We start from the raw sequence: 107,703 nt of genomic DNA on the forward strand, positions 1-107,703 counted from the left end.
CGTCGACGGTGGGTTCGGCGATCACGAACACGGTGGCGCATGTGTTGGACGGCTGGCTGCGGCCGGTGCCCGACGGTGTGGTGGGTGAGTTGTATATGTCGGGTGCGGGTCTGGCGCGGGGTTATCTGGGCCGGGCGGCGTTGACGGCGGAGCGGTTCGTGGCTGATCCGTGGTCGGCGGGTGGTCGGATGTATCGCACGGGTGATCTGGTGCGTCGTCGGGCGGACGGGAATCTGGACTTCCTGGGCCGTGGTGATGATCAGCTGAAGATCCGGGGTTACCGGGTGGAGCCCGCCGAGATCGAGACCGCGCTCGACTCGGCGCCCGGCGTCGCCCGGTCCGCCGTCGTCACCCGCACCGCCGGTACGACCAAGCGGCTGGCCGCCTACCTGGTCGGCACCGCGGCGCCGGAGAGCGTGCGGGACACCGTGGCCCGGGTGCTGCCCGACTACATGGTCCCGACGCTGTGGGCGGTGGTCGACGAGCTGCCGCTGACCGTCAACGGCAAGCTGGACACCGCCGCACTGCCGGAACCGGCGCCGCTCGCCGGACGGGTCTCCCGCCCGCCGGGCACCCCGCTGGAGACCCGGCTCTGCGCGATCGTCGCCGAGGTGCTGGGCCTGGACACCGTCGGCGTCGACGACGACTTCTTCGCCATCGGCGGGGACAGCCTCAGCGCCATCGAGATCACCAACAGCGCCCGGCGGGCCGGCATCGAGCTGCGGGTGCGGGACCTGCTGGCCACCGGCACCGTCGCCGCGCTCGCCGCCGGGCTCGACGACGCAGCGACCCCGGCTCCGGTCGCCGGGACCGGTGTCCCGGCGGCCACGCCCGGGCTCGCCGCACCGACACCGGTCATGTCCTGGCTGGAGTCGCTCGGCGGCCCGGTCGCCGGACGCGGTCAGGCCGTGCTCCTCAGCACGCCGCCCGGGTTCGGCCCGGACGACCTGACCGCACTCGCCGGGTCCCTCACCCACCGGCACCCGACGCTGCGCTCGGAGCTGGTGACCGCCGCGAACGGGAGCTGGACCGGGCTGCGCACCGCACCGCCCGGCGCGACCGGCCCGACGGCACAGGTCCGCCGGATCGACGCGACCGGCGCCAGCGGCGGCGCGCTCACCCGGCTGCTCACCGACGCGACCACGGCCGCGGTCGCCGAGCTCGACGCCGGACCCGCCGGGATGCTCCGGCTCGTCTGGTTCGACCGCGGGACCGAACCCGGGCGGCTGGCCGTCGTCGCGCACCATCTCGCCGTCGACGGGACGTCCTGGCGGGTCCTGGCCGAGGACATCTCGAGCCACGGCACAGCGGGCCACGGCACAGCGGGCAACGGCACCGGACCGGCACCGGAGGCGACCGGCTTCGCCGAGTTCGCCGACCGGCTGCGCGAGCACGGCGCGAGCCCGCAGGTCCGGGCCGAGGCCGGGTTCTGGCGGGACACGCTCGCCGGGGCGGCACCGCTGCCGGTGCGCCGTCCCCGGGACGCCCGGGACACCCACGGCACGGTCGCGCGCACCACGGTGACCTGCCCGGGCGACGCCGTCACCGGGACCGCCCGGCGGGCCGGCGCAGGCGCCGAGGCGGTGCTGCTGGCCGCGCTCGGCGAGGCGCTCACCGTGACCGGTCCGGCCGGGCCGCTGCTGGTCGATCTCGAACACCACGGCCGCGCCGAGCAGCTCGGCGACGACATCGACCTGGCCCGCACGGTCGGCTGCTTCACCGTGCTCGCACCGGTCGCCGTGCGCGGCACCCCCGGCGCCGCGATCCCCGAGCCGGGCGCCGCGATCGGTCGGGCCCGGGACGCCGTGACCGCGCTCCCCTGGCACGGTCTGGGCTGGGGCCTGCTGCGCCACCCGGCCGACGGCCCGTCGCAGCTCACCGGCCCCGGGGCCGAGGTCTCGCTGAACTGGCTCGGCCGCGCGCCCCGGCCCGCGGCGGACGGTGACGGCGGCTGGGAGCTCGCCCCGGAGCAGGACGCGGTGCGGATCGGCCCGGCGCCGGACGTGCGCGCCGGGCACAGCCTGGTCGTCGACGCGACCCTGCGGGACACCCCGGACGGGCCGGTCCTGGAGACCACCTTCAGCCACCCCGGCGGCGTGCTGGACGGCGGCACCGTCGCCCGGATCGCCGACCGCTGGGTCGAGGTCCTCACCGGCTGGGCGGGGGAGCACTGATGGCGTCGCTGCTCGTCGACGTCAGCCCGCTGCGCGACGACCGCACCTTCCGCAACCTGTTCGTCGCCCGCACGATCCTACTGTTCGGGGTCGGCATCGTGGCCGTCACCGTGCCGCTGGAGGTGTACGCGCGCACCGGATCCACCCCGGTCGTCGGCCTGGTGACGGCCATCGAGTCGATCGCCTTCGTCGCCGGCTACCTGGGCGGCGGGGTGCTCGCCGACCGGATCGACCGCTGGCTGCTGGTCCGGGTCACCTGGATCATCAGCGGCAGCACGTTCGCCGGGCTCGCGGTCAACGCCGCCTGGATCGGCTCCACCCCGCTGACCGCCGCGCTGGTCGCCGCGAACGGGCTGTCCGGGGCCACCTGCATCACCGCGATGCTGGCGGTCACACCGTCCATCGTGGACCGATCGAAGCTGCACGCGGTCGGCGCGCTGAACACGGTCTCGCTGCGGCTGGGCGCGGTGATCGCGCCGGCGGTCGGCGGCATCGTGTTCGCGCTCGCCTCGGCCGCCTGGAACTACGCGGCGGGCGCGCTCGCCGCGCTGCTCACCTGGGTGCTGCTGATGGTGGCGCCGCCACCCGGGCAGGGTCGCGCGGCTCCGGCCGAGCCGGCACACCCGGGCGCGGCACCCGCCCCGGAGCCGGCCGGCACCGGGGACACCGGGCCGGCCGGTGACGGAGCGGGCGACACCGAGCCGGCGCCGGCGGAGAGCCCGCTGCGGGCGCTGCGCACCGGCGCCCGGTTCGCGGTCCGCGAGCCGGTGGTGCTCGGCGTGATGGTCGCCGGCCTGGTCGGGATGTTCGGCGGCGGCTCGTTCGTCCTGGTCCCGGCGTTCGTCGAGGCGCGGTTCGGCGGGTCGTCGACGGTCGTCGGCCTGATGTACTCGGCACTCGCCGCCGGTGTCGTGCTCGGCTCGCTCGGCAGCGGCTGGGTCCGCCGCAGTCCGCGGCCCGGCCGGCTGCTGCTGGTCCTGATGGTCGCCTGCTACGCCTGCTACGCGCTGGCCGGAGCGGCACCCACGGTCGCGCTGGTGCTCGCGGCGCTGGTCGCCGCCGGTGCGACCAACGCGATCGAGGAGGTGCTGCGCTACACGCTGCTGCAGCTCCGCACCCCGGACGCGCTGCTGGGCCGGGTGAACAGCCTGTTCGCCGCCCAGGCCATGACCGGTGCCGCGATCGGCGCGGTCGTCGCCGGCTTCGTCGGCGCGCTGGTCGGCGACGGCGACGCGCTCTGGTTCTACAACACCGTGACGGGGCTGCTCGCGGCGGTGACCGGGCTGCTGCTCGGGCCGCTGCGCCGGGTCACCCGCGCATCCATCGAGGAGGAACGATGATCTTCGTCGGCGACGGCGCGCTGCTGTGGCGCGCGGTCCGGCACGCCCAGGACGGCGGGCACCCGGTGGACCTGGTCTGCCACGGCCCGCGGACCACCCCGCCCGCCGGGTTCGATCCGGACCGGGCCCGCCGGATCCGCAGCGGCCGCGAGCTCGACGAGCTCGCCGGTGAGCTCGCGCAGCGCTGCACCGACGGGCTGCTGTGGTCGATCGACAACCCGTTCCTGCTCCGGGAGAAGATGCTGGTCTCGGGCCTGCGGCTGCTCAACGTGCACGGCGGCCCGCTGCCGTCCTACCGCGGGCTCCCGCCGGTCACCGCCGCCTACGCGGTGCTGCACGGCGAGACCTCGTTCGCCGCGACCCTGCACGAGATCGACGACGGCATCGACACCGGGCCCGTGCTGGCGCAGGTGGAGTTCCCGGTCGAGCCGGACGCCGTCCTGGAGGACGTGCTCACCGATCTCGTCGAGGCCGCGCATCGCGCCTTCACCGAGAACCTCGGCCCGGTCGTCGACGGGACCGCCGGACCGGCCCGCCGGCCCGGCGGCGAACCCGGCTACTACGGCCTGGAGCAGGGCATCGCGCTGGCCGGGATGCGCGCGCACCCGCGCTACGAACAGGCCACCGACCTGGGCATGTTCTCCGACTACTACCCCGACGCGGCGACCGCCTGGGGCAGCTGAGGCGGACCGGCGACACCCCTCACCATCCGTCCACCGCACGCCCGGGGCGCGACCGCCCGCCGAAGGAGATCCCCGATGTCCACAGCCACCGACCCGGCCCCCGCCGTCGTCGCGGAACGCGCGAGCGACCGCATCGCCGCCGCCACCGCGATCGCCCGCCAGGTGCCACCCGACGATCCCTACGTGCTCTACGAACGCGGCGACGACGTGTTCCTCGCCGCCGGGACCGCCGCCGAGCTGGTCCTCACCGCGGACGGCCTCACCGTCACCTCCGACGCCGGCACCCGGCACGAGCCGCTCGGGGACCGTCCGCTGGACCAGGTCGCGGCCGCACTGGCCGCGCTCGGCGACGCCCGGTGGCAGGCGTTCGGCTGGGCGTCGTTCGAGCTCTCGCACCTGCTGCACGGGGTGCCGCTGCCGGAGGGCACCGGCACCCTGCTGCACCTGCTGCTGCCCCGGCACCGGGCACATCTGCACCCCGGCGGCACCGAGATCGACACGGCCGACCCGGGTGTCGCCGGTGCCTGGCGGGCCGCGCTGCTCGGTGCCCCCGCCGGCCGGCCGGATCCCACACCCGGACGGACGGCGACCGTCGACGAGTCCGCCGGCGCCGACGCCTACACCCGGTCCGTCGCCGAGGCCGTCGCCGAGATCGGCCGGGACCGCTTCCGCAAGGTCATCCTGTCCCGCACGGTGCCCGTCACCGATGCCATCGACCTGCCCTCGACCTACCGGTTCGGCCGGGCGCACAACACGCCCGCCCGCTCGTTCCTGCTGCGTCTGGGCGGTCTCGAGGCGGCCGGGTTCAGCCCGGAGACGGTGGTCGAGGTCGCCGCGGACGGCACCTTCTCGACCCAGCCGCTGGCCGGTACCCGGGCCCGGTCCGGGGAGCCGGGACACGACGCCGCGCTGTCCGACGAGCTGCTCAGCGACCCCAAGGAGATCTACGAGCACGCCGTCTCGGTGCAGATCGCCCAGGACGAGGTGACCGCGGTGAGCGACCCGGCCGACGTCGTCGTCGAGGAGTTCATGCGGGTCGTCGAGCGGGGCAGCGTGCAGCACCTCGCGTCCCGGGTGCGCGGCCGGCTGCGGCCCGGCGCCACCGGCTGGGACGCGCTGGCCCGGCTGTTCCCCGCGGTCACCGCGTCCGGCCTGCCGAAGGCACCGGCCTGCGCGGCGATCAGCAGGCACGAGGGGCCGCGCGGGCTCTACAGCGGGGCGGTGCTCACCGTCGACCACACCGGCGCGCTCGACGCGGCGCTGGTGCTGCGGGCCGTCTACCGGGGCGGCGGCCGCACCTGGCTGCGGGCCGGCGCCGGGATCGTCGGGGCGTCCACACCGGAACGCGAGCTGGAGGAGACCCGGGAGAAGCTGCGCAGCGTCAGCCGCTTCCTGGTGGGGGAGGAGTCGCCGTGACCGACCTGATCGACGGTGCGATCGGCTGGCCCGCCGAGGCGGAGCAGCGCTACCGGCGCGCGGGCCACTGGGGCGACGACACCCTGGGCGACCTGCTCGCCCAGTGGGCCGCCCGGTACGGCGACGCCGTCGCCGTCGTCGCCGGACCGACCCGGCTCACCTACGCCGGTCTCGATCGCGCCGCCGGCGACCGGGCCCGGTCGCTGCGGGCACTCGGGATCGGCGTGGGCGACCGCGTCGTGGTGCACCTGCCCAACGTCGCCGAGTTCGCGGTCACCCTGTTCGGGCTGCTGCGGGCCGGCGCCGTACCGGTGCTGACCCTGCCCGCGCACCGGCAGGCCGAGATCGAGCACCTCGCCGCGTTGTCCGGCGCCGTCGGCTACGTCGGCCCGGACGTCGTCGACGGGTTCGACCACCGGAAGCTCGCGCTCGCCGTGGCGGGCGCCGTCCCGTCGCTGCGTCATCTGCTCGTCGATGGCGAACCGGTCCCGGGCACCACCGCGCTCGCCGGGCTGCCCGCCGGGACCGCCGAGCCGCTGCCGGAGCCCGATCCCGGGCAGGTCGCGGTGCTGCTCGTGTCCGGCGGCACCACCGGCAAGCCGAAGCTGATCCCGCGCACCCACCGCGACTACGCCTACAACGCGCGGGCCTCCGCCGAGGTCTGCGGGCTGACCGCCGACGACGTCTACCTCGCCTGCCTGCCGCTCGCGCACAACTTCCCGCTGGCCTGCCCGGGCCTGCTGGGCACCCTCGGGGTGGGCGGCACCGTGGTGCTCGCCCCCGCACCCAGCCCGGACGTCACGCTCGACCTGGTCGACGCCGAAGGGGTCACCGTCACCGCGATGGTCCCGCCGCTGCTGCGGCTGTGGACCGATCTCGCCGGCGGCGGCCGCGGCCGGTGGGGCCTGTCCACGCTGCGGCTGGTCCAGGTCGGTGGCGCGAAGTGCGACGAGACGCTCGCCCGCCGGGTCCGTCCCGAGCTGGACGCCACCGTGCAGCAGGTCTTCGGGATGGCCGAGGGGCTGCTCAACTTCACCCGGCTCGACGATCCCGACGACGTCGTCGCGATCAGCCAGGGCCGGCCGCTCAGCCCGGCCGACGAGATCCGGGTGGTCGACGACCGGACCGGCGACGACGTGCCGGACGGCGCCGTCGGCGAGCTGTGGACCCGCGGCCCCTATACGCTGCGCGGCTACTACCGGGCCCGCGAGCACGACGCGACGTCGTTCACCCCGGACGGCTACTACCGCACCGGCGATCTGGTGCGGCTGCTCCCGACCGGGCACCTGGTCGTCGAGGGCCGGATCAAGGACGTCATCAACCGCGGCGGCGAGAACGTGGCCGCCACCGAGCTGGAGGAGCACCTCCTGGCGCATCCGGACATCGCGGGCGCCGCCGTGCTCGCGATCCCGGACGACGACCTCGGCGAGGCGGTCTGCGCCGCGATCGTCCCGGCCCGCGGCGCGGTCGCACCGAAGCGGCGCGCGATCCGGGAGTTCCTGACCGCCCGCGGACTCGCCCGGTTCATGTCACCGGACAAGGTCGTGGTCCGCGACGAGCTGCCGCTCACCGCCGTCGGGAAGATCGACAAACGGGCGTTGGGGGAGCAGCTCGCCGGGGCGCCGTCACCAGGTGCGCGCGCCTAGCGTGTCCAGCAGCCAGCCGACCGACACCACGCTCGGGGCCTGCAGCGCGATCGCCTGGTCCAGGGTGATCGGCAGGTAGGTCACCCCGGACAGGGCCTGCGCGACGACCGGGCTGGCCTCGAACCGGGCCCGGTCGGCCGCCGTCGGGAAGCTCATGATCACCAGATCGGCCTCGGCCAGCCGGCCCGCCTCCTCGTAGGACAGCCCGACCGTGCCGGGGGCGATCTCGGCACCCGACGGCGGCCGTTCGGTGAACGACGCGGGCGGCTCCAGGCCGAGCGCGCCCAGCAGCGTCGTCGCCTGGTTGGGCTCGCCGACGATCACCGGCAGCACGTCACCCCGGGCCTGCCCGACGAGGACCGTGCGGCCGGGCAGCCCGGGCGCCTCGGCGCGCACCGCCGCGACGGCCTCGTCGGCCCGGGCGATCAGCTCCTCGACCCGCGCCGTCTCGCCGAGTGCGACGCCGATCTGCCGGGCGTCGTCCTGCATCGGGGAACCGAACAGCGACGTCCGGTACATGACGGTCGGCGCGATCGCGCTCAGCTGCTCGTACGCGGCGCGGTCGGTGACCAGGTACGACGAGACGGCCAGGATCACGTCCGGCCGGAACGCCGCGATCCGCTCCAGCGGCAACGGCTCCAGCTCGCTGATCGTCAGCACGCCGTCCGGGAACGGCTCCAGGTACGGGGCCTGTGGGCGGGACTCGCCGGCATTCTCCAGGCCACCCACGACGTCCGCCCCGACGGCCCGGGCGACGGCGACGTCGTTGGTGCCCAGCGCGACCACCCGCTGCGGTCGCGCCGGGAGCGTCGTCGCGCCGTAGGCGTGTTCCACGGTCACCGGGAACGCCGCGTCGCCGGACGGCTCCGCCGGAGCCGGCGCGCCGGCGCACCCGGCGAGCAGGAGGAGCACGACGGCCACCAGGACGGCGGGGAGCGGGAGGCAGCGGAGCGGATCGGTGCGGGTCGACACGCCCAGTGGTCGTCGGGGCGGATGCCGGGGTTCCCGCCGGTGACGCGACCGCCGTCACGGTCGGCCGCTCCCCGGCGCAGCGGTCCACCCCGGACGGCACGCCGGCGCCCACCCCCGGTGCGCACCGGCGCCGGCGTCAGACCTGGCCGATCGACTCGCGCTTCTCGGACTGGAACGCGTCCTCGCCGCGGCCGTGCGCCCAGTACGCCGACAGCGACAGCCGGGACCGGTCGATCCCGCACTCGTCGGTCAGGTACGGCCGCAGCGCCTTCATCGCCCCGCGCTCGCCGTGCGCGAAGACCTGCACGTCCCCGGCCGGCCGGTCCAGCGCGCGGACCGCGTCGACGAGCACCGTGCTCGTGCCGGCCCCGGCGCCGCCGCGGTGCAGCCACCGCACCTCGATCCCGTCCGGCGCGACCAGGTCGAGCTCGTCGGCCGCGGTGCCGACCTCGATCAGCGCCGTCCCGCGCGCGTCGGCGGGCATCGCCTCCAGCGCCGACGCGATCGCCGGCAGCGCCGACTCGTCCCCGGCCAGCAGGTGCCGGTCGGCGCCCGGGTCGGGGCGTAGCCGCTGCCGATCCCGCTGGGCGTTCGCTCGTTCGCCGGGGCCGCGTTGGCGGGTGTGCGCGGAGTTGACCGCCTTCTGGTTGGCCGATAGGCGCTGGCGCTTGCCGGTCTCGGGATCCTTCGCTCGTCGGCGCTGCGGGACCGCGAACCCGGAGCCGCGGTAGCCGTTGTCGGCGATCACCTTCACCTGCGCGCCGTGTAGCGCGTCGAGGATGCCGTGGTCACGTGCGGCGCCCATGTCGTGGCGGGCGCCGGGCAGCGCGGACGAGGCCCACACCAGCCTGCCTGCGGCATCGGAGATGACCTGCACGTTCACCCCGTGGCACTTGTGTTTGCCCGAGTAGTAAGGCCGGTCGCGGCCCGAGCCCATCCCGACCCGATCGATGTGCAGCAGGGTGCCGTCGAGGATGACGAACGCCTTGGCCACGATCACCGCCATCGCCTCGGCCAGGGTCGGGGCGAGCGCGGCCAGGACCTCGATCGCCTCGGTGATGTAGCGGAACACCGTCGTCGTGCCGATGTCGTACCCGGCGGCGAGCTCGGCGTAGGTGTCACCCTTGCGGAGGTGCGCGAGCGCAAGGATGGCCTGGTCACCGGCGGAGAGGCGCCGCCACCTGGTGCCGATCTTCGCTCGGCGGCCGCGGAGCGCGTCGGACAGGGTGATGAGGGCGTGGTTGGACACGGACAACCCCGCAGGGTAGGAAGGCAACCGAAGCTCCTGGTCAGGCGTTGTTGATCTAGTCAATCGCCCGTCTACCAGGAGCTTCACTCATTCCGGCGACGCCACGCCGCAGCAGCTCACGCCCGCCTCCAACCAGGATGGAAAGGGCTCAGTGGTGTTCGAAACCGTGGACCATAGCATGGTGACATCGTTCAGCACGGCGCAATAGTTCGATTCACCGATCCAGCACCGACTCACCGTCGCGGAGGCAGGTCGTGTCGCACGCACGCGGAAATAAGTCCTATCACGTGTCGTTGAACTGCGGACGGGATGGGCGCACGCACATGGTGTCGCACCGCGATTCTGTCGACGGGGTTTCGAATGACCGCGGTACGTACCGCGCTGAATCCGGTACTCATACTCTTGCCGGATCGCTCACTAGGAGTGGTGCCTAGTGTCTGGCGTGTAAACGGGTCGGCGCGGCGAATGTGGCAGAACTCGGCGGGGGCAACCGAAACGGCGGGGATTGGAAAATCTGTACTCATGCAGGGCGGGCCGGGACGGATGTGGGGCTGCACCTCCATGTTGCGTCGCCTTGTTCGACGGTGCGGGTCCCCGGAACTGCTGCTGACCGGGTCTGCCAGTAAGGAGTGACTCGTCGATGCACATCGCTGGCAGTTGCGGCATTGGAGACATCGGTTTCGGAAATATAGGCTCCGGTCCGAACCGGAATCCAGGGGAGACGACATGCGATCGCTGTTCGCCGACGTGCGTTTCCGTCGGCTGTTCGCCGCGCAGGTGGTCGCGCTCACCGGTACCGGCCTCGCCACCGTCGCGCTCGGGCTGCTGGCCTACGACCTGGCGGGCGAGCGGGCCGCGCTGGTGCTCGGATCGGCGCTGACCGTGAAGATGGTCGCCTACGTGCTCGTCGGTCCGGTGGTGGGCGCGGTCGCCGACCGGGTGCCGCGGCGCCGGCTGATGCTGGCCGCGAACCTGGTCCGTGCCGCGGTGGTCCTGGCGCTGCCCGGCGTCACCGCGCTCTGGCAGGTGTTCGTGCTGATCGGCGTGCTGCAGGTCGCCTCGGCGACCTTCACCCCGGTGTTCCAGTCAGTGCTGCCCGACATCGTCACCGGCGAGCAGGACTACACCCGGGCGCTGTCGGCCGCACAGCTGGCGAACAGCCTGGAGACGGTGCTGAGCCCGCTGCTGGCCGCCGCGGCGCTGCTGGTGCTGAGCTACTCGTCGCTGTTCGTGGGGACGGCCGCCGGGTTCGCCGTCTCGGCGGTGCTGGTCGCCGCGACCGTGGTCCCGCCGGTCGCGCAGCGCGCGCCCGGCGGGTTCGGCAGCCGCCTGCTGCTGGGTGTGCGGCTGTTCCGGGCGGTCCCGCAGCTGCGTGGCCTGCTCGCGCTGAACGCGGTGGTCGCGACGGTCGGGGTGATCTCGCTGGTCACCACGGTGAACGTGGTCCGCGACCTGCTCGGCGGCACCGACGCCGAGGTGGGGCTGCTGCTGGCGGTGTCCGGGGCGGGCACCGCGGCCGCGGCGGCCTGCTCGCCGTGGCTCGCGCGGCGCGCGTCGGTGCGCACGGTGATGCTGGCCGGTGCCGGTGTCTCGCTCGGCGCGGCGGCCGCCACGGTGTTGCTCGGGCTGTACCCGTCGTGGACGGCCGCCGTGCTCGCCTGGGCGCTGGTCGGTCTCGGCCCGGGCTGGATCATGGTCAACACCGGGCGGCTGCTGCGGACCTCGTCCGGGCCGGGGCAGCGGCCCGCACTGTTCAGCGCGCAGTTCTCGCTGTCGCACGCCTGCTGGCTGGTGACCTACCCGCTGACCGGCTGGCTGACCGTGACCCTCGGGTTCGCCGGGACCTGGATCGTCCTCGCCGTGCTGACGGTGGCCGGCACCGGGGCGGCGGCCGCGTTGTGGCCGCGGACGGGTGCCGACCTGGTCCGGCACCGGCACGACGACGACGTCGACCACGACCACGTCGCGCGGGCGCGGTGGACCCGGCGGGGCTGGACCCACTCGCACCGGCTGGTGGTCGACGAGCGGCACCCGCACGGACCGGTCCCGGTCTGAGCTCCCTCATCCCCGGTCGGCACCGGCCGGTGTCGTGAGGAGCCCGGTCGCGGCCTCGTAGGCGGCGGTCTCCCGCCGGCTCATCGCGGTGCCGAGCAGGATCCCGATCAGGGAGAACGCGATCAGGGCGCCGTAGAGCAGCTGGACCGGCAGGATCCTGGTGCCGTCCACGCCGACCAGCGCGGCCGCGACCAGGGGCACGAAGCCCGACACCAGCGAACCGGAGAGCTGGTAGCCGAAGGAGATACCGGTGTACCGCAGCTCGGTCGGGAACAGCGTGGTGAGGAAGCCGGACAGCGTCGCGTAGTACACGGCGTGCCCGATGTAGGACAGCACGATCGCCAGGTAGACCGAGCCGGTGTTGCCGGTGCTGATCAGCGCGAGCATCGGTATCGGGGCCACCACCAGGTAGACGACCGTGAAGATGATCTGGGCCCGCCGGACGCCGATCCGATCGGCCGCGATCGCCGCCAGCGGGGTCGCGATCACCTGGATGACGGCGCCGATCAGCAGCGCGTTGAGGAAGACGTCCCGCGCGACGCCCTGGGTCTCGGTGGCCCAGTTCAGCGCGAACACGTTGCGGAAGTAGACGCCGGAGACGGCGAAGCTGGCGACGAAGACACAGAGGTTGGTCAGCGGGAACCGGCGCAGCAGCTCCAGCACCGGCACCTTCGACGACTCGGCGGCCGCCTCCTTGCGCTCCCGGGCGGCGACGAACTCCTCGTTCTCCTCCAGCTTGATCCGGATGACCAGACCCACCACCAGCAGCGTGCCGCTGAGCAGGAACGGCACCCGCCACCAGAAGTCGAACAGCGCGTCACCGGAGGGCAGCAGCAGGAACACACCGGTGGACAGGATCGATCCGACCGGCGCACCGACCTGGGCCATCGAGGCGGCCAGCACCTTGCGGTGCGCCGGTGCGGCCTCGGAGGCGATCAGCACCGCGCCGCCCCACTCACCGCCGACCGACAGGCCCTGGATCATCCGCAGGACCAGCAGCATGATCGGTGCCGCGACACCGATCGACTCGTAGGTGGGCAGGCAGCCGATCGCCACCGTCGCGCCGCCCATCATCACCAGGGTGATCAGCAGCGACGTCTTGCGGCTGACCCGGTCGCCGATGTAGCCGAACAGCACCGCGCCGACCGGTCGCAGCACGAAGCCGATGGCGAAGGTGGCGAGCGCCGACAGGGTCTGGGCGAGCGGATCGGCGTCGGGGAAGAACAGCCGCCCGATGACGAGGGCTGCCGCGGTGCCGTAGACGTAGAAGTCGTACCACTCGATCGCGGTGCCGGCGAAGGCTCCCCAGGCGGCCCTGCGCGCCTTGACCGACTGTTCGTCCGTGTTCGTGCCGGGTTGTGGTGGTGGGGTCATGACTCGATCCGATCGTCGTCGACGGTGGGGGAGAGGGTGCGGATCAGCCGGTGATGGCGAAGCCGACCTTGGCCACGCCGCGGCCGAGGTCCCGGGCGCGCTGCAGCGCCTCGGGTGCCTGGTCCAGCTCGTACATGCAGGTGAGGCAGTGATCGACGGCGATCGCCCCGCTCCGGATGGCGCCCACCGCCTCGCGGAACGAGCGGAGCCCCGGCTCCTGCTGGGTGCCGCTGATCCACTCCAGGGTCAGCGACCTGCGGAACGCCCGTTCGACCGGGAAGGGCGACCGGCCGTGCCGCTCGGGGTAGCCGAACAGCCCGACCGTGCCGTGCTCGCGGGCGGCCTCCACGGCGTCGGCCCGGGTGCGGTCGTAGCCGGCGGCCTCGATCACCAGGTCGGCGCCGGCACCGGCGGTGCAGTCCCGGACCGCCGCCACCAGGTCGTGCTGCGGGGCGAGCACGGTGGCGGTCGCCCCGAGCGTGGCGGCGAGCGCGAGCCGCCCCTCGCTGAGATCGGACACCACGACCGATCGGCAACCGGCCTGCCGGGCCAGCTGCACGAAGAACAGCCCGGCGGCGCCGGCGCCGAGCACGGCCACGTGCTCCGGCGGCTCCACCAGCGCCCGGGTGAACTTGCGCATCGCGTAGATCGTGGTGCCGAGCTGCTGGGCGAGCAGCAGGCGGCGCAGGTCGGCGCCGTCGGGCAGCGGGACGACCTGGGTGTCGTCGACCTGCTGGTACTCGGCGAAGCAGCCGCCACTGCGCCCCAGCGGGACGGTCAGCACCGCGGTGCCCACGGGGACGTGCCCGGACCGGCTCTCGGTCACCACACCGATCCCCTCGTGCCCGGGGTAGCCGGGCGTGCCGATCCGCGCCGGATCGTGCATCCGGTCGTAGACCATGTGCACGTCCGAGCCACAGATCGCTGCGTAGTGCATCCGGACCAGGAGCTGTCCGGGACCGATCTCGTGGATCGGGAAGTCGGCTACCTCCACCACACCGGGTGCGGCAAGCGTCGCGGCGCGCACGTCACAGTCCTCCGGGGGATTCAGAATGCCGGGATGCCGGTGATGGCCCGGCCGATGATGAGGGCGTGGATCTCGTCGGTGCCCTCGTAGGTGCGGACACCCTCGAGATTGGCCGCGTGCCGCATCGGGGAGTGGTCGAGCACGATCCCGTTCCCGCCGAGGACGGTGCGGGCACTGCGGCAGACGTCGATCGCGGCCCGGGTGTTGGCGAGCTTGCCGAACGAGATCTGCTCCGGGCGGAGCAGCCCGGCGTCCTTGAGCCGGCCGGTGCGTTCGGCGACCAGGAGCCCCTTCTGGATCTCCAGCACCATCTCGACCAGCTTCTGCTGGGTGAGCTGGCGGGAGGCGATCGGCGAGCCGAACTGCTCGCGGTCCAGCGCGTAGCGCAGGGCCGACTCGTAGGCGTCCCGGGCGGCACCGAGGACACCCCACATGATCCCGTAGCGGGCCTCGTTCAGGCAGGTGAAGGGCCCGCGCAGGCCGGTACACCCGGGCAGCAGCGCGTCCGCGGGCAGGTGCACGCCGGTCAGTGTGACGTCGCACTGCACCGAGGCGCGCATCGCCAGCTTCCCGCCGATCGGGGTCGCGGCGAACCCGGGGGTGTCGGTGGGGACGGCGAACCCGAGGATCTTCCCGGGTTCGCCGTCGTCGCGGGCCCAGACGACCGCGACGTCCGCGAGTGATGCGAGCCCGATCCACCGCTTCGCACCGTCGAGCACCCAGCCGTCGCCGCGCCGGACGGCCCGGGTGGTGATCCGGGCCGGATCGCTGCCGGCGGTCGGCTCGGTCAGGCAGAAGCATCCGATGAGGTCCCCGCCGGCCATCCCGGGGAGCCAGCGCCGCTTCTGCTCCTCGGAGCCGAACCGGGAGATCGCGGTCATCGCGAGCGATCCCTGCACCGAGACGAACGTGCGGATGCCGGAGTCCCCGGCCTCCAGTTCCATCGCGGCCAGCCCGTACTCCACGGAGCTGCGGCCGGGACAGCCGTATCCCTTCAGGTGCATGCCGAGCAGCCCGAGCGAACCGAGCTCCTTCACCAGCTCGACCGGGAAGGTCGCCGACTCGTACCAGGCCGCGATGTTCGGCCGGATCCGGTTGTCGACGAACGCCCGGACGTCGTCGCGCACACCGAGCTCGTCGGGGGTGAACAGCCCGTCCAGGTCGAGGTAGTCCCGGGCCGGGCCGGGGATCGGGGGCAGGGTCACGTGGTCCTCCGCACTGTGGTGTCGGCCCGTTCGGCCAGGCAGCCGGTGGCGGCCTTCTCGACGTCCTCCTCGGCGAGCAGCACGCAGTCCGCCGCGGGCCCGAGCGGGATGAAGCTGTTGGCGCTCGCCACCCGCCGGATCGGGCCGCGGAACCCGCCCTGGACCAGGGCGGCGATCACGGCCTCGCCGACCCCGCCCTGCTCCCGGGTCTCGTCGGCGACCAGCACCCGGCCGGTCGCCCGGGCCTGCGCGAGCAGGTCGTCCACCGGGAGCGGGGCGAGCCAGCGCAGGTCCACCACCCGGACGCCGTACCCGCTCGCGGCCAGCCGGTGCGCCACTCGCAGGCTCATCCGGACGCCGTTGCCGAAGGTCAGGACGGTCAGGTCGGTTCCGTCGCCGTACACCCGGGCCCGGCCGAGGGGCACGTGCGCCCGGTGCCACCGCGCCGGCTCCGGGTAGCCGGCGAGCCAACCGCGGTCGCCCTCCTCGTACAGGTCCCTGGTGTGGTAGAGCGCGATCGGCTCCAGGAACAGGGAGATCCGGCCGTGCACCCGGGCCGCCGCCGCACAGGTGCGCAGCATCGCGGCGGCGTCGTCCGGGCGGGCCGGGGACGCGACGATCACCCCGGGGATGTCCCGGAGCGCGGCGACGCTGTTGTCGTTGTGGAAGTGGCCGCCGAAGCCCTTCTGGTAGGCGTACCCGGCCACCCGGACGATCATCGGGTTGCGGTACTGGCCGTTGGAGAAGAACGGCAGCGTGGCCCCCTCGCCGCGGATCTGGTCGGCGGCGTTGTGCAGGTAGGCCAGGTACTCGATCTCCGGGATCGGCAGGAACCCGGCGAGCCCGGTCCCGAGCGCGGTCCCGAGGATGCTCTGCTCGTCGAGCAGGGTGTCGAAGACCCGGGCGGCACCGAAGCGTTTCCGCAGGCCACGGGTGACCCCGTAGACCCCGCCCTTGACCGCGACGTCCTCGCCGAACACCAGCGCGCCCTCGTCCCGGGCCAGCAGGTCGGTCAGCGCCCGGTTGATCGCCAGCGCGACGGTCAGGCCGCCCTCGCCCTCCGGGAGCCGGCCGCCGAACGCGGCGGCCCGCCGGTCCGCCGGCGCCGCGACCGACGCGTGCCCGGCGATCCGCTCCGGATCGGCCGGTGCGATCGGGGCGGTGACCGTGGCCGCCGAGACCAGGGTGGGCGCCCGGACGGCCTCCGCCGCCAGCGCGGCGACCTCGTCGCGGACCTCCTCATACCGCTCGACGATCTCGTCGGGCTCGGCCACCCGCAGCTCGGCGAGCAGCCGGGCGGTCGCCACCACCGGGTCCCGGGCGAGATCGGCCGCGATCTCGTCGGGGGAGCGGTACGCCTGCTCGACGTCGGACCCGGCGTGGCCCATCAGGCGGACCGTGCGGAGCCGGAGGAACAGCGGTGCCCGGTGCCTGCGGACCCAGGACGCGGCCTCGGTGGCGACCGACAGCGCCTGCAGCAGGTCGGACCCGTCGGCCTCGAGGTAGAGCAGCCCGGGCCGGGTGCCGTAGCAGTGCCGGATCCAGTCCGCCGGGGTGCGGACGCTGATCCCGATGCCGTTGTCCTCGCACACGAACAGCACCGGCATCGGCAGCCCGCTGTAGGCGCAGTGCAGTGCCGTGTTGATCGCCCCGACGGCGGTCGAGTGGTTGGCCGAGGCGTCGCCGAAGCTGCACACGACGACCGCGTCCGACGGCCACTCCCGGTCCAGCCCGAGCTTGGCCGCCCGCTCCACCGCGAAGGCCAGGCCGACCGCCCGGGGCAGGTGAGAGGCGATCGTCGAGGTCTGCGGGATCACCCCGAGCGCCCGGTTGCCGAAGACCTTGTGCCGGCCGCCGGAGATCGGCTCGTCGACCGCGGCCGTGATGCCGAGCAGCACGTCCCGCAGCGGGTTCTGACCGGGGACCTGGCGGGCGCGCTCCAGGTAGAAGCCGCCGGAGCGGTAGTGCAGCAGGGCCGGATCGGTCGGCCGCAGCGCGGCCGCGACCGCGACGTTCCCCTCGTGCCCCGCCGATCCGATGCTGTAGAAGCCCCGGCCGGTCCGGCCGAGCTCGCGCGCGGCGTAGTCCAGGTGCCGGCTGCCGATCTGGGAGTCGAACAGTTCCAGCGGGCCCCGCTCACCCCGGGCGCGACCTCGGACGCGCGGGAGTGCGGCCGGGCCCCGGGCAGCCCGGTGAGGGTGTCGAGGAAGTGCTGGTCCGGTGCCTCCACCGTGGTGCCCTCCGATCAGGGGCGACAATGCCCGCTGCAACGATGCGGCCTGTCCGGGCGGACTCCAAGCCCCAGTAGGCCGATGGTTCATGGCGGCTAGCACCAGCGATGCTTATGCTGAGGACTCCCCTTCCGGAGGTGGCGTGTACAGGCTGCATCACCTGGTGACCTTCCAGGCGGTCCACCGCACCGGCTCCTTCGCGCTCGCCGCGCGCGAGCTCGACTACACGCCGTCCGCGGTGTCGCAGCAGATCGCCGCGCTCGAACGGGAGTGCGGGCTGGTCCTGTTCGAGCGGCAGGCGCAGGGCGTGCGGGCGACGGCCGCCGCCGATCAGGTGGCCGAGCTGAGCAGGCCGCTGCTGGCCGGCGCCGAGGAGTTCGGCCGCAGGGTCCGGGCGCTGGCGGCCGGCCGGGGCTCGCGGCTGGTGCTGGGCAGCTTCCCCACCGCGAGCGTCCAGCTGGTACCCGCCGCGCTGACCGCGTTCGGGAGCCGGTGCCCGCACAGCGAGATCACCCTCGAGGAGGGCGAACCCGAGGAGCTGATCGAGGGCGTCGCCGACGGCGGGCTGGACCTGGCACTGGTCTACGAGTACGGGCTGTGCCCCCGCACGTGGTCGCCGAACCTCATCGTGCGGGCGCTGACCAGGGAGGGCCTGTTCCTGCTCGAGGCCCCGGGCGGCGGACCGGGGCAGGACCGGATCGAACGCCTGCGCGACCGGCACTGGATCACCAGCCGGGAGGGCACCGCGGGCGCGCTGTCGCTGACCCGGCTGTGCGCCTCGGCCGGGTTCGAGCCCCGGGTGCTGCACCGCAGCAACGACTACGACGTCGTCCGCGAGCTGGTCATCGCGACCGGCGCGGTGGCCGTCGTGCCGGAGCTCGGGCACACCGCGGACGACCGGATCACCGCGACCCGGATCACCCGGCACCGGGCGCACCGGACGGTGCTGGTCGCGTACCGGACCGGCAACGTGAACCCGCTGATCGGGGAGTTCCTCGACGCCCTGCAGCAGGTCGTGCCCGGGTGGGCCGACCGCTGAGGCGGCTCAGCCGCTGATCCGGTACTGGGCGATCTTGCGATAGAGCGTGGACCGGGCCAGGCCCAGCGCCGCCGCGGCGGCGACCCGGTTGCCGCCGCTGTCGCGCAGCGCCGCGACGATCGCGTCCCGCTCGGCCTGGTCGACCGGGCGCAGCGCGGTGCGCGGCGCGCTCTGGCAGAACTCGGGCAGGTCGGCCGCGGTCAGCTCGCCGACCGGCCGCCTGCCGAGCGCGGCCTCCAGCGCTGCCCGCAGCTCGCGTACGTTGCCGGGCCAGTCGTAGCGGGCGAGCGTGCGCAGTGCGTCCGGTGACGGGCGGACGTCGCGGCCCGGGGCGAGTTCGGCGAGCAGTTCGCCGACCAGGGCGGGGAGGTCGCCGAGCCGACTGCGCAGCGGCGGGACCGTCACCGACTGCCGGAACCGGGCGAGCAGCGCGTCGTGGGACGGCCCGCGCGGGCTGCTGCCAGGGCCGGCCGCCGCGGTCGCCGTCGCCGTTGCTGCTGTCGCCGCCGTCGCGGTCGTCGTTGTTGCCGTGGCCGCCGCTGTCGCTGTCCCTGTCGTCGTCCCTGTCGTCGTTGCTGTCGTCGTTGTCGCTGTCGCGGCGAACCGGGCGTCCGGCCGGTCGAGCAGGGCGAGCGCGCGCCGGGCGCCGTCGTCGTCGAGCCGGTCGATGTCGTGCAGCACGACCAGCGGCGCCGATCCGCCGCCGGGGGTACCGGCCGTGTCCGCCGGGCCGGCGGTGGCTGCACTGTCGTCAGGGCCGCGCAGGGCACGGTCCAGCTCGGCCAGGAGCCGGCGCCGCCCGCTCCCCGGCTCGCCGACGACGAGCACCGGGACGCCGGTGCGCAACGCCTCCGCCACGACCGCCCTGGCCGCCCGCAGCGCCGGGCTGCGGACCGATCCGGCGGCGATCGCCGCGCGATCGTCCCCGGCCGCCCGCGGCGCCGGGACACCGCCCGCCTCCCGGAGAACCGCGACCTCCCCGGCCAGCCCGGCGACCGTCCCGCCGACCGAGACGGTGCTCCCGCGCAGCCGCACCCGGGCACCCGATGGCAGGTCGATCCGGTCATCCACCCCGGGCCCGCCGATCATCAGGAACCGCGCGTGGTCCTGCAGCGCCACCAGGTCACCCGGCTCCAGCAGGGTCCGCATCTCGGCGTTCGCGAGCACCGTGCGGCGGCCGACCGCCAGCACCGCCCGCCGGGTGCGCGCGTCGACCCGGGTGTACAGGTCGAACAGCGCCTGCTGGTCGGGATCCCGGTCGCGGAGCAGGTGGTCCCGGATCCGGGCGGCCGCCGAGCGGACCAGCGAGTGCAGTACCGGCGAGGAGTGCTCGGCCCGGCAGCTGATGTCGATCACGCCCTCGATCCGCCCGCTGAACGGATCGTGCACCGGGGCACCCGCGCAGGCGTAGTCGTGCAGCCGTTCGACGAAGTGCTCGGCCCCCACGATGTGCACCGAGTCGCCGCTCTCCAGCACCGTGCCGACACCGTTCGTGCCGACCGCGTCCTCGGCGTAACCGAACCGCTCCGCGAAGTTGTGCACGTCGGCGTCGCGGCCGATCCGGGACGTGGTGTCCCGGCGGCCCAGCAGCCGGGCCCGGTCGTCGGTGAGCGCGATGCACACCGGGATGTCGGCGACCTGCTCGGCGAGCTGCTCCACGACCGGGCGGGCGCACCGGACCAGCCGGGACTGCACGTCCAGGTCGGGGTGGTACTGGTTCGCGATCACACCCGGGTCGACGCCGCGGGCGGCGCTGCGCCGCCAGGACGCCACCACGTGCCGCGGCACGTCCGGGAGGTCGGCGTCGGGCCGCTCCAGCAACGCCGAGCGGGCCGCGTCGAGCAGCCGGCGCCGGCGGACGAGGTCACCCAACGCCGCACCTCCCTGTGCTTCCCATCACATCATGCGGTGCTCGTCAAGGAACCTGCCTGTCCGAGATTGGGACACCGACCCGGCCGGACACCCGGCCTAGCGTCGGGCCGTCCCGTCACCGCCGATCCGGGAGGTCCCGACATGACCGACGCCGCCACCCTCGAGCGCGACCGGGCGGGGGACGACGACCCGGCCGGGCCGGAGCACGTCGACGTCCTGATCGTCGGGGCCGGCGTGTCCGGCATCGGTGCCGCGCACCGGCTGCGCGAGCAGTACCCGGACCGCAGCTTCACCATCCTGGAGGCGCAGGACGCCCGCGGCGGGACCTGGTGGACCCACCGGTTCCCCGGCGCCCGCTCGGACAGCGACCTGTTCACCTACGGCTACCGGCACAAGCCCTGGCGCGGCCCGTCGATCGCCGCGGGCGAGGAGATCCTCGGTTACCTCGACGAGGTCATCGAGGAGGACGACCTCGCCGGGCACATCCGCTACCGGCACCGGGTGACCGGGCTGGACTGGTCGTCGGCGGACCGGCGGTGGACCGCGCAGGTCACCCGCACCGACACCGGTGAACAGCTGCGGCTGACCGCCGGGTTCCTCTGGATGTGCCAGGGCTACTACAACCACGACGAGCCCTACACCCCGCAGTGGCCCGGCACGGAGCGCTTCGAGGGCCGGATCGTGCATCCGCAGGCGTGGCCGGACGACCTCGACCACGAGGGCGCCCGGGTGCTCGTCATCGGATCGGGCGCCACGGCGGCGACCGTCGTCCCCGCCATGGCCGGCACCGCCGAGCACGTCACGATGCTGCAGCGCTCGCCGTCGTACTGGTTCCCGGCGCCGCGGGTGCACGAGCTCGCCACCCTGCTGGAGCCGCTGGACCTCCCGGCGGACTGGACGCACGAGATCCTCCGCCGCCAGTACGTCCAGCAGCTCGACTGGCTGGCGACCACCGGGCGCGACGATCCCGACCAGCTGCACGAGTTCCTCGTCGAGTCGATCCGGCCGCTGCTGCCCGAGGGCACCGACGTCGAGAAGCACTTCATCCCGCGCTACCGGCCGTGGCAGCAGCGGATCGCGTTCGTGCCCGACGGCGACTTCTTCGAGCGGATGCGCGCCGGGCGGGTCTCGGTCGCCACCGACACGATCGACGAGTTCACCGAGAAGGGCGTGCGGCTGTCCTCCGGCGAGGTGATCGAGGCCGACATCGTGGTCACCGCGACCGGGTTCGACCTGTCGGTGTTCGGCGACATCCCGTTCCGGGTGGACGGCGAGCCGGTCGACTTCACCCGCCGGGTCACCTGGCGCGGGATCATGATCAGCGGCGTGCCGAACATGGCCTACGCCTTCGGCTACTTCCGGCACAGCTGGACGTTGCGCCTGGACCTGGTCAACGACGTCATCGGGCGGATCTTCGACCGGATGGCCGAGCGCGGCGCGAGCACCGTCGTCCCGCAGCTGCGCCCACAGGACGCCGGCATGGAGCTGCGGCCCTGGGTCGAGCTGGACAACTTCGGCCCCGGCTACGTGCAGCGCTGCCGCGACCGGATGTTCCGGCAGGGCGACCGGGACCCGTGGACGCACATGCACGAGCACGACCACGAGCGCGTCGCACTGCCCGGGGCCGACGTCGACGACGGCCTGCAGTACCGCTGACCGGACCCGCCCGACCCCATCCGCCCGACCCGTGTCCCAGGGAGGACCCGTGCCCCGCATCCCCGTCCGCACCGGCGTCACGCTCAACCACGAGATCAGCGGCGACGGCGAGCCGCTGCTGCTGATCATGGGAACGTCCGGCTCGATCCCGCTGTGGGGCGAGCTGGTCGGCCGCCTGGAACAGACCCACCGGGTCATCGCCTTCGACAACCGCGGGCTGGGCGGCAGCGACCGCGGGGCCGGCCCGATCAGCGTCGGCGCGCTCGCCGAGGACGCCTCCGCGCTGCTGGAGGCGCTCGACGTGCCGTCGGCGCACGTGCTCGGCTGGTCGCTCGGATCGGCGGTCGCCCAGGAGCTCGCGCTCGCCCGCCCGGACCAGGTCCGCTCCGCCGTGCTGTACGCGACCTGGGCCCGCGCCGACGGGTTCCAGCGCGCGGTGCTCAGCGCGCTGCGCGCCCCCTACGTGCACCGGGACATGGACGCGGCGCTGGCCGCGTCCGGGATCGCGTTCTCGCCGCAGCTGCTCGACCATCCCGACTTCGGCGCGCTGCTGGAGCCGATGCTGCCCGCGTTCCCGCAGAACGAGGCGCAGATGCAGGTGACCGTCGAGCAGTGGGACGCCGACCTGGCGCACGACACCCTGGACCGGCTCGGCGCGGTCACCGCGCCGAGCCTGGTCGTGGTGGGGGAGCAGGACCTGCTGACCCCGCCGTGGCAGGCCCGCGCGGTCGCCGACGCGATCCCCGGGGCCCGCTTCGAGCTGGTGACCGGCCCCGGGTCCAGCCACGGCCTGCACATCGAGCGTCCCGAGGACCTGACGAAGATCGTCACCGGGTTCCTGGGCGAGCACGCCGGGGGCTGACCGCGCTCACCCCAGGTGGGCGCGGAAGAAGTCGAGCTGCGCGGCGCTGGAGACGGCGAAGTTGTCGCCGGTGTAGGCCTCGAAGTGCCCGCCGGGCAGGATCGTGAGCTGCTTCGGCTCGCGCGCCTGCTGGTAGCCGGCGAGTGCCAGGTCGGCCGGGGTCAGGTGGTCCCCGGCGGCGACGGTCAGCAGCAGCGGGGTCGGGCTGATCAGCGGCAGGTAGGCGCCCGGCTCGTAGTTGGTGAACATCTCCACGCTGCGCAGCGTCACCTCGTTCTCCCAGGTCTTCGCGCGCTCCCGGATCGGGCCGAGGAAGAAGTCGTGGGTGTCGGCGGTCGGCAGCGCGCACGGCTCGCCGGGATCGTCGACCCAGGTGACCGGGATGGTCGCCGGAGCGGCCCCCTGGTAGCGCGCGACCCGGTCGGCGTCGAACGCGGCGCGCAGCCCGGCGATGTGGTCGGCCCGGACCAGCCGGCGCGCGTTCTCGTTCCCGCTGATCAGCGGCACCTGCGAGGACACCGCCCGGACCCGCCGGTCGATCGCCGCGACCACCAGGACGTGCGCGCCCGAGTAGCTGGAACCCCAGATGCCGATCCGGTCGGCGTCGACGTCCCCGAGGCCGGAGGCGAAGGTGACGGCCGAGCGGTAGTCCTCGATCTGCCGCCACGGGTCGATCTCGCCGCGCGGCTCGCCGTCGCTCTCGCCGAGGTTGCGGTTGTCGTAGACCAGCACCCCCAGCCCGCCGGCGGCGAAGACCTCGGCGAAGTCGTCCAGGTACATCTCCTTCGTCGCCGAGAACCCGTGCGCCATCACCACCAGCGGGTACGGGCGCGGGCCGCCGTCGGGCTCGTAGAGCCACCCGCGCAGGGTGGTGCCGTCGGCCTGGAACTCCACGTCGCGTCGGGACATCGTCGTCATCTCCTCGCGTACCGAACTCACCGGACACCCCCCCGGGGAGCACAGTGTCGGCGGCCGCCGGGCGGTGCGGCGTGTACCCGGGCGACCGGTCGTTGTACGGGCCCGCCAGGCGCTTCCGCGCGGGCCGCGCCGGTGCCACAGTTGCCGGTGTCATCCCGGGGCGCCGCCGCACCGGCGATGGGGAGGTCGGCAGTGACAGGAACCGGACCGGACCGGTGGAGCGTGCACGGCCGCGCCGACGACGACATGTCGGACCGCTGGCGCGAGATCGTCACGGCGACGCACCTGCCGTGGAGCGTGCAGGCCGGGACCGCCCGGCCCGGCGGCACGTTCCGGGCGCGCGTCCGGCGCTGGTGGGTCGACGATGTCGCGCTGGTCGACACCGAGTGCGAGCGGACCCGCGGCGTGCGGTCCCGCGCGCAGATCGCCGACACCGACGGCGAGTTCGTGGTGGTGCTGTTCGTCCGGGACGGCGCGGAGACCGTCCGGCAGGGCGACCGGACCACCCGGCTCGGCCCGGGCGACGCCGTCGTGTGGGACAGCACCGGCAGCGCGCGGTTCGCGGTGGCGCAGCGGCTGGTCAAGCGCAGCCTGCTGATCCCGCGCGCCGCGCTGACCGAGGTCGGCGGCCGGGCGTGGGCGACGCCGGGCATCACCCTGGACCGGTCCGCGCCCGCGGTCCGGCTGCTGTCGCACTACCTGGACGCGCTCACCGGCACGCTCCCGGCGCTCGGTCCGGCGGCGACCGTCGCCGCCCGCAACGCCACCCTCGAACTGTTCGCCGGGGCGGTCCGGGCGGCCGAGGACCGGGGGCCGGCGCCCGGGCTCGTCGGCGACCCGGTGCTGCGCGCCGCCATGGTGCGCTACATCGACCGGCACCTCGCCGGGCCGGCGATCACCCCGGCCGGGGTCGCCCGCGCGCACGGCGTGTCGGAACGGACGGTGAACCGCGTCTTCAGCGCCGCCGGACAGACCCTCGGCGGGGTGGTGCGCAGCCGCCGGCTGGCCCGCGCCCGCGACGACCTGACCGCCGGCGACGAGCCGATCGCGACGATCGCCCACCGCTGGGGGTTCTTCGACAGCAGCCACTTCCACCGCGCCTTCACCGCGCAGTACGGGCTGTCCCCGCGCGGCTACCGGTCCGCGAACGGTGCGGCACGGCACTGACCGGTCCTCCCGCCCGGGCCGGACGTTGTGGATACTGAGTCGGAAACCCGGCGTACGACCGGGACGGTCGCCCCCTCCCGGAGGAACGTCGGACGTGCCGGAGCCACCCGGATCGCCGCTGACCAGGTTCGACCTGCGCTCCACCGACCCGGAGTGGTCGAACCAGGTGCTGCGCGACGCCTACGCCGACTTCACCGTGACCCTCTCCGGTGACGCCGACGGGTTCCGGTTCGCCCACACCGGCACCGCCGGGCCCGGATTCGCGGTGGCGCACCTCGCGTACAGCATGGTCGCGGAGTTCGAGGTCGCGGCGCCGGTGGGCACCCTGCACGTGATCTCCGGCTGGTCCGGCGGCCGGCTCGGGGTCCGGTCGGGGCGGGAGACCGCCGGGGCCGAGCAGGGGCAGCCGCTGCTGATGCCCCCGGAGCGCGGCTGGTGGAACCGGCTCGAGGACATGGCCGTCGACACCGTCTCGATCGACGCGGCGCTGCTGGAGCGGGCGGCCCGCTCGCTGTTCGGGCCCGGGCCGGTGCGGTTCAGCTCGATGCTGCCGGTCAGCGGGGCCGCCGCCCGCTACTGGCAGGGCGCCGTCGCGCACGTGCGGCGCGACGTGCTGGGCGACGACGGCGCCGCGCTGCACCCGCTGGTGCCGGCCGCGGCCGCCCGGGTCGGCGTCCGCGGGCTCCAGCACGCCTTCCGCCGGCACCGTGGCCGCACCCCGATCGAGGAGCTGCGCCGGGCCCGGCCGGCCCGTGCGCACGCCGAGCTGGTCGCCGGTGACCCGTCCGGGGGCGAGTCGGTCGCCGCGGTCGCGGCACGCTGGGGCTTCACCCATCCCGGGCGCTTCGCCGCGCGGTACCGCGCGGAGTACGGCTGCCCGCCCAGCGCGACCCTGCGCTCCTGAACGCCCGGCCCGGAACCGGCGCGCCGCACGCCCCGGCGCCGCTCACAGCACCCCGGCGAACCGGAGGAACGCGGCGATCGAGGTGACGGCCCCGCCGTCGGGCAGCAGCACGCCGTCGTCCGGCGTCCAGCCGTCGCGGTCGAGGTAGGACCGCGGGTCCTTCCGGAGCTGCCCGACGATGGTCTCGGCGACGATCCGGCTGCCGACCGGCCCGAGCGCGGCGCCGCCGTTGCGGACCTCGGACTCGCGCAGCACGTAGAACCACAGCGGCGTCCGGTCGACGAGACCGCCGGACTCCAGCGCGGTGCGGATCGCCGGGTCCAGCCCGTCGGTCAGCTCGGCGACGGTGAGCGGCGTGATCCCGAGCGCGGTCGCGATGGCCTGCCCGGTGGGGATGCCGAGCCGGAACCCGCGCAGCAGGTTGCGCCGGGCCAGGTGCACGAACAGCTTGCCGAGGTCGCTGTCCGGGAGCACGCTCGTGCCGTCGAGCTGGTTGACCATGTCGGCGAGCGGGCCGGCGAGGAAGGTGTCGATCGGACGGGCGGCCCGGATCGGGAAGAGATCGTCGAGCTCGACGAACCGCTGCCACTCGACCGGCCAGTTGTCGGGCAGCGTGGTGGCGCCCCCGATGAAGCCGCCGGTGCCGGTGAACTGGAACAGCTGCTGCAGGGTCGCGCGCTCCTGGAAGCCGCCGGGGAAGCCGAAGTTGCGGTTCCAGTCGTAGGCGCCGCGCACCATGCTGTGGCCGAACCGGAAGGCGGCCACCGAGAACTCCAGCGGCATGTAGGTCCGTTCCCGGCCGAGGAGCCCGAGCGGGTCGTCCTCACCGGCGATCGCCCGGTCGACGGCGCCGACGTCCAGCACGGTGTCCAGGTAGTCGTGCACGGTCAGCCACTGGTACGCCCAGCGGGTGAGGTCGCGGGCCCTGGCGAACACCGCACCGGTCCCGGCGTGGCCGGGCTCGTTCGCGCGCACCCAGTCGACGGCGTTGTTGTGGAAGCGCAGGAACGCCACGTGCAGCTGCGCGACGACCAGGTTCTCGTCGTTGCGGCCGTCGCCGATCAGGGCGACCCGGTCCTGGCGGGGCAGGTCGCGCTCGTCGTCGTTCACCGGCGGGATGAGCACCCCGGCCGCCCCACCGGTCACCGACAGGGTGCCGAGCACGAACTTGGCCGGGTCGTCGGCGCGGTACGGCACGGCGATCCCGCCCGGCACCGGCGTGGCGAACGGCCCGTCGCCGTAGAGCGAGTCGAGGTTCAGCGCCGGGTTGCGCTTGTTGACCAGCAGCGAGACGACGTCGGCCGGGGGCATCGGGGTGAGCGGGGTGACGTCGATGCCGATGACGCTGTCGTTGTCGGTCGCGGCCGTCAGGTCGTGGTCGACGAACTGGCCCCAGTAGGTGTGCACCGGCGGGATCGGCGCGTCCGGACCGGACGGCGGGGCCTGCTCGATCATGGCCGTGCCGAGCGCGTTCAGCGCGGCGACGGTGGTCTCCGCGATCTGCGGCGTCTCCGCGGGCAGCAGCTTGGCGGGGTCGTTCGCGAGCGCCGGGAACAGGTAGTCGAAGTCGCTCACCCCGGCCAGCGCCAGCGCGCCCGCGATGCCGTCGGTCTTCGCGATCTCGGCGTCCTGGGTGATCTCGCTGAGCCGCACCGACCCGTGCTCGACGGCCCGGTCGGCACCCGGTGCCTTGTCCACGATGGCGTGTCCGCCGTGTCGCATCCCGGTGATCACCCGGCGTCCGTCGGCGTTCTCGTTCATCGTCTGCACTCCCCGCATCGTCGTGGTGGTGGGCACGGTGGGAATGACGATAGAAGTGCCGTTACCGGAAATTCCATACGCACATGTGCGTAGCGAACTATCTTTCCGGGTTCCGGATACCGAATCCGGACGATGACCGGGAGAGTCCGCTGTGACCAGGCGGAACGTGCGCCGGAAATTGATCAGGAATGCGTATTGCGGGGGCCGGTCACCGGTCGCGACGGTGGTGCATGCGATTCGCGGTGTTCATGGACGGAACGTGGAACGACCCGGCCGACGGGACGCACGTCGCGCTGCTGCACGACCGCACCGCCGAGAGCGGGCGCGAGGACCCCGGCGGCGGACAGCAGCGGTGCTACGTGGAGGGCGTCGGGAACGGGCCGTGGAACCGGATCCGGGGTGTTCGCCCACCGGTACCGGTTCCACGACACCGCGCTGAGCGGGTACGTCGACGTCGCCCGGCACGCGGTCGCCCTCGACGAGGACCGCCCCGAGTTCACCCCGACGCTCTGGACGGCCGTGCCCGTCCCGGTCCCGGACCACCCGACGTCGGTCGAGCAGCGCTGGTTCGTCGGGGCGCACTCCGACGTCGGCGGCGGCGAGCGGCCCCGCCCCGCTCTCCGCGCTGCCCCGCGAGTGGATCGCCGACGAGGCCCGTGCGGCCGGCCTGGGCATCGGGCCGCCCGCCGTCCGCTCACCGGCGACGTCGTCGGACCGCCCGACCCGGGGCAGCGGGCGGGACCGGGTCACCACGTCCTCGAAGACCCCGGAGCCGATCTTCGCTGCGGTCGCCGGGGTGCGGACCAGGCCGGGCGCGACTGCCTTCACCCGGATGTCGCGGCGGCCCAGGTCGGCGCCGCGCGGCCGCAGCCGTACTCCTCGTTGCCCGCGATCCGGTCGCCGACCGCGACCGCGTGCACGCCCTCTACCTGGGCGACCCGGCGGTGACCGGGGCGGTCCGGATCGATCCCCGGCGCACCGATCCCGGCTACCGGCGCGCGCTGCGCGAGACCTACCTGACCGGGCTGGACGACGCCGACGCGCTCGCCCACGCGCTCACCCCGGACAAGCCGCTCTGCCTGCTCGGTACGGACCCGGCGGCGACCGCCGGCCGGCGGGGCTCGGCGCCGCGCCGCTACCTGCGGGCGGCCCGCGACCGGGCGCTGCCGCCCGGACTGCAGGACCTGATGATCTCCCACTCCGACGCGACCGCCCCGGCGACGGCGTTCCGCACCGACACCCTCGACGCCGGGCACACCCTGTTCGCCTAGCGTCCGGCCGCGATCGCCGACCTGCTCGGCGGGTGACCCGCCGAATTCCGCGCGCATTCCGGTGGCCGGGAACGGAACGAACCCTCGCAACGGGCCGCGCTCCTACCTTCCTCGCACCCACTCTCCGTCGGTTCGCGACGAGGCACTGGTGAAGGGACGCCGATGAACAAGGACAACGCAAGGTCGTGGCCGCGTCCTCGGCCGGGACGGCGTTCGAGTACTACGACTTCTTCCTCTACGGAGCGCTGGTGCCGATCATCGGCAGCCGGTTCTTCGGTGACTACGGGCCCACGACGCAGACGGTGTTCGCGCTGCTCACCTTCGCCGCCGGACTCATCGTCCGGCCGATCGGCGCGGTGATCTTCGCGCGGCTCACCGACGTCGTCGGGCGCAAGGTCGTCTCCTGATCACGCTGGTCATGATGGGTGTCGCCACGGTCGCCGTCGGCCTGCTGCACACCTCCGAACAGATCGGCGTGCTCGCACCTGGGTGCGAGCCGCGGGTCGCTCGCGCCCAGGTCCGCGTCGCCCTGTCCTGCTCGAGCCACCGTCACGCGTCGGTGACGATCCGGCCGGCGGAGCCGTGATCGTGCCGCGCACCCGCCCGCACCGCGCGTCGCTCACCCCGCCCCGCATCGCCCCGGCGCCCCGCCCCCGCGCCCGCGCCCGCGTCGCGCCCCACACCGGGCCTGGCGCCGTACCGCCCCGCGCTCCCCACGCTCCGCATCCCACCCCATCCCGTTTCACCGACGTGACGGCGGTGCAACTGCTCCGGTCCGGCTCTTGTCGCACACCCACCGCTCCGATTTACTGGCCTAGCCAGTAGCAGCTGAAGAGGGGGTCGCATGCCGCCCACCGCGCGCCCGACGCGGGCCCGCCGACGTCTGCCGGTCGTGGCCCTGGCGCTGGTCACGGCGGTGATCCTGGCCGGCTGTGCGGCCGGCCCGCCGGCGTCCCGGTCCGCCGACGGGGAGATCACGATCGCCCTCGGCACCTCGCCGACGAACCTCGACTTCACCCGCAGCGCGGGCGTCGCGATCCCGCAGGCCCTGCTCTACAACGTCTACGAGGGGCTGGTGAAGATCGATGACGACGCCCGCGTGGTGCCGCTGCTCGCCGAGTCCTGGACCGCGGCGCCGGACGGGCTCGGTTACACGTTCCGGCTGCGCGAGGGCGTCCGCTTCTCCGACGGCACCCCGATGACCGCCGACGACGTCGCGTTCAGCTTCGACCGGCTCGACGAGTGGACGACGGCCAGCGCGCGGTCCCTGTCGTCGATCTCCGGGACCCGGGTGCTGTCGCCGCGCGAGGTGGTGGTGGAGCTGTCCGAACCGGACAACGACCTGCTCCGCAACCTGGCCGGCCCGGCCGGTGCGATCTTCACCCCGGGCGCGGTGGACGAGCTGGCGACCAGCGCCGTCGGCACCGGGCCGTACCGGGTCGAGGGCTACGCGCAGAGCTTCGAGATGCGCCTGGTCGCCAACGACGACCACTGGGCGGGCCCGCCGCCGGCCGACCGGCTCATCCTCGCCTACTACAGCGACCCGACGGCGCAGGTCAACGCGCTGCTCAGCGGCAGCGCGGACGCGGTCGTGGGGCTGACCGCGCCGCAGCTGCTGGAGCAGCTCGAGGGCGATCCGGAGTTCGGCGTCACCGAGGGCACCACCAACGGCGAGGTGGTGCTGGCGATGAACAACGCCACCGCCCCGTTCGACGACGAGCGGGTCCGCCGCGCGATCCGGCACGCCGTCGACGACGACGCCGTCCGCGAGGTCGCGGCGGACGGCCGCGGCACCGCGATCACCTCGATGGTCCCGCCCACCGATCCCTGGTACGACGACCGGCCCGATCCCTACCCGCACGATCCGGAGCGCGCCGCGCAGCTGCTCGCCGAGGCCGGGCTGACCGGCGCCGAGATCGGCTTCACGGTGCCGAACCTGCCCCAGTACGTGGCCGCGGCCCAGGTCGTGCAGTCCGATCTCACCCGCGTCGGGCTGACCGTCGACCTGCGGATCCGCGAGTTCCCGGCGGTCTGGCTGGACGAGGTGTTCAGCCGCAAGGACTACCAGCTGGCGATCATCAACCACGCCGAGCCGTGGGACATCGGGCAGTTCTCCAATCCGGACTACTACTTCGGCTACCAGGACCCGGTCGCCGACGACATGCTGGAGCAGGCGCGCAGCGGCCCGGCCGAGGAGTACCCGGACCGGATGCGCGCCTACGCCGAGCGCATCTCCGATCGCGCCGCCGCCGGGTTCCTGTACCTGACGCCCTGGCTGACCGCGCACCGCAGCGACGTCACCGGCCTGCCGGTGAACTCGACGTCGGAGTCCATCGACCTCACCCGCGTCGCGCGCGGCTGACCCGGGGGAGCGGAACATGATCGTTTCGATGACGCGGCGGCTGCTGGTGTTCGCGGGCACCGTCCTCGCCGCCTCGGTGGTGATCTTCGGGCTGCTGTCGGTGCTCCCCGGCGATCCCGCCGAGGTCGCACTCGGGCTCGGTGCCTCCCCGGACGAGCTGGCCGCCCAGCGCGCCGAGATGGGCCTGGACCGGCCGCTCGCCGCGCAGTACCTGCAGTGGCTGGGCGGGCTGGTGCAGGGCGACTTCGGCACCTCCGCGGTCACCGGCACGCCGGTCGGCGCCGAGCTGGGCTCCCGGCTGGCGACGACGGCGGTGCTGATCGGTTCCGGGATGGCCGTCGCGGTCGTCGTCGCCGTCCCGCTGGGTGTGCTCGCCGCGACCCATCAGCGACGGCCGCTCGGCGCGCTGCTCAGCGGTTCGAGCCAGGTCGGGATCGCGATCCCCGGCTTCCTGGCCGGGCTGCTGCTGATCACCGTGTTCGCGGTGCAGCTGCGCTGGTTCCCGGCCGGCGGCTGGTACCGCACCGGCGACGGGTTCGGCACGCTGCTCGGGCACCTGGTGCTCCCCGCGCTCGCGCTGGGCTCGGTGCAGGGCGCGGTGCTGGCCCGCTACGTGCGCTCCGCGGTGCTCGACGTGATGCGCGAGGACTGGATGCGCACCGCCCGGGCCAAGGGGCTGTCCCCGGCGCGGGCGCTGCGGCGGCACGGGCTGCGCAACGCCGCGGTCCCGGTGCTCACCGTCGGCGGCGTGCAGCTGGGCGTGATGCTGATCGGCGCGGTCGTGATCGAACGGGTCTTCGTGATCAACGGGCTCGGCAGCATGCTGCTGGAGCGGGTCGCCACCCGGGACATGATCGCCGTGCAGGGGATCGTGCTGGTCCTGGTGCTCGCGGTGCTGCTCATCAACCTGGTGGTCGATCTCGTGCAGACCGCCGTCGACCCCCGACTCCGGGAGGCCTCGTGACCGGACCGCAGCGCACCGCCCCGGCCACGGCCGCGCGGCGCCCGAACACCGGCATCCTCGTCGGCGGGGGGCTGGTCGCGCTGGTCGTGCTGGCCGCGCTCGTCTCGCTGGTGTGGACGCCGCACGATCCGCTGCCGGTCGTCGCCGCGGACCGGCTGCTCGGCCCCGGCGACGGCTACCTGCTGGGCACCGACCCGTACGGCCGGGACGTGCTCAGCCTGCTCATGTACGGCGCCCGGATCAGCCTGCTGGTCGGCGTCGTCGCGGTGGCGGTGGCGGTGCTGATCGGCGTCCCGGTCGGCGTCTGCGCCGGGATGAACGGCGGCCGCGCCGACCAGTTCCTGATGCGGGTCAACGACGTCGCGCTGGCCTTCCCCGCGCTGCTGCTCGCGATCGTGCTGGGCGCGGTGTTCGGCGCGGGCGTCGGCACCGCGATGATCGCGCTCGGGATCGGCGCCGCGCCGTCGTTCGCCAGGGTGTCGCGCAGCGGGACGCTGCAGGTCATGAGCCAGGAGTACGTCACCGCCGCCCGGGCCGCCGGGCGGGGCGGGCTGTTCGTCGCCGTCCGGCACGTGCTGCCCAACATCTCCGGCCTGGTGATCGTGCAGTCCTCGGTGGCGTTCGCGATCGCGGTGCTCTCCGAGGCGGCGCTGTCCTATCTCGGCTTCGGCACCGTGCCGCCCACCCCGTCCTGGGGCCGGATGCTGCAGGAGAGCCAGAGCTACCTGGCGTCCGCGCCGCACCTGGTGGTGTGGCCGGGCCTGGCGATCGCGCTCACCGTGCTCGGGCTGAACCTGTTCGGCGACGGCCTGCGCGACCATCTCGACCCCCGGATGGAGGCGGGCCGATGAGTGCCCCCACGACGACGACCGTCACCGCCCCGGCGCTGCGCCTGGCGAACCTGGACGTGCACGCCGGCGGGCGGACGCTGGTGCACGGCGTCGACCTGGAGCTGGCCCCGGGGGAGCGGCTCGGGTTGATCGGGGAGTCCGGCAGCGGCAAGTCGCTCACCGCGTACGCGGCGCTCGGGCTGCTCGACGAGTCGCTGCGGGCGACCGGGACGGTCGAGCTGGCCGGGGTCGACGGCAACCTGCTCGACGCCGGGGAGGCCGCCCTGTGCCGGGCCCGCGGCCGTACCGCGTCGATGGTGTTCCAGGAGCCGATGACCGCGCTGAACCCGCTGATGCGGGTCGGCGCGCAGATCGCCGAGGTGCTGCTGGAGCACCGGACGGTGCCCGGCCGATCGGCCGCCGCGACGGCCGCGGTGGAGCTGCTGGAACGGGTCCGGATGCCCGATCCGGAGCAGGCGGCGCGGGCCTACCCGCACCAGCTCTCCGGCGGGCAGCGGCAGCGGGTGGTGCTGGCCATCGCGATGGCGAACGCCCCGGCGCTGCTGGTGTGCGACGAGCCGACCACCGCGCTCGACGTGACCGTCCAGGGGCAGGTGCTGGAGCTGATCACCGAGCTGGCCCGGGAGCGCGGGACCGCGCTGCTGTTCATCAGCCACGATCTGGCGGTGGTCGCGTCGGTCACCGACCGGGTGGCCGTCATGCAGGACGGCCGGGTCGTCGAGCAGGGGCCGGTCGACGAGGTGTTCACGGCGCCGAGCCATCCCTACACGCGGGCGCTGCTCGCCGCCGCCGACCTGTCGGTGCTCGACGAGCACGGCCGGCTGCGCACCACCACGAGCACGCCGGTGCCGCCGGACGGGCCGGGCACGCCGGTGCCGCCGACCGGCCCGTACCGCCCCGGCGGCCCGGCCGCGCACCTGGTCCTGCCCGAGGACGGCCCGCCGCCGGTGTTCAACGAGGCCGGCGACCCCGAGCACCCGGCCCTCATCCGGGCTCGCGACCTCACCCGCACCTACCGCCGCGCCGGCGCGTCGGTGCTGCGCCGCAGCCGGCCGGTGCACGCGCTGCGCGGCGTCGGGTTCGACGTCGTCGAGGGGCAGGCGCTCGGGATCGTCGGCGAGTCCGGCTCCGGCAAGTCGACCCTGATCCGGCAGCTCTGCGGGCTGGACCGGCCCACCTCCGGGTCGTTGCAGCTGGCCGGCGACGACCTGACGGACCCGGGCCGGGACACCCTGCGCCGGGTCCGGGACGCCGTCTCCATCGTGTTCCAGGATCCGATGGGCTCGCTCGACCCGCGGATGCGGGTGCGCGACATCGTCGCCGAGCCGGTGCTGCGCGGGGACCGCGCGCAGATCCGGGACCGGGTGGCCCGGCTGCTGGAGTCGGTCGGCCTCGACGCCGCCGCCCTCGACCGCTACCCGCACCAGTTCTCCGGCGGCCAGCGGCAGCGGATCGCGATCGCCCGCGCCCTGATCACCCGCCCCCGGATCCTGGTCGCCGACGAACCGGTCAGCGCGCTCGACGTGTCCGTCCGCGCCCAGGTGCTCAACCTGATCGCCGACCTGGCCCAGGAGTACCGGCTGACCGTCGTGCTGATCTCGCACGACCTGGCCGTCGTCCGGCACGTCTGCGACACCGTCGCCGTGATGAACCAGGGCCGGATCGTGGAGGCCGGGCCCACCGCCGACGTCTACACCGACCCGCAGCACCCGTTCACCCGGCGCCTGGTCGCGGCCACGCCGCGACTGCGCGAGGCCCTGGCCGGCCGCACGAAGGGAGACCCGGCGTGACGAGCGCGCTGACCGACACCGAGCTCACCGCCCTGACCGCGACCCGGCTGCGCGCCGGGTACGCGGCCGGCGAGTTCAGCCCCGCCGAGGTGCTGCGCGCCGTGCAGGACCGCATCGACCGGTACGAGCCCGGGACCGGCGCGTTCGCCCGCCGGGAACCCGCCGCGGACGTCCTCGCCGCCGCCGACGCCGCCGGCGTCCGCTGGGCGCAGGGCCGGGCCGGGCTGCTCGACGGCGTCCCGGTCACCCTGAAGGAGAACATCGCCGCCGTCGGGCATCCGCGGCCGTCCGGCTCGGCCGCGTTCGCCGACGCCGCACCCGCCACCGAGGACGGGCCCGCCGCGGCGAGCACCGCCGCCGAGGGCGCGATCCGGCTGGGCAGCACCGTCATGTCCGAGCTGGGCATGCTCTCGTCCGGGGTGTCCGGCCTGCACGGGATCACCCGCAGCCCGCTGGACCCGGCGTGGACGGTCGGCGGGTCCAGCGGCGGCGCGGCCGCCGCGGCCGCCGCCGGGTTCGGCCCGCTGCACGTCGGCAGCGACATCGGCGGCTCGATCCGGCTGCCCGCGTCGTGGACCGGGCTGGCGTCGCTGAAACCCAGCTACGGCATCGTCCCGGTCGACCCGCCCTACCTGGGACGGGCGCTCGGACCGCTGGCCCGCTCCGTCGACGACGTCGCGCTCGCCATGCAGGTGCTCGCCCGGCCCGATCCGGCGTACCGGGACCCGACCTGGCTGGCGCTGCCGGACGCCTCCTGGGAGCGGGTGAGCGCGGACCCGATGACCGACGACGAGATCGGCGCCCTGCGGATCGGACTGCACCCGGACGCCGGGTGCGGCCTGCCCACTGATCCTGAGGTCGCGGCCACCGTCCGCGCCGCCGCCGAGCTGTTCGCGCGGGCCGGGGCGCAGATCGTGCCGGTCGATCCGTTCCTCACCCCCGAGCTGCTGCACCAGCTCGACATGTTCCTGCGAGCCCGGTCCTGGGCCGATCTCGTCGCGCTCCCGGCGCACCGCCGCGACGCCGTGCTGCCCTACATCCGGCAGTGGGCGGCGGCCGCCGCGGACCTGCGCGGCCCCGACGTGTTCGTGGCGTACCACGCCGTCCAGCGGATCCGGGCGGCCACGATCACCGCCACCCACGCCGTCGACGTCGTGCTGTCCCCGGTCGCCCCGGTCGCCGCGTTCCCGGCCGAGCAGCACGGTCCCACCGACGACCCGGTCACCGCGCTCGACCACATCGCCTACACCGCCCCCTACAACTTCTCCGAGCAGCCGGCCGCCACCGTCGACGCCGGCCGCACCGCCGACGGACGGCCGATCGGCCTGCAGCTCGCCGGGCGCCGGTTCGCCGACGTCGAGCTGCTGCGCGTCACCCGCTGGTACGAGCAGACGCGCCGGGCCGCGCACTAGGCTGGTGCGTCGATCACGTCCCGGAGGGAAGGCCCCGCGTGGAGTTCCAGACGATCGGCCGGCAGAGCGCCCACGAGGCGATCGTCGAGCAGATCGAGCGCGCCGTCGACGACGGCCGGCTGCGCCCCGGCGACCGGCTGCCCAGCGAGCGCAGGCTGATGGAGCAGTTCGGCGTCAGCCGCCCCACCGTCCGCGAGGCGATGCGGGTGCTGCAGGCCACCGGCGTCGTCGCCGCGCACCCCGGCGACCCGCGCGGCCCCGAGATCCTCGCCTACTCCCCGGCCGTCTTCGAGAAGTCGCTCACCCGCCTCGCCGGCGTCGACACCATGTCCCGGGTGGAGATCCTGCAGTTCCGGGTCGTCATCGAGGCCAACGGCTCGCTGCTCGCCGCGCACAACCGCACCGACGACGACCTGCGCGACATCCGGGCCGCGCACCGCGAGCTGCGGGCCGCCGCCGACCGCGCCGACGGCGGCTTCGGTGCCGCCGCCGACAGCTTCCAGGCCGCCATCCGGCGGGCCTCGCACAACCAGCTCGTCGCCGTCACCGGCGGGGTGCTGGCCGGGGTCGTCCGCACCCTGATCGACCGCAGGCTCGCCGACGAACCCGACGTCCGGCGACGACTGCGCGCCAGCGAGGGGTACGCCACCGCCGTGCTCGACGCCATCGCCGACCGGGACGGCCGGGCCGCCGCCCGCGAGGTCACCCTCGGGATCCGGGCCTACTACGCCGGGCACCTCGATCCCGCCGAACGGAACCAGCTGGCGCTGCTCGCCGAGGAGACCTGATCCCGCCCGTCAGCGGTTGGTCGGGAACCCGAGGTCGACGCCGCTGGCGGTGGTGTCGGGCCAGCGGGTGGTGACGACTTTGGTGCGGGTGTAGAAGTGCACGCCGTGGGTGCCGTGGGCGTGGGTGTCGCCGAAGAGTGAGTTTTTCCAGCCGCCGAAGCTGTAGTAGGCCATGGGGACAGGGACGGGGACGTTGATGCCGATCATGCCGACTTCGATTTCGTTCTGGAAGCGGCGGGCGGCGGCGCCGCTGCGGGTGAACAGTGCGGTGCCGTTGCCGTAGGGGTTGGTGTTGATGAGTTCGACGGCGTCGGGGTAGGTGTCGACGCGCAGGACGGACAGGACGGGGCCGAATATTTCGTCGGTGTAGACGGTCATGTTGGTGGTGACGTGGTCGAGGAGGGTGGGTCCGACGAAGAAGCCGCCGTCGGTGCCGTCGGCGGGGTCGGCGTGGAAGCTGCTGGTGCGTCCGTCGACGACGATGGTGGCGCCGTCGGTCTCGCCGGCGTCGATGTAGCTGGTGACGCGGTGTTGGGCGGCGCGGGTGCCGAGCGGGCCCATGTCGGTCCCGCGGCGGCCGTCGCCGGTGCGTAGGGCGCGGGTGCGTTCGGCGATCTTGGTGACGAGGGTGTCGGCGATGTCGCCGACGGCGACGAGTGCGGAGATGGCCATGCAGCGTTCGCCGGCGGAGCCGTAGCCGGCGTTGACGGCTTGGTCGGCGGCGTGGTCGAGGTCGGCGTCGGGGAGGACGACCATGTGGTTCTTGGCGCCGCCGAGTGCTTGGACGCGTTTGCCGTGGGCGGTGCCGGTTTCGTAGATGTGGCGGGCGACGGGGGTGGATCCGACGAAGCTGATTGCCGTGATGTCGGGGTGGGTGAGTAGTGCGTCGACGGTGGTCTTGTCGCCGTGCACGACGTTGAAGACGCCGTCGGGGAGTCCGGCTTCGGTCCAGAGTTCGGCGATCCACAGTGCGGCGGAGGGGACTTTCTCCGAGGGTTTGAGGACGACGGTGTTGCCGGTGGCGATGGCGATGGGGAAGAACCACATCGGGACCATGGCGGGGAAGTTGAACGGGGAGATGATGGCGACGGGGCCGAGTGGTTGGTGGATGGAGTGGACGTCGATGCCGGTGGAGGCGTTTTCGGTGGCGGAGCCGGTGAGTAGGTGGGGTGCGCCGCAGGCGAATTCGACGACTTCCTGGCCGCGGGCTACTTCGCCGGCGGCGTCGGTGAGGACTTTGCCGTGTTCGGCGGTGATGAGTGCGGCGAGTTCGGGTGCGCGGTGGTTGAGTAGTTCGCGGAAGCGGAACAGGATCTGGGTGCGGCGGGTGAGGCTGGTGTCGCGCCATCCCGGGAACGCCGCCCTCGCCGCCGCCACCGCCGACTCCACGTCCGCCGGCTCCGCGAACGCCACCCGCCGGGTCACCTCGCCGGTCGCCGGATCCGTCACCTCACCGGAGCGCTCCCCGGAACCCGGCACCGCCCGGCCACCCACCCAGTGCGGCACGACGTCGATCTTCGCGGGACTGCTCACCGGACTCGTCATGCGGCAAGGGTGACCCGCCGACGATCCCCCCGGCATCGTCAGTCCGTATCGTTCGGAGCCCCCGCAGAACACTCCGTCCCGTCACGGACGACGGCCGCCAGCCACTTCTTCAGCAGCACCGTCTCCGGCGCGTCCAGCGCCGTGTTGTCGTCCGGCAGACCGGCCAGCACCGCCGCGGCCGCCTCCGCCGGTGACCGGCCGGCGTCGGGCCTGCGACCCGGCCGGCCGCCCGTGATCGCCTCCAGCGTCGCGTCCCGGACGTCCGCTGACAGGTCCGGATCGGGGGAGCCGGTGATCTGGTGCAGCGTGACCCCGACGTTCGCGGCCAGCACGTGCCCGGCCGCCCGCTCCGGGGTCGTCACGAGCCGCCCGCGCCGCTGCGCCTCCCGCGTCAGCTCCAGCAGGATCGCGTTCGTCCGGTCCTGCGCCGCAGGCCGCCGGCCCGGCGTCACCTGGCCGTACATCAACGCGTAGAAACCGGGATTGGCCAGGCCGAACGCGACGTGCGCGTCCCACCCGTCGCGGATGTCCCGGATCGGGTCGCCGGTCGACTCGCGGGACCCCTTCAGCTCCAGGTACTGCTCGAACCCGTGCTCGACGACGGCGTCGAGCAGGCCGTCCTTGCTGCCGAAGAAGTGGTACAGCGTCGGCAGCCGGACCCCGGCGGCGTCGCAGATCGCCCGCAGCGGCACCGGCTCGCCGGGGGCGGCCGCGATGAGATCGGCGGCGGCCCGCAGGAGCCGGTCCCGCGTGTTCCCGACACGCCCATCAACCACCCTGTCACTGTACGTGGCCCCCGGTGCCGGGCCCGCGCGTCCGCGGACGAGTGGCCGGATGCGCGGACCCTCGCCCGCACATCCGGCCACCGCTCAGCCCTCCCGGATCGTCATCGACGCGATCCGTGCACCGTCGGTGCGGAACTCGAAGCTGCTGCGCCCGTTGGCGTGCGTGCTCCGCCAGTCGCCGACGACGGTCACCGCGCCACCGGACTCCCGGACCTCCTCCGGCGTCAGCACGCCCGAGGACCCGATGAACTCCCGGTCGCTCCAGGCCGCGATCGCCTCGCGGCCGGTGAAGGTGCGCCCCCAGTCGTCGACGACGCCGTCGTCGGCGAAGGCGTCCAGGAAGCCCTCCCGGTCGTGCCGGTTCACCGTCTCGACGAACGCGGCGACGACCGGATCGCTGATCTGCGTGCTCACTGCCGCTCCTCTCAGCGGGTGGTGTACCCGCCGTTGGCGAAGATGGTCTGCCCGGTGATCCACCAGCCGTCGGTGGCCAGGAACCGCACGATCGGAGCGATGTCCTCGATCCGGGTGAGCTGGTTGCCCATCGCCATCGACTTGTGGAACTCGACCCGCTCCGGCGTCTCCTGAGGGTAGAAGAACGGGGTGTCCATCGGCCCGGGGCCGACCGCGGTCACCGAGATGCCGCGGTCGGCGAACTCCTTCGCCGCGGCCCGGGTGAAGTGCTCCACCGGCGACTTGCCGCCCGCGTAGGTGGAGTAGCCGTCGGTGAACGCCGCCAGCAGCGACGTCACGATGGTGATCACCTTGCCGTTGTCGGCGAGGCGCAGACCGGCCTCCTTGATGAAGAAGTACGCGGCCTTGGAGTTGATGTCGAACATCGAGTCGTACTCGGCCTCGCTGGTCTCCACGATCGGCTTGCGGAGCACCTTGCCGACCGTGTTGACCGCGACGTCGATCCGCCCGATGGCCGCCTCGGCGTCGGTGAACAGCCGCTCGACGTTCGCCGGGACCGTGAGGTCCCCGCTCAGCACCACGCCGGTCCGGCCGGCCGCCTCGACCGCCTTCAGGGTGTCCTCGGCCTCCCCGCGGGAGGACTCGGAGTTGTAGTGGATCGCCACGTTCGCCCCGGCCTCCGCGGCCTGGCGGCTGATCAGCCCGCCGAGATTCTTGCCGCCGGCGGCAACCAGCACGTTCTTGTCCTGCAGCGTGTGCGTGGTCATGAACCCTCTCCTATATCGACTGACCACTCTACCATAACAAAGATATAGAGCGGGGACATCCTCCGGTGTCCCGGCCGGGACCGGTGTGCTGCTCGGGATCGTCGGAGCGTGACCTGCCGCCGCTGCACCCGGCGGCCGGTGTGCGGGTCAGCCGCGGAGACCGCGCGCCGCCGGCGCCGTCGCGGTGACCTGCAGCGTGTCGGTCAGGTAGCGGCGCAGCAGCGCCGGATCGGCGGTGTCCGCCACCAGCCCGAGATGGCCGTCCGGGCGGACCAGTGCCAGACCTTGCAGGCCCAGGCCGTCGTCCGGATCGACAAGGCCGTCGCCACCGGTCGCCTCGCGCGCCACCGGGAGCACCCGGCCCAGGCGGGCGAGGACGTCCTGCAGGGCCCCGCGCTGCTGCCCGTCGCGCACCAGCAGCAGCATCCCCGGTTCCGCGAGCAGGTCCTCGATCGCGACCGGGCTGCCGTCGGGCCGGGACAGCCCGGCCGGGTCGGGCACCCGGTCCCCGGCACGCAGCCGGCCGCGTCCGCGCCGGTGCTCCCGCCCGTGTCCGTGCTCGTGTCCGTGCTCGTGTCCGTGCTGGACCGACAGCGGGCTGTCCCGGTACCGGACGGCCAGCTCGGCCAGCCGGGTCGCCGCGGCGGCCGCCGCCGGACGGACGGGCCCGGCGACGAACAGCGCCGCGTCACGCAGCAGCGACTCGGGGCCGGTGGCGGTCCCGACGTCGGTCAGCAGCGTCGTCGCCCGGACCACCTCGGCGCCGACCGGATGCCGCTCGGCCTGGTAGCTGTCGAGCAGTTCCGGTGCCGCGATCCCGCGCGCCACCAGCGCCAGCTTCCACGCGAGGTTCGCGGCGTCCTGGACGCCGGTGTTCATCCCCTGCGCACCGGCCGGGCTGTGCACGTGCGCCGCGTCGCCGGCGAGCAGCACCCGGCCGTGCCGGTACCGGGGGACCTGGGCGTGGTGGACCTCGAAGTAGGTCAGCCAGCGCGGGTCGCGCACCCGCACCAGACCGCCCATCCGGGCGTCGGCCAGCTCCTGGATCCGCTCCAGCGTGGGATCGCCGGGGCCGGGCTCGTCGACCAGGAACATCACCCGGGCCCGCTCGCCGGCCAGCGGGAACAGGATCCCCATCCCGTCCGGGTGCAGGAACATCCGGATGGTGTCCGGGGACAGCGTGGTGTCGACGTCCACGTCGGCCATCGCGAAGTGCTGCCCGTGGAAGCCGCCCACCAGCCGTTCGCCGACCAGCCGCCGGGTGCTGCTGTGGCCGCCGTCGGCGCCGACCACCCAGCCGAACCGCTCGATCCGGCCGAGATCGGCGGTGCGCAGGGTGACGTGGACGCCGTCGGGATCCTGGTCGAGTGCGGTCAGCGCGACGCCGCGCTGCACCACGATCCCCAGCTCGGCGGCCCGCTCGGTCAGCACCTCCTCGGTGTCGGGCTGCGCGACGTCCAGCACGTACGGATGCCGGGTGCGGGTGCCGGCCAGGTCGATCCGGGCCCGCGTCCGCCCGGTGCGGCCCTCGACCATCTCCATCGCGCCGATCCGCCTGCCGCGGGTCTCCAGCCGGTCCACCACGCCCAGCGAGGCGAGCATCTCCAGGCTCCGGGCGTGCAACCCGACCGCCCGCGACTCGGTCGTCGGCCGCTCGAGCTGCTCCACCACCCGCACGGACGCCCCGAGCCGGGCCAGCTGGCAGGCGGTCGTCAGCCCGACCGGTCCCGCTCCGACGACCAGTACGTCCCGGGTGTCAGCCATCTGCCGCTCCGATCTCGCGTGTGGTGGTCCCCCGGGGGGCCTCGCGCTGATCTCGCGACGTGCAACAGGGCCCCGGGCCGGCGGGGTCGGCCCGGCCGGCCGGCGGACGACGTTCGGGAAACCCGACAGTGCCGTCGTACAAGCCGTCGTACGAGCGCTGTCGTATAAGCGCTGTTACATTGCGGCATGACATCCGGGACGTCGGACGACCCGACCCGCAGGCCGGACCGGCTGGCGCCGCTGCGCGCGCTCGTCGCCGATCTGGAGGACGAGATCGTGCAGGTCTACGAGGCGCGCGGGCTGCACGGGCTGCGGCCGCGCTACGCGTATCCGCTGATCCGGCTCGCGCACACCGGGCCGTCGACGATCCGTGAGCTCGCTGCGTCGCTCGGGCACACGCACTCCGCGGTCAGCCAGACCCTGGCCGGGATGCGCCGCGAGGGGCTCGTGACGTCCGAACCGGGCCCGGACGCCAGGACCCGCCGGATCGCGCTCACCGAGCGGGGCCGCGCGCTGGTCCCGTTCCTGGAGGCGGAGTGGCGGGCGACCGCGGCGGCGGTCGCCGAGCTCGACGACGAGTGCCTGCCGACCTCGATCGGTGCCGCGGTGGACGCGATGCGGGCCGCGCTGGGGCGGCGCGGCCTGGCCGACCGGATCACCGACCGGCTCGGTGAGCCGGGACCCCCGCCGTCCGCCTGATGCGCACCGGCCTGATCGATCTCCGGCCGCTGCGGGTCCCGGCCTTCCGGGCCGCCTGGATCGGCGGCACCGCGCACGGCTTCGGCCAGCAGGCGGCGACCGTCGCGGTGCTGCAACAGACCTGGGACCTGACCCGGAGCCCGCTGTGGACCGGTGCGCTCGGCGTCGCGACCGCGGTGCCGCTGCTGCTGACCGGCCCGGTCGGCGGTGCACTGGCCGACGCGGTCGACCGGCGGCTGCTGATCCGGCTCGCGACCGCGTTGCAGCTGGTCGTCGCGCTCGCACTGGTCACCCAGGCGGTGCTCGGCGCGGCCCGGGTGGCGCTGCTGTTCGGCCTGGTCGCGCTGCTCGCCGCCGGGGCGGGACTGGGCGTTCCGGCCCGCCGGACGCTGCCCTCGGCCGAGACGGTGGTCGGGATCGCCGGGCCCGAGCTGGGGAACCTGCGCGGCGGGCTGGTGGCGGCGCTGACCTCGGGACCGGTCGCGCTGGTCGGCGGGGGACTGGCGGCGAGCGTGGTCGTGGGCTGGGTGGCGCTGCGGAACCGGGCGCTGCGGGAGTACACCCTCCCGGGTCCGCCCGGCCACCGGGGGGTGGCCGGGCGGACCGGTGGAGCTGGTGGTGCTGGTGGTGCCGCTCAGCCGGGCATGCCGGGCATCATCGGCATCTCGGGCAGCACCGGCTGGGACGCGAACAGGTCGAGGTACATCCCGCCGGACACGAACAGGCCGAGCACGCCGAGCACCAGCCCGCCCAGCGCGACCGGGCGCACCCAGGCCGCGGTGCCGGGGCGCTTGGCCGGGCCGAGCAGCAGCACCGTGGTCAGCACGACGGCGACCAGCGCGATCAGGCCGTTGACGCCGGCCGCGACGTTCCACGGGGCGCCGTAGAACGCGTCGATCGAGTCGCCCGGCATGCCGGTGGCGGCCTCGATCTGGCCGACCAGCTCCTCCCGGGAGCGCAGCATGTCGGTGAGCGAGGTGCCGGTCAGCGAGGCGAGCCCGAGGCCCGCGCCGACGACGGCGCCCGCACCCGCGGCGGTGCCGCCGGACGCGGTCGCCGTGCCCCCGGTCGCGCCGGCCCCGGCGGCCGAGCCGGTGGCGGCGGCCGGTCCGTCGGTGCGGCCGGTGTCCGCGTCCGTGGTCGAGCTGCTGCCCACAGCGGAGTCGGTGCTGCCGGAGTCGGTGCTGCCGGTGCCGGACTCGGTGGTCGATCCCGCGGCGGAGTCGGCTGCGGCGGCGGTCGATCCCGCGCCGGACCCGGTGGCCGAGCCCGAGGCGCCGGTGCCCGAGGCAGCGGTGGCCGAGCCGGTGGTGCCCGAGCCGGCGGTGTCCGGGCCGGTGGTGCTGTCGGGGGTGGCGCTGCTGCCGGTGCCGGACTCGGCGCCGGTGTCACCGGACGCATCGGCGCCCGTCGGGTCCGTGTCGGTCGCGACCGGAGCGGTCTCCGTGTCGTGGGTCGTCTCGGAAGCCATTCCGGCACGGTACGTCAGCGGTGCGGCCGTTCTCCGGCCCCCCTACCTCGGGGAACGTCCCGGCCGACGATCGGTCGCCCGATCGGGTCGCGCGGTGTCCGGTACCAGATCCGATGGGGTCCGGATCCCCGGTGCCGGGGGTGTCACCGGATGTCCGGCCCGTCCTGCGCCGACGATCCGGTGGATCCGTGGCCGGGACACCGTGATCGCGCCGACGATCGGTCCGCGCACCGCCGAACCGAGCACGGGACCGGCGCGTCCCAGGATGCGCGTCGCGCGCGGTGCCCGGGCCGGGCACGGGCAGCCCGACCCGCCGCCGCACGGGCCCCACGGCGTCAGCGGTTGGTCGGGAACCCGAGGTCGACGCCGCTGGCGGTGGTGTCGGGCCAGCGGGTGGTGACGACTTTGGTGCGGGTGTAGAAGTGCACGCCGTGGGTGCCGTGGGCGTGGGTGTCGCCGAAGAGTGAGTTTTTCCAGCCGCCGAAGCTGTAGTAGGCCATGGGGACAGGGACGGGGACGTTGATGCCGATCATGCCGACTTCGATTTCGTTCTGGAAGCGGCGGGCGGCGGCGCCGCTGCGGGTGAACAGTGCGGTGCCGTTGCCGTAGGGGTTGGTGTTGATGAGTTCGACGGCGTCGGGGTAGGTGTCGACGCGCAGGACGGACAGGACGGGGCCGAATATTTCGTCGGTGTAGACGGTCATGTTGGTGGTGACGTGGTCGAGGAGGGTGGGTCCGACGAAGAAGCCGCCGTCGGTGCCGTCGGCGGGGTCGGCGTGGAAGCTGCTGGTGCGTCCGTCGACGACGATGGTGGCGCCGTCGGTCTCGCCGGCGTCGATGTAGCTGGTGACGCGGTGTTGGGCGGCGCGGGTGACGAGCGGGCCCATGTCGGTCCCGCGGCGGCCGTCGCCGGTGCGTAGGGCGCGGGTGCGTTCGGCGATCTTGGTGACGAGGGTGTCGGCGATGTCGCCGACGGCGACGAGTGCGGAGATGGCCATGCAGCGTTCGCCGGCGGAGCCGTAGCCGGCGTTGACGGCTTGGTCGGCGGCGTGGTCGAGGTCGGCGTCGGGGAGGACGACCATGTGGTTCTTGGCGCCGCCGAGTGCTTGGACGCGTTTGCCGTGGGCGGTGCCGGTTTCGTAGATGTGGCGGGCGACGGGGGTGGATCCGACGAAGCTGATTGCCGTGATGTCGGGGTGGGTGAGTAGTGCGTCGACGGTGGTCTTGTCGCCGTGCACGACGTTGAAGACGCCGTCGGGGAGTCCGGCTTCGGTCCAGAGTTCGGCGATCCACAGTGCGGCGGAGGGGACTTTCTCCGAGGGTTTGAGGACGACGGTGTTGCCGGTGGCGATGGCGATGGGGAAGAACCACATCGGGACCATGGCGGGGAAGTTGAACGGGGAGATGATGGCGACGGGGCCGAGTGGTTGGTGGATGGAGTGGACGTCGATGCCGGTGGAGGCGTTTTCGGTGGCGGAGCCGGTGAGTAGGTGGGGTGCGCCGCAGGCGAATTCGACGACTTCCTGGCCGCGGGCTACTTCGCCGGCGGCGTCGGTGAGGACTTTGCCGTGTTCGGCGGTGATGAGTGCGGCGAGTTCGGGTGCGCGGTGGTTGAGTAGTTCGCGGAAGCGGAACAGGATCTGGGTGCGGCGGGTGAGGCTGGTGTCGCGCCATCCCGGGAACGCCGCCCTCGCCGCCGCCACCGCCGCGGCCGTCTCCTCCTCCGAGGCCAGCGGCAGGTAACCGGTCACCGCGCCGGTCGCCGGATCCGTCACGTCGGAGAACCGGCCCGAGACCCCCTCCAGCGGCTTCCCGCCGACCCAGTGGTGCAGCACCCGGGTGTCCGGGGCGTCGATGGTGCTCGTCATGATCGCCTCTCAGAACTGGTCGGGCCGCAGGAACGGTCGCTGCGCGGCCTTGTTCTGCTCGTAGGTCTTGCGCGCGGACTGCGTGGTCGCGAGCTCGCTGACCTCGGCGACCGGCACGTCCCACCACGCCTCCGAGTCCGGGGAACCCGCGAGCGGATCGGTCTCGACGTGGATCACCGTGCTGTCGTCGGCCGCCTTCGCCGACCGGATCGCCGCCGCGAACTCCTCCGCCGTCGAGGCGCGGACGACCCGCCCCCCGAAGCTCGCGGCGTTCGCGGCCAGGTCCATCGGGAGCCGGTCGCCGTCCAGCCGGCCGGTCGCCGCGGACCGGTACCGGTACCGGGTGCCGAACCGCTGCGAGCCCAGCGACTCCGACAGCGCGCCGATCGAGGCGAACCCGTGGTTCTGCACCAGCACCGTGATGATCTTGATGCCCTCCTGGACCGCGGTCGCCAGCTCGGTCGCCATCATCAGGTACGACCCGTCGCCGACCAGCACGAACACGTCCCGGTCCGGGCAGGCCATCCGCACCCCGAGCCCGCCCGCGACCTCGTAGCCCATGCAGCTGTAGCCGTACTCGACGTGATAGCCCTTCGCCTCCCGCACGCGCCACAGCTTGTGCAGGTCGCCCGGCATCGAACCGGCCGCGCACACGACCACGTCCTGCGCGTCGGACAGCTCGTTGACCAGGCCGATCACCGCGCTCTGGGACAGCAGCCCGTCCGGGACCGGCGTGCCGCGGAAGGCGGCGTCCACCCGCGCCGTCCACTCGGCCTCCGCGCGGGTGTACTCCGCCCGGTACGCCGCGGGCACCCGGTACCCGCGCAGCAGCACGGTGAGCTCGCGCAGCGTCTCCCGCGCGTCGGCGACGACCGGCACACCGGAGTGCTTCACCGAGTCGACCGGCGCGACGTTGATGTTGACGAACCGCACGTCCGGGTTGCGGAACAGGGTGCGGCTCGCCGTCGTGAAGTCCGACCAGCGGGTCCCGATCCCGACGACGACGTCGGCGTCCCGGGCGGCCGCGTTCGCCGCGGTCGTGCCGGTGGCGCCGATCGCGCCGAGACTCTGCGGGTGGTCGTGCAGCAGGCTGCCCTTCCCCGCCTGGGTCTGCCCGACCGGGATCCCGGTGCGCTCGCAGAACACCGCCAGCGCGTCCGTCGCGTCGCTGTGGTGCACGCCCCCACCGGCGACGACGAGCGGCCGCTCGGCGCCCCGCACGAGCTCTGCGGCCCGCTCCAGCGCCCACGACTCGGGCACCGGCCGGGCGACGTGCCACACCCGGTCGTCGAAGAGCTCGAGCGGCCAGTCGTGCGCCTGCGCCTGGACGTCCTGCGGCAGGCACAGCGTCACCGCGCCGGTCGCCGCCGGATCGGTCAGCACCCGCATCGCCGCCAGCAGCGCCGCGGGCAGCTGCTCGGGCCGCCACACCCGGTCGAAGTACGCCGACACCGGGCGGAAGCAGTCGTTCACCGTCACGTCGCCGGCCCAGGGCTGTTCCAGCTCCTGCAGCAGCGGCGACGCGGACCGGTCGGCGAAGGTGTCCGCGGGCAGCAGCAGCACCGGCAGCCGGTTGATCGTCGCCAGCGCCGCACCCGTCACCATGTTCGTCGCGCCCGGCCCGACGCTCGTCGTCACCGCCCAGGTCTGCAACCGGTCGCGCATCCGGGCGAAGGCGACCGCGGTGTGCACCATGGCCTGCTCGTTGCGGCCCAGCACGTAGGGCAGCGAGGAGCCGGCCGACCCGTCGGTCCACTCCAGCTCGTCCTGCAGCAGCGCCTGCCCGATGCCCGCCACGTTCCCGTGGCCGAAGATGCCCAGGCAGCCCTCGACCAGCCGGCGCCGGATCCCGTCCCGCTCGCTGTACTGGGCGGCGAGGAACCGCACGGTCGCCTGGGCGACCGTCAGCCGGACGGTCTCCCCGGCCGCGTCTGTCGTCCCGTTCATCACTGCCCTCCGAGCCTGTGGTCGACGGCCTGCCCGGCCCAGGTGTCGCGGATCCAGGCCTGGTCGGGGTGGTCGGTGATCCGCCAGGCGCGCTCGTCGCCCGGCCCGGCCATCACGTTCAGGTAGTACATGTCGTGTCCCGGCGCGGCCGCGCACGGCCCGTGCCAGCCCCACGGGACCAGCACGGTGTCCCGGTCGCGCACCTCGACGGTCACGTCGATGACGTTCCCGGGCGACGATGACGTCCGGTGGAACCCGAGGCCGGGCTGCCCGCCGGGGCCGGGCGCGATCTCGAAGTAGTAGATCTCCTCCAGCTCGCACTCGTGCGGGCCGGACTCGTCGTGCTTGTGCGCCGGATAGCTGGACCAGTTCCCGCCCGGCGTGACCACCTCGACGCAGATCGCCGCCGCCGCCTCGAACACCCCGGCCGCGCCGAAGTTGCGGACCTGGCGGGAGGCGGCGCCGGCGCCGCGCAGCTCCACCGGCACGTCCGTGGCGGGGCCGTAGCGGAACGGCAGCTCCCGGTCGGTGCGGGCGGCGCACAGCGCGAAGCGCCCGCCGGCGGCCGAGGCGATCGTGACCGGGGACCGCACCGGCAGATAGGCGAAGTCGGACGGCCCCTCGAACACGTCCGTCCGGCCCTGCAGGGTGTGGGTCACGTCGCCCAGGGTGACCGTCGCCGAACCGGACAGCGGGACGACGAACATCTCCTCGTCCCCGGTGTCGACGAGCCGGTGGCCGCCGGCGGGCAGGTTCAGGATCCGCAGGCCGGAGTACGTCCAGCCGGCCGACTCGGGGGTGACGACGAGCTCGTAGCCCGCGCCCGCCGCGCTCCCGGCGGCGATCACGTACCGGTCGCTCATCCCGCGTGCACCTCCTGCGGCCGCACCAGCGACACGGCGGTGTCGACGGCCGCGGCGACGTCGTCGTCCTCGGGATAGAGCAGCGCCCGCCCGACGATCAGTCCGCGCACCGACGGCAGCTCCAGCGCCGCCTTCCAGGACGCGTAGGTCTCCGCGGGCTGCGCGGTCGGGTCGCCGCCGAGCAGCAACGTCGGCAGCGTGGTCGCCGCCATCACCCGTTCCATCTCCTCGACGACCGGCAGCTTCAGCCAGGTGTAGGCGCTGGACCCGCCCAGGCCCTGGGCGATGTGGATGGACCGGATGACGGCGTCCGGGGACAGGTCGTTGCACACCCGCCCGTCGACCCGGCGGGACAGGAACGGCTCGACCATGCAGACCAGGCCGGACCGGTTCGCCTCGGTGACGACCCGGGCGCACAGCTCCAGCGTGCGGACCGAGCCGGGGTCCTCCAGGTCGATCCGGGTCAGCGTCTTGATCGCGTCGAACCCGGCGTCCACCGTGTCGCGCACCGCGTAGCCGGTGTGCCGGTCGTCCAGCTCGAACGCGGCACCCTGGATGCCGCCCCGGTTCATCGAGGAGACCACGACCTTGCCCTCGAGCGCGCCGAGCAGCAGCAGGTCCTCCAGGACGTCGGCGGTGGCGAGCACGCCGTCGACGCCGGGCCGGGACAGCGCGGTGACCAGTCGGCCGAGCAGCTCGGGGCGGCTGGCCATGGCGTCGGTCCGGCCGCGGGCGGACAGCGAGCCGCGGGCCGGGTGGTCCGCTGCGACGATCATCAGCCGGCCGTCGGACGGGACGAACGGGCGGCGGCGCCGCGACGCGAGCAGCGCCGGGATCTGCTCGGGGGCGAAGGCGCGGATGTCGCGGATCTCGTCGTAGGAGGCCGCGACACCGTGGGGGGTCGTTCGCATGCTGGTCACCGCTCCTCGTTCGGGTCGCCGCCGCCGAGCAGCACGTCGATCTCGGCGGCGGTGGGCATGGCGGTCGAGCACTCCAGCCGGGAGGCGACGATCGCGCCCGCGGCGTTCGCCCGGGCGAGCACCGTCTCCAGCGGCCAGCCGGCGAGCAGGCCGTGCGCGAGCGAGCCGCCGAAGCTGTCGCCGGCGCCCAGGCCGTTGCACGGGGTGACCGGGATCGGCGGGGACACGACGCGCTCGGTGCGGGTCCTGGCCAGCACCCCGTCGGCGCCGCGCTTGACGACCGCGAGCCGGACCCCGGCGTCGAGCAGCGCCTCGGCGGCCCGGTCCGGGTCGGTCTCGCCGACCGCGACCTCGCACTCCTCCCGGTTGCCGACCGCCACGGTGACCTGCCCGAGCACCTTCTGCACCTGCGCGGTGGCCGCGGCCGGGGAGTCCCAGAACATCGGCCGGTAGTCCAGGTCGAGCACTGTCCGGCCGCCGGCCCGGGCGGCGAGGGCCTCGTGGTGCGCCGAGCGGGACGGCTCCTCGGACAGGCCGGACACCGACAGCCAGAGCAGGCCGGCGCCCGCGACGGCCGCCCGGTCCAGGTCGGCGGGGGAGACCTGCAGGTCGGGGGCGGTGGGCCGGCGGTAGAAGTAGAGCGGGAAGTCGTCCGGCGGGAGGATCTCGCAGAAGGTGACCGGCGTCGGGTACTCGCTGCTGGTGACGACGTGCCGGTCGTCGACGCCGAGCCGGTTCAGCTCCCGGCGGACGTAGCGGCCGAACGGGTCGTCGCCGACCCCGGTGATGATCGCGGCGCGCCGGCCCAGCCGGGCCGCGGCGACCGCCACGTTGGCGGTGGTGCCGCCGAGGAACTTGCCGAACGACGTCACGTCCTCCAGGCCGACGCCGACCTGCAACGGATAGATGTCCACCCCGGCGCGGCCGAAGGTCAGGATCTCGGCGGAGGTGTTCATGATCCTCTTCCCGTGGGGTCCGTGCTGCGGCTTCCCTGCGAACGGTAGGCGCGACAGTGGTGTCCGGTCAATAGTTTGTACAGACATAAAGACAACCGGACTTTCGCGGTACGCTCCGGGCATGGCCACCCGAACCGATGCGGTGCAGGTCGATGTCCGGCTCGACCGGGCCAGCCCGGTGCCGCTCTACCACCAGCTCGCCCAGGCGATCGAGGCCGCGATCGACTCGGGCGACCTGAAACCGGGGGACCGGCTGGAGAACGAGCTCTCGCTGACCCGGCGGCTCGGGCTCGCCCGGCCGACCGCCCGGCAGGCGATCCAGGAGCTGGTCCGCAAGGGGCTGCTGGTGCGCCGGCGGGGCCTCGGCACGCAGGTGGTCCGCCCGGCGATCCACCGCGACGTCCGGCTCAGCAGCCTCTACGACGACCTGGCCGCCTCCGGCCGGGCCCCGGACACCACCGTGCTGGAGCACGAGAGCTGCACGCCGGCCACCTCCGGCATCGCGGTGCTGAGCGAGCTGCTGCCCGCCGACGAGCCGCTGCAGCGGGTGCTGCGGCTGCGCCGGGCGGACGGCGAGCCGCTGGCGATCATGGCCAACTACCTGCCCGCCCGGTTCCGGCTGGACGACGAGGCGCTCGCCGGGCGCAGCCTCTACAACCTGCTGCGCGACCAGGGGGCGCAGATCGCGATCGCGCACCAGACGATCGGGGCCCGGCTCGCCGACGCCGAGGAGGCGGCGCTGCTGGAGCAGCCGCAGCCGCTGGCCTGCGTGACCGCCGAACGGATCGTCTACGACGACGCCGGTGCGCTCGTCGAGCTCGGCCGCCATCTCTATCGCGCCGATCGGTACACGGTGCAGACCTCCCTGGTGGTCTGACGGGTCACGAGGCGCGCAGCGCCCCCCGCAGGTTCGCCACGCTGGTCGCGACGTCCCCGCCCGGTCCGTCGCCGGTCGGCGGCCCGTGCAGGATCGTGTCCTGCTCCAGGACGTGCCAGCCGTCGTAGCCGTGCGCGTCCAGGTGCGACAGCACGCCGCTCAGGTCCACGTCGCCCTCGCCGAGCGGCCGGTACATGCCCAGGCCGACGGCCTCGGTGTAGGTGCGCCTGCCGTCCTGCACCTGGCGGGCCAGTTCGAGATCGACGTCCTTGAGATGGGTGTGCGCGATCCGTTCCGGGGCCTGGCGGGCCAGCGCCGCCGGGTCGGTGCCACCGATCAGCAGGTGGCCGGTGTCCAGGCAGAGCGCGATCCGGGATCCCTCCAGCACGCGGCGGACGTCGTCGCCGGTCTCCACCATCGTCCCGACGTGCGGGTGCAGCACCGCGGTGACGCCGCGGGCCGCGGCGTGCCCGGCGATCCGGTCCAGGTTGGACAGCAGCAGCCGCCAGCCGCGCCCGTCGAGCTCGGGCCGGGAGTCGTAGCCGGTCCCGCCGGAGTCGGCGGAGAGCACGAGGGTCCCGGCGCCCGCGGCGTCGTAGCCGGCCAGCAGGTCGTCGACGCCGGGCAGCGGATCGTGCCCGGGCACGTGCAGCAGCGTCGGGGTGAACCCGCCGACCGCGTGCAGCCCGTGCCGGCGCAGCGTCGCCGCCTTCGCGCCCGGCGCGTCGGGCAGGAAGCCGGCCGGGCCGAACTCGGTCGCGGCCAGGCCGACCTCGCGCATCTCGGCGAGCACCCGGTCCGGATCGAGCTGGTAGCCCCAGCCGGGGACCTCGCACACCCCCCACGAGATCGGTGCGCCGGCGATCCTCGGCCCGGCCATCAGCGGACCACCTCGGCGAGCCGGACCGGGCGGTGCGCGCGCAGCGAGAGCGTGGCGGCCTCGGCGATCCAGTCGGCCGCCAGCGCGTCGGCCACCGAGCACGGGGTCGCGCGGGTGCCCGCGACCAGCTCGGTGAACGCGGTCAGCTCGGCCCGGAACGCGGGGGCGAAGCGGTCCATGAACGTCTCGTGCAGCCGGCCGCCGGGGACCGGCACGCCCGGCTCGACCGACCGCAGCGGCAGTCCGGCGTCGAGGCCGACGCCGATCGAGTCGGCGTCGCCGTGCAGCTCCATCCGCACGTCGTAGCCGCGCCGGTTGTAGCGGGAGTTGGAGACCACGGCCTGCGCGCCGTCGTCGAGGGTCAGGATCGCCTGCCCGGTGGAGACGTCGCCGGAGTCGGCGAAGACCGGGTCGCCGTGCACGTCGCCGGTGGCGTAGACCTCGACGACCTCGCGGCCGGTGACCCAGCGCAGCGCGTCGAAGTCGTGCACCGCGCAGTCCCGGAAGATCCCGCCGGAGGTCCGCAGGTACGACGCGGGCGGCGGCGCCGGGTCCAGTGTGGTCGCCCGGACGGTGAACACCCGGCCGAGCTCGCCCGCCCGCACGGCGGCGCGGGCCGCGGCGTACCCGGCGTCGAACCGGCGCGGGAACCCGATGTGGACGCGCTCGTCGCGGCCGGCGAGCTTGGCCGCGACGTCCATCCCGTCGTCGATCCGGGTGGCGAGCGGCTTCTCGCAGAAGACCGGCAGGCCCGCGTCGACCGCGGCGAGCAGCAGCTCGGGATGGGCGGCCGTGGCGGCGGCGATCACCACGCCGTCCGGCTTCCCGGTCAGCAGCTCGTCCGGGGACGCCGCCGCGGTGGCGCCGGTGCCTGCGGTGACCGCGGCGATGGCGTCGGCGCGCGCGTCGGTGACGATCAGCTCGTCGACGGAGTCGAGACCGGCGAGGGTCTGCGCATGGAACGCGCCGATCCGGCCGAGTCCGATGAGTCCGATCTTCATGGCGTTCCAATCGTGTCGAGGTCGGTGCCGGGATGTGCGGCGGACCGGATCGCGACCGGCCCCCCGGTGCGGTTCGACGAGTCTCCGGCCGGATCAGGATTTATGTCAAGACAAAGTCTGGTCCGGTGGGGCACCCGGGGCCGCCTCGGCGGGGCGGCCCCGGGCGGGGGAGCACGCCGGTCAGCGCTTCAGTTCGTGGGCGAGCTCGGCCAGCTCCTGGCCGCCCGCCATCTCCGCGGTCAGCTCCTCCAGGGACACCTCGTCGCGCCGGCGGTCGAGCACCTGGCGGCCCAGCTTGAGGATCATGAAGCGGTCGCCGACCAGGTTCGCGTGGTGCGGGTTGTGGGTGATGAACACGACGCCCAGGCCGGCGTCGCGGGCGGCGGCGGTGTACCTGAGCACCACACCGGACTGTTTGACGCCCAGTGCCGCGGTCGGCTCGTCCAGGATCAGCACCCGGGCTCCGAAGTAGACCGCCCTGGCGATCGCGACGCACTGCCGCTGGCCGCCGGACAGGGTGCCGATCGGCTGGTTGATGTCCTTGACGTGGATGCCCATCTTCCGCAGCTCGGTGTCGGCGATCTCGCGCATCCCGGCGATGTCCAGCGGGGCCAGCGGATAGCGCCCCTTCCGCAGCTCGGAGCCGAGGAAGAAGTTGCGCCAGACCTCCATCAGCGCGACCACCGCCAGGTCCTGGTACACCGTGGCGATGCCGAGATCGAGGGCCTGCCGCGGCGAGGAGAACCGCACCTGCTCGCCGTGCACGGAGACGGTGCCCTCGGTGTGCGGGTGCAGCCCTGAGATGATCTTGATCAGGGTGGACTTCCCGGCCCCGTTGTCGCCGAGCACGCAGGTCACCTCGCCGGCGTGCACGGTCAGGTGCACGTCCTCCAACGCGCGGATGGCGCCGTAGCTCTTGCCGACCCCGCTCAGCTGGACGAGCGGTGCGGCGGATCGTCGGTCGGTGGTCATCCCGGGCCCCTTCACTTCCGCCGCGTCGCGGACGTCTTGACGTAGAGATTGACCAGGACGGCCAGCAGCAGCATCACGCCTAGGAACGCCTTGAACCAGTTCGGGTCCCATCCGGCGTAGACGATGCCCTGGGTGGTCATCCCGAAGATGAACGCACCGAGCGCGGATCCGACCGCCGAACCGAAACCACCGGTCAGCAGCGCCCCGCCGACCACCGCGGCGACGATGTAGATCAGCTCGTTGCCGACCCCGAGCCCGGCCTGCACGGTGGAGAAGTTGAACAGCAGGTGCTGGCCGAGGAACCAGGCCATCAGGGCGACGCCCATGAACAGCCCGATCTTGACCCGGGCCACCGGGACGCCGACCGCGCGGGCCGAGTCCTGGTTGCCGCCGACCGCGAAGATCCAGTTGCCGGTCCGGGTGCGCAGCAGCAGCCAGGACGCGATCGCGACGAACACCAGCCACCAGAGCACCGACATCTTCACCGTCATGAAACCCAGTGGAACGTCACCGGCGAAGAACGCCCTGGCCGAGGCGAAGCCGTCCATGTCGGAGATGTTGTCGGTGGCGACGGTGCCGGTGACCAGCTTGGTGACGCCGAGATTGACACCCTGCAGCACGAAGAAGGTGGACAGGGTGATCAGGAAGCTGGGCAGCCTGGTCCGGACCAGCAGCCAGCCGTTGACGAAGCCGATCGCGAGCGCGATGACCAGGCTGACCGTGACGCCGGCCCAGACGTTCAGCGAGAGCTGGAAGCTGATCATCGCCGAGGACAGTGCGGCGGCGGTGACCGCGACGCCGGAGGACAGGTCGAACTCGCCGCCGATCATCAGCAGCGCCACACCGAGCGCGACGATGCCGATCGTGGACGCCGAGTAGAGGACGGTGGACAGCGCCTCGACCGACCGGAACGGCGGCGCGACGACGACGAAGAAGACGAAGATCGCGATCGCGGCGGCGGTGGCCCCGATCTCCGGGCGGGCCAGTGCGCGGGCGCCGAGCGAGCGCTGCACGCGGGCCGGGCCGTCCGGCACGGGCGGTGTGGTGGTGGGCGGGGTGGCGACACTCATCGCGGGTGCTCCTGGGCGCTCAGCGGGTGTTGTTCGCCGCGTAGCCGGCGATCTCGGCGATGTTGCTGCTGTCGACGACGGACGGGCCGGTGAGGACCGGCAGGCCGCCGCCCAGGTCGTTGCCGTTGGTGAGGTTCAGCCAGAGGCTCTGCACCGACATGTACCCCTGCACGTAGGGCTGCTGGTCGATGGAGAAGGAGATCCGGCCGTCCTGCACCGCGGTCGCGACGTCGGAGTTGAGATCGAAGGTGATGATCTCGGCCCGGCTGCCGGTCTCGGCCGTGGCCTGGCTCGCGGCGAGTGCGACCGGTGCACCGAGGGTGACGACGTGGGTGATCGACGGGTCCTGCTGCAGCTTCGCCCCGATCGTCTGCTGCACCGACGGCAGGTCGGTGCCGTTGACCTGGAGGTTCTCCGTGTCCGGCGAGGTGGCGAGCACCCCGGCGCAGCGGGCCTCCAGGGAGACCGAACCCTGCTCGTGGATGACGCAGAGGGTCCGGCCGCCGCCGGCCTCGGCGATCCGTTCGCCCGCGGTGCGACCGGCGAGGGTCTCGTCGGAGCCGAAGTACATCCCGATGCCGTAGGTCGGGTACTCCTCGATCCCGGAGTTGAACGCGACGGTGGGGATGCCCGCGTCGACCGCCCGTTGCGCGGCCGGACCGACCTGGGCGGCCTGGGAGAGGGTGACCGCGATGCCGTCCACCTGGGAGTCGATCGCGTTCTGCACGAGGGTGGCCTGCTGACCGCCGTCCGGGTTGTTCGAGTACCGCAGCTCCACGTTCAGCTCACCCGCGGCCTGCTCCGCCCCGGCGCGCACCTTGTCCCAGAACGAGTCGCCGGGTGACTCGTGGGTGATCATCGCGACGACGTAGCTCTGGTCGGTGGCCCCGCTCTGCGCCTGCGCGCCGCCCTGGCTGCTGCATGCGGCGAGTGCCAGGACCGAGGCCGCGGCGACGGCCACCGTGAGGGTCTTCCGAATACTCCTCATCGAGCATCTTTTCTCTCTGTGAAATGCAGCCGTGGCGGCCACGGAAGTGAGATACACCACGAACAGGTGTACGCTCCCGACTTCATCAGGTCAATACTTTGTCAGTACAAATCGCAGCATGGTTGAGATGGAGGTGCGCCGTGCCCGATCCGGGCCCGACCGTGCGGGACACGCCGGACCGGGGCAGTCCGGTGCCGCTGTACTTCCAGGTCGCCGGGCGCATCCGGTCCATGGTGGACAGTGGGGAGCTGCCGGCCGGCAGCCGGTTGCCGCACGAGGCGGAGCTGCTGGAACGGTTGCGCACCAGCCGGTCCACCCTGCGCCGCGCGGTGTCCTACCTGGTCGAGCTGGGAGTGCTGACGCGACGGCGGGGCGCCGGGATCCTGGTGCTGCCGCGGCGGGTCGAGCTGCCCGTCGAGCTCTGCGGGCTGCACGACGATCTCCTCCGGGCCGGCCGCGGGCCGGCCACCGAGCTGCGCTCGTTCGAGATCGGACCGGCCGAGGAGCACGTCGCGCAGGCGCTCGGGCTGCCGCCGCGGGCCGTCGTCGCCCGGTTCGAGCGGCTGCGGCTGGCCGACGGCGAACCGCTCGCGCTCCTGTCCAACCGGGTGCCGGTCGCGGTGCTGCCGCTGCATCCCGACGATCTCGCCGGCCGCGGGCTGTACGACCTGCTGCGCGACGCGGGACGCGCACCCCGGCGGACCCGGCAGACCATCGGTGCCCGGGCCGCGACCGAGGCGGAGGCCGCGCTGCTCGGCGGGGCACCGGGTGCGCCGCTGCTCACGCTGATCAGCACCGCCTGGGACGACGCCGGAGCCGCTGTGGAGTACGGCACGCACCTGCTGCGGCCCGATCGCTACGTCGTCGAGCTCGACCGGGTCGCGTCGGGCGTCGTGGTGGCGGGGGACGGGTAGCCCCGGCGCGCTCGCGGTGTCTGCAGTGTCCGGGGTGGCCGGCGCGGCCGCTTCGCCCGGCGCGGCCGGGTGGCCGCTTCGCCCGGCACGGCCGGGGCGGCCGCTTCGCCCGGCGCGCCGGCGTTGCCCGATGTGCTCGCGTCGCCCGGTGATCGCGGATCGTCCGGTGATCGCGGATCCTCCGGCGAGCTCGCGTCGCTCGGGGTGGGTCGTGTCGCCGGTGGGGTGTTGCCCGTCGCGCGCGGCAGGCGGTGAGCGGTCCGGTCGTGGGTGTCGCACGCCTCGCACCCCTGCCGCCTCGTCGCACCCCTGGCGCGGCGTCGCACCGCTTCCAGCCGGTGCGGTGTGGGTGCCGGGGTGCGGCGTGCGGAGCGGGTGCGGGCGTCGCACCCCTGGCGCGATGCCGCACCGCTTCCGTCCGGTGCGACGCCGGACACGGGGGGCGAAGCAGGGTGAGGGTGCGAGGTCTGCGGCCGGGGGCGCGTCGCTCGGAGGGGCGTCGCTCGGGGGCACGTCACTCGAGGGCACGTCGCTCGGGGGTGCGTCGCTCGGGGGCCGCGTCGCTCGGAGGGCGCGGCGCGCGTCACGGGGACACGCCTCGTCGGGGCGGCGACCCGGCCCGGCGACCCCGCCGGGGGTGCGGAACAGGGGCCCGGCGGCCCGCGCCGGGATCAGGCCGAGGGGGCAGACAGGGTCAGGCCGGGCGGTCAGGCCGGGCGGTGCGGGGTCCCGCGCAGGCTGTACCAGTACGCGCCGGCCTCGGCGTCGCTCATGTCGGTGCGCACCTCCACCCCGGCGGGCCGGCCGAAGCGACGCTTGATCGCCTTCCGGGCGACCTTCTCGACCTTGTGTGCCAACCGCTCCGGGACGGTCCGCCCGGCGAGGGTCAGCACGGCGACGAAGGCGTAGCGGGCGGGCCCGCGGCGGGGCCAGGGACCGGTGCCGTCGGCGAGCGACAGCTCCACGGTCATCGGCCGCTTCTCGTGCTCGTGCAACGCCCGGGTCAGCTCGGCCTCGACCGTCTGTGCCTCGGCGCCGGCGGGTGCCTCGACCCGGACGACGGCCATCACGGCATTCGGCATCCCTGTGCTCACAGCACTCACGGTCCGTGGCTCCTTCCGCTGCGCACCGCCCCACGAAGTGCGCATCTCGGACCATTGTTTCCCTGACACGCCGGGATCAAACAAGAACTGGATCGAGAAAGTACCTGTCAATGTCACTGCGGAGGGTGGCATTCAGCCGATCGCGTTCACCTGTACGGCTCACGGGCGGGTGAGCCGCTCCAGGATCTCCAGCACGTGCTCGTACTCCTTGCCGGTCGCCCGGCTCATCCCGAGCTCGCAGGTCCGGTTGCACGAGGCGTACCCGTCGGCCGGCACCGCGGCGATCTCCCGGGCCTGCTCCGCGGTGGCCGCCGCGGTCAGCTCCGGATGCAGCAGCCCGCGGTCCCCGGCGAACCCGCAGCATCCCCAGGAGTCGGGGACGACGACGTCGTCGGCGACCGCGCCGGCGACCTGCCGCAGCGGCTCGACGAGCCCGAGCTGGGTGGCCGAGCAGGTCGGGTGCAGCACGAGCCGGTCCAGCCGCCCGCGCACCGAACCGGCGAGCGCGGGCAGCAGGTGCTCGGCGGTGTAGGCGACCGAGTCGACGACCTCGATGCCCCGGTACTCCGCCGGCCCGGCCGCGATCATCACCCGCAGGCCCTCGGTGCACGACGACGCGTCGGTCACCACCGGGAGGGTGCCGCGCCGGGTGGTCGTCCAGAGCGCGGGCAGCACCCGCTGTGCCATCGCCGTCGCCCCCTCGGTCAGCCCCTTGGACTTCCACGGCGTGCCGCAGCACAGCGAGCCGAGATCGGCGGGTGCGGTGACCCGGATCCCGGCGCGGTCGCAGAGCCGGACGAACGCGTCCGCGGCGCCGTCCCCGGCGGAGCCGAACATCGCACCGGTGCACGACGAGAACAGCACCAGTGCGGCGTCGGTCCCGACCAGCCCGCCGGGCCTGCGCCGCCCGCCACCGCCGGGCAGGTCGGCGGACCACAGCGGGACCTGCTCGGTGTCGGCGATCCGGCGCAGCGCGGCCGAGGCGGGCCCCGCACCCGGCACCCGCCGCGCCACCGAGAGCGCGACGCCCGCCGCCCGGGTGGTGGCGCCCCAGTGCCGGGCCGCGAACGCCCAGCCGCGGGCGGCGACCGGCTGCGGGCGCTCGGCCCGCAGCCGGCGCACCAGGTCCCCGGTGTTGATCAGCACCGGGCAGGCGGTGCCGCACATGCCGTCGACCGCGCAGGTGTCGACGCCGTCGTAGGCGTAGTCCGCCTCCAGCTCGGCGACCAGCTGCCCGTCGCCTGCGGCCCGCGCCCGCTCCAGCTCGCGGCGCAGCACGATCCGCTGCCGCGGCGTCGTCGTCAGGTCCCGGCTGGGGCACACCGGCTCGCAGAAGCCGCACTCGACGCACCGGTCCACCTCGGACTCGACGGCCGGGGCGGACTTGAGGTCGGACAGGTGCGCCGTCGGGTCGTCGTCGAGGACGACGCCGGGGGAGAGCACCCCGCGCGGGTCGCACAGCCGCTTGATCTCGCGCATGACCTCGTACAGGTCGTCGCCGTACTGCCTGCGGACGAACGGCGTCATCATCCGGCCGGTCCCGTGCTCGGCCTTGAGGGTGCCGCCGTGCGCGAGCACCAGCTCGACCATGTCGTCGGTGAACCGGCCGAACCGGTCCCGGCCGGCGCCGTCGCCGAGCCGTTCGGTGAGCATGAAGTGGACGTTGCCGTCCTTGGCGTGCCCGAAGATCACCGCGTGGTCGTAGCCGTGCCGCCCGAACAGCCCGATCAGGCCCTCGCAGGTCGGCAGCAGGTCCGGCACCGGGACCGCGATGTCCTCCAGCAGCGCCGCCGTGCCGGACGGCCGCGCCCCGGCGACCTTCGCGTAGAGGCCCTTGCGCAGCTTCCACAGCCCGGCCTTCGCGACCGGGTCACCGGACAGCTCGCGCGGGCCCTGCAGCGGCAGCGCCCCGATCACCCCGGCGGCCGCCCCGGCGAGCTCGTCGGCCTCGCCGGCCGAGTGCCCGCGGTACTCGACGAGCAACGCCGCCTGGTCACGCACGGTGAGTGCGCGCAGCCGGGGATCGGCGTCGGCGTCGGCCTGGCCGACCCGCAGCGAGGTGGCGTCGAGCAGCTCGATCGTCGCCGGACCGGAGTCCACCAGCGACGGCAGCGCCCGGTTCGCGGCCGCCAGGTCGTCGAAGACCAGCAGGCCGGTGCGGGTGTGCGCGAGCACCGGGACGGTCCGCATGGTGATCGAGGCGATGAACGCCAGCGTCCCCTCGGAGCCGACGATCAGCCGGGCCAGCACGTCGACCGGCCGCTCGTGGTCGAGGAACGAGTTCAGGCCGTAACCCATCGTGTTCTTCAGCGCGAACTGCTGCTCGATCGTCTTGCGGGCCGCCGGGTCGTTCCGCAGCCGGTCCCGGATCCGGGCGAGGCCCGCCCACAGCCCGGGCTCGCGGGTGCGCAGCTCGTCGTCGGCGCCGGGGGCGCCGGTGTCCAGCGCGGTCCCCGACGGCAGCACGATGTGCAGCGAGTCCAGCAGCGCGTAGCTGTTCGCGACCGTCCCGCAGGCCATTCCGGACGAGTTGTTCGCCACCACCCCGCCGAGGGTGCAGGCGACCTCGCTGGCCGGGTCCGGCCCGAGCATCCGGCCGTGCCGGGCCAGCCGGGCGTTCACCGCGCGCACCGTCGCCCCCGGGCCGACCCGCACCCGGGCGCCGTCGTCGAGGATCTCGATCCCGCGGAAGTGCCGCCGGGTGTCGACCAGGATCCCGTCGGTGACGGCCTGGCCGGACAGGCTGGTCCCGCCGGACCGGAAGGTGAGCGGGACGCCGGTCGCGGCGGACACCCGGAACAGCCGGGCGACGTCGTCGGCGCCGGCCGCCGTCACCACCGCCTGCGGGGTGCGGGCGAAGTGCGACGCGTCGTGCGCCATGCCGAGCCGGTCGAGCGCCCTGGTCCGGACGGCGTCCGGCGAGACGGCGGCGGCCAGCCGGTCGTGCAGGTCGGTGCTCACGATGGTGCTCCTCGCGTGTGGTGGGACGCGCGCTGCCCAGCCTGCCCTGCCGGCACCCCCGGTGCCGGGTCCGGCCGGCCCGGCACCGGCACGGAGCGGCGGCCGGCCGCCCGGCTTGCGGCCCGTAACGAGATCGGCTCGCGAGTCCCGGCTCGATCAACAGACAGGAGTCGACGATGACCGGGCCGATCGATCCCCCGCCGGGTGGCTGGACGCCCCAGGGCGGCCGCCGGGACAGTGGGGGCAGGGCGGTCAGTACCCGCCGCAGGGCCCGTCGTCCGGTCAGTGGGGGCAGCAACCGCGCCCGCAACCACCCCAGTACCCGCCCCAGTACGCCCAGCAGTACCCGCCCCAGTACGCGCAGCAGGGACCGCCCACCGCGCAGGCACCCCAGCCACCGGCGGGACGGTCGTGGAGCCGGATCCCGCTGGTCGCCACCGCTCTGCTCGCCACGGTCGCGGTGACCGTCGCCGGGCACTACGTGTTCGGCGCCTTCTCCACCGAGATCCGGGTGGAGCCGGTCGCCTACGCCGACTCGGAGTCGTTCACCGACTCGGTCGGTGACGGCGCCCCGCTGCCGGTGGCGACCCCGTCGACCCCGTCGACCCCCGGCCGCCCGCCACCGGTGCGGTGTCCGGCGGCCAGGTCGGGCTCTACGGCGGCACCGGGGAGAACGCCTGCGACGCCGACCAGCTCGTCGCCTTCCTGGAACGCAACCCGGAGAAGGCCGCGGCCTGGGCCGCCGCCCAGGGCATCGCCGTCTCCGAGATCCGCAGCTTCGTCTCCGGTCTGACCCCGGTCGTGCTGCGTACCGACACCGCCGTCACCAACCACGGTTTCAGGAACGGCCGGGCCAGCCCGATCAACTCGGTGCTGCAGGCCGGCACCGCCGTCCTCGTCGACGACAAGGGTGAGCCGCGGGTGCGCTGCAAGTGCGGCAACCCGCTGCTGGAGGGCAAGCAGTTCTCCCGCTCGTCCTACACCGGGGAGCAGTGGTCCGGGTTCGACACCACCCGGATCACGGTGATCCAGCCGGCACCCCAGCCGATCCAGGTCTTCGTGGTCGTCAACATCCACACCGGCCTCACCTACGAGCAGCCGTCCGGATCGGGGATCAGCCCCCCGCCGTCCGGGGAGAGCTGCTCCTACCAGGACGCGGGTGACGGCAGGCCGATCGACGCGGCGAAGGGATCGACGTTCACCGACTCGCGGGGCATCTCCTACCGGGTCGGCGACGACTGCACGCTGACCCAGATCTGAGGCGGGCTCAGTCGTCCCGTGCGGAGGGGAACCGCGGCGCCCGCTTCTCGCGCAGCGCCGCGGCCCCCTCCAGCACGTCGGGGCCCATGAAGGTCAGCATCTCGTAGGCGGCGGACGCGTCGAAGGCCGGACCGGCGCTGCGCAGCCACTCGTTCAACGCCCGCTTGGTCAGCCGGATCGCCTGCTGCGACCCGGTGCCCAGGGCGTGTGCGATCCGCAGCGCCTCGTCGAGCACCTCCCCGCGGGGGAGCGCCTTCGCGACCATCCCGATCCGCTCGGCCTCCGCCCCGGTCAGCATCTCCCCGGTGAGCAGGTAGTAGCGCGACTTCGCCATCCCGGCGAGCAGCGGCCAGATGATCGCGGCGTGGTCGCCGGCCGCGACGCCGAGCCGGACGTGCCCGTCGCCGATCCGGGCGTCCTCGGCGCAGATCGCGATGTCGGCGAGCAGCGCCACGACCACACCCGCACCGACCGCGACGCCGTTGATCGCCGACACGATCGGCTTGCGGCAGTCGATCATGTTGTAGACCAGGTCGGACATCTCGTCCAGCATCGACGAGACCCGCTCGTGGTCGCCCGCCATCCGCTCGACCATGTCCAGGTCGCCGCCCGCGGAGAACGCCTTCCCGGCGCCGGTGATCACCGCGACCCGGGTCCGCTCGTCCGTGGAGACGTCCCGCCAGACCCGGGCGAGCTCGGCGTGCAGGATCTCGTCGGCGGCGTTGTAGCGGTCCGGGTTGTTGATCGTGATGAGCAGGACGCCGTCGGTGCGGCGGTCGAACAGCAGCTGCCGGTAGGTGCTCGGGTCGAGGGTCACGGGTGGGTTCCTTCCGTACGGGGGACCTCGAAGAGGCCGCGGCTGTCGTCGTCGGCGGCCTGGGCGGTCGCCCGGTAGTGGATCTTCTTGCCGGTCGCGGTGAGCGGCAACGTGTCGACGAACCGGTAGCCGCGCGGCCGCTTGAAGTCGGCCAGGCCGGGGTGCGCCCGGCAGTGCGCGTCGCAGTCGGCGACGGTCAGCTCCGGATCGGCGGGCACCAGGTAGGCGACCAGCCTGCGACCCCAGCGCTGGTCGGGCACGCCGACGACGAGCGCGTCGGCGATCCCCGGATGCTCGTTGAGCACCTCCTCGACCTGGACCGGGTGCACGTTCTCCCCGCCGGAGACGATCATGTCGTCGCGCCGTCCGACGATCGTCACGAACTCGTCGGCGTCCCAGGTGGCGAGGTCGCCGAGCCGGACCCAGCCGCCGGCGAACCGGGCCCGGTCGGCGCCGCCGGTGTAGGCGTAGCCGGCCTTGGGCGAGCGGACGAGCACCTCGCCGACCTCGTGACCGTCCCGGGCGGCGAGCCGGTCCGGTTCGGCCACCCCGGCCTCGTCGATCCGGACGACCCGGACGTCGTCGTCGGTGCAGGCGCGCCCGGCCGACCCGGCGTGGGCGGGGAGGTCCTCCGGGCGCAGGAACGTGTTCCAGAAGGTCTCGGTGGTGCCGTAGCCGTTGAAGATCCGCGGCGTCAGCACCTGCTGGTAGCGCAGGCACGCCGCACGCTCCAGCGGGGCCCCCATCGTGACGATGCCGCGCAGCGACGACAGGTCGCGCGGCCGGTCCGCCTGCGCGCCGGCGAGCATCTCCAGGTTGGTCGGTGCGCCGATCAGGTAGGTGAGCGCGTGCTCGCCGACCAGGTCCAGCACCCGGTGCGGGTCGAAGGCGCGCAGCGGGACCAGCCCGGCGCCCGCGTAGAACACCGGGTTCGGACCGCCGGAGTAGAGCCCGCCACGATGGAACCACGGCGTCATGTTCAGCGTGCGGTCCTCCGGCCCCAGCGGGAAGTGCATGATCACGTCGTGTGCGCTGAACACCTCCACCAGGCTGTTCAGCGGGACGCCCTTGGGCATCCCGGTGGTCCCCGAGGTGTACAGCCGGGTGGTCTCGTCGAAGGTGCTGCGCGCCGGGTCCGGTGGTGCGGCACCGGACCGGGTGAGCTCGCCGATCCGGACCGCGCCGGGCAACGGCTCACCGTCGCCGCACGCGACCAGCACCGGCGGCCGGTGCGTCGCCAGCGCCAGTGCCTCCCGCACCGTGCCGGTCAGCTCGGTGGTGTAGACGAACACCCGGGGCGCGCTGTCGTCGAGAACGTAGGCGAGCTCACCGGGGGCGAGCCGGAAGTTGACCGGGGCACCGACCGCCCCGGCCGCCTGCGTCGCGAGGTAGAGGCGGGCGAGATCGGGCGAGTTGAACAGCTGGTGCACGACGACGTCGCCGGGGCCGACGCCGGCGTGCAGCAGCCCGGCGGCCAGCGCGTCCACCTGGCCGGCGAGATCGGTGTAACTGTGCTGCTCGCCGGTGTCCGGGTCGACCAGCGCGGTGCGCCGCCCGAAGCGCCGCACGACGCGCCGCACGACGCGCCGGAAGCCGGCCAGGTAGGTGAAGTCCCGTTCGAACCACTCCCGGTACGGCGCGGGATCGTAGGTGTACATCGGTTCCTCCGGCTCAGGCGAATGCGGACAGTCCGGTCAGGTCACGGCCGACGATCAGCGACTGGATGTGGTCGGTGCCCTCGTAGGTGTGCACGACCTCCATGTCGGTGAGGTGCCGGGCGACGTGGTGCTCCAGGAGCAGGCCGTTGCCGCCGAGCAGGTCCCGCGCGTCCAGGCAGACCTGACGGGCCCGGCGGGCGTGGTGCAGCTTCGCCAGCGAGGCCATCGGCCCGGTCCACTCGCCGCGCTCCTGCAGCTCGGCCATCCGGGCGCACCACAGCTGCATCGAGACGACCTCGGCGAGCATCCCGGCCAGCGTCTGCTGCACCAGCTGGAACCCGGCGATCGGGCGGCCGAACTGCTCGCGGTGCGCGGTGTAGGCGAGCGCGGCGTCGAACGCGGCCATCGCGTGCCCGAGCGACTCCCAGGCGGCGCCGCCGCGGGTGGTGGCCAGCACCCGGGACGCGTCGTGGAACGAGCGCGCACCCGGCAGCCGGTTCGCCGCGGGCACCCGCACCCCGTCCAGCACGACGTCGGGCTGCCACACGGCACGCTTGCCGATCTTGCCGGTGATCACCTCCGCCGAGTACCCGGCCGGGTACCCGTGCTCCGGGTCCGACTCGACGACGAACGCCCCCACCCGGCCGTCTGCGGTGTCCCGGGCCCAGACCACGACGACGTCGGCGAAGCTCGCGTTCCCGATCCAGCGCTTGGCGCCGTCGAGCACCCACCCGTCGCCGTCGCGCCGGGCGGAGGTCTCCAGCCGGACCGAGTCCGAGCCGTGGTCGGGCTCGGTGAGCGCGAACGCGCCGATCCGCTCCAGTGCGGCCATCGAGGGCAGCCAGCGCTCCTTCTGCTCGTCGTCGCCGAGCAGCGCGATCGTGCCCATCGCCAGCCCGGGCTGGACGCCCATGAAGGTGGTGATGCTGCCGTCGCCGCGGGCCAGCTCGCGGATCACGATCCCGGCCTCCAGCGGGCTCAGCTCCGGGCAGCCGGGGCCCTGCGCGGTGTACCCGGCGACCCCCAGCGCGGCCAGGCCCGGCACCAGCGGGAACGGGAACTCCGCCCGGTCCCAGTAGTCGTTGATCACCGGCAGCAGCTCGGTGTCGACGAAGCCGCGGACCCGGTCGCGCAGGTCGCGGACGTGCTCCGGGAGATCGGCGTCGATCAGGTAGTAGTCGGTGCTCACGGTGCTCACGGTTCCTCCGTCTCAGACCATCGTCAGACCGCCGCTGACGCTGACGGTCTGACCGGTGAGGTACCCGGCATCGGGCGAGGCGAAGAACGCGACCGTCGCGGCGAGATCGGCCGGCTGTGCCAGCCTGCGGAACGGGATGGAGCGCACCAGCGCGTCGCGCAGCCGGTCGTCGCCCTCGACGACCGAGGCGAACAGGGCGGTGTCGGTGGGGCCGGGACACACGCAGTTGACGTTGATGCCGTGCCGCGCGACCTCGCGGGCCAGGGTCTTGGTGAAGGCGATGACCCCGCCCTTGGCCGCCGAGTAGACGGCCTCGCCGCTGGACCCGACCCGGCCGGCGTCGGAGGCGAGGTTGACGACCGTCCCGGCGCCCTGCTCGATCATCACCGGGGCGACGGCGTGCGCGGTGTGCAGGACGCCGTAGAGGTTGATCCGGACGATCCGGTCCCAGTCGTCGGGATCGGAGTCGACGAACGGGCCGACCCGGTCCCAGCCGGCGTTGTTGACCAGCACGTCGATCCGGCCGTGCGCGGCCAGGACCCGCGCGGTCATCGCACGCACCGACTCCGGGTCGGTGACGTCCGCCTCGATCCCGGTGGCTCGCCCGCCGATCGCGGCCGCGGTGGCCGCCGCGGAGTCGCCGTCGACGTCGGTGACGGCGACCGTCGCCCCCTCCGCGGCCAGCCGTTCGGTGATCGCCCGGCCGATGCCGCGGCCGGCGCCGGTCACGATCACGGTCCTGTCGTCCATCCTGCCCATCGGGCCTCCTGCTCTCACGGTGCGAGCTCGCGGCCGAGCCGGTCGCGGGCGATGACGAGCTTCATGATCTGGGCGGTGCCGTCGCCGATCTGCAGGCCGAGCACGTCGCGCAGCCGCTGCTCGACGGGCAGCTCCCTGCGGTAGCCGTACTGGCCGTGCAGCAGCAGGCACTGGTTGATCTGGTCGTAGGCGGTCTTCGGGGCGAACCACTTGCACATGGCGGCCTCGGCGGTGTGCGGCGCCCCGGTGTCGGCCAGCCACAGCGCGCGATGGCAGAGCGCGCGGGCGGCGGCGAGCAGCGTGTCCGCCTCGGCCAGCGGGAACGAGACGCCCTGGTTGACCGACAGCGGCCGGTCGAACGCGGTGCGGGTGGAGACGTGGGCCCACGTCTCGTCGACGGTCTGCTGCGCGCAGCCGACGCACTGCAGCCCGATCAGCGCCCGCGAGAAGTCGAAGCCGGCGAGTACCCGGCCGAAGGCGCGTCCCTCCTCGCCGAGCAGGTGATCGGCCGGGACGCGCACGCCGTCCAGGTGGACGGCGCCCCGCCCGACCGCCCGCGTCCCCATGTCCGGGTAGGTCTCGACGGTCACCCCGGGCGAGCCGAGCGGCACGAGGAACGCGCTGATCCCGCGGCCCCGCCCGGCATCCGGGTCGGTCCGGGCGACGAGCACGGCCGCGGCCGCCTCGGCGGCGAACGACAGCGACTTGACGCCGTCGAGCACCCAGTCGCCGCCGTCCCGGACCGCGGTCAGCCGGGGGACGCCGGCGTCCGAACCGGCCTGCGGCTCGGTCAGCCCGATCCCGACGATCTCCTCCCCGGAGCAGATCCGCGGCACCCGGTCCTCGGCGATCCCGCGGGTGGCGCTGCCGGCGAGGATCCGCCCGGCCAGCGCCCCGACGACGACCAGGTAGCCGACCGCGAGATCGCCGCGGCCGATCTCCTCGAGGACCAGGCCGGTGGTGAGACCGTCGGTGCCGGCGCCGCCGAGCGCGGCGGGCAGCTGCGGTGCGATCAGCCCCAGGCGGCCCATCTCGCGGCGCAGGTCCGGGTCGATCCGGCCGGCCCGTTCCCGGTCCCGGTAGCCGGGGAGCAGCACGGAGTCGGAGAACGCGCGAGCCCGGTCGCGGTACCGACGCTGGGTGTCGTCGGGGGAGAGGTCCACACCGACCCTCCTTCGTCACTGGAAGTTTGACCACAGTGACAAACTTTGACCCTAGAGTCAATGTTCAGGGGTGCGAGACTGGCCGGGGAGGTGTGACGATGGCGGACGCGGCGGCCGGGCAGGTCGGGCGGGTGCAGCGCAGGCGCGGCAGGCGGATCCGGGAGATCCTCACCACCGCTGCCGAGCTGGTCGGCGAGCGCGGCTACGACGCGGTCAGCCTGGAGGACGTCGCGGAGCGGCTGGACGTCACCAAGGGATCGCTCTACTACTACTTCCCGGGCAAGGACGAGCTGGTCACCGCCGCCATCGAGACCCTCGGCGACGACTGGACCAGCCGGCTGGAGAGCCTGCCCGCCGCTCGGGAGGGCAGCGCCACCCGGCGGCTGCGGGCGCTGCTCGGCGAGCACGTGCGGATCGCGGTGCGCGAGTACCCGGCCGCGCTGCGGCTGTTCCTGGTGCCGAGCACCTGGCCCGCCGAACAGCGCACCCGGATCAAGGAGCTGCGGCTGCGGCACGACCGGGTGTTCCGGTCCGTCCTCATCGAGGGCCTGGCGAGCGGCGAGTTCGCGGTCGTCGCCGTCGACCCGACCCTGCAGTGCATGCACGCGGCGATGAGCCAGGCCCCGGTGTGGTGCGGCGAGCTGCGCGGGGCCGAGCAGGAGCGGGCACTCGACGAGCTGGTCGACACCCTGATGAAGCTGGTCGCCCGCGGCTGATCCGGGGCCCGGGGTTCAAGAGACGGCGGGCAGCGGGCCGGACGGCCGGTCCAGGTGCAGCGGCCGGGTGGACTCGCGGGGATCGGGCACCCGCGGCAGCAGCGGGAGCAGGCCCGTCGACGGGTCCTCCCGGGGAGGCCCGTGCGGCAGAGCCTGCTCGTGCGCCACAGCCTGGTCGTGCGCCACAGCCTGGTCGTGCGGCAGAGCCTGCTCCTCCGGCGCTGCGTGGTCGTGCGGCGCTGTGTGGTCGTGCGGCGCTGTGTGGTCGTGCGGCGCTGCGTGGTCGTGCGGCGCTGCGTGGTCGTGCGGCGCTGGCTGCTCCTCCGGCGCCGTGGCCTCGGCCAGCAGCTCGCGCACGTCGACGGTGACCGGATGCGAGTCGCCGAGGATCCCCGCGGCGGTGTCGGCGGTCGCGGCCAGCAGGCTGCCCGCCCCGCGCAGGTCACCGTTGTCGGCCCGGGCCAGCGCCAGCGCGGCACAGGACGCGATGGTGCACGGGTGCGCCGGACCGAGCACCCGGGTCCGCCGGGTGATGACGTCCTGGTGCCGGGTGATCGCCTCCTGCGGGTCCCCGGTGATCCGGTGCGCGGCGGCGAGCGCGTCGGCGGCGGCCAGCGACGCCGGATGGTCGGCGCCGAGCTCCTGCTCGCGCGCGGCGAGATTGCGGGCGGCGAGCGCGAGGCCGCGGGGCTCGTCGTCGCCGAGGAGATAGGCGACGGCGAGACTGCCCTCGACGACGAGCGTGTCGGTGTCGCGCGGGCCCAGGTCGCGCTGCGCGGCGGCGAGCACCCGCTCCAGCCGCCGGGTGGCATCGGTCAGCGCCGGCCCGTCGCCGATCCGGCCGGCCGCCCGGACGTCGGTCGCGGCCCGGTCGTGCCGCACCCGCAGCGCACTGCGTGCCCCGCCCGCGCGGTGCTCGACGTCCGCGCTCTCGCGCAGGAACGGGGAACCGGCGAAGACGCTGTCGCCCATGGTCGTCGGCTCCTCTCCGGTCGTCGGCCGATCACCCGGTCGGCTCTGAAGATCGCTACTCAGCGTACCCTTCCTTCGGTCGTCGTCGGGAACTGCTGGGCTGTTCGAGGCGTACGCCACCCCGGTCGTCCACCCGGTGTCACCGTGCTGCGACCCCCGGTCAGCGGCGGACGGCGAGGCTGGCCGCCGCGGCCGCCGCGGCGACCCCGGAGTGCAGCCGGGCGAGCGGCGCCGGCAGGTGCACGACGGCGTCGCGGGCCAGGTCGCGGACCCTCGCCCGGTCGATCTCGGGCTCCAGCAGCCGCTCGACCCCGAGCGCCGAGACCAGCGCCAGGGTGAACGCGCCGTGCAGCGTGCAGGTGCCGGGCCTGCGCACCATGTCCCGCAGGGCGAGCCCCGGTCCGTGCGCGGCGGACCGGTCGGCGACGGCCAGCCGGTCCCGGCGGCGGCCCAGCAGGCTCCGCCCGGCCTCCGCGACGAGCACGCCCTGTCGGACGAGCTCGTCGCGGACGGCCCCCAGCAGCGGTTCGCCGAGCACGTCGGCCCAGGCCCGCACCGGATGGGCCCGCGCCTCGTGCGCGACGCTGTCCAGCACGAGCGTCGCGGCCCGGCCGGCCGGTTCGGGATCGCCGGTGCGCCGGGTCGCGACGACCCGGTCCTCCTCGTCGACGGTCAGCGCCCCCGCGGTCACCAGGTCGCCGAGCTGGGCGCCGACCAGGCCGCAGGCGAGCAGGTCCGGCGCCAGGCCGGGGCGCCCGCCCGGCTCGTCGTACGCGATCAGGAAGAAACCGGTCGCGAGCGCGCCCTGCTTCACGTCACCGCCCCCAAGTAATTCACTCTGAGTAATTGTTCGCACGCATAACGCCAGAATAACCCTCCGATTGCGCCACGGTTGTGACTGGACATTAGCATTTTGCGCAGACAAACGTTTTCCGGTGATCAGGAGACCCGAATGGCACGGCACGCGACGGTGGACCGGCAGGTGCCCGGGCTGCGACGGCGACGGCTCGGGGTGGTGCACCTGGTGTTCTTCACCGTCGCGGCGTCCGCCCCGCTGACGGTGCTCGCCGGCGGCGTCACCACGGCCTATGCGGTGAGCGGGAACCAGGGCGTGCCGCTGGCGTTCCTCGGGGTGGCCGCGGTGCTCGTGCTGTTCGCGGTCGGCTACGCGGCGATGAGCCGGCACGTCGCGAATGCGGGCGCGTTCTACGCCTATCTGTCGCGCGGTATCGGCCGGCCGGCCGGGGTGGCCGGTTCGTTCGTGGCGCTGGTCGCCTACAACGCGATCCAGATCGCGCTCTACGGCCTCTTCGGTGCCGCCATGTCCGATTTCGTCGCCGAGCTCGCCGGGCTCCGGCTGCCGTGGTGGAGCTGGGCGCTGTTCGCGATGCTCGCCGTCGGCTGGCTGGGTCTGCTGCGGGTCGACCTGAACGCCCGGGTGCTGGCGGTGCTGCTGCTCGTCGAGGTCGCGGTCGTCGTCGCGTTCGACGTGGTCGGCTTCACCGAGCCCGCCGACGGTGTGCTGAGCACAGAGCCGCTGTTCGCCGGGGGGATCGGGGCGGTCGTCGCGTTCACCGTGGCCTCCTTCACCGGGTTCGAGTCCGGCGCGATCTACTCCGAGGAGGCCCGCGACCCGCGGCGCACGGTGGCCCGGGCGACGTTCGTCGCGGTCGCCTTCACCGGCCTGTTCTACGCGCTGTCCGCCTGGGCGATGGTCGCCGCCACCGGTGCGACCGACCTGCAGGCGCGGGCCGCGGAGGAGGGGCCGGGACTGGTGTTCGGGCCGCTGGCGGACCGGTTCGGCCCGCTGGTCGCCGACGTCGCGACCCTGCTGCTGCTCACCAGCGTGTTCGCCGCGCTGCTGAGCTTCCACAACGGCGTCGCCCGCTACCTGTTCGCGCTCGGCCGGGAGCGGGTGCTGCCCGCCGGGCTCGCCACGGTCGGCGCCCGGTCCGGTCGCCCGGTCGCCGGTTCGCTGGCCCAGTCGGTGCTGGCGCTGGTCGTGGTGGCGGCGTTCGCGCTGACCGGTGCCGACCCGATGCTCGCCCTGTTCAGCTGGTTCTCCGGACTGTCCGCGATCGGCGTGGTGCTGCTGATGACCGGCACCTCGGTCGCGGTGATCGGCTTCTTCCGCCGGGACCGGACGGCGCGGGCGTCGGTGTGGGCGGCCACGATCGCTCCCGCACTGGCGGCGCTGCTGCTCGCGTCGATCCTGACCGTGCTGGTCGGCAACTTCGACGCGCTGCTCGGGACCGACCCGTCGTCGCCGGCCCGCTGGGTGCTGCCCGGGCTCGTGCTGCTGGCCGCGCTGGTCGGCGCCGGCTGGGCGCTGCACCTGCGCCGGACCCGTCCCCGGATCTACGACGGCATCGGGGGCGGGGCCCCCGCGCCCGACGGGATCGCCCCGGACTCCGGCGCCCCCGTGGTCTACCTGCGGCGGGCCGGGGAGACCGGGCCCGCCGACTGGGCCGGCGCCGGTTCGGCCGACGCGTCGTCCGACGGGATCCCGGCGGACAACCGCCCGACGACGGTGTTCACCCTCCCCGCCCGGCCCGGCGACGACGCCGGATCGACCGCGGAGTTCCCCCGGCCCGGCCCACGCGACTGATCCGGCCCCGCCGGGGGTCACCCGGCCGTGCGGTCTTCCGGTTCCTGCGGTGCATTTCCGTCGGACGGACTGGAATCCCGCAACCTCGGTCCCGAGGATCGCTGGTTCGACACAGTGCGATGCGACACGGTGCGACAGGGGGACGCGATGCCGGGTTCAGGACGGGTGTGCCGTGCGGCATGCCCCGGTGGCGGGCGGTGACCTCCGGGGATCCCGGCGGTGACGGCGCGCCGGCGCCCGATCGCGGTCCGGACACGGTCCGGTGGGTCCCGGACTGGGCGGTCCAGGGTGCGCGCCGGCCGATGCCGCCCCGACCGCCGGTGCGGCCCGCGCCGATGTCCGATCCGCCGGCGCTGCCCGGGTCGGGGGCCGGTGCCGCGCTGCCGCCGGAGCCCGGGCCCGGGCCCGGTACCGCGCCGGGGGCGGGGTCTGTGTCGGGGGATCGTGCTGCGTCGGAGCCGGAGCCGGAGCCGGAGCCGGAGCCGGAGCCGGAGCCGGAGCCGGAGCCGGAGCCGGGGGATCGTGCTGCGCCGGAGCCGGAGCCGGAGCCGGAGCCGGGGGGCCGTCCTGCGCCGGTGTCGGGGACCCGTCCCGCGCTGCCGCTGGTGTCGGGGACGGGTGCCGCGCTGCCGCTGGTGTCGGGGACCGGTGCCGCGCTGCCGCTGGTGTCCGGGCCCGGTCCCGTGCCGCAGTCGGTGTCGGGGACCCGCCCCGCGCTGCTGTCGCCGACCTCGTCCCAGCCGTCGTCGCCGGTGGAACCGCCGGCCGGGCCCGTCCCCGGCCGACCGGCCTCGCGCGCGCTGACGCTCGGGATGGCGGGCGTGTTCCTCGCCGCCGCGGGCGCGTCGGTGGCGGTCGTCGCCGCTTCGGCCGCGGTGCAGCAGGACGGTGGCTGGCCCCGGGCAGGGGCTCCGGCCGCGGTGCTGGATCCGGCCGCGCCCGCCGGGCCGGGTGCAGCGGATCCCGGTGCACGATCCGCCCTGCCCGGCCGGGGGGCCGATCGCGGCGCGTCCGGGACCGGGGGTGACCGCGGGCCCGGCACGGCGGGGCGGGGCGTCGCAGAGAATCCGGGCGGGCCCGGCGATGGCGCCGCGGCGCGAGCCGGGACCGGCGGGTCCGGGGCCGGCGACCCCGGTCAGCCGTGGCTCGGCACCCCGGCACCGGTCGAACCCGGTGCCGGCGGCTCCGTCGCGGTTGCAGATCCGGACACCGTGAAACCGGGCGATGTCCCTCCGGGCGCCGGAGGACCGGGGCCCGGTGAGCCGGTGGCCGGGGGGCCGGGACCCGGAGAGCCCGGTGCCGGTGGCCCGGCCGAGCCCGGTGGTTCGGGTGCGGCGCAGCCCGGGGGCGGCGGGGCGGGTGCAGCTCAACCCGGCGCCGGTGGCGCAGGTGCACCGGGGGGCGGTGGCCCCGGTGCTGGTGACCCCGGTTCCGGTGGTTCGGGTGCTGCTGGGTCCGGCGCCGGTTCCGGTGGCTCGGGGGCCGGCGGTCCCGGTGCCGGTGAGCCCGGCGCCGGTGGTCCCGGAGGTGCCGGTCCCGGTGGTCCGGGCGCCGGTGAGCCGGGCGCCGGTGAGCCGGGCGCCGGTGGTCCCGGAGGCGCCGGCTCCGGTGGTCCGGGTGCCGGCGAACTCGGTTCCGGTGGGCCCGGTTCCGGTGGCCCTGGGGGTGCCGGTTCCGGCGGCCCCGGTGCTGGTGAGCTCGGTTCCGGCGGCCTCGGTGCCGGTGGCCCGAACGCCGGCGGCCCGGGAGATGCCGGTTCCGGTGGTGCAGCACCGGGCAGCTCCGATCGGCCGGAGCCGGCCGCGCCCGGACCGGCATCCGGTCCCACCGGCACGACCGGCAGCGGCACGCCAGGCGCGGCGCACGGCTAGGCCGCCCCGCCCCCCGCCGCACCGCCGCCCCGCCGCACAGCGCCGCCCCACCACCCGCCGCCCCGCCCAACCGCCGAGATGCGCACCAGCGCTGGATGTGGATCTCCCCCGAACCCCGACGCGCATCTCGGTGGGGGTGATCCGGGCACGGACGGTTGTTCGCGATCGGGACCGGCGTGGTGCGAACGACCGCGGGAGCCGGGTCCCTGGCGCAGGATCGGCGGATGCGGGAGCTGCCGCAGGTGTTTCGCGGCTCGGCTGCCGTGGCGGCCGGGCTTGTCACCCCGGGACGCCTGCGGGGCAAGGACTTCCGCCGGTTGCTGCCCGACGTCCACGCCCGCGCCGACGTCCCTGCGGATCTGCGGCTGCGGTCGCTCGCGGCGTCGGTGTGGGCGGGGCCGGGCGCGGTGCTGTGCGGGTACTCCGCGGCGGAGCTGCTCGGCCGGTCCCGCGCCCCGTGGCGCCCCGGCCGAGGTGATCGTCACCGACTCGGGGGTCCGCTCCCGGCCCGGCGTGCGGGTGCGCCGCGACCGGCTGCATCCGGGGGAGATCGACCGGATCGGCGGGGTCCGGATCACCAGCCGGATGCGCACCGCGTTCGACCTGGCCCGGTGGCTGGAACCGACCGAGGGCGTCGTCGCGGTGGACGCGCTTGCCCGCGGCGAGTTCGCGCCCGACCTGCTGCTGAACTTCGCGGCGCGCTACCGGGGCGTGCGCGCCGTCCGGCTCGATCTGGCCTACCCCGCGGACCGGCTCGGCGTCGAGTACGACGGCGGGGACCACGTCGCCGTCCCGGAGCGCGCCCGGGCCGACGCGGCGCGGCACACCCGTCTCGCCGCCGCCGGCTGGCGGGTCCTGCGCTACACCGCCGACGACATGCGCCGCACCCCGCAACGGATCGTCGACGAGGTCCGCGGGGCACTGCGCCGAGATGCGCACCATCGCGAATTGTCGATCACCCCCGGACCCTGACGCGCATCTCGGCGGGGGAGCTCCGACCGTGGTCGGAGGCGGGGATCCGTCCGGGCTCCGATGAGGTGCGGGGGTGTGGCGGGGCAGGGTCGTACACATGGGAACGACGCGGCGCAGTCCGGGTGGGGGGCCGCGGTCCGCCACGATCGGGTACCGAGCATCATGGCTGGCCATGGAGGGTCGTGGCGGGCGTGCGGGCCGTCCCGGTGCGTCGGCCGCGGCGGAGCGGCCCACGGTGGTCGAGCGGTTCGTGACGCTGTGCCGGCGCAATCCGGTCGTCGTCGACGCCGTGCTCGCCGCGCTGCTGCTGTACGTCGCGGTCACCTGGACCCTGGAGGGCAAGGTCCCGCGGGCCGCGCAGACGTACGCCCTGGTGGTGTCGGTGCTGATCGCGATGCCGGTGGTGCTCCGCCGGACCCATCCGATCCCGGCGGCCGTCGCCGCCGCCGTCATCGCGGCGGTCGCGCAGCTGTTCTTCCCCGGCGTCGGTGCGGCGATCCTGCTGCCGGCGCTCGTCATGGGCTACTCGGCGATCGCCTACGGCCCGCGCTGGGCCGGCTCCGCGGCCTTCGTGCTGATCTTCGTCGGCGCGGTGATCCAGCCGTCGATCACCCTGCTGAGCAGCACCGTCGATCCACCGGGGCCGGGGGCGCTGCCGATGGTGTACGGCGTCCCGCTGCTGATAGCACTGCTGGTGTGGCTGTTCGGCTCGCTGCGCCGGGCCGCCGTCCGGCGGACCGAGCAGCTGCGTGAGCGCGCCCGGTTGCTCGAGGACAGCCGCCGCCAGGAGGTCCGGATCGAGCTGCTCGCCGAGCGCTCCCGGATCTCGCGGGAGGTGCACGACGTCGTCGCCCACTCGCTGTCCGGCATCATCGCCCAGGCCGACGGCGGGCAGTTCGCCGCGCAGCGCGACCCGCAGAAGGCGGTCGACGTGCTGGCCGGCATCGCCACCACCGGCCGGGAGGCGCTCGCCGACGTCCGCGGGCTGCTGGAGATGCTGCGCGACTCCGGGGTGGACGACGGGGCCGACGACGAGGCGGGCCGCCCGCAGCCCGGCACCGACGACATCGCCGCGCTCGTCGAGCAGGTCCGCTCCGGCGGGCTGCCGGTCGGGCTCACCGTCACCGGGACGCCGCGCCCGGTCGGCGGCGGCAGCGGACTGACCGCGTACCGGGTGGTGCAGGAGGCGCTGACCAATGTGCTCAAGCACGCCGGGCCGGCCACCCCGACCCGGGTCGGTCTGGAATGGACCGACGACGAGCTGACCGTCCGGGTCCGCGACGAGGGGGCGCGCGGCCCGGTCCCGCGGCCGCCGCGCGGCGGGCACGGCCTGGTCGGTATGCGTGAACGGGCCGCCCTGCACGGCGGATCCGTCGAGACCGGCCCGCACCCGGACGGCGGCTGGGCCGTCCGGCTGCGGCTGCCGCTGAGAGGAGAACGGTGACCGCTGTCCGTCTGATGCTGGTCGACGACCAGGAGCTGGTCCGGGCCGGTTTCGCGATGGTGCTCGACTCGTGCGACGACCTGTCCGTCGTCGCCCAGGCCGGTGACGGCGAGGCCGCGCTGGCCGAGCTGGACCGCACCGAGATCGACGTCGTGCTCATGGACGTCCGGATGCCGAGACTGGACGGCATCGAGGCCACCCGGCGGGCGGTCGCCGCGCATCCCGGGCTGAAGGTGATGGTGCTGACGACGTTCGATCTCGACGAGTCGGTGACCGCCGCCATCGGCGCCGGGGCCAGCGGGTTCCTGCTCAAGGACGTGCGACCGCAGGAGCTGATCGAGGCCGTCCGGACCGTCTACCGGGGCGACTCGGTCGTCGATCCGGTCTCCACCCGGCGGCTGCTGCGGGCCACCGCGCCGCTGCTGTCCGCGCCGGAGCCCGCCGCGGCGCAGCCGGACGCGCAGGCCGCGCTGGCCGGGCTGACCCCGCGCGAGCACGAGGTGCTCGGCCTGGTCGGGCAGGGCATGAGCAACGCCGAGATCCAGGCCGAGCTGGTCGTCTCCGAGGCGACCGTGAAGACCCACATCGGGCACCTGCTGGCGAAGACGCAGTCCCGGGACCGGGTACAGCTGGTGGCGCTGGCCTTCCGTGCCGGGCTCGTCCGATGAGCGCGCCGGGCGGCGTCACGCAGCAGACCCGGATCCGCGCGCTGGACGCGATCCGCGGTCTCGCCCTGTGCGGCATCCTCCTGGTCAACATCCCGCCGCTGGCCGACATGCCGATCCTGGCCCGGGACGGCTGGCAGGGCGGCACCGAGCAGTGGTTCGCGCTGCTCGTCCAGCAGCGGTTCTTCCCGATCTTCTCGTTCCTGTTCGGACTGGGCTTCGCGATCTTCCTGCAGCGCGCAGCGACCCGCACCGACCGGCCCCGGCTGGTGCTGCTGCGCCGGCTCGTCGCGCTGGGCGTGCTCGGCGCGCTGCACCAGCTGCTGCACCCGGGGGAGGCGCTGCTGCCGTACGCGATCGTCGGGATCGTCGTGCTGCTCCCCGCGTCCTGGCTGCCCCGGGCCGTGGTGCTGGCCGGCGGGATCGTCGCGACCGGGCTCGCCGTGTTCGTCGCGCACGGCGGCCTGCTGCTGGTCCCCGGCATGTTCCTGCTCGGCCTGGCCGCGGCGGGCTACGGCGTCCCGGAACGGCTGGAGCGGCCCGGGCGCGGCGTCGGGATCGTCTGCGCGGCGGCGGTCGCCGCCTCGGTGCCGCTGCTCGTCCTGCAGGCCGGCTCGATCGAGACCAGCGGGTTCGACCACCTGTCCCCGGCGGCCGGGCTGGTCCTCGCGGTGGCGTACGTGAGCGGGCTCGCCCTGCTGCTGCGCACCCCGGCCGGGCCCGCGCTCTCCGCGGTGCTCGAACCGCTCGGCCGGATGGCGCTGACGAACTACCTGGCCGCCACGCTGCTGGTGCTCGCGCTCGCCCCGGCGATGGGCCTGACCGGCTCCGAGCGCTACCCGCTGGTGCTCCCGCTCGCCGGGGCGATCCTGCTGGTGCAGGTGCTGTTCAGCCGGTGGTGGCTGGGCCGCTTCGGCTACGGCCCGGTGGAGTGGCTCTGGCGGACGGTCTCCTGGTGGCGGCCGGTCCCGCTGCGCCGCTCCGCGGCCTGATCCGGACCGCGCCCCGCGCCGACCCGCACGACGATCTTGCCCCGGGCCCGGCCGGACCCGAGATGCTCGATCGCGGCGCCGACGTCGTCGAGCCCGACGGTCCGGTCGAGCACCGGGGTCAGCTCGCCGGCCTCGACCAGCTCCCGCAGGTGCCCCAGGTCGGTGCTGTTCTCCGACGCCACCAGCACGACGAGCCGCTGCCGCAGCAGCGGGGACAGTGCCGCCGCGCGCAGCAGCCGCCCGTAGCCGCCGGTGATCCGGGCGTCCGGCCGCTCGCCGCCGATCAGCACCGCGGTGCCGCGCGGGGTGAGCAGCCGGCGCAGCCGGGTGACCGGCGGGTTGCCGCCGATGTCGAGCACGACGTCCCAGCGGCGGCCGAGCCGGTGCACGTCGGTGGTGCTGCGGTCGATCACCTCGGTCGCGCCCAGCCCGCGGACGAGATCCACCGATCCGGTGCGGCACACCGCCGTCACCGAGGCGCCCGCGGCCCGGGCGACCTGCACCGCGAACGTCCCGACCCCGCCGGAGGCGCCCAGCACCAGCACCGACGCGCCCGGCGTGACCCGGCCCGCGGTGTGCACCGCCTGCCAGGCGGTCTGCCCGGACACCCCGATCGCGGCGGCCGTCTCCGGGGCGAGCCCGGCCGGGGCGGGCGCGAGCCGGTCCGCCGGTGCGACGGCGTACTCGGCGAGGCTGCCCTTCGGCGCCGTGCCGAACACCGCGTCGCCCGCGGCGAACCCGCTCACCCCGGACCCGACGGCGACGACCTCGCCGGCGAGATCGCGGCCGGGCACCGGGATGCGCGGCGCCCGCAGCCCGACGGCGGGCCGCACCGCGAGCGGCAGCCCGGCCATCAGGTGCCAGGTCCCGCGGTCCAGCGCGGCGGCCGCGACCCGGACCAGCACCTCGCCCGGTCCCGGCTCGGGCACCGGCAGCTCCGCCACCCGCCACACCCCGGTCGTGCCGTACCGCTCCTGCACCACAGCGCGCATCGCCAGCTCCTGTACTAAGTACGAAAACGTACGTTGTACGGTACGGGTACCAGGGCAGCGACCACAAGGGGGACGTCGATGGCGCGGCAGCAGCTGAGCCGCGAGCGGGTACTCGCCGCGGCCACCGAGCTGGCCGACCGGGAGGGGATCGCGGCGCTCACCATCCGGGCCGTCGCGAACCGGCTCGGCAGCGCGCCGATGGCCGTCTACCACCACGTCGCCGGCAAGGACGAGATCCTCGACGGCCTGGTCGACGCCGTCTTCGCCGAGTTCGACGTGCCGGTGCCGGGCCGGCCGTGGCGGCCCGAGCTGGCCCGGCGCAGCCATTCCGCGCGGGCCGCGCTGGCCCGCCACCCCTGGGCGACGCCGCTGCTCGAGAGCCGCCGCTGGCCCGGCCCGGCCACCCTCGCCCAGCACGACGCGGTGCTCGGCACGCTGCTCTCCGACGGGTTCGACGTGACCGCCGCCGGGCACGCGTTCGCCCTGATCGACGCCTTCGTCTACGGGTTCGCGCTGCAGGAGGCCACGATCCCGTTCACCCCGGACGCCATCGAGGACGGCGCGCGGGAGATCGTCGCCACCCTCCCGGACGGCGGCTACCCGCACCTGGCGCGCTTCGTCGCCGAGCGGATCGGCCCCGGCTACGCCTTCGGCGACGAGTTCGACGTGTGCCTGGAGCTGGTGCTCGACGGCATCGGCACGCTCAGAGCTGCAGCACCAGGTGCGCCACGCTGAAGTAGATGACCAGCCCGGTGGCGTCCACCAGGGTGGTCACCGCCGGCGCCGACACCACCGCCGGGTCGATCCCGATCCGCCGCGCCACCAGCGGCATCGTCGCCCCGATCGTCGCCGCCCAGGCACAGATCACCACCAGCGAGATGCCGACCACCAGCGCGATCGACGCGCCGACCAGCGCCGTCCCGATCAGCAGCCCGGCCAGCGCCAGCATGGTGCCCAGCGCGGCACCGACCCGGGCCTCCCGCCACATCACGGCCAGCACGTCGGACGGGCGGACCTCGCCGACCGCCAGCGCGCGCACGCTCGCCGTCGCCGCCTGCGCGCCGGCGTTCCCGCCGGTGCCGATCAGCAGCGGCACGAACAGCGCCAGCGCGGTGACCTGGGCCAGGGTGGCCTCGAAGTACTGCAGGACGTTCACCGTCAGGGTCGCCGCGACCAGCAGCAGGAGCAGCCACACCACCCGGGAGCGGGCCAGGCCCAGCACGCCCGCGGTCATGTAGTGGCCCTGCCACGGCTCGGCGCCGGACTGGCGGGCCACGTCCTCGGACTCGGCGCGCTCCAGCTCCTCCACCGCGTCGTCGATGGTGAGCAGCCCGAGCAGCCGGCGCTCGGCGTCGACCACCGGCAGCGCGATCCCGTCCGAGTCGCCGAGCAGGCGGGCCGCATCCTCGCCGGTGTCGGTCGCGCGGACCCAGTCGATGTCGGTCTCGACGAGCTCGGCCAGCGGCGTCTCCGGCGGGCTCAGCACCAGCTCGCGCAGGCCGACCGTGCCCTCCAGCCGCCGGCCCGGGCCGACCACCGGCAGGGTGTACACGGTCTCGGCCTCCCGGCCGGTGCGGCGCACCCGGGCCAGCGCGTCGGCGACGGTGCCGCCGGCGTGCAGGCTGACCACCTCGGGCGTCATGAGCCGCCCGACCGAACCCGCCGGGTAGCCCAGCAGCGCCGCGGTCGCCCGGCGCCGGTCCGGGGTCAGCCCGGCCAGCACCCGGTGCGCGACCGACGCCGGCATCTCGCCGAGCAGCCGGGCGCGGTCGTCCGGGTCGAGGCCCTCGACCAGCTCGAGCACCGTGTGGCCGCGGCCGTCGGCGGGCTCGCCCGCGGTGCCCTCGCGCATCCCGTCCAGCACCCGCTGGGCGCTGACCGCGTCGAGCTCCTCGAACACGGCGGCGGCGGTGTCCTTGTCCAGCAGCCGGAACAGCACCCCGGCGTCGGTCTCGTCGCAGCGCGCCAGCACCTCGGCCAGGTCGCGTGCGCTCAGGTCGCAGGCCCGGGCCGCGACGCCGACCAGATCGCCGTCGTGCAGGGCGCCGGTGAGCAGATCGGTGAGGTGATCGGGATGTTCCGGGACCGCACCCCGGGGGGCCTGCTCGGCCTGCGTGCGCGTCGTGGTCGTCGCGTCCATGTCCACCTCCCTGTTCCGGCGGCGGGCCGGGACGCGCGGGAACCGCGCGCAGGAACCGGCCCGGAGGATTGCGTACGGAAACGGTCGTACGCGTCACCCCAGCGTCTCGCACCCGGGCCGGGCGCCGCTCAGCGGGGTGTTCGGCGGACCGGCACCGGGCGGGCGTCGATCACGCTGCGCGGGCCCGCCGTCGGGGTCACCGACTCGACCCGGAAACCGGTGTCCGCCAGCAGTTCCGCGTACTCGGTGCGGGTCCGCTCGCGGCCGCCGGTGCCGACCAGCATGTGCAGGTCGTAGAGCGCGGGCCCGGGATCGCCCGGCCCGTCGTCGGGCAGCACCTGCTCGACGACCAGCACCCGGGCGTCCGGGCCGGTCGCGGTCCGCACGGTGCGCAGCAGGGCGCGGCACTCGTCGTCGGTCCAGTCGTGCAGGACGAACGAGAGCAGGTACACCTCCGCGCCGCCGGGTACCGCCTCGAAGAAGTCGCCCATCATCACGTCGCAGCGGTCCGCGACGCCGGCCGCGGTCAGCTCGGCGTGCGCCCGCTGCGCCACCTGCGGGAGGTCCACCAGGATCCCGCGGCAGGCCGGGCGGGCGGCCAGCACGTGCCGCAGCAGCGCACCCGTCCCGCCGCCGAGATCGACCACGGTGCTGCCGTCCGGGACGTCGTAGGCCGCGACGAACCGGGCGCCCGCGTCGTCGATCAGCCCGCGCTGGGTGACGTCGTAGAGCGCGCCCAGCTCGGGGCGCCGGGCGAGATGGTCGAACAGCGGCCGGCCGTTCACCCGGCTGCACGCCTGCTCGCCGGTGCGGACCGACGCGGTCAGGTCGTCCCACAGCGGCCGCCACAACCGGGAGGTGAGCAGCGCCCTGGCGTGCGCGCCGCCGGGTGCGTCGCGGCGCAGCGCCGCGCCGAGCGGGGTGGCCGACCAGCGGTCGTCCGGTCCGCGGGTGCACAGGCCGAGGGTGGCGAGCGCGCGCAGCAGCCGGTCCAGGGCCGGCGGGTGCGCGCCGGTCGCCTCGGCCAGCTCCGCGGTGCCTGCCGGGCCCCGGGCGAGGACGTCGGCGACGCCCAGCTCCGCGGCGGCGCAGATCGTGTCCGTCGTCCAGTGCGCCTGGACCATGCCGACCAGCTCGGTGGCGGGGGAGGAGATGTCCATCCCGGGAGTGTCCCCGGTCACACCGGTGGACGCCGCCGGTGCCGCGGTCAGAACCCGGGATGGTCGCGCAGGTTCACCTGGTCGCAGGTCAGCGCGAACGCGTCGACCTCGGCCGGGGTGGGCGGCTCGGCCCGGGCGGCGAACTCGGCCAGCCCGCGGAAGTAGCGCTCCCGCGGCGCGCCGGGCACGAACAGGATCAGGAACCGGGCATCGGAGTCCGGCCCGGTGCGGAACGCGTGCACCCCGCCGGTCGGGACGTGCACCAGGTCGCCGGGCCCGGCCTCGGTCCGGTCCGTCCCGGTCATGATGCGCAGGCGCCCGTCGAGCACGTAGAAGCTCTCGGTGAAGCCGGAGTGGTAGTGCGGCATCGCGCCCGGCGAGTCCGGCGGGATCCAGGACTCGAACAGCCCGAAGCCGCCGCCGACGGCGCCACCGGGTGCGGCGAACCGGGTCCACGACCCGGTCCGCGAGGTCACGGCCCGCTCGGTGTCCGCGACCGGACGCCACACCGCCGACGGCTCGGGGAAGCTCACGCCCACCGACGGTAGTCGCCCGGTGACCGGACGTCCTGCCGCGGCGGCCGGTCGATCCGGACCGGTCCCGCGGCCGAACGCCGGGGGAGCGGGGGACGGTCCGCCCGCCGTCGGTATCGTCGGGGGCCCGGGCGGAGCGGATCCGCCGCGGTCCCCGTCGAGGAGCGAGGTGAGGTCGTTGCGCGCCTTCGCCTCACTGTTGCTGCTGGCCCTGGCGCTGCTGGTCTGCGCGGGCCCGGCCGCCGCCGGGCCGCCGCCCGGGCACACCGCCGCGCTCGGCGCCGCCGACTGCCCGTACCACCCGCCCTCGACGCTGCACGCGGGCGACTCCGAGCAGGTCCCGCGGCGCGGCGACGACGGGCCACCGGTCCCGGACGTCGCACCGGCCACCGTCGCCGTCGCGCTCGCCCCGGCCGTGTCGCCGGACACCGTCGCGCCGGCACCGCCGGAACGCACGCTGCGCACACCCTCACCGGTCGAACACCTCTGCGTCGACCGGAACTGACCCGCGGGAGCCCGGTCCGTCCCGTCCCCGATCCCGTGACCCGGCACCCCGCCGGCCCCCGTGGAGGCACCCTCCCGATGACCCGCAACGTCACGATCTCCCTCGCCGTCGTCGGCGCGTTCGCGCTGGTACTGGCCGCCCTGCTGTTCGCAGGCCGCCCCGACGCCCCGGACACCGCCCCGGGCGGCGCCGTCGCCGCCGACACCCTCGCCCCGGCCGAGGCGCCGCGGCTCAACGACAACCCGGACGCAGCCGTCACGATGGTCGAGTTCCTCGACTTCGAGTGCCCGTCCTGCGCCCAGATCCAGCCGGTGATGAGCCAGCTCGTCGACCAGTACGGCGACCGCGTCGAGTTCGTCGTCCGCTACTTCCCGCTGCCCCACCACAGCAACGCCGAGCCGGCCGCCGTCGCCGCCGAGGCCGCGCACCGGCAGGGCAGCTTCGTCCCGATGTACGAGCGGGTGTTCCAGACCCAGGCCGAGTGGGCCGGCTCGCCGGACGCCGCGGGCATCTTCCGCGGCTACGCCGAGCAGCTCGGCCTCGACATGGCCGCCTACGACGCGGCCGTCGCCGACCCGGCCACCCTGGCCGCCGTGCAGGAGGCCGAGCAGGCCGGCCTGGCGGCCGGCGTGCAGAGCACCCCGACGTTCTTCGTCAACGGCGAGCAGCTGAACCCGGAGTCCGTGCAGGACATCACCGACGCCCTGGACGCGGCGGTGAACCCGTGACCGCCGCCGCCCCGACCGAGGAGTTCGCCCGCGTGCCCGCCGAGCCCGTCCCCGCGGTCCCCGGACCGCTGCCGCGGCTGCTGCCCTGGCTGCTGATCGTCGGCGGCGGGCTCGGCCTGCTGGCCGCGTTCACGCTGACCGTCGAGCGGATCGCGCTGCTCCAGGACCCGACCTACCAGCCCTCGTGCAGCATCAACCCGGTGCTGTCCTGCGGGTCGGTGATGACCACCGAGCAGGCCGCGTTCTTCGGGTTCCCGAACCCGCTGCTCGGGATCGGCGCGTTCGCCGTGGTCGTCACCACCGGGGTGGCGCTGCTCGCCGGCGCCCGCTTCCCGACCTGGTACTGGGCCGGGCTGACCGCCGGCTCGGCGGCCGGGGTCGTGTTCGTGCACTACCTGATCTTCCAAAGCCTCTACCGGATCGGCGCGCTCTGCCCGTACTGCATGGTCGTGTGGGCCGTGACGATCCCGATCTTCTGGTACGTCGCGCTCGCCACGCTGGACCGCAGCGGCGGTGCCCGGGGGCTCTACGCCGGACTGCGCCAGTACCACGCGGTGCCGGTGGTGCTCTGGTTCGTGGTGATCATCGGGCTGGCCCTGCAGCGGTTCTGGGACTACTGGTCGACCCTGATCTGAGCTCGGCGCTGCCCGGGCACCCGTCCGGTGCGGGGGCCGCAGGGTCTCCGCACCGGCGGGGCGGGTGGGGAGCCGCCCCGCTCAGCGCGCTGTGCTGCCTGCTCGATCAGCGCGCTGTGCTGCCTGCTCGCTCAGCGCGCTGTGCAGTCTGCTCGCTCAGCGCGCTGTGCAGTCTGCTCGCTCAGCGCGCTGTGCAGTCTGCTCGCTCAGCGCTCGGTGTCACTGCGGGACTCGGTCCGCGGGGTCTCCCGGCCGGCGCCCGCCTCGGGGAGCTCCTTGGGCGGCGTCGCGTCGTCCCCGTCCTTCTCGTCCTTGGCGTTCAGCTCGGTCTTGAGGATCCGGCTGGACCGCCCCACCGAGCGGGCCAGGTCCGGCAGCTTCTTCGCGCCGAACAGCAGCACGACCACGAGCAGGATGATCAGCAGCTGGGTCGGTCCGGGAGGGGTCATCTCTCACTCCTTGTCCGCCGGGCGGATGCCCAGCACGTGACGCAGGTACAGCGACCGCGTCGCGGCCGCACACAACAGGAACGGCGGGACCACCGCCAGCAGCAGCGGCCACACCGCGGCGGGCGGCGCGGCCATCCCGAACAACGGGGCGACCGGGGTGAAGGGTAACGCGACGCCCGTCACCACCACTGCGGCCACCGTCACCACCACCGCGCGGGCCGGCCGGCCGGCCCGGGTGCGCAGCAGGAGCAGCACCAGTACCTGCGAGAGCACGCCCTCGACGAACCAGACGGCCTGGAACACCGCCTGCTCCTCCGGGGTGTCCAGGCCGAGATGGCGCCACACCGCCCAGAACGTCAGCAGGTCGAACGCCGAGCACAGCGGCCCGAACACGACCATGAACCGCAGCATCCCGCGGGTGTCCCAGCCCCGGGGCCGGGCCGTCCAGCCCGGCTCCACCCGGTCGAACGGCAGCGCCAGCGCGGCCACGCTGAACAGCACGCTCTGCAGCACCAGCTGGGCGGGCAGCAACGGCAGGAACGGCAGCACCGCCGAGGCGACCACCACCGACAGCGCGTTGCCGACGTTGAGCGCCGCGGTCACCGTCAGGTAGCGGGTGGCCCGCCCCAGCGTGCGCCTGCCCTCCTCGACGGCGGTCACCACGACGTCCGGGCCGCGATCGGTGAGCACGATGTCCGCGGCCGCCCGCGCCGCCGGGACCGCGCCGTCGACACCGATCCCGACGTCGGCCGCGCGCAGCGCACCGACGTCGTTGACGCCGTCGCCGAGGAAGCCCACGGTGTGCCCGCGCGCCTGCAGCGCGGTGACCACCCGCTCCTTCTGCAACGGGCCGAGCCGGGCGAACACCGTCGTCCGCCCGACGGCGCGGGCCAGCGCGACGTCGTTCATCGCGTCCAGCGCCGGCCCGTCCAGCACCCCGTCGACGTCGATGCCGGCCCGCTCACAGACCTGCTCGGCGACGGCGGTGTCGTCGCCGGTCAGCACCTTCACCGCGACGCCCTGGGCGCGGAACCGGGCGACCGCGGTGGCCGCCGACGCGCGCACCGGATCGACCATCCCGACGAAGCCGAGCAGCACCAGGTCCCGCTCGGGCTCCGGGTCGTGCGCCGGGGCCCGCCGGGTCGCGACCGCCACCACCCGCATGCCACGGGCGCGGTGGGCGCCGGCGGCGTCCGCGGCCGCGGTCCGCAGCGGGCCGGTCAGCTCGATCTCCGTGCCGTCGCGCACGGCGTGCGTGCAGCGCGGGAGCACGGTGTCCGGGTCGCCGCGCACCACCACCAGCTCATCCGGCGCGTGCGCGTCGCGCAGCACCACGGTCGCGCGCCGGCGGGCGTGGTCGAAGGGCAGCTCGGCGACCCGGGTGAGCAGACCCCCGGCCAGCAGCGTCGAACCGTCCCGGCCGGCGCAGGCGAGCGCGTCGTCGGTGCCGTCCCGGGGGACCCCCTGGAACCGGACGGCGATCGCGGCGGCGTCGCCGGGCGCCGGATCGGGGCGGCCGTCCAGATCGACCGAGTGCGTGAACACGACCCGGTCCTCGGTGAGCGTCCCGGTCTTGTCCAGGCAGGCGACGTCGATCGCGCCGAGATCGTGGATGCCCTCCGGCCGGGTGACCAGCACGCCCGCGTCGCGCAGCCGGGCGGTGCCGCGCAGCAGCGTCGTCCCGACGATCACCGGCAGCAGCTCCGGGGCCAGGCCGACGGTCACCGCGACCGCGAACAGCAGCGCCTGCTGGGCGTCCCCGGAGACCGTCCCGTTGATCAGCAGCACCAGCGGCGCGGCGACCAGCATGCACCGCACCAGCGTCCAGCTCACCGACCGCACGCCGCGGTCCACCGCGGACTCCGGGCGCGGCCGGTGCGCCCGCCCGGCCAGCTGCTCGGCGTGCGTGCGGGCCCCGGTCGCCAGCACGACGGCGGTGGCCGCGCCCCGGGTGACGGTGCTGCCGGCGAGCAGCAGCGAGCCGAGCGCGGTGACCGGCCGCCGGTCGTCGGCGGGCCGGTGCCGGGCCCGCCGCGGTCCGGGGCCGGTGCGGTCCGACGGCGGCGCCTTCGGCACCGGCAGCAGCTCCCCGGACAGCGACGACTGGTCGACGAGCAGCTCGTCGGTCCGCAGCAGCCGCAGGTCCGCCGGCACCGGATCGCCGGCGTGCAGCAGCACCACGTCGCCGGGCACCAGGTCCTCCGGCGGGACCTCGCTCTCCCGCGGCGCCGAGCCCGCAGCCGGCCGCCGCCGCACGGTGACCGTGGTGCCGACCCGGGCCCGCAGCACCCGGGCCGCGCGGCCGGTGCGGATCTCGTTCCACAGCCGCAGCCCGATGCCGAGCGCGGCGAGCAGCAGCACCAGCGCGGCGCTCGCCGCACCGTCGGCGACGGCGAGCAGCGCGCCCAGCACCACCATCAGACCGGCGAACGGGCTCGCGACGGCCCACCGGACCCAGGTCCCCGCCGACGGGCTGCGCCCGGCCGCCGGGACGTTCTCGCCGTACTCGGCCGACCGCACCGCGGCGGCCTCCTCGGTGAGCCCGCGCCGGGACGTGTCGAGGCCGCGGAGCAGGGCGAACGCGTCGGCCAACGCCGCGTCGCGCAGCTCGGTCTCGCCGGGGGTGACCGGTGGCCCGGGCGGTGCGGGACCGGCGGGGGGCGAGCCGCCGGAGATCCGGCGGCCGGTCCGGTCCATCGCGCTCCTCGGGTCCCCGGCTCCACGCCCGGAACCGCTTGGGTAGGGTAACAGTTGCGTAGATAGCGCAACTATCGCAACTGTCGGGGGTGTGGTGGACGAGCCGGAGCTGCTCGATCCGGAGCTGCTGGCCGATGCGGCCGCGGCGTTCGGGATCCTCAGTGCGACGTCCCGGCTGCAGATCGTCTGGCTGCTCGCGGCCGGCCCGCGCGACGTCGGGACCCTGGCCACCGCGCTCGGCCAGCCGGTCGCCGCGGTCTCCCAGCACCTGGCCAAGCTCAAGCTCGCCGGCCTGGTCCGGGCCCGGCGGGAGGGCCGCCACCAGATCTACGTGATCGACGATCCGGCGGTCGTCGAGGTGGTCCGTGCGGTCGTCGCCGCCCGGACCGCACGCCGCTCCGGGCCGCTGGGCGAGCGGGGCACGGCGTGACGCCGCCCCTCCCGCCCCGGCCCGACTCGCCGACCACCCCGATGCCGCCGCGCCGCCCCGGCGCAGGTGCACCACCGTCCCCCGGCCGCGCGCGCCCCGTGGGATCCGGTGCCGCCGGACCGCCCGCCCGGCCGGCACCCGGCGCCGCCCCACCCCGACCCGCGGCTGCGGGGCCCGGCCGGTCACCGGCCGGCCCGTCGTCGTCACCGACCGACCGGCTCCGGCCCTGGCCGCGCGCCGAGCGGCCGGTCCCGCGCCCCGCCCGCCGGCTGCGGCGCTGGGCGGCGGCGCTCTCGGCGACCGTCTTCCTCGTCACCGGCGCCGGCTGGGCGGTGCTCGGCGGTGACGGCGGCCTGGTGACCGCCGACGTGACCGGGGAGAGCGTGGCCGACGGTGCCACCGACATCCTGCTGGTCGGCAGCGACTCCCGGGTGGACGCCCGCGGCAATCCGCTGCCCCGCGAGGTCCTCGACGCGCTCGACGCGGGCGACGCCGACGGCCAGCAGAACACCGACACCCTGATGCTGGTCCGGATCCCGGACGATCCCTCGCTCGGCGCGTCCGCGGTGTCCATCCCGCGCGACGCCTGGGTGGAGGTCCCCGGCCTGGGCACGCACAAGATCAACTCGGTGCTGGCCCGCGGCGCGGCGCTCGCCCGGCCCGGGCTGCGGGAGCAGGGCCTGACCGGTCCGGAGCTGGAACGGCAGGCCAACGCGGCGGGCAGCCGGACGCTGGTGCAGACCGTCGAGGCACTCACCGGCGTCTCGGTCGACCACTACGCCCAGGTCAACCTGGCCGGGTTCGCCGAGATCACCCGCGCGCTCGGCGGTGTCCCGGTCTGCCTGAAGGGCCCGGTCGACGACCACTACTCCGGCGCGCGCTTCGCGGCCGGCCCGCAGACCGTGCAGGGCGCCGAGGCACTGTCGTTCGTCCGGCAGCGGCACGGCCTGCCCGGCGGCGACCTGGACCGGGTCCGCCGCCAGCAGGCGTTCCTGGCCGGGCTGACCCACCGGATGCTGTCGGCGGGCACGCTCGCCGATCCGGTCGCGGTGGCCGGGCTGCTGCGCGCCGTCAACGGCGCCGTCGTGCTCGACCAGGGCTGGGACCTCACCTCGCTGGTCGCGCACGCCGCCGAGCTGCGCGGCGACCGGGTGGAGTTCCGCACCATCCCGACCGGCCGGGCGGACTACCGGACCGGTTCCGAGGGCGTCGCCGTCGAGGTGGACCCGGCGGAGGTCAGCGCGTTCTTCGCGGGGCTCACCGCCCCGGAGCAGCCGCCCACCGACGACCCCGGCCCCGGGGGCGCCGGAGACGGCACCGGAGCAGGCACTGTGGAGGACGACACTGCGCCCACCGCCGGCGCGGGCGAGGGCAGCGCCGCCCCGCGGGGGGACCCGGTTCCCGGGCCGGAACCCGCGAGCGTTCCCCCTCCCGACCTGACCGCCGACGGCGTGCCCTGCGTGGACTGATCCCCACCCGGCACGTTCCCCGAGCCGAGGAGCTCCCATCTCCGAGATCATCGAGTTGCTCAACTCCGTCCCGCTGTGGGTGGTGGTGCTCGTCGCGGGTCTGATCACCCTCGGCGAGACCACGCTGGGGATCGGGCTCGTCCTGCCCGGGGAGACCGTGCTGATCGCGGCGGCGATGGCGGTGCCCGACGTGCCGTCGGCGGTGCTGGTGACCGGTGTCGTCGCGGTCGCGGCGATGGGCGGGGACTCGATCGGCTACACGATCGGGCGCAAGCTCGGCCCCCGGCTGCGGGACTCCCGGCTGATCCGGCGGATGGGGCAGGACAAGTGGGACGACGCGGCCCGCACCCTGCGCAGGCACGGATCGTGGGCGGTGCTGTGCGCCCGGTTCCTGCCGGTGGTGCGCACCATGACACCGGCCGCGGCGGGCGCCTCCGGCCTGCCGCTGCGCCGCTTCCTGCCCGCCGTCGTGGTCGGCGCCACCGCCTGGGCGACCCTGCACGTCGCGGCCGGTTACCTGCTGCGGGAGGCCGCGGAGAAGTTCGAGCACACCTTCGGGCTGCTGGGCTGGGTGCTGCTCGGGATCGGTGTCGTGGCCGGCACGATCGCCTGGAAGGTGCGCCGCCGCCGCGCCGAGGCCCGCAGGCAGGAGGCCCGGGAGAAGGTCGCCGCGCTGCGCGAGTGACCGGGCCCGGCGCGACAGCCCCGCCCGCCGCGGGCAGGATGGCGCCGGTGAAGGCAGCCAGCTACTCCCGCGAGGGCGCGGCCCGCGACGTCCTGACCATCGGCGACCTGGAGACCCCGCAGCCCGGCCCCGGGCAGGTCAGGGTCCGGATCCGCATCTCGGCGGTGAACCCGACCGACACCAAGACCCGCGCGGGCACCACCCCGCGCCCGATCGACGGCGTCCGCGTCCCGCACCAGGACGGCGTCGGCGAGATCGACGCGGTCGGCGAGGGCGTCGACCCGTCCCGGGTGGGGCAGCGGGTGTGGGTGTGGCTCGCCTCGCCCGGTGGCGAGGGCGGTGCGCCGCTCGCCGAGTGGGGCAGCTGCGCGGAGTACACCGTGCTGCCCGCCGCCCAGGCCACCCCGCTGCCCGACGGCGCCCCGGACGATCTCGGCGCCTGCCTCGGCGTGCCGGCGATGACCGCGTACCACTGCGTGTTCGCCGACGGCTCGGTCGCCGGACGCACCGTGCTGGTCACCGGCGGTGCCGGTGCGGTCGGGCACTACGCGATCCAGCTCGCGCGCTGGGCCGGCGCCACCGTGGTGACCACGGTGTCCGGGCCGGACAAGGCCGAGCAGGCCCGTGCGGCGGGGGCCCAGCACGTCGTCAACTACCGGGAGGGCGACCCGGCCGCCGCGATCCTGGACGCTGCCGGCCCGGTCGACCGGATCGTCGAGGTCGCGCTCGCGCAGAACCTCGAGCAGGACCTCGCCGTGCTGCGCCGCGGCGGGCACGTCGTGTCCTACGCGGCGACTCCGCAGGACCCGGCGCTGCCGGTCCGGTCGCTGATGACGGCGAACGCGGTGCTCCGGTTCATGCTGCTCTACAACGTCGAGCGGGACGTTCTGGCCGACGCGGCGCGCGGGGTGAGCGTCGCCGCGGCGCACGGCGCGCTCACCCCGCTGCCGATCCACCGGTTCGGGCTCGGCGACGTCGTCGCCGCGCACGAGGCGGTCGAGGCCGGCGTCACCGGCAAGGTCGTGGTCGACCTGCCCTGACGACCACCGGCCCGACCGGCCCCGTCGTCGGTCAGTAGGCGTCCTCGTCCTGGCCGGCGTCGCGGTACTGGTCCGCGACGTCGGCCGGATCGGCCTCGCGGTCCGCGCTCGGCACCGCCGGCACGACCGGATCGTCGTCGTTCCCGGGGAACGCCGGGCGCCGCTGCTCGAGCGCGTCCGCCGGATCGGCCTCGGAGATCGGGATCTCGGGGCGCATCGTCTCTCCTCTCGCTCGGTCGGTCGCTGCGTACCCACCCGCCGGGCGGCTCACGCACGGACCGGTCAGCCGGGCCCGACCAGGTGCAGCTGCGGCGTCACCGGCGCGTCGGCCGGCCCCAGCTCGGCCCAGGTCGTCTTGCCCCGCCGGTGCCTGCGCACCCCCCAGCCGCGGGCCACCGACCCGACGATCTGCAGGCCGCGCCCGCGGGGTGCGGACGGGTCGAGCGGCCGCTCGCGGCCGGGCACCGGCGACCCGTCGCGGACCGTGAGCCGGACCGACCCGCCGCGCACCCGGGCGGTCAGCAGCATCGGGGTGCCCGCGTGGTCGATCCCGTTGGCGACCAGCTCGTGCAGCACCAGCACCGCGTCGTCGACGAGGGTCTTGCCGAGCAGCGGCGCGAGGAAGCGGCGCAGTTCCAGCCGGGCGAACCGGCAGGCCGACGGCGCCGGTGCCACCCGGAGCCGCCACGAACGGTCCCTCATCCTCGTCCCTCCACTCGGCTCACCGGACGGTGGCTCATCGGACGGCGGTTCGTCGGACAGCCCTGACTACCCGCGGTGGCCGCGGCGCACACGCGATCCGCTCGCCTGGCGGTCCGGCGCGGAGCGGGTACCGTCGGGGTGTTCGACGCGTAGAGCCACCTGCGCGTGCCCGCTGTCAGCGAGCACGACGAGGAGGCCCCGTTGCGCATCGCCGTCATCCGCACGTCCGAGGTTCCCGAGGGGTGCGGCACCGCATCCACCGCCTCCGCACTGGCCGTCGCCGGGCACCGCGTCCTGGTGCTCACCGACCGGCCCGGTGACCACGATCCGGTCGGGCCGGTGACCGGGCCGGGGGAGCTGGAGGTCCGGCCGCTGCCCGCCGCGGGCGCCGGCTTCGGCGACGACCCGCCGGACCTGGTGCACGCGGTCGGCCCGGCGGCCGTCCGGTGGGCGGCCGGGACCGGGGCGCCGGTCGTCGCGTCGTACCCGACCGGTGGCCCGGACCCGATCGACCCGCCCGCCGGGGTCGTCGCGGTGCTGGCCGACTCCGAGCACCGGCACGCCGCACTGCTCGCCGCCGGGGTGCCACGTTCGCAGCTGCGCACCGTGCCGGCCTGCGTGGACACCGACGTCTACACCGCGGCGGGCCCGGCGCTGCGCCGCAGCGAGCATCCGCGGCTGGTGCTGATCGGGTCACTGGCCCCCGGCGCGGGGGCGGGCACCGCGATCCGCGCGCTGGCCCGGGTCCGCGACGCCGAGCTGCTCGTCGCCGGCGGCGCCGCCGGCGACGATCCGGACCGGGACCGGCTGTTCGCGATCGCCCAGGAGGCCGGGGTGACCGGGCGGGTCCGGTTCCTCGGGCCGGTCGGGGACGCGCTGCGGCCGCGGCTGCTGCGCTCCGCCGACGTCGTCCTGGACGTGCCCGGCCGCGACGTCCCGGTGACCCCGGTGCTGCAGGCGATGGCCTGCGCCCGGCCGGTGGTGGGATCCTCGGTCGGCGGCTCGGCCGATGCGGTGGTCGACCGGGTGACCGGCCTGCTGGTCCGGCCCGGGAGACCGGCCGACGTCGCGGCCGCCGTGCGCGACCTGCTCGCCGACGAGGCCATGCGGGCCGGCTACGGCATCGCCGGGCGGGACCGCGCGGTGTCCCGCTTCGACCGGGCCCGGATCGCCGTCACGCTGACCGCGCTCTACGGCGGGCTGGTCGGGGTGCCGCCGGAGGCCGAGACCGAGACGGAGACCGAGACGGAGACCGAGACCGCGACCGAGTTGGAGCTGCTCGGCTAGGGCCGGGGTGTACCGGGGCGATGGCTGCCCGGATGTCCGGGTCGTCCTCACCCACCCGGGTGGTCATCCCGCAGTCAATGAGCATTGCTAACTACATCTCGTACGGTGGCCCCATGCGTACCGCCGACGACCAGTGGGACATCACCAGCAGCGTGGGAGCCACCGCCCTGGCGGTCGCCGCCGGGCGGGCCGCCGAGAGCCGGCGCGCCGACCGGCTGGTCGACGACCCGTTCGCGCAGGCGTTCGTGGACGCCGCAGGGCCGGTGCTCGACGTGCCCGACGACCCGCCCGGTCCCCGGGAGGCGCAGGCCACCTACCAGGGGGTGCGGTCCCGGTACTTCGACGAGTCGCTGCTCGGCGCCGGTACCGGCCAGGTGGTGCTGCTCGCCGCCGGTCTGGACGCCCGCGCGCTGCGCCTGCGCTGGCCCGCCGGCACCACCGTCTTCGAGATCGACCAGCCGCAGGTGCTGGCGTTCAAGGACGACGTGCTCGCGGCCGTCGGCCACCCGCCCACCGCCCGCCGGGTCGGCGTCCCGGCCGACCTGCGGCAGGACTGGCCGGCCGCACTGACCGGCGCCGGGTTCGATCCCGCCCGGCCGACCGCGTGGCTCGCCGAGGGACTGCTGCCCTACCTGCCCGCCGACGCCGAGGCGCTGCTGTTCGAGCGGGTACAGGCGCTGTCCGCACCGGGCAGCCGGATCGCCGTCGAGCACTTCGGGGACGCGGCCCGCCGGATCGTGTCCGATCCGGATCTGCGGTCGCTGTCGCGGCGGCTGATCGGGATCGACGTGCGCGAGCTGTTCTTCGACGAGCCGCGCGCGCGGACTCCGGCCGAGCGGCTCCGCGGGTACGGCTGGACGGTCCGGGTGGACCCGGTCGCCGAGGTCGCGGACGGGTACGGCCGGCCGCTCGACGGCGGCGTCGCGGAGGCGATGGGTGAGGTCGAGCTGCTGCGGGCGGACCGCGCTCAGTGACCGGCCCGGCGCAGCCCGAGCAGCGCCAGGTGCACCGACGTGCGCACCTCCGGCTCGGTCAGGTCGGCACCGACCAGCGCCGACAGCCGGCGCAGCCGGGCGTAGGCGGCGGGCCGGCCGGTGCCGATCCGGCGCGCGAACTCGGCGACGACGCCGCCCGCGTCGACCAGCGCGTCCAGCCCGGCCAGCGCCTGCTCGCGCTCGGGCCCGGGCAGTGCGAGCACCGGGCCGAGCTGCTCCTCGACGAAGCCGAGCAGCCGCGGATCGTCGCCGAGCCGCCACACCAGGCCGCGCACGCCGAGCCGGCCACCGCGCGGCGGTACCGGCGGCCGGGCGCCGTCCGGCGAGGTGGACCGGTACGCCGCGGCCGCGGCGCGGGCCTCCCGCAGCAGCTCCGGGAGCCGGTCGAACGGGCCGGGCCCGGCGACCGCCGCGACGGCGCCGGCCGGGAGCAGCCGGACCAGCTCGTCGGCGCGGGAACCGGCGCCGGCCCGTCGGGGGAGCGGCACCAGCACGATCTCCGCCCCGCCGGCGGTCGCGACCACGGCGTCCGGGACGACCGCCGGTGCGGTCCCGGCGGACCCGCCGTCGAGCAGCACCACCTCGAACTCCCCGGTGGTGTCGATCCCGGCGGCGCGGGCGCGCACCGCGAGCCGATCGGTGTCCACCGGTGTCGCGTCCGCGAGCGCGCCGAGCAGCGCGTCGTGCGCCGCGCGCAGCAGCCCGGCCGGGGCGCCGTCGCGGACCAGCAGCGACAGCGCGTCGGCGGCGTGCCCGAGCACCGCGGCGATCCGGTCCTCGGCGTCGGCGGCGGGCCGGGCCGGGACGGCGAGCCGGCCCCATCGCGCACCCGGCAGGCCGACCGGCGCGGTCCGCCAGCCCTCCGGCCCGGCCGGACCGGCCAGCCGGGACCGGGCCGGCCAGTCCCGCAGGTCCGGCTCGCCCGCGGTGAGCAGCACCCGGTGCGCCAGGTCCTCGCACACCACCGGACCGTCCAGCAGGGTGGCGGCCTCGGCGAGCACCCGCTGCGGGTCGGCGCCGTGCAGGGTCAGCGTCCGGAACGCGCTGCCCGCGTGCTCGGTGAACGACGCGCGAGCGTGCCGTTCGACCAGGATCGTCTCCAGCACCCCGGCGACGACGTCGGCGAAGCGCACCGTGCGGCGCAGCTCGACCAGCGGGAACCCCGCCGCCCGGGCGGCCTGCACCAGCGGATCGGGCAGGGTGGCGAGGTGCTGGCCGATCTCGACGACCAGCCCGACGCCGCCGGCGGCGCGCACCGCCGCGACGTAGCGGGCCGGATCGGTGGTCGGATCGGCGGCGGGCAGCCCGACCGACAGGACCAGCACGCCGTCCGGCAGCGTCCCGGCGGGCTCGGCCAGCTCGCTGACGTGCACCCAGCGGACCTCGGTGCCCAGCGCGGCCCGCCCGGCGCGGACGGCCGGTGCCCCGGCCCGGACCTCCGGGCGGGCCAGCACGTCCGCGATCGTCGGATACACCTGACGCACTCCGTTCTCGTCCGGGTCGAAGACGATACGAATCGTATCCGTGGGGTCGGAGGTGCAGGCCGGACGATCGGACGGACGACCGCGACCGCCGCACGGCACGGGCGCCGACACCGACAGGAGTCCCCCATGACCGCACTCGAGGACCGCACCCCCGCCGCCGACCGGCCGCCGATGTCCGCGGCCGCCCAGGCCGCCGGGAAGCACCTGTGGATGCACTTCGCCCGGATGCACGGCCGGGACGGTGACCAGCCGATCCCGGTGGTCACCCGCGGCGAGGGCGCCTACCTGTGGGACGACCGCGGCCACCGGGTGCTCGACGGGCTCGCCGGGCTGTTCGTCGTGCAGGCCGGCCACGGCCGCCGCGAGCTCGCCGAGGCGGCCGCGAAGCAGGCGTCCGAGCTGGCGTACTTCCCGGTCTGGGGGTACACGACCCCGCCCGCCGCCGAACTCGCCGAGCGGCTGGCGCATCTCGCACCGGGCGACCTGAACCGGGTGTTCTTCACCTCCGGCGGCGGCGAGGCCGTCGAGTCGGCGTGGAAGGTCGCCAAGCAGTACTTCAAGCTGCGCGGCAAGCCGGCCAAGCACAAGGTGATCAGCCGGATGACGGCCTACCACGGCACCCCGCACGGGGCGCTGGCGATCACCGGGCTGCCCGCGATGAAGCAGGACTTCGAGCCGCTCGCGCCCGGCGGGTTCCGGGTGCCGAACACCAACCTCTACCGGCATCCCGAGTTCGACGGCGACGCCGAGGCGCTCGGCCGGTGGGCCGCCGACCGGGTGGAGGAGGCCATCCTGTTCGAGGGCCCGGGCACCGTCGCCGCGGTCGTCGTGGAGCCGGTGCAGAACTCCGGCGGCTGCCTGACCGCGCCGCCGTCGTACTTCGCCCGGCTCCGCGAGATCTGCGACCGGCACGACGTGCTGCTGGTCTCCGACGAGGTGATCAACGCGTTCGGCCGGCAGGGGCATCCGTTCGCCTGCGCGAAGTTCGGCTTCACCCCGGACATCGTCACCTGCGCCAAGGGCATGACCTCGGGCTACGGCCCGCTCGGCGCGATGATCGCCTCGGAGAAGGTGATCGAGCCGTTCCTGGAGCCGGGCGTCACCTTCCCGCACGGCTACACCTGGGGCGGGCACCCGGTCTCGGCGGCCGTCGCGCTGGCCAACCTGGACCTGATGGAGCGCGAGGACCTCTACGGCAACGTGCTCGCGAACGAGCAGGCGTTCGGCGACACCCTGGGCCGGCTGCTGGACCTGCCGATCGTCGGCGACGTCCGCGGCGACGGCTACTTCTGGGCGATCGAGCTGGTCCGGGACAAGGCCACCCGGGAGACGTTCGACGCCGCCGCCCGGGAGCGGCTGGTCAAGCAGTTCCTGCCCGGGGCGCTGTTCGCGAACGGCCTCTACTGCCGCCCCGACGACCGCGGCGACGTCGTCGTCCAGCTCGCGCCGCCGCTGATCGCCGGGCAGGCCGAGTTCGACGAGATGGAGCAGATCCTGCGGCACACCCTCACCGAGGCGCAGCGCGTGATCTGACCCCGCGTCCCGGGCCCGGCAGACCGTGTCGCGAAGTTGTTCGGCAACCGCCCGGTAACTACGTTGTGCCGGGGGATGCGTCGCGACGCGGCGGGCCGGCGCGAGGGGGATCGATGACGACCGACGGACTGCTCGGCACGCGCGAGGTGGTGATCACCCAGCCCCGCTCCTTCACCGAACGGTCGATCCTGCAACGCTGGGCGGAGCGGGAGCACCCGGGTGCCCGGGTGGTGTCGATCGGCGCCGGTCTGGAGGCCCCGGCCGCGCTCGGCGAGGCGCTCGACGGCGACGACACCGTGATCGTCCCGGCCCGGGTCACCTGGGTGACGCCCGAGCCGGACGCGTCCGGCGCGCTGCGCAAGCTGGCCGGGCTCGCGACCACCGCCGCGATGCGGGTCGCCTGGTCGCCGCTGCACCCGACGATGGCCCGGCACCGGCCGGACGCGGCCCGGGTCGTCGCGGGCGAGCCGGCCACCGTCGCCGACCTGGTGTCCCGGTTCGTCGCCCAGGAGAACGGCCGCCCCGGCTCCGTCGGGTTCAGCCGGTTCGTCGCCCGGCAGGCCGTTCTGGCCTGCGACCGCGCCGAGCGGCGCATCCTCGGCGACCGCTACAAGGTGCCCCGCCGGATGGTCGAGCAGATCACCTCGTCCACCCGGTTCCCGAAGCTGGTCGACCGGCTCGTCCGGCAGACCGGCTCGACGAAGGCCGAGATCGAGCAGCAGCTCGGGAGCTGCCTGAAGGAGATGGCGGCGGTGCAGAGCCCGCCGGCGATCGACGTCTTCCGGGCGATGATGGGCCCGATGCACACCAAGGCCTGGGACGTGCAGGTCGACGAGTCCGGGCTGGAGCGGCTGCGCGAGCTCAACCGGGAGCACGCGCTGGTCTTCCTGCCGAGCCACCGCTCCTACGCCGATCCGCTGGTGTTCGCCGAGGTGCTGCACGAGCGGAACTTCCCGCGCAATCACGTGCTCGGCGGCAACAACCTGTCGTTCTGGCCGATGGGCGCGCTCGGCAGGCGGGCCGGGGTGGTGTTCATCCGGCGCAGCTTCGGCGGCGACACCGTCTACAAGGCCGCCATCCAGGAGTACCTCGGCCATCTGCTGGCGAAGCGGTTCAACCTGGAGTGGTACATCGAGGGCGGCCGCAGCCGCACCGGCAAGCTGCGCCGCCCCCGCTACGGGCTGCTGCGCTACCTGGTCGCCGCGATGGAGGACCGGCCCGAGCTGGACGCGGTGCTGGTCCCGGTCTCGATCGTCTACGACCAGCTGCACGAGGTCGGTGCGATGGCCGCCGAGCAGCGCGGCGGGGAGAAGAAGGCCGAGGGCCTGGGCTGGCTCTACGGCTACTTCCGCGACCAGCGCCGGCACGTCGGCACCGCCCGCGTCCGGTTCGCCGAGCCGCTCTCGCTGCGCCGGGCACTGGCCGACGCCGGCGACGGATCGGCCCGGCTGGAGAAGGTCGCGTTCCGGGTGTGCGCCGGCATCAACCGGGTCACCCCGGCGACGGCCACCTCGCTGGCGACCTTCGCGCTGCTCAGCGCCCGGGACCGGGCGCTGACCCTGCAGCAGGTCCGGGAGGTCGTCGCCCCGCTGGCCGACTACCTGGAGGCGCGCGGCGTCCCGGTGCCGATCGCCGAGCTGCGCACCCGGCACGGCCTGCGGATGACCCTGGACCGGCTGGCCGAGGCGGGCGTCGTCACCATCTACTCCGGCGGCACCGAGCCGGTGTTCTCGATCAGCTCGGGCCGCCACCACGTCGCCGCGTTCTACCGCAACGGGGCGCTGCACCACCTGCTGAACCGGGCGATGCTGGAGCTGGCGCTGCTGCGGGTCGGCGACGCCGGCGAGGAGGACGATCCGGTCGACGTCGCGTGGCGCGAGCTCGCCCGGCTGCGGGACCTGCTGAAGTTCGAGTTCTTCTTCTCCACCCGCCGCGAGTTCCGCGACGAGATCCTGCGCGAGGCCGATCTCGTCGACTCCGGCTGGCGGCGGCGCGCCGGGCAGCCCGCGGACGCGCGCGCCGCGCTGCGCCGGGCCCCGCTGCTCGTCGCGCCCGGCGTGCTGCGGTCCTTCTTCGACGCCCAGCTCGTCGTCGCCGACCGGCTCGCCGCGCTCGGCGACGACCCGCTCGGCGACGAGGACGACTTCCTGAACGACTGCCTCGGCGTCGGCAGGCAGATGCTGATGCAGCGCCGCCTGGACCGGCCAGACTCGGTGTCGCGCGAGCTGTACGCGACGGCGCTGCGCCTGGCCGAGAACCGGGACCTGCTGCACCCGGCGTCGCCGGGCGCGCGGCGGGCGGACTGGCTGGCCGAGGTCGGCGCGGTGATCGACGACCTGGGACGGCTCGCCGACCTGCACCGGGCCCGGCTGGAGGTGGTACTCGGCGACGGCGACGATCCGCCGCCGGAGCCGGTCGTGCCGGACCGGGGGACGAAGGAACGTGCGGAGGGGGACAGCGGTGTCGCGAGCTGACGGAGCCGGTACGGCGCGGGCCGAGCGGCTCGCCGCCGTCCGGGCGGCGCCGCCCGGGCCGGGCACCATCGCCTACTTCGACTACGACGGCACCGTCATCGACGGCTACTCGGCGGGCGCGTTCTACCGGCGACGGCTGCGCGAGTTCGACGTCGGCCCGGTCGAGATGGTGCGCACCGTGCTGTCCGGGATGCGCGGGATCCGCACCGACGACGACTTCAAGGAGTTCCTCTCCATCACCCTCGCGACCTGGCAGGGCCGCACCGAGGCCGAGCTGGTCGCGCTCGGCAACGACCTGTTCCGGGACGAGATCGCCGGCGCCCTGCACCCCGAGGTCTGGGAGCTCGTCGCCGCCCACCAGGAGCAGGGCCACCAGGTGGTGATGGCGTCGTCGGCGACCCGGTTCCAGGTGCAGCCGATGGCCGACGAGCTGGGCGCCGACCGGGTGCTGTGCACCGAGCTGGAGGTCGACGACGGCGTGCTCACCGGCCGGGTCGTCGGGACGTCGCTGTGGGGGCCCGGCAAGGCGGAGGCGGTGCGTGCCGACGCCGCCGCGCAGGGCGTCGACCCGGCCGACTGCTTCGGCTACGCCAACGGCACCGAGGACGCCGAGTTCCTCTCCTCCGTCGGCCGTCCGGTCGCGGTGTCGCCGACCGACTCGCTGCGCGCGCTCGCCACCCGGCAGGGCTGGCCGATCCTGGACTGCGCCCCGCGCGGCGGGCTGTTCCCCGGGGCCACCGACGTCGCCCGGACCGCCATCTTCTACGGCGGCATGGCCGGCGGGCTCGCCGCCGCGGCCGGCGCCGGGCTGCTGCACGGCTCGCGGCGCAAGTTCGTCGACCTGGCCGCCGGGGTGGGCGCCGACGTCGCGTTCGGACTGTCCGGGATCGACGTCGAGGTGACCGGCGCCGAGCACCTGGTGTCCGCCCGGCCGTGCGTGTTCGTGTTCAACCACCAGTCCAAGTTCGACGTCCCGATCCTGATGAAGCTGCTCCGCGACGGGTTCACCGGGGTGGCGAAGAAGGAGGCCGCGGCGATCCCGGTCTGGGGGCAGCTGTTCCAGATCGCCGACGTTGCGTTCGTCGACCGCGGCAACACCACGAAGGCCAGGGAGGCGCTGCAGCCGGCCGTCGAGAAGCTCCGCGACGAGGGAATCTCGCTGGCCATCGCGCCGGAGGGCACCCGCTCGCCGACGCCGCGCCTGGGCCGGTTCAAGAAGGGCGCCTTCCACATCGCGATGCAGGCGGGTGTCCCGATCGTCCCGCTGGTCATCCGCAACGCCGGGGAGATCATGTGGCGGGGTGCGCAGACGCTGCGCGGGGGGACCGTGCAGGTCGTCGTGCATCCGCCGATCGACACCACGCACTGGGTGCCCGAGGACGCGGGCAAGCACGCCGAGGAGGTCCGCACGCTGTTCCTGGACACCCTCGCCCGGTGGCCGGAGCGTCGTCCGCACCTCGGTGGGCACGATGAGTGAGACGTCGCTGACCTGGGGATCGGTCCGCGAGATGTCGCCGTTCGAGGTGATGATGTGGCGGGCCGAGTCCGATCCCCGCTACCGGGCACCGGTGCTGGCCGTCGAGCTGCTCGACGAGAAGCCGGACTGGGAACGGCTGGTCGCCGCGACCGAGTGGGCGACCCGGATGGTGCCGCGGTTCCGGGAGCGGGTCCGCGAGCCGGTGGCCGGGCTCGGCACCCCCTACTGGATCCACGACGTCGAGTTCGACCTGCACTACCACCTGCGCCGGGTGCGGATCCCCGGCTCCGGGCCCGGCTTCTGGGCCGAGCTCGCGCCGATCGCCGAGCAGTTCATGATGACGCCCTTCGACCGGGAGCGGCCGCCCTGGGAGGCGACCCTCGTCGAGGGCCTGCCGGGCGGGCGGGCCGCCTTCCTGCTCAAGCTGCACCACGTGCTCACCGACGGCATGGGCGTCGTCCAGCTGCTGTCCCAGCTGCACAGCCGGCGCCGCGAGCACGACCCGGACAAGCCGCAGCCCGCCGCGCCCGCGGCCGAGGCGCCCGATCCGCTCGCCGAGGTCGACCGGCTGGTCCGCCGCGAGGCCGGCCTGCTGCCCGCGGCCGCCCGGATGACCCGCGACGTGCTCGGCGCGCTGACCCATCCGGTATCGGCGGTCCGGGACACCGTCCGCTGGGTGGAGTCCGCCACCCGGGTGCTCGCGCCGCCGCCCGGCGGGGCCTCGGAGCTGCTGCGCCCGCGCGGGCTGTCCTGGCGGTTCGTCGCGCTCGACACCGGGTTCGCCGACCTGCGTGCGGCCGGGAAGTCGGTCGGCGGGACGTTCAACGACGCCTACGTCGCCGCGCTGCTCGGCGCCTTCCGGCTCTACCACGAGAAGCTGGGCCGGCCGGTCGCGCCGGAGACGACGCTGCGCACCTCGGTGCCGGTGTCGGTGCGCCGCAGCGGTGACGCCGCCGGCGGCAACCGCTGGGCGCCGGCCCGGCTGGCCGCGCCGATGGGCGTCGTCGACCCGGCGGAACGGATCCGCGCCGTCGGCGCGCAGATGCGGGCCGCCCGGGACGAGCCGGCGCTGGAGAGCCCGGACGTCGTCGCGCCGCTGCTGGCCCGGCTGCCCGGCCCGCTGCTCACCCTGGTCGCCGGCGGCTCGACCGCCGGGAACGACCTGCAGGCGTCGAACGTGCCGGGACTGCGGTCCGACGCGTTCCTGTGCGGAGCGCGGATCGACCGCGTCTACCCGTTCGCGCCGCTGCCCGGCTGCGCCGCGATGATCTCGGTGGTGACCCACGGCGACACGTGTTGCGTGGGGGCCAATCTCGACGCCGCCGCCGTCACCGACCGGGAGCTGTTCGCCGAGTGCCTCGCCGCCGGGTTCGCGGAGGTGCTGTCGCTGCGTCCGGGGGCCGCGGAGCCCGTGATCGTCCGGTGACCGGGTTCCACCGGAGCGGCTCCGGCGAGCCGTTGCTGCTGCTGCACGGCATGACGTCGTCGTGGCGGGCCTGGCGGCCGGTGCTGCCGCTGCTGGAGGAGCACCACGAGGTGTGGGCGGTGACGATGCCCGGCCACCTGGGCGGCCCCGAGCTCCCGGACGGCGACTTCTCGCTCGATCTCCTGGTGGACGCGCTGGTGCAGCGGCTCGACGAGCTGGGGATCGACCGGACGCCGCACGTCGTCGGGAACTCGCTCGGCGGCTGGGCCGCGCTCGAGCTGGCCCGGCGCGGCCGGGCCCGGTCGGTGGTGGCGCTCTCACCGGCCGGGGCGTGGGCGGTCCCGTCGGACCTGTACCGGCTGCTCGCCACGTTCCGGATCGGCGCGCTGCTCGCCGGCTGGGCGCCGGTGCGGGTGCTCGCGTCCTGCCGGTCGCTGCGCCGGCTGCTGCTGCGCACGGTGTCCGAGCACGCCGACCGCTACTCCGCCGAGGACGTCGACGTGCTGTTCGACGATCTCGCCGGGTGCACCGCGCTCGATCCGCTGCTCAGCGCGGCCACGATGGACACCATGATCGCGCCGTTCGACCGGGCGCCGTGCCCGGTCCGGATCGCCTGGGCGGGCGCCGACCGCACGATCCCGTTCGGCCGCTACGCCGAGCCGATGATGGCGGCGGTGCCGGACGCCGATCTGGTGGTGCTGCCGGGCGTCGGGCACGTTCCGATGGTGGACAATCCGGCCCTCGTGGCGTGGACGATCCTGCAGCACACCCGCTACGAGGTGGCCCTGCGGGAGCGCTGACGCCGCACGCGGCTCGTCCGCCGCGCAGCTCAGCGGGCGTGGCCGGGCTCCGGTGTCCCGCCGGGTACCTCCCGCCGGTCCGTGCCGTCCGTGCCGTGCGGGGCGTGCGGGGCGGCCGGCTCCGGCGGGTGCCGCAGGACCCCCAGGATCCGGGCGAGCTCGGCCCGGTCGCGATCGGGCAGCCGGTCGAACACCTGCCGGGCCCCGTCGGCGCGGGCCTCGCGGATCGCCCCGGCGGTGCCGGCGCCCCGTTCGGTGAGCCGCAGCCGCACGGCGCGCCGGTCGCCCGGATCCGCCACCCGTTCCACCAGTCCCGGACCGGCCAGCCCGTCGACCACCTCGGTCGCCGAGCGCGGGGTTATCCGCAGGTGCCGGGCCAGCTCACCGGGCCGCATCTCGCCGTGCCGGGCCAGCGTGATCAGCGCCCTGGCCTGCGACGGCGTCAGGTCCCAGGTGGTCAGCGCCGCCGCCGAGGCGTGCCGCACCTGGCGGGCGACCGCCCAGAAGGCGTCGACGAGCTCGCTAGCGGGATCGGGATCGGGCACGGGAACAAGCTAGCAACCAACGGTGTTGTTGCCTCATAGTGAGGTAACCACAGTACCTGTTCGCGAAGGAGTCCCACTTGGAGCCAGGTGTCCCGAACCGGCCCGGACGGCCGGACACCCGCACCCCGTCCCCGGAGGAGCGGGAGCAGGCCCGCGCGGTCTCGCTGCGCCGGATCGGCGCCCTGTTCGAGCCGCACCGGGGCCCGCTCGCGGTCGTCGTCGCGACGATCGCCGTCTCCTCGGTCGTCGGGATGGCGTCGCCGTTCCTGCTGCGCGAGGTCATCGACGTCGCCCTGCCGCAGCGCGACGTCGTCCTGCTCGCCTGGCTGGCCGGCGGGATGGTGGCGGTCGCCGCGGTCACCGCCGCGCTCGGCGTCGCCCAGACCTGGATCTCGACCCGGATCGGGCAGGAGGTCATGCACGGCCTGCGCACCGCCGTCTTCGCACACCTGCAGCGGCAGAGCCCGGCCTTCTTCGTCCGGACCCGTACCGGCGAGGTGCAGTCCCGGATCATGAACGACATCGGCGGCATGCAGTCGGTGGTCACCGGTACGGCCACCTCGGTCGCGTCGAACCTGACCACCACGGTCGCCACCCTGGTCGCGATGCTGGCGCTGTCCTGGCAGCTCACGCTGGTCTCGCTGGTGGTGCTACCGCCCGCGGTGCTGCTGGCCCGCCGGGTCGGCCGCACCCGGCGCGCGGTGACCGCCGCGCAGCAGCGCGAGCTGGCCGATCTCAACGTCGCCGTCGAGGAGAGTCTCTCGGTCAGCGGTGCGACCCTGTCCCGGACGCTGGGCAGCGGGCCCGAGCTCACCCGCCGGTTCACCGGCTCGTCGTCCCGGCTGATCGGGCTGGAGCTGCGCGCCCAGCTCGCCGGACGGTGGTCGATGGCGGTGACCCAGGTCGTGTTCGCCGCCGTCCCGGCCGTCATCTACCTGTCCGCGGGCCTGCCGTTCACCGCGGGCACGCTGAGCATCGGCACGCTGGTCGCCTTCACCGCGTTGCAGGCCGGGCTGTTCCGGCCGGTCATGGGACTGCTCTCGACCGGGGTGCAGATCGTCGCGTCGCTGGCGCTGTTCGCGCGCATCTTCGAGTACCTGGACCTGCCGGTCGACGTCGCCGAGCCGCGGCATCCGGTCCCGGTCGATCACGCGCGGGTGCGCGGGCACGTGCGGCTGGAGGACGTCACCTACGCCTACCCGGGCAGCGGCACCGCCGCCGTCGCCGGGATCGACCTGGACGTGCCGGCCGGCAGCACCCTGGCGCTGGTCGGCGAGACCGGGTCCGGGAAGTCGACCCTGGCCGGGCTGGTCGCCCGGCTGCACGACCCGACGTCGGGCCGGGTGACGATCGACGGCGTCGACGTCCGGGACCTGGCCACCGCCGATCTCACCCGGATCGTCGGTGTGGTGAGCCAGGAGACGTACCTGTTGCACACCACCGTCCGGGAGAACCTGCGGCACGCCCGGCCGGACGCGAGCGACGCCGAGATCGAGGCCGCCGCCCGGGCCGCGCAGGTGCACGACCTGATCAGCGCGCTGCCCGACGGGTACGACACCGTCGTCGGGTCCCGCGGGCACCGCTTCTCCGGCGGGGAGAAGCAGCGGATCGCGATCGCCCGCACGCTGCTGCGCGACCCGCGGGTGCTGGTGCTCGACGAGGCCACCAGCGCGCTGGACACCCGCACCGAACGGGCCGTGCAGGCTGCCTTCGACGAGCTGTCCCGCGGCCGCACGACGATCACGATCGCGCACCGGCTGTCCACCGTCCGCGACGCCGACCGGATCGTCGTGCTCGACCACGGCCGGATCGCCGAGGCGGGCAGTCACGACGAGCTGCTGGCCGGATCCGGCCGCTACGCCGCGCTCGCCGCGGCCTGAGCCCGTGGTCCGTCCGTCCGTCGGGGTGGGTGCCGGACGGGTTGCGGTGCCGGGCGGGTTGCGGTGCCGGACGGGTTGCGGTGCCGGACGACGCCGGTCGCCGGCGTCGGGGAGACCGTCGGCCGGGATTGCGACGTCGGGCGTCGAATGTCGGGCTCCGGGTGTCGATGTCGGAGTCGACCCGCTCCGGTCCCGGCTGTCCATCCCGACCGTCCCGATCACGTGTCCGCAGCTCGGACGGGTGGGAGCGGAACGATCTGCGGGTCGTCGGCCGATGGCCGGGGTGGGGTGGACGACGTCCTGCGGTCGGCGAGCCGGACCCGCCCGCCGGTTCGACGCGGTGCGGGTTTCCCGCGGCGCCCGGCGTCGGGTGCCGGTCCCTCGCGAGCCCGGCTCCGGTGGGGGAGTGGCGCCGCGCTGGGCGTTGGGGTCGGGAGTGGCACTGCGCCGATCGTCGGGTCGGGTCGGGTCGGGTCGGTGATCGGTACGGGGCCGATCACCGGGTGCGGATCCGGTCGGTGATCAGCCCGGTCACCGGCCGCCGGCCCCGGTCGTCGAGCTACGCCGCGCATCCGTTGCCGGGGCGGCCGCGGGACGACCCGGGTGAGCCCCGGGGCCGCGAACCCGCGCCCACCCACCACCGACCCGGACCCATCGCGAACGGGAGAGCCCGCCACACCCCGGCACCCGACACGACAACAACCCTGTCCTGAGTGGATTTCCCCCCGACTTTCTTCTAGAGAACAACCAGCCCAACCCGATAGAATCGAACACATGGTCGATATCGA

Annotated in this window: 90 protein-coding genes and 3 pseudogenes; 48 read left to right on the forward strand and 45 right to left on the reverse strand. The window is 74.6% G+C overall.

What is annotated here, in order from left to right; translation table 11 throughout:
• Positions 1 to 284: 284 nt before the first annotated feature.
• The 5 genes from ACVJO7_RS26770 to ACVJO7_RS26790 all read left to right on the forward strand — a co-directional run bounded on the left by ACVJO7_RS26770 (position 285) and on the right by ACVJO7_RS26790 (position 7,259).
• A complete protein-coding gene (locus ACVJO7_RS26770) occupies positions 285 to 2,174 on the forward strand; it encodes a condensation domain-containing protein (RefSeq protein ID WP_491675171.1) in 1,890 nt (629 codons plus the stop codon).
• Positions 2,174 to 3,514, forward strand: a complete 1,341-nt coding sequence (locus tag ACVJO7_RS26775; protein WP_491675172.1) for an MFS transporter — start codon at positions 2,174 to 2,176, stop codon at positions 3,512 to 3,514. Before ACVJO7_RS26770 ends, ACVJO7_RS26775 begins: the two co-directional genes overlap by 1 nt.
• On the forward strand, positions 3,511 to 4,197 hold the full coding sequence (locus ACVJO7_RS26780) for a formyltransferase family protein (protein WP_491675173.1): 687 nt from the start codon (positions 3,511 to 3,513) through the stop codon (positions 4,195 to 4,197). The genes ACVJO7_RS26775 and ACVJO7_RS26780 overlap by 4 nt, the downstream gene beginning before the upstream one ends.
• Positions 4,198 to 4,272: 75 nt before the next feature.
• Positions 4,273 to 5,613, forward strand: coding sequence for a salicylate synthase (locus ACVJO7_RS26785; RefSeq protein ID WP_344019939.1), 1,341 nt, complete (start codon positions 4,273 to 4,275; stop codon positions 5,611 to 5,613).
• Positions 5,610 to 7,259: a (2,3-dihydroxybenzoyl)adenylate synthase gene (locus ACVJO7_RS26790; protein ID WP_491675174.1), complete on the forward strand. Its 1,650-nt coding sequence runs from the start codon at positions 5,610 to 5,612 to the stop codon at positions 7,257 to 7,259. Before ACVJO7_RS26785 ends, ACVJO7_RS26790 begins: the two co-directional genes overlap by 4 nt.
• Here ACVJO7_RS26790 and ACVJO7_RS26795 read toward each other — a convergent pair.
• The 3 genes and pseudogenes from ACVJO7_RS26795 to ACVJO7_RS26805 all read right to left on the reverse strand — a co-directional run.
• Positions 7,239 to 8,231, reverse strand: coding sequence for an ABC transporter substrate-binding protein (locus tag ACVJO7_RS26795; protein ID WP_491675175.1), 993 nt, complete (start codon positions 8,229 to 8,231; stop codon positions 7,239 to 7,241). The two genes, ACVJO7_RS26790 and ACVJO7_RS26795, sit on opposite strands and share 21 nt — an antisense overlap.
• Before the next feature lie 136 nt (positions 8,232 to 8,367).
• Positions 8,368 to 8,769 (reverse strand): siderophore-interacting protein, encoded by a 402-nt coding sequence (locus ACVJO7_RS26800; protein ID WP_491675241.1) that lies wholly within the window; start codon positions 8,767 to 8,769, stop codon positions 8,368 to 8,370.
• A 48-nt stretch (positions 8,770 to 8,817) separates the two neighbouring features.
• A pseudogene (locus ACVJO7_RS26805) lies at positions 8,818 to 9,507 on the reverse strand (transposase family protein); the annotation flags it as partial.
• A gap of 699 nt (positions 9,508 to 10,206) precedes the next feature.
• Here ACVJO7_RS26805 and ACVJO7_RS26810 point away from each other — a divergent pair.
• A complete protein-coding gene (locus tag ACVJO7_RS26810; RefSeq protein WP_491675176.1) occupies positions 10,207 to 11,535 on the forward strand; it encodes an MFS transporter in 1,329 nt (442 codons plus the stop codon).
• A 6-nt stretch (positions 11,536 to 11,541) separates the two neighbouring features.
• On the opposite strand, the gene ACVJO7_RS26815 is transcribed toward ACVJO7_RS26810, so the two are convergent.
• From ACVJO7_RS26815 to ACVJO7_RS26830, 4 genes are read right to left on the reverse strand one after another with little or no spacing between them, the layout of a single operon-like run.
• Positions 11,542 to 12,909: an MFS transporter gene (locus tag ACVJO7_RS26815; RefSeq protein WP_491675177.1), complete on the reverse strand. Its 1,368-nt coding sequence runs from the start codon at positions 12,907 to 12,909 to the stop codon at positions 11,542 to 11,544.
• 43 nt (positions 12,910 to 12,952) lie between these two features.
• Entirely contained in the window at positions 12,953 to 13,936 is a 984-nt protein-coding gene (locus ACVJO7_RS26820) for a zinc-binding dehydrogenase (protein ID WP_491675178.1), read from the reverse strand.
• A gap of 20 nt (positions 13,937 to 13,956) precedes the next feature.
• Complete coding sequence (locus ACVJO7_RS26825; protein WP_491675242.1) at positions 13,957 to 15,135, reverse strand: acyl-CoA dehydrogenase family protein; 1,179 nt, start codon at positions 15,133 to 15,135, stop codon at positions 13,957 to 13,959.
• 2 nt (positions 15,136 to 15,137) lie between these two features.
• A complete protein-coding gene (locus ACVJO7_RS26830; protein WP_491675179.1) occupies positions 15,138 to 17,399 on the reverse strand; it encodes a thiamine pyrophosphate-dependent enzyme in 2,262 nt (753 codons plus the stop codon).
• Positions 17,400 to 17,514: 115 nt separating this feature from the next.
• Between ACVJO7_RS26830 and ACVJO7_RS26835 the strand changes: the two genes are divergently transcribed.
• The gene (locus tag ACVJO7_RS26835) at positions 17,515 to 18,411 is read left to right on the forward strand and encodes a LysR family transcriptional regulator (RefSeq protein ID WP_491675180.1); all 897 of its coding nucleotides are present in this window, start codon (positions 17,515 to 17,517) and stop codon (positions 18,409 to 18,411) included.
• Between the two features lie 6 nt (positions 18,412 to 18,417).
• On the opposite strand, the gene ACVJO7_RS26840 is transcribed toward ACVJO7_RS26835, so the two are convergent.
• Positions 18,418 to 20,283 carry a sigma-54-dependent Fis family transcriptional regulator gene (locus tag ACVJO7_RS26840; RefSeq protein WP_491675181.1) on the reverse strand — a complete coding sequence of 622 codons (1,866 nt, stop codon included), beginning with the start codon at positions 20,281 to 20,283 and terminating at the stop codon, positions 18,418 to 18,420.
• 141 nt (positions 20,284 to 20,424) lie between these two features.
• On the opposite strand from ACVJO7_RS26840, the gene ACVJO7_RS26845 reads away from it, so the two are divergent.
• Positions 20,425 to 21,939: a flavin-containing monooxygenase gene (locus tag ACVJO7_RS26845; RefSeq protein WP_491675182.1), complete on the forward strand. Its 1,515-nt coding sequence runs from the start codon at positions 20,425 to 20,427 to the stop codon at positions 21,937 to 21,939.
• Between the two features lie 49 nt (positions 21,940 to 21,988).
• Entirely contained in the window at positions 21,989 to 22,801 is an 813-nt protein-coding gene (locus tag ACVJO7_RS26850; RefSeq protein WP_491675183.1) for an alpha/beta fold hydrolase, read from the forward strand.
• Positions 22,802 to 22,807: 6 nt separating this feature from the next.
• Here the strand turns inward: ACVJO7_RS26850 and ACVJO7_RS26855 are convergent, their stop codons facing one another.
• On the reverse strand, positions 22,808 to 23,710 hold the full coding sequence (locus ACVJO7_RS26855) for an alpha/beta hydrolase (RefSeq protein WP_491675184.1): 903 nt from the start codon (positions 23,708 to 23,710) through the stop codon (positions 22,808 to 22,810).
• 201 nt (positions 23,711 to 23,911) lie between these two features.
• Here ACVJO7_RS26855 and ACVJO7_RS26860 point away from each other — a divergent pair, with 201 nt between their 5' ends.
• Together ACVJO7_RS26860 and ACVJO7_RS26865 are read left to right on the forward strand one after the other, a co-directional pair.
• Positions 23,912 to 24,886 (forward strand): helix-turn-helix domain-containing protein, encoded by a 975-nt coding sequence (locus ACVJO7_RS26860; RefSeq protein WP_491675185.1) that lies wholly within the window; start codon positions 23,912 to 23,914, stop codon positions 24,884 to 24,886.
• Between the two features lie 94 nt (positions 24,887 to 24,980).
• Complete coding sequence (locus ACVJO7_RS26865; protein WP_491675186.1) at positions 24,981 to 25,790, forward strand: helix-turn-helix domain-containing protein; 810 nt, start codon at positions 24,981 to 24,983, stop codon at positions 25,788 to 25,790.
• 42 nt (positions 25,791 to 25,832) lie between these two features.
• Here the strand turns inward: ACVJO7_RS26865 and ACVJO7_RS26870 are convergent, their stop codons facing one another.
• Entirely contained in the window at positions 25,833 to 27,587 is a 1,755-nt protein-coding gene (locus tag ACVJO7_RS26870; RefSeq protein WP_491675187.1) for a peroxidase family protein, read from the reverse strand.
• A 96-nt stretch (positions 27,588 to 27,683) separates the two neighbouring features.
• On the opposite strand from ACVJO7_RS26870, the pseudogene ACVJO7_RS26875 reads away from it, so the two are divergent.
• A pseudogene (locus ACVJO7_RS26875) lies at positions 27,684 to 28,151 on the forward strand (T6SS phospholipase effector Tle1-like catalytic domain-containing protein); the annotation flags it as partial.
• A 159-nt stretch (positions 28,152 to 28,310) separates the two neighbouring features.
• On the opposite strand, the pseudogene ACVJO7_RS26880 reads toward ACVJO7_RS26875, so the two are convergent.
• Positions 28,311 to 28,379 (reverse strand): annotated as a pseudogene (locus ACVJO7_RS26880) (hypothetical protein); the annotation flags it as partial.
• A gap of 86 nt (positions 28,380 to 28,465) precedes the next feature.
• Here ACVJO7_RS26880 and ACVJO7_RS26885 point away from each other — a divergent pair.
• The 9 genes from ACVJO7_RS26885 (at position 28,466) to ACVJO7_RS26925 (ending at position 36,989) form a co-directional block, all read left to right on the forward strand.
• Positions 28,466 to 28,822: a hypothetical protein gene (locus ACVJO7_RS26885; RefSeq protein ID WP_491675188.1), complete on the forward strand. Its 357-nt coding sequence runs from the start codon at positions 28,466 to 28,468 to the stop codon at positions 28,820 to 28,822.
• Positions 28,823 to 29,007: 185 nt separating this feature from the next.
• Positions 29,008 to 29,229, forward strand: a complete 222-nt coding sequence (locus ACVJO7_RS26890; protein WP_491675189.1) for a hypothetical protein — start codon at positions 29,008 to 29,010, stop codon at positions 29,227 to 29,229.
• Between the two features lie 14 nt (positions 29,230 to 29,243).
• Complete coding sequence (locus tag ACVJO7_RS26895; RefSeq protein WP_491675190.1) at positions 29,244 to 29,408, forward strand: hypothetical protein; 165 nt, start codon at positions 29,244 to 29,246, stop codon at positions 29,406 to 29,408.
• 258 nt (positions 29,409 to 29,666) lie between these two features.
• The gene (locus ACVJO7_RS26900; protein WP_491675191.1) at positions 29,667 to 31,184 is read left to right on the forward strand and encodes an ABC transporter substrate-binding protein; all 1,518 of its coding nucleotides are present in this window, start codon (positions 29,667 to 29,669) and stop codon (positions 31,182 to 31,184) included.
• A gap of 16 nt (positions 31,185 to 31,200) precedes the next feature.
• Complete coding sequence (locus ACVJO7_RS26905) at positions 31,201 to 32,148, forward strand: ABC transporter permease (protein ID WP_344026007.1); 948 nt, start codon at positions 31,201 to 31,203, stop codon at positions 32,146 to 32,148.
• Positions 32,145 to 32,999 carry an ABC transporter permease gene (locus ACVJO7_RS26910; protein WP_344026005.1) on the forward strand — a complete coding sequence of 285 codons (855 nt, stop codon included), beginning with the start codon at positions 32,145 to 32,147 and terminating at the stop codon, positions 32,997 to 32,999. Before ACVJO7_RS26905 ends, ACVJO7_RS26910 begins: the two co-directional genes overlap by 4 nt.
• Complete coding sequence (locus ACVJO7_RS26915) at positions 32,996 to 34,789, forward strand: dipeptide ABC transporter ATP-binding protein (protein WP_491675192.1); 1,794 nt, start codon at positions 32,996 to 32,998, stop codon at positions 34,787 to 34,789. Before ACVJO7_RS26910 ends, ACVJO7_RS26915 begins: the two co-directional genes overlap by 4 nt.
• Entirely contained in the window at positions 34,786 to 36,201 is a 1,416-nt protein-coding gene (locus ACVJO7_RS26920; protein ID WP_491675193.1) for an amidase, read from the forward strand. The genes ACVJO7_RS26915 and ACVJO7_RS26920 overlap by 4 nt, the downstream gene beginning before the upstream one ends.
• 38 nt (positions 36,202 to 36,239) lie before the next feature.
• Positions 36,240 to 36,989, forward strand: a complete 750-nt coding sequence (locus tag ACVJO7_RS26925) for a FadR/GntR family transcriptional regulator (RefSeq protein WP_491675194.1) — start codon at positions 36,240 to 36,242, stop codon at positions 36,987 to 36,989.
• Positions 36,990 to 36,998: 9 nt separating this feature from the next.
• On the opposite strand, the gene ACVJO7_RS26930 is transcribed toward ACVJO7_RS26925, so the two are convergent.
• The 5 genes from ACVJO7_RS26930 to ACVJO7_RS26950 all read right to left on the reverse strand — a co-directional run bounded on the left by ACVJO7_RS26930 (position 36,999) and on the right by ACVJO7_RS26950 (position 42,264).
• The gene (locus ACVJO7_RS26930) at positions 36,999 to 38,534 is read right to left on the reverse strand and encodes a CoA-acylating methylmalonate-semialdehyde dehydrogenase (protein ID WP_491675195.1); all 1,536 of its coding nucleotides are present in this window, start codon (positions 38,532 to 38,534) and stop codon (positions 36,999 to 37,001) included.
• A gap of 38 nt (positions 38,535 to 38,572) precedes the next feature.
• Entirely contained in the window at positions 38,573 to 39,310 is a 738-nt protein-coding gene (locus ACVJO7_RS26935) for a TetR/AcrR family transcriptional regulator (RefSeq protein WP_491675196.1), read from the reverse strand.
• Positions 39,311 to 39,403: 93 nt separating this feature from the next.
• A complete protein-coding gene (locus ACVJO7_RS26940) occupies positions 39,404 to 39,733 on the reverse strand; it encodes a nuclear transport factor 2 family protein (RefSeq protein WP_491675197.1) in 330 nt (109 codons plus the stop codon).
• 11 nt (positions 39,734 to 39,744) lie between these two features.
• Complete coding sequence (locus ACVJO7_RS26945; protein ID WP_344025991.1) at positions 39,745 to 40,500, reverse strand: SDR family oxidoreductase; 756 nt, start codon at positions 40,498 to 40,500, stop codon at positions 39,745 to 39,747.
• A gap of 147 nt (positions 40,501 to 40,647) precedes the next feature.
• The gene (locus ACVJO7_RS26950; RefSeq protein ID WP_491675198.1) at positions 40,648 to 42,264 is read right to left on the reverse strand and encodes an FAD-dependent oxidoreductase; all 1,617 of its coding nucleotides are present in this window, start codon (positions 42,262 to 42,264) and stop codon (positions 40,648 to 40,650) included.
• Positions 42,265 to 42,450: 186 nt separating this feature from the next.
• Here ACVJO7_RS26950 and ACVJO7_RS26955 point away from each other — a divergent pair, with 186 nt between their 5' ends.
• Positions 42,451 to 42,963, forward strand: a complete 513-nt coding sequence (locus ACVJO7_RS26955; protein ID WP_344025987.1) for a MarR family winged helix-turn-helix transcriptional regulator — start codon at positions 42,451 to 42,453, stop codon at positions 42,961 to 42,963.
• Positions 42,963 to 43,850, forward strand: coding sequence for an MFS transporter (locus ACVJO7_RS26960; RefSeq protein WP_491675199.1), 888 nt, complete (start codon positions 42,963 to 42,965; stop codon positions 43,848 to 43,850). Before ACVJO7_RS26955 ends, ACVJO7_RS26960 begins: the two co-directional genes overlap by 1 nt.
• 919 nt (positions 43,851 to 44,769) lie before the next feature.
• Here the strand turns inward: ACVJO7_RS26960 and ACVJO7_RS26965 are convergent.
• From ACVJO7_RS26965 to iolC, 5 genes are read right to left on the reverse strand one after another with little or no spacing between them, the layout of a single operon-like run.
• Positions 44,770 to 46,302 (reverse strand): CoA-acylating methylmalonate-semialdehyde dehydrogenase, encoded by a 1,533-nt coding sequence (locus ACVJO7_RS26965; protein WP_491675200.1) that lies wholly within the window; start codon positions 46,300 to 46,302, stop codon positions 44,770 to 44,772.
• A 9-nt stretch (positions 46,303 to 46,311) separates the two neighbouring features.
• The gene (iolD, locus tag ACVJO7_RS26970) at positions 46,312 to 48,249 is read right to left on the reverse strand and encodes a 3D-(3,5/4)-trihydroxycyclohexane-1,2-dione acylhydrolase (decyclizing) (protein ID WP_491675201.1); all 1,938 of its coding nucleotides are present in this window, start codon (positions 48,247 to 48,249) and stop codon (positions 46,312 to 46,314) included.
• Positions 48,249 to 49,112 (reverse strand): 5-deoxy-glucuronate isomerase, encoded by an 864-nt coding sequence (gene iolB, locus ACVJO7_RS26975; protein ID WP_491675202.1) that lies wholly within the window; start codon positions 49,110 to 49,112, stop codon positions 48,249 to 48,251. Before iolB ends, iolD begins: the two co-directional genes overlap by 1 nt.
• A complete protein-coding gene (locus tag ACVJO7_RS26980; protein WP_491675203.1) occupies positions 49,109 to 50,023 on the reverse strand; it encodes a class I fructose-bisphosphate aldolase in 915 nt (304 codons plus the stop codon). The genes iolB and ACVJO7_RS26980 overlap by 4 nt, the downstream gene beginning before the upstream one ends.
• Positions 50,024 to 50,028: 5 nt before the next feature.
• A complete protein-coding gene (gene iolC / locus ACVJO7_RS26985; protein WP_344025973.1) occupies positions 50,029 to 50,988 on the reverse strand; it encodes a 5-dehydro-2-deoxygluconokinase in 960 nt (319 codons plus the stop codon).
• A 121-nt stretch (positions 50,989 to 51,109) separates the two neighbouring features.
• On the opposite strand from iolC, the gene ACVJO7_RS26990 reads away from it, so the two are divergent.
• Positions 51,110 to 51,865, forward strand: coding sequence for a GntR family transcriptional regulator (locus tag ACVJO7_RS26990; protein ID WP_344025970.1), 756 nt, complete (start codon positions 51,110 to 51,112; stop codon positions 51,863 to 51,865).
• Between the two features lie 4 nt (positions 51,866 to 51,869).
• Here the strand turns inward: ACVJO7_RS26990 and ACVJO7_RS26995 are convergent, their stop codons facing one another.
• From ACVJO7_RS26995 to ACVJO7_RS27015, 5 genes are all read right to left on the reverse strand, one after another.
• Complete coding sequence (locus ACVJO7_RS26995) at positions 51,870 to 52,745, reverse strand: sugar phosphate isomerase/epimerase family protein (RefSeq protein ID WP_491675204.1); 876 nt, start codon at positions 52,743 to 52,745, stop codon at positions 51,870 to 51,872.
• Positions 52,745 to 53,746 carry a Gfo/Idh/MocA family protein gene (locus ACVJO7_RS27000; RefSeq protein WP_491675205.1) on the reverse strand — a complete coding sequence of 334 codons (1,002 nt, stop codon included), beginning with the start codon at positions 53,744 to 53,746 and terminating at the stop codon, positions 52,745 to 52,747. Before ACVJO7_RS27000 ends, ACVJO7_RS26995 begins: the two co-directional genes overlap by 1 nt.
• 180 nt (positions 53,747 to 53,926) lie before the next feature.
• A complete protein-coding gene (locus ACVJO7_RS27005) occupies positions 53,927 to 54,718 on the reverse strand; it encodes an ATP-binding cassette domain-containing protein (RefSeq protein ID WP_344025964.1) in 792 nt (263 codons plus the stop codon).
• An 11-nt stretch (positions 54,719 to 54,729) separates the two neighbouring features.
• Positions 54,730 to 55,788 (reverse strand): ABC transporter permease, encoded by a 1,059-nt coding sequence (locus ACVJO7_RS27010; protein ID WP_491675206.1) that lies wholly within the window; start codon positions 55,786 to 55,788, stop codon positions 54,730 to 54,732.
• A gap of 19 nt (positions 55,789 to 55,807) precedes the next feature.
• Complete coding sequence (locus tag ACVJO7_RS27015; protein WP_344025960.1) at positions 55,808 to 56,776, reverse strand: substrate-binding domain-containing protein; 969 nt, start codon at positions 56,774 to 56,776, stop codon at positions 55,808 to 55,810.
• A 140-nt stretch (positions 56,777 to 56,916) separates the two neighbouring features.
• On the opposite strand from ACVJO7_RS27015, the gene ACVJO7_RS27020 reads away from it, so the two are divergent.
• Entirely contained in the window at positions 56,917 to 57,690 is a 774-nt protein-coding gene (locus tag ACVJO7_RS27020) for a GntR family transcriptional regulator (protein WP_491675207.1), read from the forward strand.
• A 707-nt stretch (positions 57,691 to 58,397) separates the two neighbouring features.
• Here ACVJO7_RS27020 and ACVJO7_RS27025 read toward each other — a convergent pair.
• Positions 58,398 to 58,784 carry a hypothetical protein gene (locus tag ACVJO7_RS27025; RefSeq protein ID WP_344025956.1) on the reverse strand — a complete coding sequence of 129 codons (387 nt, stop codon included), beginning with the start codon at positions 58,782 to 58,784 and terminating at the stop codon, positions 58,398 to 58,400.
• A gap of 168 nt (positions 58,785 to 58,952) precedes the next feature.
• On the reverse strand, positions 58,953 to 61,754 hold the full coding sequence (locus ACVJO7_RS27030) for an FAD-binding and (Fe-S)-binding domain-containing protein (protein ID WP_491675208.1): 2,802 nt from the start codon (positions 61,752 to 61,754) through the stop codon (positions 58,953 to 58,955).
• A gap of 630 nt (positions 61,755 to 62,384) precedes the next feature.
• Between ACVJO7_RS27030 and ACVJO7_RS27035 the strand changes: the two genes are divergently transcribed.
• Positions 62,385 to 63,014 (forward strand): DUF6777 domain-containing protein, encoded by a 630-nt coding sequence (locus tag ACVJO7_RS27035; protein ID WP_491675209.1) that lies wholly within the window; start codon positions 62,385 to 62,387, stop codon positions 63,012 to 63,014.
• Between the two features lie 7 nt (positions 63,015 to 63,021).
• On the opposite strand, the gene ACVJO7_RS27040 is transcribed toward ACVJO7_RS27035, so the two are convergent.
• From ACVJO7_RS27040 to ACVJO7_RS27060, 5 genes are read right to left on the reverse strand one after another with little or no spacing between them, the layout of a single operon-like run.
• Complete coding sequence (locus ACVJO7_RS27040) at positions 63,022 to 63,831, reverse strand: enoyl-CoA hydratase/isomerase family protein (protein WP_358483075.1); 810 nt, start codon at positions 63,829 to 63,831, stop codon at positions 63,022 to 63,024.
• Positions 63,828 to 65,489, reverse strand: coding sequence for a class I adenylate-forming enzyme family protein (locus ACVJO7_RS27045; protein ID WP_491675210.1), 1,662 nt, complete (start codon positions 65,487 to 65,489; stop codon positions 63,828 to 63,830). The genes ACVJO7_RS27040 and ACVJO7_RS27045 overlap by 4 nt, the downstream gene beginning before the upstream one ends.
• A 13-nt stretch (positions 65,490 to 65,502) precedes the next feature.
• Complete coding sequence (locus ACVJO7_RS27050) at positions 65,503 to 66,687, reverse strand: acyl-CoA dehydrogenase family protein (RefSeq protein ID WP_491675211.1); 1,185 nt, start codon at positions 66,685 to 66,687, stop codon at positions 65,503 to 65,505.
• Between the two features lie 12 nt (positions 66,688 to 66,699).
• Positions 66,700 to 67,446 carry an SDR family NAD(P)-dependent oxidoreductase gene (locus ACVJO7_RS27055; RefSeq protein ID WP_491675212.1) on the reverse strand — a complete coding sequence of 249 codons (747 nt, stop codon included), beginning with the start codon at positions 67,444 to 67,446 and terminating at the stop codon, positions 66,700 to 66,702.
• 14 nt (positions 67,447 to 67,460) lie between these two features.
• Positions 67,461 to 68,609, reverse strand: coding sequence for an acyl-CoA dehydrogenase family protein (locus ACVJO7_RS27060; RefSeq protein WP_491675213.1), 1,149 nt, complete (start codon positions 68,607 to 68,609; stop codon positions 67,461 to 67,463).
• A gap of 98 nt (positions 68,610 to 68,707) precedes the next feature.
• Between ACVJO7_RS27060 and ACVJO7_RS27065 the strand changes: the two genes are divergently transcribed.
• Complete coding sequence (locus tag ACVJO7_RS27065) at positions 68,708 to 69,325, forward strand: TetR/AcrR family transcriptional regulator (RefSeq protein ID WP_491675214.1); 618 nt, start codon at positions 68,708 to 68,710, stop codon at positions 69,323 to 69,325.
• A 15-nt stretch (positions 69,326 to 69,340) separates the two neighbouring features.
• Here ACVJO7_RS27065 and ACVJO7_RS27070 read toward each other — a convergent pair whose 3' ends face one another.
• Positions 69,341 to 70,297: a tetratricopeptide repeat protein gene (locus tag ACVJO7_RS27070; RefSeq protein ID WP_491675215.1), complete on the reverse strand. Its 957-nt coding sequence runs from the start codon at positions 70,295 to 70,297 to the stop codon at positions 69,341 to 69,343.
• Between the two features lie 160 nt (positions 70,298 to 70,457).
• Complete coding sequence (locus tag ACVJO7_RS27075; protein ID WP_491675216.1) at positions 70,458 to 71,111, reverse strand: GOLPH3/VPS74 family protein; 654 nt, start codon at positions 71,109 to 71,111, stop codon at positions 70,458 to 70,460.
• A 138-nt stretch (positions 71,112 to 71,249) separates the two neighbouring features.
• Here ACVJO7_RS27075 and ACVJO7_RS27080 point away from each other — a divergent pair, with 138 nt between their 5' ends.
• The 5 genes from ACVJO7_RS27080 (at position 71,250) to ACVJO7_RS27100 (ending at position 78,849) form a co-directional block, all read left to right on the forward strand.
• A complete protein-coding gene (locus ACVJO7_RS27080) occupies positions 71,250 to 72,905 on the forward strand; it encodes an APC family permease (protein WP_491675217.1) in 1,656 nt (551 codons plus the stop codon).
• 2,345 nt (positions 72,906 to 75,250) lie between these two features.
• Positions 75,251 to 75,748: an endonuclease domain-containing protein gene (locus ACVJO7_RS27085; RefSeq protein WP_491675218.1), complete on the forward strand. Its 498-nt coding sequence runs from the start codon at positions 75,251 to 75,253 to the stop codon at positions 75,746 to 75,748.
• A 172-nt stretch (positions 75,749 to 75,920) separates the two neighbouring features.
• The gene (locus ACVJO7_RS27090; RefSeq protein ID WP_491675219.1) at positions 75,921 to 77,192 is read left to right on the forward strand and encodes a sensor histidine kinase; all 1,272 of its coding nucleotides are present in this window, start codon (positions 75,921 to 75,923) and stop codon (positions 77,190 to 77,192) included.
• Entirely contained in the window at positions 77,189 to 77,860 is a 672-nt protein-coding gene (locus tag ACVJO7_RS27095) for a response regulator transcription factor (RefSeq protein ID WP_491675220.1), read from the forward strand. The genes ACVJO7_RS27090 and ACVJO7_RS27095 overlap by 4 nt, the downstream gene beginning before the upstream one ends.
• Positions 77,857 to 78,849 (forward strand): DUF418 domain-containing protein, encoded by a 993-nt coding sequence (locus ACVJO7_RS27100; RefSeq protein WP_491675221.1) that lies wholly within the window; start codon positions 77,857 to 77,859, stop codon positions 78,847 to 78,849. The genes ACVJO7_RS27095 and ACVJO7_RS27100 overlap by 4 nt, the downstream gene beginning before the upstream one ends.
• Here the strand turns inward: ACVJO7_RS27100 and ACVJO7_RS27105 are convergent.
• A complete protein-coding gene (locus ACVJO7_RS27105) occupies positions 78,774 to 79,841 on the reverse strand; it encodes an NAD(P)-dependent alcohol dehydrogenase (RefSeq protein WP_491675222.1) in 1,068 nt (355 codons plus the stop codon). The two genes, ACVJO7_RS27100 and ACVJO7_RS27105, sit on opposite strands and share 76 nt — an antisense overlap.
• Positions 79,842 to 79,919: 78 nt before the next feature.
• Here ACVJO7_RS27105 and ACVJO7_RS27110 point away from each other — a divergent pair, with 78 nt between their 5' ends.
• A complete protein-coding gene (locus ACVJO7_RS27110) occupies positions 79,920 to 80,576 on the forward strand; it encodes a TetR/AcrR family transcriptional regulator (RefSeq protein ID WP_491675223.1) in 657 nt (218 codons plus the stop codon).
• Here ACVJO7_RS27110 and mgtE read toward each other — a convergent pair.
• The 3 genes from mgtE to ACVJO7_RS27125 all read right to left on the reverse strand — a co-directional run bounded on the left by mgtE (position 80,545) and on the right by ACVJO7_RS27125 (position 83,674).
• Positions 80,545 to 81,981 carry a magnesium transporter gene (gene mgtE, locus ACVJO7_RS27115; RefSeq protein ID WP_344027497.1) on the reverse strand — a complete coding sequence of 479 codons (1,437 nt, stop codon included), beginning with the start codon at positions 81,979 to 81,981 and terminating at the stop codon, positions 80,545 to 80,547. The genes ACVJO7_RS27110 and mgtE overlap by 32 nt on opposite strands.
• A 128-nt stretch (positions 81,982 to 82,109) precedes the next feature.
• Positions 82,110 to 83,141 carry a methyltransferase gene (locus tag ACVJO7_RS27120; protein ID WP_491675224.1) on the reverse strand — a complete coding sequence of 344 codons (1,032 nt, stop codon included), beginning with the start codon at positions 83,139 to 83,141 and terminating at the stop codon, positions 82,110 to 82,112.
• A gap of 47 nt (positions 83,142 to 83,188) precedes the next feature.
• Positions 83,189 to 83,674, reverse strand: coding sequence for a cupin domain-containing protein (locus ACVJO7_RS27125; protein WP_344027501.1), 486 nt, complete (start codon positions 83,672 to 83,674; stop codon positions 83,189 to 83,191).
• A gap of 169 nt (positions 83,675 to 83,843) precedes the next feature.
• On the opposite strand from ACVJO7_RS27125, the gene ACVJO7_RS27130 reads away from it, so the two are divergent.
• From ACVJO7_RS27130 to ACVJO7_RS27140, 3 genes are all read left to right on the forward strand, one after another.
• Positions 83,844 to 84,179, forward strand: coding sequence for a hypothetical protein (locus ACVJO7_RS27130; protein WP_491675225.1), 336 nt, complete (start codon positions 83,844 to 83,846; stop codon positions 84,177 to 84,179).
• A gap of 77 nt (positions 84,180 to 84,256) precedes the next feature.
• Entirely contained in the window at positions 84,257 to 84,907 is a 651-nt protein-coding gene (locus tag ACVJO7_RS27135; RefSeq protein WP_344027505.1) for a DsbA family protein, read from the forward strand.
• On the forward strand, positions 84,904 to 85,542 hold the full coding sequence (locus ACVJO7_RS27140; protein WP_358489208.1) for a vitamin K epoxide reductase family protein: 639 nt from the start codon (positions 84,904 to 84,906) through the stop codon (positions 85,540 to 85,542). Before ACVJO7_RS27135 ends, ACVJO7_RS27140 begins: the two co-directional genes overlap by 4 nt.
• 206 nt (positions 85,543 to 85,748) lie before the next feature.
• Here ACVJO7_RS27140 and tatA read toward each other — a convergent pair whose 3' ends face one another.
• Together tatA and mgtA are read right to left on the reverse strand one after the other, a co-directional pair.
• Positions 85,749 to 85,991 carry a twin-arginine translocase TatA/TatE family subunit gene (gene tatA, locus ACVJO7_RS27145; RefSeq protein ID WP_344027509.1) on the reverse strand — a complete coding sequence of 81 codons (243 nt, stop codon included), beginning with the start codon at positions 85,989 to 85,991 and terminating at the stop codon, positions 85,749 to 85,751.
• A gap of 3 nt (positions 85,992 to 85,994) precedes the next feature.
• Positions 85,995 to 88,688, reverse strand: coding sequence for a magnesium-translocating P-type ATPase (gene mgtA, locus ACVJO7_RS27150; RefSeq protein ID WP_491675226.1), 2,694 nt, complete (start codon positions 88,686 to 88,688; stop codon positions 85,995 to 85,997).
• Positions 88,689 to 88,779: 91 nt separating this feature from the next.
• Between mgtA and ACVJO7_RS27155 the strand changes: the two genes are divergently transcribed.
• From ACVJO7_RS27155 to ACVJO7_RS27170, 4 genes are all read left to right on the forward strand, one after another.
• The gene (locus tag ACVJO7_RS27155) at positions 88,780 to 89,118 is read left to right on the forward strand and encodes an ArsR/SmtB family transcription factor (protein WP_491675227.1); all 339 of its coding nucleotides are present in this window, start codon (positions 88,780 to 88,782) and stop codon (positions 89,116 to 89,118) included.
• A 98-nt stretch (positions 89,119 to 89,216) separates the two neighbouring features.
• Positions 89,217 to 90,587 (forward strand): LCP family protein, encoded by a 1,371-nt coding sequence (locus tag ACVJO7_RS27160; protein WP_491675228.1) that lies wholly within the window; start codon positions 89,217 to 89,219, stop codon positions 90,585 to 90,587.
• A 55-nt stretch (positions 90,588 to 90,642) separates the two neighbouring features.
• Entirely contained in the window at positions 90,643 to 91,272 is a 630-nt protein-coding gene (locus ACVJO7_RS27165) for a DedA family protein (protein ID WP_344027336.1), read from the forward strand.
• 38 nt (positions 91,273 to 91,310) lie between these two features.
• Positions 91,311 to 92,312 carry an NADPH:quinone reductase gene (locus ACVJO7_RS27170; protein WP_491675229.1) on the forward strand — a complete coding sequence of 334 codons (1,002 nt, stop codon included), beginning with the start codon at positions 91,311 to 91,313 and terminating at the stop codon, positions 92,310 to 92,312.
• A gap of 31 nt (positions 92,313 to 92,343) precedes the next feature.
• Here the strand turns inward: ACVJO7_RS27170 and ACVJO7_RS27175 are convergent, their stop codons facing one another.
• Positions 92,344 to 92,529 (reverse strand): hypothetical protein, encoded by a 186-nt coding sequence (locus ACVJO7_RS27175; protein WP_491675230.1) that lies wholly within the window; start codon positions 92,527 to 92,529, stop codon positions 92,344 to 92,346.
• Positions 92,530 to 92,594: 65 nt separating this feature from the next.
• Positions 92,595 to 93,014, reverse strand: a complete 420-nt coding sequence (locus ACVJO7_RS27180) for an ATP-binding protein (protein ID WP_491675231.1) — start codon at positions 93,012 to 93,014, stop codon at positions 92,595 to 92,597.
• Between the two features lie 165 nt (positions 93,015 to 93,179).
• Between ACVJO7_RS27180 and ACVJO7_RS27185 the strand changes: the two genes are divergently transcribed.
• Together ACVJO7_RS27185 and ACVJO7_RS27190 are read left to right on the forward strand one after the other, a co-directional pair.
• The gene (locus ACVJO7_RS27185) at positions 93,180 to 94,301 is read left to right on the forward strand and encodes a glycosyltransferase family 4 protein (protein ID WP_491675232.1); all 1,122 of its coding nucleotides are present in this window, start codon (positions 93,180 to 93,182) and stop codon (positions 94,299 to 94,301) included.
• Between the two features lie 113 nt (positions 94,302 to 94,414).
• Positions 94,415 to 95,275: an SAM-dependent methyltransferase gene (locus tag ACVJO7_RS27190; RefSeq protein WP_491675233.1), complete on the forward strand. Its 861-nt coding sequence runs from the start codon at positions 94,415 to 94,417 to the stop codon at positions 95,273 to 95,275.
• Here the strand turns inward: ACVJO7_RS27190 and ACVJO7_RS27195 are convergent.
• The gene (locus ACVJO7_RS27195; protein WP_491675234.1) at positions 95,269 to 96,771 is read right to left on the reverse strand and encodes a PucR family transcriptional regulator; all 1,503 of its coding nucleotides are present in this window, start codon (positions 96,769 to 96,771) and stop codon (positions 95,269 to 95,271) included. The genes ACVJO7_RS27190 and ACVJO7_RS27195 overlap by 7 nt on opposite strands.
• A 135-nt stretch (positions 96,772 to 96,906) precedes the next feature.
• On the opposite strand from ACVJO7_RS27195, the gene ACVJO7_RS27200 reads away from it, so the two are divergent.
• The 5 genes from ACVJO7_RS27200 to ACVJO7_RS27220 all read left to right on the forward strand — a co-directional run bounded on the left by ACVJO7_RS27200 (position 96,907) and on the right by ACVJO7_RS27220 (position 104,490).
• On the forward strand, positions 96,907 to 98,313 hold the full coding sequence (locus ACVJO7_RS27200) for an aspartate aminotransferase family protein (RefSeq protein ID WP_491675235.1): 1,407 nt from the start codon (positions 96,907 to 96,909) through the stop codon (positions 98,311 to 98,313).
• Positions 98,314 to 98,426: 113 nt separating this feature from the next.
• Positions 98,427 to 100,787, forward strand: a complete 2,361-nt coding sequence (locus ACVJO7_RS27205) for a glycerol-3-phosphate 1-O-acyltransferase (protein WP_491675236.1) — start codon at positions 98,427 to 98,429, stop codon at positions 100,785 to 100,787.
• Positions 100,774 to 102,264: an HAD-IB family hydrolase gene (locus tag ACVJO7_RS27210; protein ID WP_491675237.1), complete on the forward strand. Its 1,491-nt coding sequence runs from the start codon at positions 100,774 to 100,776 to the stop codon at positions 102,262 to 102,264. The genes ACVJO7_RS27205 and ACVJO7_RS27210 overlap by 14 nt, the downstream gene beginning before the upstream one ends.
• Positions 102,257 to 103,690 (forward strand): wax ester/triacylglycerol synthase domain-containing protein, encoded by a 1,434-nt coding sequence (locus ACVJO7_RS27215; protein ID WP_491675238.1) that lies wholly within the window; start codon positions 102,257 to 102,259, stop codon positions 103,688 to 103,690. The genes ACVJO7_RS27210 and ACVJO7_RS27215 overlap by 8 nt, the downstream gene beginning before the upstream one ends.
• Entirely contained in the window at positions 103,687 to 104,490 is an 804-nt protein-coding gene (locus ACVJO7_RS27220; protein ID WP_344027315.1) for an alpha/beta fold hydrolase, read from the forward strand. Before ACVJO7_RS27215 ends, ACVJO7_RS27220 begins: the two co-directional genes overlap by 4 nt.
• 29 nt (positions 104,491 to 104,519) lie before the next feature.
• Here ACVJO7_RS27220 and ACVJO7_RS27225 read toward each other — a convergent pair whose 3' ends face one another.
• Positions 104,520 to 105,035 (reverse strand): MarR family winged helix-turn-helix transcriptional regulator, encoded by a 516-nt coding sequence (locus ACVJO7_RS27225; RefSeq protein ID WP_491675239.1) that lies wholly within the window; start codon positions 105,033 to 105,035, stop codon positions 104,520 to 104,522.
• A gap of 77 nt (positions 105,036 to 105,112) precedes the next feature.
• On the opposite strand from ACVJO7_RS27225, the gene ACVJO7_RS27230 reads away from it, so the two are divergent.
• Positions 105,113 to 106,915, forward strand: coding sequence for an ABC transporter ATP-binding protein (locus ACVJO7_RS27230; RefSeq protein WP_491675240.1), 1,803 nt, complete (start codon positions 105,113 to 105,115; stop codon positions 106,913 to 106,915).
• Positions 106,916 to 107,703 lie beyond the last annotated feature (788 nt).

Source organism: Pseudonocardia sp. DxW (assembly GCF_058448985.1).

Bases quoted from the DNA above. Each gene is read 5' to 3' on its own strand.
- ACVJO7_RS26775 (WP_491675172.1), top strand. From the start codon at position 2,174: ATGGCGTCGCTGCTCGTCGACGTCAGCCCGCTGCGCGACGACCGCACC.
- ACVJO7_RS26780 (WP_491675173.1), top strand. From the start codon at position 3,511: ATGATCTTCGTCGGCGACGGCGCGCTGCTGTGGCGCGCGGTCCGGCAC.
- ACVJO7_RS26785 (WP_344019939.1), top strand. From the start codon at position 4,273: ATGTCCACAGCCACCGACCCGGCCCCCGCCGTCGTCGCGGAACGCGCG.
- ACVJO7_RS26810 (WP_491675176.1), top strand. From the start codon at position 10,207: ATGCGATCGCTGTTCGCCGACGTGCGTTTCCGTCGGCTGTTCGCCGCG.
- ACVJO7_RS26815 (WP_491675177.1), bottom strand. From the start codon at position 12,909: ATGACCCCACCACCACAACCCGGCACGAACACGGACGAACAGTCGGTC.
- ACVJO7_RS26845 (WP_491675182.1), top strand. From the start codon at position 20,425: ATGACCGACGCCGCCACCCTCGAGCGCGACCGGGCGGGGGACGACGAC.
- ACVJO7_RS26855 (WP_491675184.1), bottom strand. From the start codon at position 23,710: ATGTCCCGACGCGACGTGGAGTTCCAGGCCGACGGCACCACCCTGCGC.
- ACVJO7_RS26895 (WP_491675190.1), top strand. From the start codon at position 29,244: ATGGGTGTCGCCACGGTCGCCGTCGGCCTGCTGCACACCTCCGAACAG.
- ACVJO7_RS26900 (WP_491675191.1), top strand. From the start codon at position 29,667: ATGCCGCCCACCGCGCGCCCGACGCGGGCCCGCCGACGTCTGCCGGTC.
- ACVJO7_RS26905 (WP_344026007.1), top strand. From the start codon at position 31,201: ATGATCGTTTCGATGACGCGGCGGCTGCTGGTGTTCGCGGGCACCGTC.
- ACVJO7_RS26915 (WP_491675192.1), top strand. From the start codon at position 32,996: ATGAGTGCCCCCACGACGACGACCGTCACCGCCCCGGCGCTGCGCCTG.
- ACVJO7_RS26930 (WP_491675195.1), bottom strand. From the start codon at position 38,534: ATGACGAGTCCGGTGAGCAGTCCCGCGAAGATCGACGTCGTGCCGCAC.
- ACVJO7_RS26945 (WP_344025991.1), bottom strand. From the start codon at position 40,500: ATGACCACGCACACGCTGCAGGACAAGAACGTGCTGGTTGCCGCCGGC.
- ACVJO7_RS26950 (WP_491675198.1), bottom strand. From the start codon at position 42,264: ATGGCTGACACCCGGGACGTACTGGTCGTCGGAGCGGGACCGGTCGGG.
- ACVJO7_RS26955 (WP_344025987.1), top strand. From the start codon at position 42,451: ATGACATCCGGGACGTCGGACGACCCGACCCGCAGGCCGGACCGGCTG.
- ACVJO7_RS26960 (WP_491675199.1), top strand. From the start codon at position 42,963: ATGCGCACCGGCCTGATCGATCTCCGGCCGCTGCGGGTCCCGGCCTTC.
- ACVJO7_RS26965 (WP_491675200.1), bottom strand. From the start codon at position 46,302: ATGACGAGCACCATCGACGCCCCGGACACCCGGGTGCTGCACCACTGG.
- iolD (WP_491675201.1), bottom strand. From the start codon at position 48,249: ATGAACGGGACGACAGACGCGGCCGGGGAGACCGTCCGGCTGACGGTC.
- iolB (WP_491675202.1), bottom strand. From the start codon at position 49,112: ATGAGCGACCGGTACGTGATCGCCGCCGGGAGCGCGGCGGGCGCGGGC.
- ACVJO7_RS26980 (WP_491675203.1), bottom strand. From the start codon at position 50,023: ATGCGAACGACCCCCCACGGTGTCGCGGCCTCCTACGACGAGATCCGC.
- iolC (WP_344025973.1), bottom strand. From the start codon at position 50,988: ATGAACACCTCCGCCGAGATCCTGACCTTCGGCCGCGCCGGGGTGGAC.
- ACVJO7_RS26990 (WP_344025970.1), top strand. From the start codon at position 51,110: ATGGCCACCCGAACCGATGCGGTGCAGGTCGATGTCCGGCTCGACCGG.
- ACVJO7_RS26995 (WP_491675204.1), bottom strand. From the start codon at position 52,745: ATGGCCGGGCCGAGGATCGCCGGCGCACCGATCTCGTGGGGGGTGTGC.
- ACVJO7_RS27000 (WP_491675205.1), bottom strand. From the start codon at position 53,746: ATGAAGATCGGACTCATCGGACTCGGCCGGATCGGCGCGTTCCATGCG.
- ACVJO7_RS27005 (WP_344025964.1), bottom strand. From the start codon at position 54,718: ATGACCACCGACCGACGATCCGCCGCACCGCTCGTCCAGCTGAGCGGG.
- ACVJO7_RS27010 (WP_491675206.1), bottom strand. From the start codon at position 55,788: ATGAGTGTCGCCACCCCGCCCACCACCACACCGCCCGTGCCGGACGGC.
- ACVJO7_RS27015 (WP_344025960.1), bottom strand. From the start codon at position 56,776: ATGAGGAGTATTCGGAAGACCCTCACGGTGGCCGTCGCCGCGGCCTCG.
- ACVJO7_RS27045 (WP_491675210.1), bottom strand. From the start codon at position 65,489: ATGTACACCTACGATCCCGCGCCGTACCGGGAGTGGTTCGAACGGGAC.
- ACVJO7_RS27055 (WP_491675212.1), bottom strand. From the start codon at position 67,446: ATGGGCAGGATGGACGACAGGACCGTGATCGTGACCGGCGCCGGCCGC.
- ACVJO7_RS27065 (WP_491675214.1), top strand. From the start codon at position 68,708: ATGGCGGACGCGGCGGCCGGGCAGGTCGGGCGGGTGCAGCGCAGGCGC.
- ACVJO7_RS27070 (WP_491675215.1), bottom strand. From the start codon at position 70,297: ATGGGCGACAGCGTCTTCGCCGGTTCCCCGTTCCTGCGCGAGAGCGCG.
- ACVJO7_RS27080 (WP_491675217.1), top strand. From the start codon at position 71,250: ATGGCACGGCACGCGACGGTGGACCGGCAGGTGCCCGGGCTGCGACGG.
- ACVJO7_RS27090 (WP_491675219.1), top strand. From the start codon at position 75,921: ATGGAGGGTCGTGGCGGGCGTGCGGGCCGTCCCGGTGCGTCGGCCGCG.
- ACVJO7_RS27100 (WP_491675221.1), top strand. From the start codon at position 77,857: ATGAGCGCGCCGGGCGGCGTCACGCAGCAGACCCGGATCCGCGCGCTG.
- ACVJO7_RS27105 (WP_491675222.1), bottom strand. From the start codon at position 79,841: ATGCGCGCTGTGGTGCAGGAGCGGTACGGCACGACCGGGGTGTGGCGG.
- ACVJO7_RS27110 (WP_491675223.1), top strand. From the start codon at position 79,920: ATGGCGCGGCAGCAGCTGAGCCGCGAGCGGGTACTCGCCGCGGCCACC.
- mgtE (WP_344027497.1), bottom strand. From the start codon at position 81,981: ATGGACGCGACGACCACGACGCGCACGCAGGCCGAGCAGGCCCCCCGG.
- ACVJO7_RS27120 (WP_491675224.1), bottom strand. From the start codon at position 83,141: ATGGACATCTCCTCCCCCGCCACCGAGCTGGTCGGCATGGTCCAGGCG.
- ACVJO7_RS27135 (WP_344027505.1), top strand. From the start codon at position 84,257: ATGACCCGCAACGTCACGATCTCCCTCGCCGTCGTCGGCGCGTTCGCG.
- tatA (WP_344027509.1), bottom strand. From the start codon at position 85,991: ATGACCCCTCCCGGACCGACCCAGCTGCTGATCATCCTGCTCGTGGTC.
- mgtA (WP_491675226.1), bottom strand. From the start codon at position 88,688: ATGGACCGGACCGGCCGCCGGATCTCCGGCGGCTCGCCCCCCGCCGGT.
- ACVJO7_RS27170 (WP_491675229.1), top strand. From the start codon at position 91,311: ATGGCGCCGGTGAAGGCAGCCAGCTACTCCCGCGAGGGCGCGGCCCGC.
- ACVJO7_RS27175 (WP_491675230.1), bottom strand. From the start codon at position 92,529: ATGCGCCCCGAGATCCCGATCTCCGAGGCCGATCCGGCGGACGCGCTC.
- ACVJO7_RS27180 (WP_491675231.1), bottom strand. From the start codon at position 93,014: ATGAGGGACCGTTCGTGGCGGCTCCGGGTGGCACCGGCGCCGTCGGCC.
- ACVJO7_RS27190 (WP_491675233.1), top strand. From the start codon at position 94,415: ATGCGTACCGCCGACGACCAGTGGGACATCACCAGCAGCGTGGGAGCC.
- ACVJO7_RS27200 (WP_491675235.1), top strand. From the start codon at position 96,907: ATGACCGCACTCGAGGACCGCACCCCCGCCGCCGACCGGCCGCCGATG.
- ACVJO7_RS27205 (WP_491675236.1), top strand. From the start codon at position 98,427: ATGACGACCGACGGACTGCTCGGCACGCGCGAGGTGGTGATCACCCAG.
- ACVJO7_RS27215 (WP_491675238.1), top strand. From the start codon at position 102,257: ATGAGTGAGACGTCGCTGACCTGGGGATCGGTCCGCGAGATGTCGCCG.